The organism is Shewanella sp. 4t3-1-2LB (assembly GCF_017368415.1).
GTDB lineage: Bacteria > Pseudomonadota > Gammaproteobacteria > Enterobacterales > Shewanellaceae > Shewanella > Shewanella fodinae.
In genome coordinates this window covers 57,672-141,679 of record NZ_JAFNJD010000002.1, presented here as the reverse complement: position 1 = coordinate 141,679, position 84,008 = coordinate 57,672, and the positions used below count along the sequence as shown (strand labels likewise).

The following is an 84,008-nucleotide window of genomic DNA, read 5'->3' as shown; positions in this document are numbered from 1 at the left end:
CCGCAACTTCAATCACATTGGAATAGACAATCATCGCGCGCTAGAACAATGCTTGCCAAAGGGAGATGATGAAACACAAGACTACGTCTTATCTAGTCAGATAGATTGTTTTAGAAAAAGTTCCTGCAGAGTTAAAAATTTCTTGTTATTTATCTATGATAAAAAACGGCAACCATCCGGTTGCCGAAAAAGAAGGAATTTACAAGGAGTAGAATCCGATAGTGGGACATCCGGTTAAAAGGGAACACCAGAATTATCGGTTCTGTTATTGAGACATCCGCGGGGGCCGTCAGTTCCACCAGTGACGAAAAAATATAAAAAAAGGCAATCGTATTGGATTGCCTTCTGATCCATCTGGATCAATTGGGACCGCGCTAGAAGCCCCGCTAGGGAGAATGATGAACAAATAATCTCTGCTCATATTGTTGGAGCCAGTTAATCTAAAAAGGTTCCGGAAATTATTTAAAAGTCGATCATTTTTATTTTACAGCTAATAATTCAGTTAGTTGCTTCTCTAATGCCGTAGGCTTAGTGGCAGGAGCATATCGAGCGACAACGTTGCCATCACGTCCTATTAAAAACTTGGTGAAGTTCCATTTGATGGCTTGTGAGCCTAGCAAGCCGGGAGCTTGCTGCTTTAGCCACTGATATAGCGGATGGGTATCGGTACCATTGACAGCAATTTTGGCAAACATAGGAAAGCTGACACCGTAGTTCAACTGACAAAACTGATTTATCTGTTCGTTGTCACCAGGTTCCTGCGAACCAAATTGGTTACAGGGAAAGCCTAGGATGACCAGCCCCTGTGCAGCGTATTTTTGATACAGCTGTTCCAACCCTTCATATTGAGGTGTAAATCCACATTTACTGGCAGTATTGACGATGAGTAATACGTTGCCTTTATAGCGTGAGAGGTTAACTGTTTTGCCTGTAATGTCTGTTACTTCAAAGTCATAAACGCTGTTATACATTAGCATCGCCCAGTTGTTGTTGGCCTTTTGCGAGTATAGTTGGCTATCAATATTGCTGACAACTATATTGTGAACAATTTAAATTGTTTTTAGAGAAATCTGCCATAAGTTTAGCGGAATAATGCTGTAGCGCCTTAAGCTTGTGAATGTTGCAGATGGTATTTTGTCGTCATCGGCAGCAGAGGCGATTACTCTACCTCTGCTGCCAGTTTACATCACCGAGATGCTGTTGGCGCGGCTACTTCATTGAAGTCTTGCTGCAGGTTTTGACCTGCGGTGATTGAAATTTCATGAAATTGTGTTGCGGGATCTGGGATGGTGATGCTGTCAAACTGATCCGGATCATCATTCTCGCTGCTGCATGTAAATGCCACCGTATAATCTCCGGTAGGTACATAACCGAAGCTATAACTACCGTAGTTTCCCGATACCCACATGACGTCGGTGGAGGCATAGGGGGCAATGACTCCCTCCGGTAATGCGGTGGTATTGGTTGCGGGATCATAGTTGTCTGCTAGTTTGGTCAGATCCAGATTGTGCCCCGGGTAGAGGTAGACAAAATTCCCCGTGTCGTTGTTGCAACTGCCAGCATTGAACAAGTTCACGTCAACATTGCCCGATAATGCTGCAACAGCGGCATTATTGAGAATTTTCACCCCGTGGGGTTTTAGGTTGTAACGTCCGCCATTACGGTTTTCAACCAAGGATTGACGGAGGTCAAACTCGATAGTGAAGCTTTGCACGCTATCTTGACTGACGGTAAAGCTGCCTAGCTGTAGTTTTTGACTGGGTTGCTTGAGCGGAATTTGACCATTTTCACCGACGACATAGCTCAGATCTGAGCCCGTGGATTCATCAAGAATATGTAAGATGAGGTTGTTATAAGTACCGGTGGGAATGCTCTGATCTGTGATGATCATACTGCTGTCAGTCCCCTGATATTGCATCAGGTCCAACTGCCGATAGTTAGCGCCATTTGGACCCGTGACATCAAGGACGATATTATCCTGACCATTTTTGACCAGCTCAATTTTATCAAAGGCAATGACTACCTGTTGGGCATTGTCTACTGGGGCATCGGATACGGCAAAAGACACCTTTGCGGTGTTGACGGACGCGGGACTATCACTGCCACCACAAGCGGCCAGCATCAATGAGGTAATGACTGGCGTTAGAACTGTAAGTTTGCTGTGTGTCATCGAGTTTCTCCATTTAAACCATCTGCGTTGTAAAAAGGCATTTACAAACATTTAAAACGGTTTACACCGTAAGTCGAACATGCTTAACCACCACTGAACACTAGATGCAGATAAGCGATTTCGGCTGTTTTACAATCATTAGCGGATGCGTTTTCAGTATAGTAAATTGCCGCTGTGGCAATGGTGGGGCTCTGGCCTATTGAGCGTGGGCTGTGTGTTACACTCCAATCGAACCGAGTTGGTGTTGACGTGGAGGTGCCGAGGAACAAACGCAGTGTACTGGGAATTGTTCAACTCTATTTCGCACAGATAGAGTGGATGTAACTTCAAGAATTATCGGGTGATATATTGGACTCTGCATTTTATCGGTTATGGGGGTTGAAAGAGTCTTATGTGAAAGCAACGGGCCGACGGGGCAGCGAAGGAACGTTCTCGGGGGGCTATGACTTAGCAGATGACTACCAATGGTCCCATTTTTATACCCCATTCGCTGACGGGCATTTGGGGCTTACGCTTGGAGAACGTCAGCCCGTTGATGTTGAAAACATGCCAGAATTGCACATTTTATGGTTGATACCCTAGACACAGAACAGTGGCGGTTTGCTTCCTTTACGCTTGACGTTATTGTCTCGCTAAACGCTGATTCTCCGGCGCATGCTCAAAATCACTGCGAAATGGGTTGATATCTAAGCCCCCCCTGCGTGTATAGCGTGCATATACGGTGAGTTTACTGCACTTACAGTAGCGTTTAAGGTCGTTAAATATTCGTTCCACACACTGTTCATGAAACTCATTGTGCTGTCGGAAGGAGATTAGGTAGCGCAGCAGTTTTTCCCGATCTATTTTGGGTCCTTGATAACGGATCATCACACTTCCCCAATCGGGCTGTGAGGTAATCAAACAATTGGATTTCAACAGATTGGAAGTAAGTGTTTCCGCCACCATCTGTTTGCTGTCGGTGCTGTTTCGCAGCCAGTCAGAGTTAAACGAATACTCAACTACTTCAATATCTTGCTCATCAATACAAGTCCCAGGCAGTTCTTTAATCCGCAGTGACGCAAATTGTTTGGGTTCTATGATGTGCACTTCTACATTTCCCTCTGCACAGCGTGACAGATCGGCTTCTAACAGCTGTTGAAGTTTTTCAATAGATTCAATTTTGGTCTGGTTGAAGCTGTTGAGATATAGTTTGAACGATTTTGATTCCACCAGATTGCGGCTGTTGGCATCCAATTGCACTTCAGCTATCGCCACCATAGGTTTGCCTTTACTATTCAACCAAGACAGCTCATATGCAGTCCAGATATCTACGCCCTTAAAGGGCATTGGTTCAGTTAGCGACAGTGCGTCACGGTTTAATTTCCGAGGCACTGGCTGAAGCAGCGTTGGCGAATAATGTGCTTGGTATTGGGTGACTTTGCCCAGTGTCAGATTGGCCAGCGCCTCAGCGTTGTCATAAGGGGGTTGATTCTGTGTCATCAATGGTGGTTTCGTGCCAAAATATTAAAACATTATACCCTAATTACACGAGGTCTTAAGTGTCTTGTACAGAGGCTCTTGAACAATTATTTGCCAGGTACCAACAATGTTATCAATCGGTGCTGGGGGAATTTCCGCGTTACTATGCAGAAGGTGAGGTATCACGCTGCATTTTAGATGGGGAGAAAGAAGATCCCGTGCAGTGGCAAGCCGTCAGTCGTGAAATGCCAGCATCATTTGCGAATATCAGTGAAGCGTTATCTTTACCCTTACATCCGGATATTGAGCATTTTTACGGACATTTTTTTGCAGGTCCCATTCAATTTGATTCACCATTTGGCAGTGGAGAACTGCTGCAGGTATGGAATGACAAAGATTTCGAATACCTGCAGGAAAACATTATTGGTCATCTGATGATGAAACAAAAACTCAAGCAAGCACCGACTTGGTTTGTGGGGATATTGCATCAGCAAGATGACATGTTGACGGTCGATAACCTTGATGGCTCTGTGTGGCGGGAACGGCCAGGAGAAAATGGCAGTGAGCGACTGGCGGATAGCTTGGCAACCTTCTTACCTTTGCTTAGTCCGCGAGTGGCACCGGCAGAAAGATATCAGGAACATAGCGGCACTCCGTCCACCGCCTCACACCCAGGGATTTTTAATAGTCTTAAGCGTATGTGGCATAATTTGCTGAGTAAGCGTTAGTGCTTACTGAAAGTCCCAGGAAAGATTAGAGACGATTCGGCAGTTGTCACAGCGAAAATGAAATAATTCGAGCAGTGGCTCAGGCTGGTACCAGTGATGGTTGCCGCAACGAGGACAGGGACGCTGTAACTCTTGTTCGCGACTTTTGCCTCCGACCCGGTACAAATAGTAATAGGTTGGTGTTTTTGTCAGATATTCAATGCGACCACGCAGATCCCAGCCCCTGCGGAACAGGTCACTGTCGATATCACTTAGCTCATGTAAGGCGGCAAACTCCGCGGCGGTGGCTGACGCCATTTGCAGTTCATCACAAGCCTGCCATTCCGTTTGCCAGCGAATGAGTTGTTTATGATCGCCATTGAAGGTGGCGGGTAGCTGATATAAGGGGATTGGTAATAAGGAGTCACCACTCCGTAATGGTGAGCACATATGCACGTAGCTGGTATACAGTAGTTGCCAAGATGGTGGCTCGCTACAACTGATTTCTGAATTAATATCTTGTCCGAGGAGTTTTTCTCGGGGAGCCAGTAGTTTCGCCTGTGATAACTGAGAAATTGCTTGTTTGGCCCAAGGGCTGTTGTGGCGATTAGCTAAACTATGATCTTCCGGTAATAATACGCGTACCCGGAACGAACCTTCATGCAAGGCTATTGCAAACTCGCGGCCTAACACTTGCCCATTAGCTCGCCAAGCCTCAAGCAGATTATTAATGGCTTGTTCTGCGAGTGAGATGGTTGTGTCTGCGAAGCAATCAAAGCGCAATTCACTAACAAACATCAGTCCTGCTCCCGCACAGGTTGTTCTAATTGCAGCAGTCGGTTTTCCAATTGTTGGCAGTGTTCCCGTAATGCATTGATCTGCTTTTGTAGATCTTCAAGTTGCAGCGTCACTGTCGATGGTGACGATGAAGTATGGTTAGACGTCACCTCTGGTAAAGTAGAAAAACTGGCGATTTCACTCTCTGACATCATTTTAAATCGTTGTAAGCCGGCAACCAGCATTGGCATTGGTATTTTGCCGCCCACCTTTGCTTTTACCAAGGCTAACGTTGGCGTCTGGCCATTTTGACTGACGGCAATTGCAGCAGCGATTACCGGAACTAGTTCATGCGACATAGTGGTTGAAAACCTCATTCATTGGTCTAACAGGTGACTTTAGTTTTAGCGAATTATCATAACATTATGAAAAATAATAATAAAAATATTGGTCTGTGATTTGCTTAAGCTGTTGATGTGTGAATTAAGTCTAACAAATACCAAGGATACCAAATGAATAAAGCATTATTCCCCCTATTAGGGCTCGCCAGCTTAGGCCTAACTGCATGTGTGGTCAATGTTGGGGGTGATGAGGATTGGCATGACAATAACTCATGGCAGGCATTGCAACATAAGAATCAGCAGTTGATTTCCCAATTGGAGTTAGGCATGTCGCAGCAGAAAGTCCAAGAGATAATGGGACCTGCAGATTTTAGTGAGGCTTTTATGGCACATGGCGAAGCGGTTCAAGTGCTGTACTATCGTACTCAACATGTACACAGCGATGGTAAGACGACTAAGGATGAATGCACCCCCGTAATCTTCAAGCAACATCTGTTACTCGGTTGGGGTGACAAAGCTTATGAACAGCTTTAAGGCTTAGCGTCGCAAAGATATATCTAAGTGATCAATGACTTCTGCCCATTGGGCATCGGCATTTAACGACTCTTTTAAAAAGGCTCGTTGTGCCGGTGTCCAAAACGGAGCATCCTCCAGCAGAACCTCCTTAGGCAGATAATGGCGTTTGCAGAAATCCTTTATTGCGGATTCACTGCTTTCAAGTCCCAATTGTTGGAAAAGCGTCACTATATTATTTTGACTGGTGTCCATATCGCGGCTCCTTTTCATTACCGATAATTTAAGTATATCAACTACCGAACCATCCATCCGCCTTAAACAGGTAAGGATAAAGTACGGACTCGCACAGATTGTGGTAGTGAAAAGTTGATGCGATATAGTGTCTACTCTATATGGCTATTCCAGAATAGCCCGGCCGTTTGTGAGATATATCTTACAAGTGTGTGAGACTTTTCAGAAATATTGCGGCTGACATATCGGTCTATTTATACATAAACCAATATAAATCATATTATTACGATTAAAATAATCAGTGTTGCAGTTGTGTGGCAAATGTTGTCTACTCGTGTGGATGCTATTTCGGTACCTCTTTAGAGTAATATTTGAAACGTCCACGGAACGGTACTTAAAGGAGATTGTTAGGAAGACAGTCAACTGAAGGGATGCAGGGTTCAGGGATGATACAGGGAATGTATGCTGACATGAAGTCGGGTAAACACGGAAGTGAACACGGGGTTTCATGATGAAACTCTCATCAGGACGAAGTACAGGACGTTACCGCAGGATGCTCAAGGATGAAACGGGACACGCTTACGGATTAAGCAATGACCGGTAAAAGGAACTATCGGCTGGAAGGGACTGGTACTTGGGTACAGGGACTCACCAGGAAGGTAAGGGAGCAATGGACGCATCTCATTCGCAAGGATGGAGCAGGGACGCAATTGCATAGCAGGAAGGCTTAGCAAAGTGATAGAAGGGCGCGGCTCAGTGAGTCGCGCCCATTCTTTTTTATAGCGCAGATCGCCATTGATAGTTAGTGACATCCACCTGAACTGCAGCTACTACCACAACCTCCGCCGACCTTACCTCGACTGGTCGGAGCCTGTTCCCAGTCAGGTTCGGGAAATATCGGCCACTCAATTTTTTGAATGCGTTTCCCGAGCATATGGATATGCCCTTTAAACTGATTAATACCATCAGTGCTGAATTCAAATTGAAAACTTGCTTTCCAACCTAAGCCAGCACTAAGACTCGGGCGCGCGGCACTCATGGCCACAGACAAAAGTTGCACCCGTTGGCGCTGAACTTCACGTTCGGCAAATTGGCGACAAATCTCGGCCATCTGGCGTAACTGCCAGAAAAATGCTGCAATTACCACAACGCCAGCCATTAAAATAAAATCAGTCATCATTGTTGCGTGTTCCTGAAGAGTCCACCGATAGCGGCACTGAGTTGCACACTCCGATCCGGGTTGCGTAATTCACCTAACAGCAACGGCCGAATTGCCGGAATCGCCACAATATCAGCAAAGATCCTGTTAAAGAAGTCCTGAGTTTGTAACGCTAGGGATTCTAGAAAAATTTTGCGGCATGGCGCTTGTTTCAGCACTAACCAGCAACGTGCGGCAACGGCCAGCAAACATTCTTGACTTAGGTTTTGCTGCGCAGCAATCGTCATTATGGCGCTGGCGCAGTATTGCGGCTGTGACGCTAACGCCCTTATAAAAAAAGGCTGAATAGCTCTGTCGCGCAGCGATAGTGATTGTGTAATGTGCTGTGCCAGCTGTGGCGAAATCGTCATGTGCTCCAGTAATTGGCATAAGGCGATTTGAACTTCCCTCGCCGCTGAGTCAATGGCACTTAATAACATCTCAGGATGATCTAGCAGCTCGGCTCGGGCGCAAATATCGGCCAATCCCTGAAGACCTACGGCTTGCCATTGATCGCGGCTGACCTTTCCTGATAGATACTGGCATGCATATTCATATTGAGAGGATGCGGCTTGCCCAAGTTGGCGACGCACCAAGGCGTTAAATAACGCTAGTTTTTCCGGTGCTGGTCGATAGCTGAATGGGTGGCTGGCCAACCGTTGTTGCTGCGCTTCTGTCAGCTCTTGCTTGAGATCCGTTCCCATGGCGTCAAGTAACATCTCAATGAATTGGCTACGTCCTGCCGGATTCAATAAGCCTTGTTCATCTAGCGGCAGTTTCAAGAACCAGATAAAAGGTGTGGCGGCATGCTCCCAGAACACCAATGCGAAACACGCGTGCCCTTGTATCGGGAACGGGTAAGGTGATGTCAGTGCTTCAATCTGCCGAAATGCCATAACATCAATCGGTTGAACCCTACGGCCCATATCGTAGATCAGATATTGACTCTTCGCCGCGCTTAACAGCTCGCCAAACGTAGAAATTGTGTGCATAAGAGATCCGGGATGCCAGCTAAGATTGCCGGGCATTATAGGGATAAGCTGTTGTGGATGGTATGATAAGCCCCTAATTAATTGCAGGGGATAGTTTGGGACAGATGTCTTATCAGCAAACAGCAAAACATCTGCAGACCATTGAACATGAGCTGAAGCGCTTGCAAATGTGGAGCGAAAATCGCCCATCAGATATGGCCCTTGCCAGTACAGCGCCTTTTGCCTGTGATGCCTTACCATTTGAGCATTGGTTACAGTTTATTTTTCTACCTAAGATGCAGCATTTGGTTGAGCAACAACTCCCGTTACCATCGAAAATGGCAGTGGCACCTATGGCTCATTATGTGTGGGCGCAACAGCCTGCAACGCACGATTTAATTTTAGTGTTGGAGATGCTGGATGAACTGCTCAGTGGAAAGTGATGTACTGCCTGCGGAAGAAACCGCGCCACTTATCCGGGTGTTGTACGAAGATGAGTATCTGGTGGCTATTCATAAACCTGCCGGACTATTGGTGCACAAAACCTACCTTGCCCGCCATGAAAAATTTTTTGCCATGCAGATGACCCGCGATCTGGTGGGATGCCATGTGTATCCGGTTCATCGGTTAGATAGGCCCACTTCCGGCGTATTGTTGTTTGCCAAAAGCAGCACAGTTGCGCATCAATTGTGTGTCCAGTTTGAATCGCGGTTGGTCAGCAAATACTATTTGGCGCTGGTACGCGGCAATATGTTGCAAGGCGGTGTGCTGGATTATCCGTTAAAAGAGGAATTGGATGAGGTGGCAGATAAAATGGCCTCTCAACCCCCACGAATACAAGCTGCGGTTACCCGCTATGAGCCTCTGCTCAACGCTGAAATTCCCGTTCCATCAGGTCGCTATCAGACTTCTCGTTTTGCACTACTGCGGTTACAGCCGCTCACTGGTCGCAAACACCAACTGCGACGTCATATGGATCATCTGCGCCACCCCATTATTGGCGACACCGCACATGGTGACGGTAAGCAGAACCGTTTTTTCCGTGAATATTTCGGGGTTAATCGGATGTGGTTACTGGCGCAAAAGTTGTCGCTGATACATCCAGTGACTGGTACAGAGCTGTCGGTGGTTACAGAACCAGAGCCAGAATGGCAGCAAATTTTTACTGCTTTGGGCTGGGAGGATGATGAACTATGTTCCAGCCGTTCATTAATGGTTGCTGGAACATAGTTCATCACAGGTTATTTATTGCGTTGCTGCATCATGTCCAATAGTGGCATGTAGGCATCAAGGGTAAAGTGATGGTGGTGTTCGTCCTGCTGGCGAACGGCTTGGAAGTAACAGATTTTGCGAGTATGGGTGATACGTTGGTGTTGTTTCAGCAATTTCTGGCGGCTACTCTGGCGCATTACTGCGTTCCTTTATGGACTGAATAAATGTGTTCGGCTGCTTTGGTCTAGTTGCAGGCGGGGCAGTCGATAAAGTATTTTGGGAGGGTAATTTCCCGGTCGCGAAGTATAGCATGAAAAAAATCAACATAGTGTTCGGATCAGTTTATGGCAGTGCACAATATGTTGCGGAAACGCTCGATAACGCATTGGCTGACGCAGGGTGGCAAGTGCAGTTGTGGCAACCTGAGCAGTTGACTGGATTTGTACCACCTGAAGATGAACTGTTGCTAGTGATCACCTCAACGACTGGTGATGGCGATTTGCCTGAAAATATCATGCCGTGGTTTGCGATGATGAAAGACAGCGCTCCTTACTTATCGCAACTGCATTATGCGGTCATCGCACTAGGTGATTCCAGTTATGATACGTTTTGTGGTGGTGGTAAACAGATGGATGCGCTACTGAGTGAACTGGGTGCAAAGCGTGTTGGTACACGTTTGGAGATCGATGCCTGTGAAACCATGGAACCCGAAACTGAGGCGCTAAAATGGCTCGAAACTTGGCTGCCACTGGCCACCTCCGTCAGTCATTAAACTGGCTCAATACCCATTGGTTCAAGTTCGCCCAGCATCTTAGTCAGGCGTTGTTAGCCCCAATTGCTATCTTGCCAGCGGCAGGTTTGATGATCGGCCTAGCGGGCTCGCTCTCCTCGGCGATGCCACCATTATTGTCATCGTTGTTATCCAATGTCGGTCAGTTTGTATTTGCTATTATGCCGTTGCTGTTTGCTGTGGCTATTGCGGTGGGGTTTTGCCGCGATCAAGGTGCTGCAGCAATCAGCGCGGTATTTGGTTATGGGGTGTTTACGGCTGGCTTGGGCGTATTGGTTGCAGACAAGCAATTGCCGGAGATGATGCTCCTTGGGAGCAATACGCTTGATACCGGAATTGCCGGGGGAATGGTGCTTGGAGCGGCAACTTGTCTGGCGCTATACCTCAGTCAATTTGTGAAATTGCCCGTCGTATTGTCATTTTTTGAAGGCCGACGCAGTGCGCCACTGTTGATGCTGCCGCTGGCGTTACTGCTGGCATGGCTATTTTCTTATGTCTGGCCGCCATTGGCACATTATATTCAACAGTTTTCTGATTGGGCCGTTTATCAAAAACCACAGTGGGCATTTGCGCTTTACGGCACGGTTGAACGTTTATTGTTGCCGCTTGGTTTACATCATATCTGGAATGCGCCGTTTTTTTTAGAGTTTGGACAATATTCCGCCAATGGTGAAGTTATCAGAGGCGAAATTGCCCGTTACCTCGCTGGCGACCCTCAGGCGGGCAATCTTGCTGGCGGCTATCTGATTAAAATGTGGGGCTTACCTGCTGCGGCTTTGGCAATGTGGCGTTGTGCGGACAAAAGTGAACGCAATCGGGTGGCCGGTATTATGTTGTCTGCCGCTGCAACTAGCTGGCTTACCGGTGTTACCGAACCGATTGAATTTGCTTTTTTGTTTGTTGCCCCTGTGCTCTATTTGTTGCACGCGTTGCTGTGTGGTTTTGCCTATCTTATCTGTGTGATGCTGGGGATCCATTATGGTATTAGCTTTTCTCAGGGCGCATTGGATCTGGTGTTGATGTGGCACAATTCTGCTAATGCCGGTTGGTTGTTGATTCTGGGGCCATTAACGGCGGTGCTTTATTACGGCATATTCAGTACTGCAATCATGGTTTTTAACCTGAAGACCCCTGGACGACTGGAACCGTTAAAAGACGCTGGCTCAGCTCCGCGGCAACCGTTAGCAACTGACGATAGCGATACTCCGCTGCGACTTATCAGCGCCTTGGGCGGTGCCGCTAATATCCACTATCTCGGGGCGTGTATGACGCGCTTACGACTCAACGTTATTGACCCTTTGCTGGTGGACAAATCGCGCTTGTTGGCGTTGGGTGCCAAAGGGGTCATTGTCATGGGCTTAGGCGTTCAGGTCGTGTTTGGCACTAAGGCTGAAGCGATGCGTCAGATAATGCAGCGTCATCTAGATCAGCATGTCGGTTAAATTTTTTATAGTAATAATCAACTTTTATTAGGATTTGTGCGGCATTTTTCGGTTTGCTATGGCATATTCCTCAGTCGAGATATACTTCGGGGAAGGAAATGCAGCGTAAAATTCTGATGACGGACTGTGCCGACGAGCGTGGCCTCATTGCCAAAATCACTGGTGTCTGTTTCAAGCACCAGCTTAATATCATCAAAAACAGTGAGTTCGTTGATAATCGGCAACAGCGTTTCTTTATGCGGACCGAACTGGAAGGCGAGTTTCACGAGTCTCAGTTACTCGCTGATCTTGAACAAGTGTTACCGCCAAAAAATCAGATGCGCCTGATCGATGCCGGTCGTAAGCGGATAGTGGTGTTGGTAACTAAAGAAGCCCACTGTTTGGGTGATCTGTTGATGAAAGCCTACTACGGTGCTTTAGATGTTGATATTGCTGCGGTTGTTGGTAATTACCAAACGTTGGCGCCGTTAGCGGACAAGTTCAATGTGCCTTTTCATTACGTGACCCATGAAGGCCTGAGCCGGGAAGAACACGAGCAAGCGTTGTTGCAGCTGATCACGCCGTATCAGCCCGATTACCTAGTGCTCGCGAAGTTTATGCGGGTTTTGACTCCAGTATTTGTGAGTCACTACCCAGGCCGGATCATCAATATTCATCACTCCTTTTTACCGGCATTTATTGGTGCTAATCCATACCGCCAGGCGTGGGAGCGCGGCGTGAAAATTATTGGAGCGACTGCACACTTTGTAAATGACAGTCTCGATGAGGGGCCGATTATTAAGCAAGACGTGATCCCGGTGGATCACAGTTACAGTGCTGAGGATATGGCTCAGGCGGGACGTGATGTGGAAAAAAGTGTCCTCAGCCGAGCGTTGGCGTTGGTACTGAATAACCAGGTGGTGATAAACGGTAACAAGACGCTAGTATTTAAGTAAATTCGTAGTGATTTTGCCAAAACAAACCCGCCATCAGGCGGGTTTGTGGGTGATGTGGTCATTGCTTAGTCAACAATACGCAACAATTCGTTGATGCCGACTTTGCCACGAGTCTTGGCATCGACTTTTTTCACTATGATAGCGGCATACAAACTGTAATTGCCACATTTGGATGGCAAGCTACCAGCAACCACTACTGAGCCTGCAGGTACGCGGCCATAATGGATTTCTCCGGTTTCACGGTCGTAGATTTTAGTGCTTTGTCCAATGAAGACTCCCATCGAGATGACCGACCCTTCCTCAACGACAACCCCCTCTACAATTTCAGAACGGGCACCGATGAAGCAGTTGTCTTCGATAATCGTGGGGCCTGCCTGCAAGGGTTCCAGCACGCCACCAATACCAACGCCACCGGAAAGATGCACATTTTTACCAATTTGGGCACATGAACCCACAGTGGCCCAGGTATCGACCATGGTGCCTTCGTCTATATAGGCGCCGAGATTAACGTAGGACGGCATCAACACCGTATTTTTGGCAATAAATGAACCTTTGCGGGCCGCGGCTGGCGGCACTACGCGAATGCCTTCGGCACGAAAGCGCGCATCGTCGTAACTGGCGAACTTCATCGGTACCTTGTCAAAATATTGGGTTTCGGTACCGTCAATGACACCGTTATCAAAAATGCGGAATGACAGCAATACGGCCTTTTTCAGCCATTGATGTACCTGCCAGGCGCCATCGATTTTTTCGGCAACACGTACTTCACCGCGATCCAGCATATCGATGACATGCGCCACATCGGCACGCAGGGCAGCATCTACCGTTGCCGGACTTATCTGTGCGCGGGTTTCAAATGCCGCTTCAATACGTTGGCGTAACGCCTCCATAACTTACTCCCGTCTTACTGTGTCTGTTGATTGGAAAGGGTACTTATCAGCGCTTCCCTGAGCTGTTGTTGGCGCACTTCATCCAGCGCCTGACCTTCTGTTGTCTGTAGAATAAAGAAATCTTCTGCACGCTCACCAATGGTGGTAATTTTGGCGGATTGCAGGGTGATGCCGCAACGGTACAGGATGTCACCTATTTTGGCGAGCAACCCCGGGGCATCAAGGGCAATCAGTTCCATCATGCTGGTGCTGTGTTTCTGACTGGGCAGGAAGGTCACCTGAGTCGGCACACTAAACGGTCTCATAATGCGCGCCATCTTGCGGAACTTGGGCATTTTGGTGGTATCGCCGGATAAGGCTTTTTCCAACGCTTTGCGAATGCTCTGGATCCGCGATAGTGCCTGTACTGCGGTGCCATCCTGTTCCAGGATCACAAAGCTGTCGAGGGCAAAATTGTCTCTGGTGGTCATAATGCCCGCATCATGCACGTTGATATTTTTGTTATCGAGTACCGCCATAACCGTCGCAAACAGTCGCGGCCGGTCTTTACAATAGATAAACAGTTCTGTGCCACCGCGGGTCATATGTTTGGAGACCAGCACCAGTGGTTCATCTTGTCGATGTTTGAGAATGGCTTCCGCATGCCAGGCTATCTGGTTGGGTTGATAGCGTAGAAAATAGTCAGCTTTAAAGCGCTGCCACAGGCTGTCGATGGCCTTTTCTTTCAGTCCCCGACGTAACAGTTCTTTCTTGGCCTTAGCTTGGTGTTCACGCACTCGGGCCCTGATATCAACCGGTTTTTCTTTGCCCCGCGCTAACACTCGCTGTGCTGAGAAATACAGATCTCTGAGCAGCGAGCCCTTCCAACTGTTCCAGGTGTGCTCGTTTGTGGCACAGATGTCGGCCACTGTCAGGCAGTAAAGATAACTGAGATGTGAGGCATCGCGGACTTTATCCGCAAATTGGGCCACGACCTCTGGATCTGAAATATCCCGGCGTTGCGCCGTAATCGACATCACCAGATGGTTTTCTACCAGCCAACTGACTAACCGACCATCGTGGCTATTAAGCCCGTGCAGTTTGCAAAATTCCAGCGCATCGGCCGCACCGAGTTTGCTGTGGTCGCCGCCCCGGCCTTTGGCGATATCGTGGAAAATCGCCGCCAATACCAGAAGGCCTTTTTTGGGCAACTGGTTGATTAAAATTGATCCCAACGGAAATTCATCACGCTGTTCCTGCTGTGAGAAGTGCTCAATATTAAGCAGCAGGCGATGGGTATGCTCATCAACGGTATAGGCATGAAATAGGTCAAACTGCATTTGACCTTCAATGTTACGCCAAGCAGGGAGATACGCGGACAAAATACCATGTTTGTGCATCAGCGATAGCGCTTTTATGCCGCGGGGATGCCGCAGAATTTCCATAAAGGCTTCGCGACACTGTTCATGTTCCAGCAGTGGTTGCACCAGATCGCGCCGAGCATTGCGTAGCGCTCTTAGTGTCGGAGCATAAATGCCAAGAATGTTGGAGTTACGCGCCACGTACAGAAACAGTCTTAGTAACTCTTCAGGATGCTGGAACGGTGACGCCTGCAACGCTTCAATAAAGGGGCCTCGGCGCTGGTAATGCTGATCAATCGGTTGAATTTCCAAGGCGCTGCCATCGCCCAATGTGGCACGTTTAAACAGCTGGAGTAACATTTCGTTCAGTTCCATTACCCGGCGTACCGTGCGGTAATAGCGCTTCATCATCTGTTCAACGGCTAGTTGGGTGGCATCTTCATAACCCATCAGTTCCGCCACCTGTCGCTGCACATCAAATAGCAGGCGGTTTTCATCACGGCCAGTGGCAATATGCAAGGCAAAGCGGAGTTCCCACAAGAAATTCTGCGATTCTAGTAGTTCGTCAAGCTCCGCAGGTTCTAGGAACTCGTGATCGACCAATTCCCGCAGATTGGCGGCGTTGAAATGCCGAATGGCAACCCAGGCAATGGTCTGAATGTCGCGTAGCCCGCCTGGACAAGTCTTGATGTTGGGCTCTAGATCAAAGGCATTGGCTTTGGCGTGGCGCAGCCGCTGTTCATCGCGTTTGGCACGGAAAAATTCGCTGGACGGCCAAAATTGCTGTTCACGGATCTTATCGTATAGCAGGTCAAAAGCGGCTTCAGGACCGGCCAACAGTCGTGCTTCCAACAAATTGGTGGCGATGGTGATGTCGGCGCGTCCCTGTTCTAGCGTTTGCTCCAAAGTGCGGACACTATGGCCTATCTCCAGCCCGGTATCCCATAAAAATGCGATAAATTCGCTAAGCCGGGCTTCTGCTTCTGCGCCTGCATGGTTTGGCATCAGAAACAACAAATCAATATCGGAGTGTGGCAGCAACTCGGCTCGGCCATATCCGCCAACAGCGATCAGTGCAATACCGGCATGGCTTAGTCCCAGTTGTTGCCAATGCTGTATCAGCAGTTGGTCAACAAAGCGGCTGCGTTCGGCAACCAACTCGGTGATTTTGTCGCGATTGGCAAACCTGAGTTGTAGGTGCTGCAGGTTTTCGCTAAGAGCGGCTTTGGCGGCTTGCGCAGTGACCATTATTGTCCTTAGTTGCTTACATCACACATGATTGATGAACCGAGGGAAATCTTCGTTACTACGCAATGTCAGTACTTCCACGCCAGTATTGGTGATCAGTAAGGTGTGTTCCCACTGAGCAGATTTTTTACCATCCACCGTAGTGACAGTCCAGCCATCTTGTTCGTTAAGCACGGTTTGGTAACGGCCAGCATTAATCATTGGCTCAATGGTAAAGCACATGCCAGGTTTGAGGATGGTGCGATCATTGTTACGGTAATGGACTACCTGTGGTTCCTCGTGGAAGCCTTTGCCAATGCCGTGGCCACAATAGTCACGCACGATGGAAAATTTGTCTGCGCCACTCTTACTGGACTTCACCAGCTTTTCGATGATGGTACCTATTTCTCCTAACTGCATGCCTGGCCGCACTTTGCGGATAGCAGCGTACAGGCATTCCTGAGCAATGCGGCAGAGGCGGCGATCCTTTGGGCTCACTTCGCCGACCATAAACATCTGCGAGGTATCGCCATGATAACCATCTTTGATGACCGTAATATCCAGATTGATGATATCGCCGTCTTGTAACGGTTCATCATTGGGAATGCCATGACAGATCACTTCATTGATGGAGGTACAAATAGATTTTGGAAAGCCGTGATAGTTCAGTGGCGCTGAAATTGCGCCATTGTCCTCAGTAAACTTGGCACAAAGGCGATCTAGTTCATTGGTAGTGACCCCAGGTTTGACATGGGGCTCAATCATTTCCAAGACGTCTGCTGCCAGTTTGCCAGCTGCGCGCATTTTTTCAATTTCTTCAGCAGTTTTGATAGTAATACTCATAGCGATTTCTCAGCACCGGAACCCATCACAATGGTGGCCGGTTAAATCAGGTTAAAACAGTGGGAGTTGCACGATAATACGCTCGTTTGACCCATCAAAAAAGACCGCGTTTGTGGGGCCTTTCGCGTTTGTGTTTTCCGGGCTTTTATGGTATAAAGCGCGCCGTTATGTTTGACTCTAGGAAACGGCGGATTTCAGCGGCGTAAGCCAGAAAGCGTTCGAGTCCAGATAAAAGCTGACGGCCATTATACATGGCAATTGTGTTAAATACTAAATCACACACGAGTCGACACATTTCCCGGGGTGCCTTAAAGGTCGGGAATATGGGATTCGTGGAGGTATAACCCCTTTAATCTAAGGTAAAGAAAATGACTACAGTTTCTATGCGCGATATGCTCCAAGCCGGTGTACATTTCGGTCACCAGACCCGTTACTGGAACCCTAAGATGAAGCCATTCATCTTTGGTGCTCGCAACGGTGTACACATCATCAACCTCGAGCACACCGTGCCAATGTTCAACGAAGCACTGGCTTTCGTGAGCAATGTAGCTTCCAAAAAAGGTAAGATCCTGTTTGTAGGCACTAAGCGTGCTGCCAGTGAATCTATCAAAGAAGCTGCTATTTCCTGTGATCAGTTCTATGTCGACAAACGCTGGTTAGGCGGCATGCTGACTAACTGGAAAACTGTTCGTCAGTCAATTAAACGTCTGAAAGATCTGGAAACTCAGTCTGTAGACGGTACTTTTGACAAGCTGACCAAGAAAGAAGCGTTGATGCGCAGCCGTGAGCTGGACAAGCTGGAAAAATCTCTGGGCGGTATCAAAAACATGGGTGGCCTGCCTGACGCCATCTTCGTTATCGGCGCTGACCATGAACACATCGCTATCAAAGAAGCCAACAACCTAGGGATCCCCGTCGTTGCAGTAGTAGATACCAACTCTACTCCTGATGGCGTTAACTATGTTATCCCTGGTAACGATGATGCTATGCGCGCTATTCGTCTGTATGCTGATTCAGTTGCCGCAGCGGTAAACAGCGGTCGCGGCCAAGATCTGGCTGTGCAGGCTGAAGAAGCAGGTTTCATCGAAGCTGAGTAATTAGTAAGGCGTGATGGCAACATCCCCTTATTAACCGCGGTATCTGATGGTTAACAGGGGTCATATGGCCCCTGTTTTATAAGATAACCCGGTAACTTTTGTCGAATTATCAATTGAGGATTTAACAATGGCAATTACTGCTGCCCAAGTTAAAGAACTGCGCGAACGTACTGGTGCAGGCATGATGGACTGCAAAAACGCCCTGACCGAAGCCAATGGTGATATCGAACTGGCTATCGAAAATATGCGTAAGAGCGGCGCTGTAAAAGCGGCTAAGAAAGCCGGTCGTATTGCAGCAGAAGGCGTGATCCTGACCAAGAGCGAAGGCAACGTTGCCGTGTTGTTGGAAGTGAACTGTGAAACCGATTTCGTTGCCCGTGATGTTAGCTTCCTGGCATTTGGTAACAAGGTCGTGGAGTTAGCGCTGGCTAACAACATCACTGATATCAACGAGCTGCTGGCCGCTGATCTGGATGGTGACACTGTAGAAAACACCCGTGCAGCACTGGTAGCCAAGATTGGTGAAAACATCAATGTACGTCGTGTATTCCGTTTTGAAGGGGAAAACCTCGGCGTATATATCCACAGCAGCCGTATCGGCGTGGTCACTGAACTGAAGGGTGGCGATGCTGATCTGGCCAAAGATCTGGCAATGCACGTTGCGGCGTCTAACCCACAGTTTGTGAAGCCTTCTGACGTTCCTGCTGAAGTGGTCGAGAAGGAAAAAGAAATCCAGATCGAAATCGCGATGCAGAGCGGTAAGCCAAAAGAGATCGCTGAGAAAATGGTTGCTGGTCGTATGGCCAAATTCACTGGTGAAGTCAGCTTGACTGGTCAGCCATTTGTGAAAGATCCTTCGATCATTGTTGCCGACCTGCTGAAGCAGAAAGGTGCCGATGTGATCAACTTTACCCGTATTGAAGTGGGTGAAGGTATCGAGAAGAAAGAAGAAGATTTTGCTGCAGAAGTCGCTGCCCAGATTGCAGCTTCTAAAAAGGCTTAATCGACTGTTACCGTGACCTTGAAGACCGCAGCAACCGCTGCGGTCTTGTTATGACCAGGATATAAATAACATGAGCACCAATCCCAAACCTGCATTTCGACGTATTTTGCTGAAACTCAGTGGTGAAGCCCTGATGGGCGATGAAGGTTTCGGTATCGACCCTAAAGTACTGGATCGTATGGCCCAGGAGATCAAAGAACTGGTGGAACTCGGTATCCAGGTCGGGGTGGTTATTGGCGGCGGTAACCTGTTCCGTGGCGAGGGTCTTGCTAAAGCCGGTATGAACCGGGTGGTGGGTGATCACATGGGTATGCTGGCCACCGTAATGAACGGTCTGGCAATGCGAGATGCGCTGCACCGTGCCTATGTTAATGCTCGTCTGATGTCGGCAATTCCGCTAAATGGTGTCTGTGATGCTTACAACTGGGCTGAAGCAATCAGCTTGTTGAAGTCTGGTCGGGTCGTTATCTTATCTGCCGGAACGGGCAATCCCTTCTTTACTACCGACACGGCGGCCTGTTTGCGCGGGATTGAAATCGAAGCAGAAGTCGTGCTAAAAGGCACTAAGGTTGATGGGGTGTTTTCGGATGACCCGATGAAAAACCCCGATGCCACTAAGTACGAAACGCTCAGCTATAATGAAGTACTTGATAAAGAACTGAAAGTTATGGACTTAGCGGCGTTTACTATGGCGCGTGATTACAATATGCCTATCATGGTGTTTAACATGAATAAGCCCGGTGCTTTACGACGGGTGGTGATGGGCGATCAGTCAGAAGGCACGCTGGTAAAAGCTTGATCTGAATTTGCATTAAAAGGAACTCTAACGTGATTGATACCATTCAAAAAGATGCACTGTCCCGCATGGAAAAATGTGTGGAAGCGACCAAAGCACAGATGACCAAGGTACGTACTGGACGTGCACATCCAGCCTTGCTGGATTCAATTCAGGTCTCTTACTATGGCACGCTGACACCGCTGAAGCAGGTGGGGAATATTTCCATTGAAGACAGCCGTACGTTAGCAGTGAGTGTATTTGACCGTAGCATGATCCAAGCGGTAGAAAAGGCCATCATGTCTTCCGACCTCGGACTGAATCCGATGTCTGCTGGCACTGTTATCCGTATTCCGTTACCAGCGCTGACGGAAGAGCGTCGTCGTGATCTGGTAAAAGTGGTACGCGCCGAAGCGGAAAATGGTCGTGTGGCGGTACGTAATGTTCGCCGTGATGCCAACTCTGAAGTGAAAAAGCTAGAAAAAGACAAAGTTTGCACTGAAGATGATGTGCGCCGTAGCGAAGATGAAATCCAGAAGATGACTGACCAGCATATCAAGAAGATTGATGAGCTGTTGACCGCAAAAGAAGCCGAATTGATGGAAGTCTGATATTGGCTTGTTAAACTAGAGTTGAAACGCCGTGTAGCGTTATACTACACGGCGTTTGTCTATTTATAAGGGTTGTAAACTAGATGTCATCCAACATGGACGCCGCTTCATCGTCTAATGACTTAACAACGGAGTGTCAGACATCGGAGCATTTACCAGAGCAGTTGTCCGACTTGGTGAAGCAGACGATTCCTAATCATGTCGCTATCATCATGGATGGTAATGGGCGTTGGGCGCAGGCCAAGGGCAAACCGCGGGTGGTTGGACATCGCGCGGGGGTCAAAGCTGTGCGGCGAGCGGTCAGTACCGCCAGAAAACTCGGGGTCAAATCATTAACCCTGTTTGCCTTTTCTAGCGAAAACTGGCGGCGGCCCGATCAGGAAGTCAGCCTGTTGATGGAGCTGTTTTTTACAGTCCTCCGGCGTGAAATCAAGGTGCTGCACTCCAACGGTGTGCGGCTCAACATCATTGGCGATACCAGCCGTTTCTCCGAACGTTTACAGAAACAGATCCGTGCGGCTGAAGCCTATACTGCCGATAACCAAGGGCTGATCCTGAATGTGGCGGCTAACTATGGTGGACGTTGGGATATTGTTCAGGCTGCCAGAACACTGGTGGAAAAAGTGGCAACTGGTGAAATGACCAGCAGTCAGCTGACCGAATCAGCGCTAGCAGAGCATTTATGCATGCAAAACCAGGGTGAAGTTGATTTAATGATCCGCACTGGTGGTGACTACCGCATCAGTAATTTTATTTTATGGCAGGCTGCTTATGCCGAACTGGTGTTTATGGATACACTTTGGCCCGATTTTGACGAACAGACATTTTGTCAGGCGATTGAATTGTTCAGTAGCCGTCAACGACGTTTTGGGTTGACCGGGAATCAGATCGAAAAAATACGCAATATATAGCCCAGGAAGAGGAAAGTTTTTTGCTAAAACAACGAATAATAACTGCAATTTGGCTGATCCCACTGGTACTTGGTGCCATCTTCCTGTTGCCAGCCAACTATTTTTCATGGGTGTTAGTGCCGGTTTTTTTGATTGCAGCCAAGGAGTGGGGGCATATTATAGATAAAGATTGTACCGTCACTCAGTGGAGCTTCACGCTAACCCTTGGCATAGTGCTGGTAGCTCTCAATCTGTTGGTGCCAGCGGACGCCGTATGGACTCGTGGTCATCTACACCCGATTATGCTGGCGGTGATCCTAGTCGGCGCGTGTTGGTGGTTGGTGTCATTATTGCTGGTGTTGTTCTATCCTCGTAGTGCCAACTGGTGGCAAGGCAGTCCTATGCTTAAATCCATGTTTGGTCAACTGACATTATTACCCGGATTTGCCTCGTTTATTGCACTAAAGTCCTTAAGTAGCACAACCGATCCCTATTGGGGTGGCGTGCTGGTATTGCTAGTGATGTTAATCGTGTGGGCGGCGGATTCAGGCGCTTATTTTGCAGGTAAGGCCGTCGGTCGGATAAAACTTGCGCCGCATGTGAGCCCAGGAAAGACATTGGAAGGGTTTATTGGAGGATTGCTTACCACCTTGATAGTCGTCGGCATTGTCATGTATTTCTCCCCAGAACAGGAGTTAGGGCTAGTGATCGGTGTGGTGCTGTTTACGGCATTGGCCTCTGCGCTGGGCGACCTGTCGGAAAGCATGTTTAAACGTGTGGCACAGATCAAGGATTCTGGCAATATTCTGCCGGGACATGGCGGGGTGCTTGACCGTATTGATAGTCTGACAGCTGCACTGCCGATATTTACGCTTCTTTATATTGCTTTCTGGATGTAACGAAAATGCAGAACATGGTTATTTTAGGCGCGACCGGCTCAATCGGGACCAGCACGCTGAGTGTCATAGCGGAAAATCCCGACACCTTTAATGTGTTCGCCCTAGTAGCCAACACTAACGTCAGTAAGATGGCGGCTTTGTGTCGTCAGCACCAACCTAAGGTGGCGCATATGGTTGATGCCAACGCGGCACAAGCGTTGCGGGCAGAAATTGCTGACTTAAGCATCGAAGTCACCAGTGGTGAGTCTGAACTAGCAGATTTGGTCACACGCCCAGAAGTAGATTCGGTGATGGCGGCAATTGTGGGCGCTGCCGGAATGGCGCCAACCCTCGCGGCCGTTAAAGCGGGAAAACGGGTGCTGCTTGCTAACAAAGAAGCCTTGGTAATGTCCGGTAGATTATTTATCGACGCTGTTGCTAAATATGGCGCCACCTTGCTGCCCGTTGATAGTGAGCATAACGCCATTTACCAGTGTTTACCAAAGGACGCACAGCAACAAATAGGCCGTTGTAACCTAAAAGCCGCGGGTATTTCCAAGATTTTACTCACCGGTTCGGGTGGACCCTTTCTTCACGCAGACCTCAACAGTCTGCCTGCGGTAACCCCTGCTCAGGCAATCAAACATCCGAATTGGTCGATGGGGCCAAAGATTTCCGTCGACTCCGCGACCATGATGAACAAAGGTCTGGAATATGTGGAGGCTCGCTGGTTATTTAACGCCGGAATTGACCAGTTACAGGTGGTGATCCACCCGCAAAGCGTGATCCATTCTATGGTGCAATATCAAGATGGCAGCGTGCTTGCGCAATTGGGAAATCCTGATATGCGTACACCAATTGCTCATTGTATGGCCTATCCCGCCAGAATTGTCTCCGGCGTGGAACCTTTAGACTTTTTCAAAGTCGGACAATTGAGCTTTTGCGAACCGGACTATATTCGTTTCCCTTGTTTGAAACTGGCGATGGCTGCCTGTCGGGCTGGACAGGAAGCCACTACAGTGCTGAACGCTGCTAATGAAGTGGCAGTTGAGCACTTCCTGAAAGGGGCGATCCGCTTTACTGATATCGCAAAAGTTAATGAATTTTGTCTGGAGCATGTGATGCAATCGCCACTTGACTCGATTGCTGATATTCTTGCTCTCGACTACGAAGCCCGCGTCTGTGCCCGTGAGGGCTTGGCGCTTTGCTATTGAGGATAATTGACGGCTGATGCTAGCTTTTTTGTGGAATCTCGGTGCCTTTATTGTTGCATTAGGGATTTTGATCACCGCCCATGAATTCGGACATTTTTATGTAGCCCGCCGCTGTGGTGTGCGAGTGCAGCGTTTTTCTATCGGTTTCGGTAAAGCCATCTGGCACCGAATCGGTAAAGATGGAACGGAATATGTCGTCGCGATGATCCCTCTTGGCGGTTACGTTAAAATGCTGGATGAGCGTGTTGAAGAGGTTCCTCCAGAACTGCAACATGAATCCTTTAATCGCAAGAGTGTTTGGGCGCGTATGGCTATTGTGGCAGCCGGTCCCATTGCCAATTTCATTTTTGCCGTTATTGCCCTGTATTTTATGTACCTGATTGGGGTGCCGACGGTAAAACCCGTGATAGAAGCTACACGTTCGGGCAGTCCTGCAGCGGTGATGCAACTGCAACATCCGCAGCAGATTGTGGCGGTTTCAGGGCAAGCGGTCAGAAACTGGGAAGAGGTCAATCTCGCCCTAGTAAGCCACATCGGCGAACCGTCTTTGTCGTTGACACTGGCGAGCGATATCAGCAGCTCCGATGATGCTGCTCGTCTCAATGGCAAAACGTATCAGTTAGATATCAGTAAGTGGCATTTTGATCCCGATAAAGAGTCACCGATTACCACGTTGGGACTTGAGATATATCGCCCTAAAGTGGTGCCGACATTGGCCGAAGTTGTCACAGGTGGTGCGGCTGCCCAAGCCGGCTTGCAAGTAGGCGATACCCTGCTGGCGATTAATGGTAAGCCGTTACAAGATTGGCAAAGCTTTGTGGCACAGATTAAAGCGGCGGCGGATAAAACACTGCAACTGACTATCCGCCGCAATGGTGACCAGCTAGTGCTGCCAGTGACGCCTACTGCACATAAGAGTGCTACTGGTGCGATGGAAGGGTATTTAGGGGTGTCACCTATTGCGCCCAAGTGGCCAGATAATATGCAACTGGAGTTGCAATATGGCCCACTGGAATCTGTCACCATGGCAGCACAGAAGACCTGGCGGCTCACCGCTGTTAGCGTCAAGATGCTAGGGAAACTGTTTACTGGGGATGTCTCCCTGAAGAGTTTGAGTGGGCCAATCTCGATTGCGCAAGGGGCGGGTAATACGGCCTCCTTTGGATTGGTATATTTTCTGGGGTTCCTCGCGTTAATCAGCGTAAACCTCGGTATCATTAATTTGGTACCGTTGCCTGTGCTGGATGGGGGACACTTGATGTATTACGTGATTGAAGCTATCACACGTAGGCCTGTATCCGAACGGATCCAGGAAATTGGATTCAGATTTGGGGCGGCGTTGCTGCTGGTATTGATGAGCATTGCCCTCTTCAATGATTTTGCCCGACTCTGAGCAAGGACTGACAAATAATTAGAAGTGCTCTATGCGAATAAATAAACTTTTTGCCTCTATGTTACTGGTCGGCGCCGCTTTTTCAGGGAATGGTTGGGCCGAAACTTTCAAACCTTTTAAGGTCACAGACATTCAAGTCGAAGGTTTACAACGGGTCGCCTTGGGGGCCGCGTTGCTGAATTTGCCGGTCAAAGTCGGGGACACGGTGGATGAACTGAAATTGCAGCAGGCCATTAAAAGTCTGTATGCCTCAGGTAACTTCGAAAATATTCAGGTTTCCCGTGATGGTGATGTGCTGGTAGTTCAGGTGCGTGAACGGCCAACCATCAGTGCCATTACCTTTGATGGCAACAAAGACATCAAAGAAGAGCAGCTAAAGCAGAGTCTGGACGATAGCGGTGTCAAAGTGGGTGAGTCCCTTGATCGCACCATGCTTTCTGATATTGAAAAGGCGTTGCAGGACTTCTACTACGGCGTGGGTAAATATGGCGCTAAGGTGCATGCACAGGTCATCAATTTGCCACGTAACCGTGTGGAGCTGAAGTTTAAGTTTACCGAAGGGATGGCCGCTGAAATTCGCCAGATAAACTTTGTTGGCAATAAGCATTTCAGTGATGAAGAGTTAGCCAATCTGCTGGAGTTGAAAGACTTTGTTGCGTGGTGGAATTTGTTTGGTGAACGTCGTTACCAGAAACAAAAACTACAGGCAGATTTAGAAACGCTGAAGACCTTCTATCACAATCATGGCTATATCCGCTTTGATGTGACCTCGACTCAGGTGTCCATGACGCCTGATCGTAAGGGCTTATATATCACCATCAATGTTAACGAAGGTGAGCAATATAAAGTGAAAGCGGTAAACCTGACCGGCGATTTGATGGGGCGTGAGGATGTGCTAAAAACTATCCTGCCATTGAAAGCGGGTGAGCAGTATAACGGCGCTGATGTGACCTTCACTGAAGAGATGTACAGCAAGTTCCTCGGTCGTTTTGGCTACGCTTATCCCGAAGTAAAAACCATGCCGGAGATTGATGATGCAAATAAGGAAGTGACCCTTAACATCAATATCAATCCAGGCAAGCGGGTATATGTCCGTTCCATCAACTTTACTGGTAATAATGTTACCGCAGATGAAGTGATGCGTCGCGAATTGCGGCAGATGGAAGGGGCTTGGCTGAATTCAGCACTGGTAGAGCAATCCAAAACGCGTTTGAATCGCTTGGGTTATTTTGAAACCGTTGATACCGAAACCGAAAAGGTGGCGGGTACTGACGATCTGGTGGATGTACTATTCAAAGTAAAAGAGCAGCCTTCTGGCTCCTTTAACGCAGGTATTGGTTACGGTACTGCATCTGGCCTGAGTTTGCAGTTTGGTATTTCCCAGTCCAACTTCTTGGGAACGGGGAACCAGGCGGGCATTACCCTGAATACCAACAAATATTCCAAGAGTATCAACCTGTCTTATACCGATCCTTACTTTACTAAAGATGGTATCAGTCTCGGCGGTAGTGTGTTCTGGAGTGCATTCGATGCTAACTCGGCTTATCTGGAACGCTATAAGAATGACTCTTATGGGGTTATGACTAGCCTTGGCTTCCCTATCAACGAGACTAACCGTATTAATGCTGGTGTCGGTTATCGGCATAACACCATTTCCGATGCTTCTGATTATGAACAGGCGGTTCGTTTCTATAACATCTATCGCAATACAGATGCGGTGAACTCAGATTTAAGCTTTGATAACTTTGAAATCAGTTTAGGTTGGTCGCGTAGCACACTAGACCGTGGTACTTTCCCAACCGATGGTTCGTCACAGCGCTTGAGTGGTCGTATGACGGTGCCCGGCTCAGATCTGAAGTTCTTTAAGACAGATTTCGAAACCAACTTCTATTTCCCATTGAACCGCTCTCATAGTTTTGTGTTCTTGACCCGTGCTCGTTTGGCTTACGGTAATGGTTACGGTAAGTACAATGATAATGATCAGATATTGCCGTTCTGGGAAAACTACTACACCGGCGGTAGCTCTTATCTGCGTGGCTTCAAGTCCAATTCGGTAGGCCCAAGAGCATTCTATATGTATCGTGACAGCGCCAACTGCTCACCCGATCCGTCTGGAGATGGTTGTTCATTACCCGGAGATGTTAACTCTATCTATGTGCGTAGCAGTCGCTCTATCGGCGGTAATGCGCTGGCAACGGCCAGTATGGAACTGATTGTTCCAACGCCATTCTTGGATGAGGCATATTCAAACTCTGTACGTACCAGTTTCTTTGTCGATGCCGGTAACGTCTGGGATACCGAGTTTAATTACGATGCTTATCGTACCTTGCCAGCTGAAGAATTTGCCAAGCTGGCTGACTACAGTGATCCAGGGCGAATCAGATCGTCTTGGGGGCTGAATTTGCAGTGGTTGTCACCTATGGGCCCCATGGTGTTCAGCCTTGCCTGGCCAATCAAGAAATTTGAAGATGACGACACTGAGATCTTCTCGTTCAATATTGGCAAAACATTCTAAAACACATAAACTCGGCAAGCATTGCTGAAACCACAACAAGGAGTTTAACTTTGAAAAAGCTAATGAACGGCGCACTGGTGTCGCTGATGTTGGTTGGCGCACCCATGGCTGCTTATGCGGAAAAGCTGGCTGTAGTAGATATGGGCGCCGTGTTCGAACAGATCCCACAGCGCGAACAGGTGACCAAACAGCTGAAAAGCGAATTTGGTGATCGTATGGCTGAAGTGCAGAAACTTCAGGACGAGCTGAAAGGTTTGTTGGAAAAACAGCAGCGTGATGCGCAGCTGATGACCGATGCTCAAAAAACCGATCTGGTACGTAAGATGGAATCACTGAAGGCGGACTACCAGCTGAAAGGTAAGGCGCTGGATGAAGATTTACGTCGTCGCCAGGGTGAAGAACAGAATAAACTGTTGGTAAAAGTACAGAAAGCCATCAACGATATCGCCAAAAAAGAAAATTACGACATGGTGCTGCAACGCGGTGCAGTCATCTATGTAAAGCCTGAACAGGACATCAGCAGCAAGGTGGTTGACGCTCTGAGCAAAGGCCAGTAATCAATGAATAGTGTTTCTCTGAAACAGCTTGCCGAGCATCTGGGTGCAGAACTCCGAGGAAATGCCGATCAGGTAGTTTCTTCGGTGGCACCGCTCGACAAAGCTGTGTCTGGACAAGTGTCTTTTTTGTCCAATCCTAAATTACGGCATCAGTTAGATGTAACGGCTGCCAGCGCTGTTATCCTGAGTCAGGATATGGCTGAAACCTATCTAGGTAACGCTTTAGTTGTTAAAGATCCCTATGTTGGTTTTGCTAGAACTGCTCAGTTACTGGACAGCACACCCAATGCTGCAGAAGGTATTCACCCGTCAGCGCAAATCCACCCATCAGCTAAACTCGGAACCGGGGTAGCAGTTGCGGCCAATGTGGTCATTGGTGCCAATACGGTGATTGGTGAAAATACCCAGATTGGCGCTGGAACTGTGATCGGCTCTGATGTGATCATTGGCTCTGGTAGCCGCCTGTGGGCTAATGTGACTGTGTATCATAATGTACACATGGGTATTAACTGCATTATTCATTCCGGTGTGGTGCTGGGTTCAGATGGTTTTGGTTATGCCAATGAGCGTGGTAACTGGATCAAAATTCCCCAAACCGGTGGCGTCCGCATTGGTGACAACGTCGAAATCGGTGCCGGTACGACGGTTGACCGTGGTGCTCTGGAACACACCGAGATCCATGATGGGGTTATCATCGATAATCAGGTGCAGATCGCCCATAACGATATTATTGGTGCTCATACCGCAATTGCGGGTTGTACCGTACTTGCTGGCAGTGTGACCATTGGCAAATACTGCATCATTGGTGGCAGTTGTGCGATTTCTGGACATTTGACAATTACAGATGGGGTTCATCTCTCGGGTGCAACCAACATCACTAACGATGTTAAGGAACCTGGGTTATACTCTTCCGCCACTGTGGCCATGGATAACCGTCTGTGGCGTAAAAATACCGTCCGTTTCCGGCAGTTGGACGAGTTGTTCCAACGGGTCAGAAAGCTGGAAAAAAGGCTGGATACAGAAGAATAAACGCCGCTGTGACGGCGCGAGGAAAAGAGCCCGTGTCTAATGAATTGAACACCATGGATATCCAAGAAATTTTGGCATTTTTGCCACATAGATATCCATTTTTACTGGTCGATCGCGTACTGGATTTTACGCCAGGTGAAACGCTGACCGCCATTAAAAACGTTACTATCAACGAACCCTTTTTCCAAGGACATTTCCCGATCCAGCCAGTGATGCCGGGCGTGCTTATCCTGGAGGCTATGGCGCAGGCTACCGGGTTGTTAGCGTTTAAAACCATGAGTGAGAAGCCTTCTCCTAATGTGCTTTACTATTTTGCAGGGATCGATAATGCCCGTTTTAAGCGCGTGGTCGGCCCTGGCGATCAGATACGTTTTGATGTCAAAATGATCAAAGAACGCCGTGGAATTGGCGTATTTTACGGAGAAGCTACCGTGGACGGTGAATTAGTTTGCTCCGCCGATATTATGTGCGCTCGGAGAGAGATTCGTTCGTGATCGATAAATTAGCTTTTGTTCACCCTGATGCCAAAATTGGCAATAACGTCACCATTGGCCCTTGGACTTATGTCGGCCCGAACGTAGAAGTTGGTGATGACTGCTGGGTCAGCTCACATGTTGTAATCAAGGGCCCTACTGTTATCGGCAAGGGTAACAAGATCTACCAGTTCGCGTCGGTGGGTGAAGACTGCCAAGATAAAAAGTACGCTGGCGAGCCAACTCGACTGGAAATTGGTGACAACAACGTCATCCGCGAATCAGTGACCATCCACCGTGGCACCGTGCAGGATCAAGGCGTTACCCGTATCGGTTCCAATAATTTGCTGATGGCCTATGTGCATGTGGCGCATGATTGTGTGCTGGGCGATAACATTATTATGGCTAACAACGCCTCTATTGCCGGTCATTGCCATGTGGATGATTGGGCAATTCTTGGTGGTATGACTGGGGTACATCAATTTGTCCATATTGGCGCTCACGCCTTTACTGCGGGTTATTCGCTGGTGCTGCAAGATGTGCCACCGTTTGTGATGGCTTCCGGCCAGGCAGCCGTGCCGAGAGGTTTGAATGTGGAAGGGCTGAAGCGTCGAGGCTTTACCAAAGACGAGCAGTTAGCGCTGCGACGGGCATATAAAACCCTGTATCGCAGCAGCATGACAGTCGCTGAGGCTGTCGAGGTTCTGGCCGAAGATGCGGCCAGCCAACCCAAAGTTAAATTGTTCCTTGATTTTGTGACCTCATCAGAGCGGGGTATTATCCGCTGAGACAATTGAGCTTATGACGCAACACTCGCAACGGATTTTTGCAATGGTCGCCGGAGAAGTCTCCGGCGATATTTTAGGTGCAGGCTTAGTCGCCGCGCTCAGGCAGCGTTATCCCGATGCCCGTTTTGTCGGTATCGGTGGGCCGCGCATGGAGGCTCAAGGTTTTGAGTCGTTGTTTGCGATGGAAGCGTTAGCGGTGATGGGCCTGGTGGAAGTGCTGTCACACCTGCCACGATTGCTTAAGCTGCGTAAATCGCTGATCCAGCAACTCAGCGAGCTACAACCTGACTGTTTTATCGGCATTGATGCGCCAGATTTTAACTTGGGTGTTGAACTGCAACTGAAACAGCGGGGCATCCCGACAGTGCATTACGTCAGCCCGTCAGTATGGGCTTGGCGGCCCAAACGGATCTTCAAGATTGCTAAGGCGACCAACATGGTGCTGGCGTTGTTGCCATTTGAGAAGGCCTTTTATGATCGTTACCAAGTGCCTTGTACCTTTGTTGGACATACATTAGCCGACAGCATTCCTCTGGAAAGCGATAAACAGCAGGCGCGGTTGGCGTTGGCGCTAGACGCTGAAGCCGAATATCTGGCTATCCTGCCGGGTTCTCGAGGGGGCGAGCTTAAAATGTTGGCTCAGCCTTTTGTTGAGGCGGCAACGCTGATTAAACAGCGTTTCCCTGACATCCGTTTCGTGACCCCGTTAGTCAACGCACAGCGCCGCGAGCAGTTTATGGCTGCTTTGAAACAATATGCACCAGACTTGGAAATACATCTGGTCGATGGTCATTCCCGCGAGGTGATGGCGGCTGCTGATTGTATTTTACTGGCGTCAGGCACCGCTACGCTGGAAGCCATGCTGGTAAAACGGCCAATGGTCGTTGGTTATCGGGTCAGTCCGGTAACTTATCAACTGGCAAAATGGCTGGTAAAAATTCGAACATTTTCTTTGCCTAATCTGCTCGCCGGCAAGACGCTGGTGCCGGAGCTTATTCAGGATGACTGTACCCCAGAAAAGCTAGCCGAGGCGGTTAGCGCACAGCTAAATCAGGATCCACGGCCTTTGATGGCAGAATTTACCCGATTGCATGAGATGCTCAGGCAAAACGCCAGCGAGCGTGCGGCTGATGCCGTGGTGACATTACTAGAGGAGCCGCGTCGATGACGATTTACCGTGATTTATCCGCTGAAGCGGCACTGGCCTTAGGGCAGGGACTGGTTGCTGGTGTGGATGAGGTTGGGCGCGGACCATTAGTGGGAAACGTAGTAACCGCGGCAGTTATCCTTGATCCTCAGCGGCCAATAGCGGGTCTTAATGACTCAAAAAAACTTAGTGAAAAGAAGCGCGATGCACTGTTTGACCTCATCATGGACAATGCGCTCTGTGTAGCAGTGGGGTCGGCAACGCCAGTTGAGATTGATCAACTGAACATTCTGCACGCCACCATGCTGGCCATGCAGCGTGCCGTTGCTGGGTTGACTATGCGGCCTGAGCGAGTTTTGGTTGATGGTAATCGCACCCCAGATTTTGGTATTCCTGCCGCAGCAGTGATTAAAGGGGATGGGCTAATTGCTGCCATCAGTGCCGCTTCTATCATTGCTAAAGTCACCAGGGATCGGGAGATGGCGGAACTGGATCGCTGTTTTCCGCAATATGGTTTTGCCGCTCACAAAGGCTATCCCACCAAAGCGCATTTTGAGGCAATAGCCCAGTATGGCGTGCTATCGGAGCATCGCCGTAGTTTCCGCCCGGTGCGACTGGCACTGGGACTTGAATAAAACACACTTGTTGACCTTGCCAAGAGGTTTTAGCATAACGGCAGGGCATTCATTCCACAGAGATTGTTAAACAGACAACCAACTTATGGCCGAACCTCGTTTTATACATCTGCGTGTTCACACTGACTTTTCTATGAGTGATGGTCTGGCTAAGGTCAAACCCATAGTTGCCAAAACCGTCACTGAGAACATGGCCGCCGTTGCTATCACTGATCAAGGCAATATGTGTGGTTTGGTGAAATTTTACAGCGCTGCTAACGACAGTGGTATCAAACCGATCATTGGCGCTGACGTGTGGATGTGTGTTCCTGGGTTTGATGATGAGTTTTGCCATCTCACCATCTTGGCAATGAATAATGAAGGTTACCAAAACCTTACGCAACTGCTGAGTAAATCCTATCTGCGTGGTTACGTACGCGACCGACCCGCTATCGATCAGGACTGGTTACTGCAACACAATGCTGGCATCTTGCTTTTATCCGGCGGACGTGAGGGCGATTTGGGAAAGGCTCTGCTGAAGGGAAATCAGCAGCAGGTGGACGAGCTGACCTGTTTTTATCAGCAACACTTTGCTGACCGCTATTACCTGGAATTGATCCGCACTGGGCGCCAAGATGAAGAGCGCTATTTACATTTGGCAGTGGCGCACGCCGCCGCCAATGCTTTGCCAGTGGTAGCGACCAATCAAGTGGTGTTCATGAACAAGGCCGACTTCGAAGCGCACGAAATCCGCGTGGCTATTCATGACGGTTTTACCCTCGCTGATCCACGCCGTCCGAAAAAATATAGTGAACAGCAGTATTTTAAATCCGAAGCCGAGATGTGCGAGCTGTTTGCCGATATTCCAGAGGCGCTGGCCAACAGTGTTGAGATTGCCAAGCGCTGTAATGTGACGGTACGGTTGCACGAATACTTTCTGCCAAATTTTCCCACCGGTGACATGTCTACGGCGGATTATCTGGTACATAAAGCCAAAACCGGCCTCGAAGAACGTTTGCAGTTTCTATATCCCGACGAAGCAGTCCGCGCGGCTAAGCGGCCACCCTATGATGAACGCTTGGATGTAGAACTCAGAGTTATCAACCAGATGGGATTCCCTGGTTACTTTCTCATTGTGATGGAGTTTATTCAGTGGGCCAAAGATCACGGTATTCCTGTGGGGCCAGGACGAGGTTCCGGTGCGGGCTCGCTAGTGGCATATTCCATCAAGATTACCGACTTAGACCCGCTGGAATTTGACCTGCTGTTTGAACGTTTCCTCAACCCGGAACGTGTCTCCATGCCCGATTTCGACGTCGACTTCTGTATGGACCGGCGCGATGAGGTGATTGATCACGTCGCAGAAATGTATGGCCGTGATGCGGTATCGCAGATCATTACTTTCGGTACCATGGCGGCCAAAGCGGTAATCCGCGATGTGGGACGGGTGCTCGGGCATCCTTATGGCTTTGTGGATCGCATCTCCAAGCTGGTCCCGGCGGAACCCGGGATGACGCTGGAGAAAGCCTTTGCTGCGGAACCCGCTTTGCAGGAAGCCTATGATGGTGATGAGGAAGTTAAAGACCTGATCGATATGTGCCGCAAGCTTGAGGGTGTCACCCGTAACTCGGGGAAGCATGCGGGGGGGGTGGTGATATCCCCGACAACCATTACCGACTTTTCGCCATTGCTGTGTGACTCCGAAGGGAAAAACCCGGTTACTCAGTTTGATAAAGGTGATGTGGAATACGCCGGGCTGGTGAAATTTGACTTCCTAGGTTTGCGAACACTTACCATCATTGAATGGGCGCTGGAAATGATCAACCCACGCATGCTGCGGGAAGGGAAAGCGCCAATCAATACTGCTAGCATTCCATTGAATGATCCAGAGTCTTTCCGGGTACTGAAACGCTACGAAACCACTGCGGTGTTCCAGCTAGAATCCCGGGGCATGAAAGACCTGATCAAACGCCTGCAACCTGACAATATTGAAGACATGATCGCGTTAGTGGCGTTATTCCGCCCTGGGCCGTTGGAATCGGGCATGGTGGATGACTTTATCGCCCGTAAGCACGGTCAGGCAAAAGTGGCGTATCCGCACCCAGACTTTGAACATGAATGTCTGAAAGAGATCCTGGAACCCACCTACGGCGTTATCGTTTACCAAGAACAGGTAATGCAGATTGCGCAGGCACTGGCAGGGTATACGCTGGGTGGAGCGGATATGTTGCGCCGCGCCATGGGTAAGAAGAAACCGGAAGAGATGGCCAAACAGCGCGATGTGTTCCGTAAAGGTGCCATCAGTCAGGGCGTTGATCCTGAATTGGCGATGAAGATCTTCGACTTGGTGGAGAAATTTGCCGGTTACGGTTTCAACAAATCTCACTCAGCGGCTTACGCCATTGTGTCCTATCACACGTTATGGCTGAAAGTGCATTTTCCGTCAGAATTCATGGCAGCGGTGATGTCGGCGGATATGGATAACACCGACAAGATAGTCACCTTGGTGGATGAATGTGAACGTATGGGTCGTAAGATCCTTCCGCCAGATGTCAACAAAGGACTGTTCAAATTCACCGTAGATGAGCAGCAAAATATTGTCTATGGTATCGGTGCTATCAAAGGCGTTGGTGAAGGTCCGGTTGAAGCGATTATTGAAGCGCGCAAATCCGGCCCGTTCAAAGACCTGTTTGATTTTTGTGCGCGGGTGGATCTGAAGAAACTTAACCGTCGGGTGATGGAGCGGCTGATCAGCGCTGGAGCTCTCGATACGTTAGGGCCGCATCGTGCTTCTATGATGGCAACCTTGCCTGAGGCCATGAAAGCGGCAGAGCAACATGCCAAAGACGCCGCCATCGGTCAAGATGATATGTTTGGCCTGCTCAACGATGATCCCCAAGATTGCCGTCAGCAGTTTGTCGAATGCGCGCCGTGGCCAGATAAAATCTGGCTTGAAGGTGAACGGGAAACGTTGGGCCTGTACCTGACGGGTCATCCCATCAATCAATATCTGTCTGAACTGAAGCACTACACTTCTGGGCGTCTGAAAGATATTCACCCTACCGAGCGCGGTAAAACGGTCAAAGTTGCCGGATTGGTGGTGGCTTGCCGGGTGATGACCACTAAGCGCGGCTCCAAGATGGGGCTGGTGACGTTGGATGATAAAAGTGGTCGTCTCGAAGTGATGTTGTTTACCGAAGCGTTTGATAAATACAGCCATCTGTTAGAGAAAGATCGCATTCTCATCTGTGAAGGCGAAGTGAGCTTTGATGATTTTTCTGGTGGCAACCGCATGACTGCCAGACAGATCATTGATATGGGCGAGGCGCGGAGTCACTTTGCTTCAGCGCTGGAGCTGACGTTGGCACACGACATGTTGACCGAAGAGCGACTAAACCAGTTATATGAAACTATTTTGCCTTGGCGTAACGGCACGGTGCCACTGCTCATCAATTACACTATGGCTGATGCCAAGGGGCGGCTACGACTGGCCGATGACTGGCGAGTGAATCCCTCTGATGAATTGATGCTGGCTTTAGAGACATTATTTGGTACCGATAAGGTAAGGATCCTGTTTTGATGCAACTGTCGGAGTCTGCCGTTATTGATGAGTTACAGCGCTTATTGGCGGGTTTACCAACGCCGCCAGGTGCTATCTGGCTCGGCTATAGTGGTGGCGCAGACTCTGAATATCTGGCCTACATACTGGGGCAGTTTGCCACGCAATTTCCTCAGTGGCACTCACGTATTCATCTGCTACATGTACATCATGGTTTGAGCCAACACGCAGATACATGGGCACAACACTGTTGTGACTCGGCCAAAAAAGTGGCATTGCCATGTCGGGTCCTGCGGATCCAATTACAGCTCGGCCCTCGAATAAGTGTGGAAGCGGAAGCGCGCCGGGCACGCTATCAGGCGATTATCCAACAAATGGCACCGGGCGATGTGTTGTTAACAGCACATCACCAGGACGATCAACTGGAAACTGTATTGCTGGCGCTAAAACGGGGACAGGGGCCAAAAGGGCTGGCGGCAATGGGCAGTTGCCAACGGTTTGCCGACAACTACTGGCAGCTACGGCCTTTGCTGAATGTCGGCCGGGCGCAGATTTTGACGCGGGTAACCGCCTTATCGCTGAGCTATGTGCATGACGAAAGCAATGACAATATCCGCTATGACCGTAATTTTCTGCGCCGAGATATAGTACCACGGCTGAAAATGCGCTGGCCGGAGTTAGCGGCTACCGTCAGCCGCAGTGCGGCCCTGTGTGCTGAACAACAGCGGTTGCTGGATGAAGTAACCCAGGAAAAGTTGCAACCTTTGCTGCAGAAGTGTGCGTTCACGGGAACACCTGTGATGGCACTTAATGAATTACGGCAACTTCCCCAACGTTGGCAACGGCAACTGCTGCGCGCCTTCATCGAGCGGCAAGCATTGCCTCTGCCATCTAAGGTGCAGTTAGATGAAGCATTGCTGCAGCTGTTACAAAGCGATGACGACGCCAAAGTTCATCTTAAGTTTGCAGCACTGGAGTTGCGGCGAGCTTATGGTCATATTTATGCGATGACTGAACTGCCCGAAGTCGCGCCATCGATGCCGCTGAGTCTAGAACAGCGGCAGGCATTGCAGCAGGGTAAGCTGAGCTTGCCGCTCCCCCCCCCCTGGCACCAACTAAATGGCTGTTTAACCGATGTCGGGCCAAGAATCGCACTGGCAGCGTTAGCTGCACCGTTAACGCTCAGCTACGGCTTGCCTGGTAGCCTTAAGTGCCATCCGCATTACCGCAATAAAGCGCGCGAGCTGAAGAAAATCTGGCAGGAAGCGCAGGTGCCATACTGGTTGCGTCCTCGACTACCAGCCTTGACCGCTGTCGATGGTTCGGTGCTGGCGATTGCAGGATTATTGGTTGACACACGAGTCTTGGCTGAGCCGCAGCAGCCAGGCGTTACTCTGTCTGTCAGTTAGTCATTGCTTACTAGAGAGGCTCGCGCCGCAACTCAAGGGGTTTCGGGCAGTTGCGGAAATACCACCACACATGCCAGTTGTTTCTGGCGCCCATAGCGCATCACCTGCAATAGCTCACCGTCACTGATGGGGACATAAGTGGAGCCAATGGCATCACGTGCTTTTTCTACGTTGGGATCGTGGAAAAAGAAAAACTGATTATTACAGCCACTCAGCACTATCCAATGGGGGCCCTTTTCGCCGCTGAAACGATAGCTACTCACCATCAGCAACACTGCCGCACCTTGAGCCAAAAATTTTCGCAATTCCTCCGGCGACGGGGCGCGAGTCTGGGCGCTAATACCGCGCGCCTGCAGTTGCTGACAGAAATCTTCATGAACCAACTGGATCACCGCCTTTTTATTGCGATCACGTACGCCATCGATGAAAGGTACTGACTCAGAACGGCTGAACAGCTTCACGCCAAAACCACGTCTTAGTGCGGATAATGCCAGTCCATGTGCCGAACAACCGCCATGACCGCTGGTCATAAAAATGGTGGTGGCCTCACGCCATAGCCGCAGTTCTTCCATACGGCTTGGAACTGCATCAGCTTTTAAGGCGGCAAAAGCCATTAACAGACTGGCAGGACCACAACTGAATGCTGTGGTTTGCGCATACAAGGGCATCTTTAACACGGTACTCGGGCCTGGTGGATCCAGCCGTTTGTGCATTCGCACACCATCGGCTAGGTCGTCATAATAATGCACCAGTGCTTTCAACACCTTATAGCCTAATTTTTCATACAGTCGGCGGGCGCCAATATTGTCATTGCGCACCTCCAGGCGTAACGTAATGTAGCCTTTATGAATGGCCTCTTGTTCACACTCATGCATTAGCTGCTGTGCAAGTCCTTGACCACGCCATTTGGCATCAATTGCTAGGGAATACAACCTTGCAAGGTTAGTTCCTCGGTGAAACAGCAACAGGGCATAACCCGCAAGCAGGCCATTGTCCATAGCGACAAACAGCCGCGCATGAGTTGATTGAATAAAACGTTTCATTTGGCGGTGACTGATGCGGTCACCGCTGAAGGCGGAGAGTTCCAGTTGATCGAGCGCTGAAAGTTCGGCCTGTGTAGCGGCACGTATTTCCATGATGTTTAGATAGAAGACAAACTTCTGATATTTAATCCCCAACCAATATGGGAGGCAACAATTATTTATGGCACAACTGCTTATCGTAACTGACGACGCCAGTGACTGGCGACCTTATCTGCCCAGTGACAGTATGGTAACGGTAAACGATTATCTTAATATGGGGGCGTTTACCGATAACAACAGTGTGCAGGTACTGAATTTGTGCCGCAGTTATGATTATCTCACTACCGGATATTATTGCTCGCTGATGGCGGAAGCCAGAGGACATCGGGTGATCCCCTCAGTGATGACGATTAATGATCTGTCGCAGGACAGATTTTTCAGTTTGCCACAGTCGGGACTGGACCGACTGTCGCCAGAACAGACCCGTCTGCGATTTAAGCTGTTTTTTGGTCACAGCGAGCGCGAGGAACTGGAACGGATTGGACACAAGATTTTTGAACGCTTTAACGTACCTGTGCTGGATGTAGAACTGGTTAAAGGGGGCGATAAATGGCAAGTCAGTCATATCGCCCCCTTTCCATTCCAGGAGTTAACCGATCCAGAGCAAGATCTGTTTGCGATATATCTGGAGGCATTTTCTCGAAAAGTATGGCGCGCACCTAAACGCAAAAAATCCTATCGTTATGAGATGGCGATGCTGGTGGATGAGCATGAAAAAATGCCGCCATCCAATAATAGCGCCATCAAACGTTTCATCAAGGCGGCTAACCGTATTGGCATGGATATGCAGTTACTGGGGCGCCGTGATATGAGTCGTCTGGGTGAGTTTGACGGACTCTTTATTCGGGCGACCACTAATATCAGTAATTTTACTTACCGTTTTGCCAAAAATGCCGAGCAAATGGGACTCGTGGTCATGGATGATCCAGAATCCATTATGAAGTGTACCAACAAGGTATTTTTGACAGAATTGTTGCTGAATCACAAGATTTCAGTCCCCAAGAGTCTGATCCTCAATGAGTCAGACCCGCACTGGGAGGAAACCTTGCTGGAGCAGATAGGTTTGCCTGCGGTACTCAAGGTACCCGATGGTGCGTTTTCCCTTGGCGTGGTTAAGGTCAAAGATATCGATAGTTTACGGGCGGAAGCTAAACGTATTTTCGAACACAGCACTCTAATCTTGGCGCAGGAATATTTGCCAACGCCGTTTGATTGGCGTATTGGCATACTAAATCGACAGCCAATATATGCTTGTCGCTACTATATGAGTCGTGGTCACTGGCAGATATATGAACATCACAAAGATGGCAAATTCAGCAGTGGAAGTTACGATGCCCAGGACCTTAAACGTGTACCGGCTCAGATAGTTGATACCGCATTGAAATCTGCCAATCTGATTGGCTCTGGTTTTTATGGAGTCGATCTAAAAGAAGTGGATGGTCAAGCATATGTAATTGAAATCAATGACAATCCTAGTATTGATCACGGCATTGAAGATCTGTTCTATGGCGATTTACTGTACGATCGGATTATGACCGAGTTCCTGCGCAGAATTCAGCTGCGCGGCTTGTAACTGACCCAGATACATAAAGGCGTCATTCGGCGCCTTTATGTGTTTTACTCGGCCAGTGCATAGCCGTTACGGCCGGCACTCTTTGCCCGGTAAAGCGCGGCATCTGTGTTATTGAACAATTGATCCTGGTTCAAATGGGGTTGCCAGGCACCAATTCCCATACTGCAAGTGACATTTTGCTGATTGAATAGTGTTTCAGTCTGCATATATTGCAATATCCGGTTCGCAATGCTGACCGCCGCGGAAACATCGCCTTCTACCAATATGGCAAATTCATCACCACCGAGGCGGAAGGGTTGGTCGCAGCGGCGAATGCTGCGGCGAATAATTTCTCCGAATCTGACCAGCGCCTTATCGCCATAATGGTGGCCCATCTGGTCGTTGAGCTGTTTAAAGTTATCCAGATCCAACAGCAACAGGCTTACCTGATTGCGACTGCGCTGTGCTCTCGCAAGTACGGTCCGAAATGCTTGGCCAAAGAAGTGGCGGTTACCTAACCCTGTTAATGCATCGAACATCGCCTGCGATGCCATCTGTTGATAGCGCACGGCGTTGTTTAAGGGTTGGGAGAGTAGCGGCTCCAATTGCTGTAGCACCAGCATTTCACCGATACTGAGCGGCATTTGTAGGTAATACTCCAGTTCAGCTTCTGCGTCACCGACGGGGACTTCATGCATCAGCTTGATACCTTTCAAGCGTCCCCAACGTAGTTCCAGTTCACCGAACTTACAGTAAATGCCACTAAGCGGCAGATACTGTAGTAGTTGTTTGCCATAGCAGGCAAAAACTGTCCGTGGATCGAGGCTACTGTGGAGTTTCTGCAGCAGTTGTAATGGATCGGGCTGGGCGGTGACATGACGTGTGTCATCGTGCCAAGATTCCAGTGAGTCGCGATGACCACCAATATTGCTGATATAGTCCAAATGGATTACTCCACTACTGCTGACAGGTAATTGAACTTGTATAAGCAAAGTTTGTGCCTTTTTTATCCGTTACCATTATTTCCCTGGCCTGAGTAGGTGCGCGGACTTATGAAATAAATGGCGTGTCAGAATTTTGACTTCGATAAGCCAATTTGACTGGCAGAAAACGGATCAGCCGAGATTAAAAAAGCGTTTAATGTCCTCCAGATTACTCATGGCATCTTTGTAACCTAAATCAATCAAAGCTCCGGTATAGGCTTTCTCAAACAGCAGGTAAGACACTATGCTGGTATCTGATTGGCTGTTGATACCAATTAACCCTAACAGCCGCCGAATGGCGAATGGCATTTCCATGTAATAGCGTTTAGCAATATCACTCAAATCTTCGCTGGGTTTGATCACTAAAGTATCAATATTGCGTAGGCTCAATAATTCGCGGCTGGTGGGCGGGATCAACGCTAACGTGCCATTAACGCGGGTAAGGCGCTCCATGTCACTGTTCAGGGTATCGGAGAAAATGGTATCCAACAGGTGACCAGCAATGGTGGCTGTCTTGGGATGGTATTCCAGATCCTTTGGTTGTTGCTTGTGCGGACTTTCTAGGTTTATCACCATGATGCGATCGGCACCAAGATGAATAGGGCAGGATAAAGGGGAGAGCTGATGTACGGAACCATCACCGTAATACCATTTACCTAGCCGAATCGACGGGAACACCATCGGAATTGCGGCACTCGCCATCAAATGTTCAGTATTCAGCCGAGTGCGCAAGCCGCTGCGCCGTGATCGTTGCCAGTTTTCTATTTCACTGCTGGCTTGAAAAAAACTCACGGATTGTGAGGTGTTATAACAGGAGGTATCAATACTGATGGCGGTGAGGTGACCGTTTTGGATATTACGGTCAATGCGTTCAAAGTTAATAAGCTCATTCAGCAAATCGCGCAGTGGTGAATTGTCCAGCAAACTGCCCGCATCCGTATTGGCGAGATCTGTCTGTATCCCTTTGAGCAACATCGCGCCTAAGTGTTGCAGTACTCCAGGAATAGCAGCCTTGTAAATGCGACTGGTATGCAGATGTCGCCAGATCCACTCCAGTTTTTTTACGCCTAAGTGGAAGCAGGACGCGTGTGTGGCCATGGCGGTACCGTTAATCGCACCTGCAGATGTCCCGCATATGACATTAAAAGGAATACCATGATTGCGGGGATATAGCTGTACTAGTGCTTTTAGTACACCGACCTGATAAGCGGCTCTGGCCCCACCACCGCCTAACATTAATGCACAGTTTTCCCTTACTGCCATTCCCCGTCACCTAATCGTCATCGCGCATTATTATGCTTTGTTTGCTTAACTATAGCGCTAAAGCATCTGGACAGGTGGACGGATGACATAAAAAAGCCAACCTTTTTAGTTGGTTGGCTTTTTTATGCTTTAACTCTGGTGTTGAGCCATAAAAGCTTTGATTTGCGCTAATACCCCTGGACTGTCCAGTTGCAGCTCTGCCAAAATTTCTTGTGGGCTACCATGCTTGATAAATTCATCAGGCAGACCTAACTGCAGCACTGGCTTACATAACTGTTTCCTCGCCAGATACTCCAGTACACCGCTGCCGGCACCGCCAATAATGGCGTTTTCCTCAAGGGTTACCAGTAGCTCATGTGTGGTAGCCAGTTGCGATAATAAGGCTTCATCCAACGGTTTAACAAAACGCATATCAGCAACCGTTGCATCTAACGTTTCTGCAACGTCCAGCGCGGTTGCTAGTGTGGTACCGAAGTTGATAATTGCCAGCTTCTTACCTTGGCGTTTCAGAACCCCTTTCCCAATTGCTAGGGCCGTCATTTGTTCCTCTTGATGAGCTCCAGTCGCACTGCCTCTGGGATAGCGTACGGCGGTGGGGCCATCTTGATAGCAATAGCCAGTGTAGAGCATCTGCCGACATTCATTTTCATCAGAGGGCGCCATGATAACCATGTTAGGAATACAGCGCAGGTAACTCATGTCAAAGGCGCCTTGGTGTGTTGGGCCATCGGCCCCGACTATACCACCACGATCGATAGCAAACAGTACCGGCAGTTTTTGCAGGGCAACATCATGGATTACTTGATCATAGGCACGTTGCAAAAAAGTGGAGTAAATCGCCACTACTGGCTTGTAGCCTTCACAGGCGAAGCCTGCACCCAAGGTCACAGCATGTTGTTCAGCAATTGCCGCATCAAAGTATTGCTCTGGGAACTTTTGGGAAAACTCCACCATGCCGGAACCTTCACGCATGGCCGGAGTAATGCCAACGACTTTGTCATCAAGGGCAGCAATATCACACAGCCATTTACCAAAAACTTCAGAGAAAGAGGGTAAACCTGCCTGCGCTGCAGGCTTGCGGAATTGGCTGGGATCAAATTTTGGCACTGCATGCCAACCGATAGGATCTTTCTCGGCCGGTTCATACCCCTTGCCTTTTTTGGTCATGATGTGCAGTAACTGCGGACCACTGAGATTACGCATATTGCGCAACGTTTCTACCAGTGCATTGACATCATGGCCATCAATGGGGCCGATGTAATTGAAACCGAGCTCTTCAAACAAAGTGCCAGGAACCATCATACCTTTCAGATGTTCTTCAGTACGCCGCGCCATCTCTTTGATGACGGGCATACCTTGCAGCACTTTTTTGCTACCTTCACGAATACTGGAGTAGAAGCGGCCAGACATTAATTGCGCCAGATGCTTGTTGAGTGCTCCTACGTTTTCCGAGATAGACATCTCGTTATCGTTGAGCACCACTAGCATATCTTTATGCAAATCACCGGCATGATTCATGGCTTCGAACACCATACCACCGGTCATGGCACCGTCGCCTATCACTGCCACTACCCGGCGGCCAGCTTGCTCTTTATCAGCCGCGATAGCCATTGCCAGTGTTGCTGAAATCGATGTGCTGGAATGGCCAACACTGAAGGTGTCATAGTCGCTTTCACCGCGCCAAGGAAATGGATGCAGGCCACCTTTCTGACGAATGGTGTGCATTTGATCCCGACGTCCTGTGAGGATTTTATGTGGATACGCCTGGTGACCGACATCCCACACCAACCGGTCAAACGGGGTGTTGTACACATAATGCAGTGCTACGGTCAACTCTACAGTACCCAGTCCAGAAGCAAAATGACCACTGGACTGCCCTACAGATTGCAGCAAAAAAGCCCTGAGTTCGTCGGCTAGTTGCGGCAACAAGGCCTGTGGCAACTGGCGCAACTCTTCGGGTGTATTGGCCTGTGCCAATACCGGAAATTGAGTGATATCCAGACTCATAGGGAGCTACTTTGTCTCTAGTTTTATACTCGCCGCTCAATAATATAGCGCGCGAATTCAGCAATTAGTCGGCTATTGTAGGGCAAATTGCCTATGGCCGATAGTGCCTCTTGCAGCAGTTTCTCGGCGGTGGCTTTTGCCCCTTCCAGTCCCAGTAATCTGGGGTAAGTGCTTTTATTGGCGCGAGTATCGGAGCCTTGAGGTTTGCCTAACTCTTCTGTGCTGCCGATGATATCCAGAATATCGTCCTGCACTTGAAATGCCAGGCCAATGGCATCGGCATAAATCATTAACTGGCGTTTTTCGGTATCGGCAATATCAGCGGCAATAACCGCTAACTCTACTGCACAACTGATGAGCGCCCCAGTTTTTAACCGATGCAACCGAGTCAACTCGGCAAGTGGTATCTCATGATCGGTTGCCGCCAGATCCAAGGCTTGACCGCCACACATACCAAGATAGCCAGAGGCTTTGGCTAGCACCTGCACCATCTGCAACTGCTGTGATGCGTTAAACCCTGAATCGTTTCGACTTATCAGCTCAAATGCCAGCGTTTGTAAAGCATCGCCGGCCAGAATCGCTGTCGCTTCATTAAAGGCAACGTGAACAGTAGGTTGACCTCGGCGCAATTCATCATTATCCATGGCGGGTAAATCGTCATGGATCAGTGAATAGGCATGAATGCACTCAATTGCTGCCGCGCAGTCATCAAGTTGTTCGGCTTTGAGCCCGAGCATTTCGCCCACTGAATATACTAAAAATGGCCGAACCCGTTTGCCTCCCAACAGTACACCATAGCGCATGGCAGCTTTTAATCGTGGTTCGTTTTCAGGAATGGCGTCGAAAATCGTGCTCAGATGCTGGTTGATCCGTTGCTGGCAGCGATTGATGGCTTCCGTTAGCAATTATTGTTCCTCGACATCAAATGGACTCAGCGGTGCCTGGGGATCATCCGCCAGCAGGATGGCAACTTTCTGTTGCGCCTGTTCCAGTTTACTTTGGCTGCCGCGTACCAGACTGATACCACGTTCAAACTGTTTCAGCGCATCATCCAGAGACACATCACCCTGTTCCAGTTCGGTTACTATTTGCTCTAACTCGGTCAAGGACTCTTCAAAGCTGAGGTTTTCAGGTTTTTTAGCCACGTTGGTTTCCTTGGATTTACACTGCGACAGAGTATACCAGCTATCTGAATCGGGAATCGAGGCTGGGCAGCAAGGGGTTCGGAGCAGGACTGGCGGCAACTGTGTTGGTGCACACGTTATAGCAGCAACCGAAATGGGTCAAATGCAGGCGTTGGTTATTTGCTCAAAAGCACGCTTTGCCATAAAAATATTTTCTTCCGGGGTTAAAATCCCTCTAAACTTGCCTAAGTTTGATCCGATAAACCAAAATAGAAGCCGTTGAAAAGTGTAACATTCCCTTTCTAGGGGAGTATTCTGGCAAAGCCGTGGCCAGTTTCCCGGAAAAAGCATCATCCCGGTGGATGACGCGACTATAGAAAATCGAGGAGCAAGAGTGGATTTAGCAACCCTGATAGGCATTGTTGGCGCGTTTGGTGTGATGTTCTGGGCCATGATCAGTGCCGGCGGCATCTCTATCTACGTTGACGTTCCTTCGGTATTGATTGTTTTCGTGGGCTCCATCTTTGTGGTGATGATGAAGTTCAACTTAAAACAATACTTGGGCGCCATGAAAATTGCTGCCAAAGCCTTTATGTTCAAACTCGATAATCCAGAAGATCTCATAGAACAGTCGGTGACGATGGCGGATGCTGCCCGTAAAGGGGGGTTTCTGGCACTGGAAGAAGCGCAGATTTCTAACTCCTTTATGCAAAAAGCAGTGGATATGCTGGTGGATGGTCACGATGGCGACGTCGTGCGTGAGGCGCTGGAAAAAGACATTGTACTCACCGAAGAACGGCATAAATCAGGCATCGCAATTTTCAAAGCTTTTGGGGATGTCGGACCCGCTATGGGAATGATTGGAACACTCGTTGGCCTAGTGGCGATGCTGTCTAACATGGATGACCCTAAGTCGATTGGCCCGGCAATGGCGGTGGCGTTGTTAACCACCCTTTATGGGTCACTGCTGGCAAACTTGGTGGCGTTACCCATTGCCGACAAACTGGCATTGCGCATGAACGAAGAGATGCTCAACCGTAATCTGATTATGGATGCGGTGCTGGCGATACAGGATGGCCAAAACCCGCGTGTTATCGAGAGCTTTCTGAAAAACTATCTAGCTGAGAAAAAACGCAAGATAGACACAACTGGCGGGGAATAACTGATGGCCAAGCCAAAGTGTCCTGATTGCCCACCACCAGCCCCGCCGTGGTTAGCTACGTTTTCGGATCTGATGTCACTGCTGATGTGCTTCTTCGTATTGCTGCTGTCTTTTTCTGAGATGGACGTGCTTAAGTTCAAGCAGATTGCCGGTTCGATGAAATACGCGTTCGGGGTGCAAAATAAAGTGGAAGTGAAAGATATTCCGAAAGGAACATCGGTCATTGCTTTAGAATTCCGCCCCGGTCGTCCTGATCCGTCACCCATTGAAGTCATTAACCAACAAACCAATGAGATGACTCAGCCAACACTGACCTTCCAAGCGGGCGATGATGAGAGCGCTGGTGGGGTTCAGCAGCAAAAGGGAGAACAGCGCGGCGGGGAATCTTCTGCCACCGCTCAGGAGCAAGCGGAAGATAAGCGCACTCAGAAAAATGATGCGGCGCAGCAGCAGATCAATGAGCAAGTCAAGAAAATGGCGGAGAAGCTCGATAAAGAGATTGTGGATGGTGCTATCGAAATTGAATCACTGGGTCAGCAAATTATCATTCGTATTCGAGAAAAAGGCTCTTTTGCCTCGGGGTCAGGGTTCCTGCAACCACAATTTAAACCGGTGATCCGGGCGATTGGTGAACTGCTGAAGGATGTGCCCGGCATTGTGACCGTTTCCGGTAACACCGACGATATGCAGATCAGCAATGAGCTATATCAGTCGAACTGGGATCTGTCAGCGCAACGGGCGTTAGCCGTAGCGCACGAGCTGATTAGGGTAAAGGGTTTCGACCCCGAACGGATGAAAGTCGTGGGGCTGGCTGATACTAACCCACTGGTGCCCAATGACTCGGTTGAGCATCGTGCCCGTAATCGCAGGGTCGAGATAGCAATAGAGCAGGGCAAAGCCAAACAGTCAGATGAACTTCAGGTCACACCGAATCGCTGATCTGCCACGCACAGTTAACCCTACAAACCGGCATAATGGCCGGTTTGTGTTTTTAACATCCTTACTGTGACTGCCTCCGGCACTTTGCTATAATCCCGCGATTGCTTTTTTGACCACGTTTTATGCTGCGGAAAATCCATGAAGTTTATCGTTAAGCTGTACCCCGAAATCATGATGAAGAGCAAGCCTGTGCGATTGCGCTTCACCAAAATGCTGGAATCCAATATCCGGAATGTCCTAAAGAAAGTTGATGAAAGCGTCACTGTGGTAAAACAGTGGGATCGCATCATGGTGGGAGTACCACAAGATAAACCGGAATTGCTGGACCCTATCGGTGACCGTTTGACCTGTATTCCCGGGATTGCCACGGTGGCGCGGGTGAATGAATATGGGTTCGAGACAGTGCACGATATTTACCTGCACACGCTGAAAGCATTTGGCGATGAGCTAGCGGGAAAGACTTTTTGTGTGCGGGTTAAACGTAGCGGCCACCATGATTTCACCTCTATTGATGTGGAGAAATACGTGGGTGGTGGTCTGAATCAACATACCGAAGCTGCTGGCGTAAAACTGAAAAATCCTGACATTACAGTGAATCTCGAAATCAATAACGACAAGCTGTATTTGGTGGAGAAAAAGGTGCCGGGTCTCGGTGGCTTCCCGATGGCCACTCAGGAGGATGTACTGTCACTGATTTCCGGTGGGTTTGATTCCGGGGTTTCTAGTTTTCAGTTCATCAAAAAAGGTGCCCGTACTCACTACTGTTTCTTCAACCTTGGTGGTGCCCAACACGAGATAGGCGTTAAACAGGTGGCCTATCATTTATGGAAAACTTATGGTGAATCCCATAAGGTAAAATTTGTCACCATCCCATTTGAGTCGGTGGTTGCAGAAATTCTGGAGCGTATCGACCATGGCTTAATGGGCGTTATCCTTAAGCGTTGTATGATGCGTGCGGCGAGTCGGGTTGCGGAGCGCATGGGTGTTCAAGCTTTGGTGACAGGGGAGAGCCTGGGACAGGTGTCGAGCCAGACGTTGACTAATCTTAACGTAATAGATCGTTGTACCGATACCTTGATTTTACGCCCGCTGATCACTATGGATAAGCAAGATATCATCAATGAAAGCCGCAAAATTGGTACCGAGGACTTTGCCAAGTCAATGCCGGAGTACTGTGGGGTGATCTCTCAGCGTCCTACGGTTAAAGCGGTATTAGCGAAAGTGGAAGCCGAAGAACTGAAGTTTTCGCCAGATCTGCTGGATAAAGTGCTGGAGGCTGCCGAAGTTATTGATATCCGGGAGATACCAAAAGCTATGGATACCAAAGTCACCGAAACAGAAACCGTTTCCAGCGTCGCTGCAGAACAGGTGGTACTGGATATTCGTGCGCCAGAAGAAGAGGAACGCCGTCCGCTACAAGTGGCCGGGGCTGAAGTGCAACACATTCCGTTCTTTAAGCTGTCCAGCGCTTTTGCTGAACTCGATAGCAGTAAAACCTATTTGCTGTACTGTGAGCGCGGCGTGATGAGCAAACTGCAGGCGCTGTATCTGCTGGAACAAGGCTATCAAAATGTGAAGGTCTATCGCCCTTAAGCGTTGTTTGATGGCCGCATCCACGGATGTGGCCCGTTATAATTTCCCACCATAATTAACCGCTTATACTCAGTTGCGGTGTCTATATAGCACCGCACTATCTTTGTGCAGCTTACCGTTTGATACCGCTTACTGCTTGTTTTGGGGCGGATAAATTCCCAGATAAGTCGTTTACTCGCATGAATGCTGGCTGCGTTTGTTTTGCAGATATTGGCTAACAAAGTCGCCGAAATTCCGGGCGGTAGGTGATAGATAACGATTTTCCATCCACGACAACAGAATACTGCGTTTGAGGTGGGGACAGCTGATCGGTAGTTTCACCAGTTGCTGACTATTGCCAACATCCCACCATAGCCTTGGCAGAATTGCGACTCCCGCCCCGGCGCGTACTAAATCAGCAATAACCGCGGTATCGAAACTTTCAAAGACAACATTGGCGCGAAAGCCTGCTTGCCGACAGAAGTTATCCGTGATTTCCCGAAAACCGTCTTCCCGCGGATAGCTGAGGAACTTTTCTTGGGCGACTTCACTAAGCGCCACTTGTTGCCGTTTGGCCAGTGGATGATCCGTGCGTACGGCTAAGAATAGCTCTTCGGTAAACAGTTCTCGCTCTGCAACAGTGTTGTTACCTGACAGTTGTGTAATCGGCAGGGAGGTAATACACAGATCAAACACGCCATCGCGCAGTTGCCGCGCGATTTCATAGCGGCCAGCTACCTGAAATAGTTTGAATTTCACATTTGTATACTGTGATAGGTAGTCGACAAAAATGTTGGGCAGAATTTGTGAGGTGGTCACCCCTACAGTGACATGCCCCGCATTGTTGCTTGCCATATCGGTTAACTGCTGTTTGGCCTGTTCTAACTCACTAAATACCCGTTTGCTGCGCTCCAACAATACTTTGCCAAAGGCATTTAATTGCAGTCGTCGTCCTTGGCGATCAAACAAGGCAACCCCCAACTCTTGTTCCAAATTCGCCAATGTTTTACTAAGTGCAGGTTGTGCTACATGCAGGCGTTCGGCGGCGCGGGTCATATTGCCAATATCGGCAATGGCTAAAAATGATCTTAATTGGGTTAATGTCATTTAAATAACCAAAAGTATATCAATATATCTAAAAATATATATTTTTAATTATTAAATATCAATGATATAACTCCTCGCGTTACCTTCTTTTAGCACTTTCAAGGCTATCCCTTCGATAACAAATACAGCAAAGCTTGCCTTTTGCTGGCGGCGGCGTGTTGCCTTGAGAACAACAATCTTGGAAATAATTATGTTAGGAACACGAATTTTAGTGGCATATGACGGCGCAGAACTTTCTGCTAAAGCGCTGGATATCGCCTTGCAGCAGTTACGGGAAAATCCGCAAATCAGTGTTGACGTAGTATTTGTGGAAGAAGTGGCGCCGTTACGCACCGGGGTTGAAGTGGTTGATGAAGATATACAATGTCAACGCGATGCTATTTTCAACCAACTACGCGATAAAGTCGCCACGGTGGAAATGGTAAAACTACATCGTTTGCGTGGGCAAAATGTCTCCTACGTGCTGCTGCGTTTTGCCGAAGAACACAACTGCAATCTTATCGTTCTTGGCAGCCGCGGCCTTACCGGGATCCGCGAATTCCTAGGCAGTGTCAGCCATGCGGTTGTGCAGCATTCTTTAGTCCCGGTACTGATCATCAAATAATCCTCTATTCTCTTCGAAATCACTTAATAAATATGACTACGACCAAAAGTGTCCTATGGACAAAAAACTATCTTATCGATTGCATTATCTGTTTTTTAATTAATTTGGCCTACTACCTGACAATGGTGGTAATTACTGACTACACCCTACACACATTGCATGCTTCGTTAAGTGTGGCGGGGTTGGCTTGTGGCATTATTATCTTGGGGGCTTTAGCGGCTAGGCTGTTTGTCGGGCGATCCATTGAGCGTATTGGCACTAAGCTGTGTTTATATGTTGGGTTGCTCGTATTTTTACTGTCGGCGATTGCTAACCTATGGACACAAAATATTGTGTTGCTATGCCTGGTGCGATTTATTCAAGGTGTGGGTTTCGGGGCGGCGTCTACCGCCACTGCCACCATCATGGCGCAGATGGTGCCCAGTGAACGCCGTGGCGAAGGCACCAGCTACTTTTCGATGTTTGTTACTTTAGCTACCGCTATTGGTCCATTCGCTGGTTTGTACGCATACCGTGATGGAGACTTGAGTGTTAATCTGATGTTGTCGTCAGTATTACTGCTGATTGGTTGCGTGCTGACCTTTATGCTGGTTCCCCCTAAAAGTGTGCTGCCAGCAACTGCCGCAGCAACTAAAAAACGGGGATTTTCACTCTCATCTTTCTTTGCTGTGGAAGCACTACCGCTGTCAGCTATCACCTTTTTTGTCTCTATCGGTTTTGCGTCATTGCTGAGTTTTATTTCACCTTATACCTCGAGTAAGGGCTTGGAAACCGGCGGTAAATTCTTCTTCATTATGTATGCTATTTTTACGCTGCTTAGTCGCCCCCTTACGGGTAAATTGTTTGACCGTAAGGGCGATAATATTGTCATGGTGCCATCATTTGTGCTTTTTGCGGCGGGATTATGTTTGTTGGGACTCTCTGACAGTAATATCGCAGTGTTGGCATCCGGTGCCTTGATTGGCATGGGCTTTGGTACCTTTATGTCTTGTTCTCAAGCAATAGTGATTAAACTGTCACCTGCAGACAGCATCGGCAAAGCCAATTCAACCTTTTTCATTTTTATGGATCTTGGTGTGGGATTAGGGCCATTGCTCTTGGGTAAAGTGATCCCGCTGCTGCAGTTTTCCGGTATGTATGAATTGTTAGCGGTAGTCATGTTGATGTGCTTGGTGTCGTACCATTTTCTGCATGGCCGCTATGTTAGCGCACATCAAAAAAATCAACTGGCGTTACAGCAACATCTGAACAATTAACCTAGCGCGCATAATATTACGCAAATTGCCCTGAGTTTCGGTGATGGTGTACCTGCCAATACTCGGGGCTTTTTATGAATATGTGATGCCACATGCGTTTGGTGGCCCAATCGATATCCCCAATACCTCATGCCAGCCAAAGTTGGCATTAACGTTTATTTTTGCAACATTGGTGCAAACCAATCATTTTGCCGCCGTTGTGGCAAAAAGCCGCTATTGCTAGCAGATTTAACCTGTGCCATATAAAACTGCTGGCGCTTTTACATGATTAAATGTAACAATACGGATTAGAAAAACTAATTATAAAATTGGAATGGATGCTCATGTCTAAGCGACTTCCTCCGCTCAATGCGGTAAAAGCGTTTGAAGCGGCTGCTCGCCACCTCAGTTTTACCCGAGCCGCAGAAGAGCTGTTTGTGACACAAGCGGCGGTTAGTCATCAGATCAAAGCGCTGGAAGACTTTCTCGGCTTGAAACTTTTTCGGCGTAAGAACCGTTCGCTGCTGCTGACCGAAGAGGGGCAGAGTTATTTTCTTGAAATAAAAGATATTTTTGGACAGCTAGCCGATGCGACTGACCGGCTGCTGGCCCGTAGTGCCATCGGTTCGCTTACCGTTAGCATGCCTCCTAGTTTCGCTATTCAGTGGCTGGTGCCGCGTTTAGCCAAATTCAGCGAGAAGAATCCTGACATTGATGTGCGTATCAAAGCGGTTGACAGTTCTACCGACTCGCTGTCGGATGATGTTGATGTCGCTATTTATTACGGCCAGGGTAACTGGCCTGGTTTGCGGGCCGATAAGCTGCGTAATGAAGTATTAATTCCTGTGTGTTCACCTCTATTGTTGAAAGGTCCCAAGCCGCTGGAAAAACCGGCTGATCTCAAGTTTCATACCTTGCTGCATGATATGAGCCGTCATGACTGGCAGGCATGGTTTCGCCAATGCGGTGTCACCGATATCAATGTTAATCAGGGGCCGATATTCAGTCATTCCTCGTTAGTGTTGCAAGCGGCGGCTCACGGTCAAGGGGTGGCGCTGGGATATAGCGTACTAGCGCGCCCTGATATTCTCGCTGGACGGCTGGTTTGTCCGTTTCAGGAAGTCCTCGTCAGCAAAGATGCCTATTATCTGGTGTGTCAGCAAAAACATGCGGAGTTAGGCAAGATTGTGGCCTTCCGCGAATGGATGCTGGACATGTTTGCTGAGGAATCCCGTAGTGAGTTGTTACCCGGATAACTGGTGCGTTGATAAAAGCCGCATTGCGAGTAACACCTTGGTGTTGTTTGCCCATGGTGCTGGTGCCAACATGCAGCATGCGTTTATGGCGACCATTGCCCAAGGGATGGCTGTTGGCGGCGTTGATGTTGTGCGTTTTAACTTTCCTTATATGCAACAACGGCAACAGCATGGCACTCGCCGTCCGCCGAATCGCGCGCCAGAATTGCTAGCAGACTTTCAGCAGCAACTGCAACTGGCAATCGAACTATTGCAACCTGCTCACATCATACTGATGGGAAAGTCGATGGGCGGCCGCATCGCTACCATGCTGGCTGCAGATATTTTGCCCGAAATCGTCCGAGGTATTATCTGTCTTGGCTACCCGTTTCTACCCAAAGGAAAGACTGCGCCGCGATTGGCTGCACTGCAGGCTTGTCGTTTGCCAGTGATGATTTACCAAGGTGAACGCGACAGCTTTGGTGATCGGCGGCAACTGCAACAGTGGTCTCTCCCGGCATCGGTGCAACTGCAATGGGTTAGCGATGGCGACCACAGTTTTCAGCCAAGGAAAAGTGCTAGCGTGACGCTTGAAGAAAATTTTACTTCAGTGATCAGTAGATCACTGTCATATATCAGGAGTTTGGTATGAAAAAAGGCCTGTTTATGTTGGCCGCTATCAGTGGTTTTCTAGCAGTGGCACTGGGGGCTTTTGCCGCACACGGCTTGAAAGCGGTCACTACCCCAGAATTGATAAAAATTTTTGACGTGGGGGTTGAGTATCAGTTTTACCATACCTTTGCGCTCATTGCCGTAGCGTTGGCCGGGCATTGGGTTAAATCCCCTTTGCTGAACTGGGCGGCGTGGCTGTTTATCGCTGGTATCATTCTGTTCTCCGGTTCGCTTTATTTGTACGCCTTTTCCGGCGTGAAGATGCTGGGGATGATCACGCCGTTTGGTGGTTTCTGTTTCTTACTTGGGTGGGCTCTGTTGGCCTCCTCTATGTGGCGTCATCGTAGCGACGATCTGTAACGCCAAGTTCTGGTATACTTGGCGCCTTTGCTGAAAGGCTGGTTACAGGATTATCAATGAACAATCTGTTTTTGTTCTGTCGTGCGGGTTATGAGAAAGAGTGTGCTGCAGAAATTCAGGATCGTGCTGCTGAAATAGGCGTTGCCGGATTTGTAAAAGCAGCGGCAAATGATGCTTATGTGGTATTCCAGTGTTTTACTGAAGGTGATGCCGATCGATTGGCGCGTGAGCTGCCGCTAGATACCTTGATTTTTGCCCGGCAGATGTTTGTTTGCAGCGAGCTGTTAAGTGATTTACCCGTTGATGATCGGGTTACACCACTGATTAATGCCTTGTCTTCTCTGGAAAACGGCGGCGAGCTGCGGGTCGAAACTCCCGATACCAATGAAGCCAAGGAATTGCTAACTTTTTGCCGCAAATTTACGGTGCCGTTGCGGGCGGCACTGAAGCAGCATGGGGTGTTACTGGCGAATGAGAATGCGCGGCGTCCTATTGTGCATGTGTGCTTTCTGGGCGGTACTAAAGCCTATGCCGGTTATTCTTACAGTAACAACAGCTCACCATTTTTTATGGGCATTCCGCGGCTGAAGTTTCCATCAGCAGCACCGAGTCGCTCCACCCTTAAGCTGGATGAAGCCTTTAATCACTTTATCGCGCCACACGAGCAGGAAACTCGCTTACACAGTGGCATGAATGCGGTAGATCTGGGGGCTTGTCCCGGCGGTTGGACTTATCAACTCGTACGCCGTGGCATGTTCGTGGCGGCGGTAGACAATGGCCCAATGGCCGATAGCTTGATGCAAAGCGGACAGGTGACGCATTATCGGGAAGATGGGTTTCGCTTTGAACCTAAGCGCAAAAATATTTACTGGTTGGTGTGCGATATGGTGGAAAAACCATCCCGAGTTGCCGAATTGATAGAGCAATGGGCCATCAATGGCTGGTTTCATGAAGCTATTTTCAACCTGAAATTGCCCATGAAAAGCCGCTATAAAGAAGTGACCACCATTCTTAGGCGGATGGCGGATGTCCTGCAGCAGAATGGTTTGCACCAATTTCAGTTACGTTGTAAACACCTTTACCATGATCGCGATGAAGTGACGGTACATCTGTGTTTACGTCCAGGCAGCCATCTTTGAGATTTCTGCAGCAGGCGGGCTAACGGTAATGCCACTCCTGCTGCAAGTACTCTAACTGGTTGGCCGGTGCTAGATTCTTGAGTACGGCCTGTGGCAACGGATATTGCTGGCAGATCCATTCCAGATTGCAATCGACAAACCCTAGAAATTCGCGGGTGACCATCAACGCATAGACAGCTTCTGTGAGTTGCTGGATATGCCACTCCTCGATATGACGGCGGAATTGACTGGTTTTATCCGCCTCGTAAGCCTCTAACGCTGCTTTTAAACGGCGACCTGCTTTGCCCAGTGCGGTTGATTGCTCCTTGGCAATTTCCTTTTCAAGCACCGTTTGTTTGCTGCCTCTAAGATTGGCAAGACTGGCTTTAAACACGTTGCCCTCCAGCATTAATATCTGCTGTATTTATCTTGAGCGTCTATGCCTGCGAGATCAAGTTGCTGGCGATATTCCATAAAAAAGGGACCTGATGGTCCCTTCTTAAATGTTGTTTGAGTCTTACAGGCGATCCAGCACCGCTTGAGTAAAGTCGGTGGTGCCGTGGCTACCGCCTAAATCGTGAGTAGTTCGGTCACCTTCGGCAATCACTGCGGCAACGGCATTGCGGATTTTGGCGGCTTTATCTGACATTCCCAAATATTCTAACATCTGCACCGATGCTAGGATCACTGAGGTTGGGTTTGCCAGATTCTTACCAGCAATATCTGGGGCACTCCCGTGTACCGCTTCAAAAATAGCCGCATTTTTACCAATATTGGCACCAGGAGCCATCCCTAATCCACCCACCAAGCCTGCACACAGGTCCGACAGAATGTCACCAAACAGGTTGGTGGTGACAATGACATCGAAGTTTTCTGGATTCATCACCAGCTTCATACAGGTGGCATCCACAATCATCTCTTCTGTGACGATATCTGGATAACGCTGGCTGACTTCGCGGGCGGTTTTTAAAAACAGGCCAGATGTGGATTTCATGATATTGGCTTTATGCACAATCGTCACTTTTTTGCGGCCTTCTTTGCGTGCCAATTCATAAGCAAAAGTGGTGATCTGTTCAGCACCCTGACGGGTAATAATACTGGTCGCTTCGGCCGTGCTGCCATCTTCAGAGACTTTCTGGCCGTAACCGGAGTACATCCCTTCGGTATTTTCACGCACGGTAATGATATCGATATTCTGATAACGCGCCTTTGTGCCTTTGAATGAAAGGACGGGACGCACATTAGCATAGAGGCTGAATTTCTTACGCAGGGTGACGTTGATGGAGGTGAAACCTTCGCCGACAGGCGTGGTTAACGGGCCTTTGAGGGTGATGCGGTTTTTTTCGATAAGATCTAAAGTTCGCTGTGGTAACAACTCACCTTGTTTTTCCAGTGCCGTTAAACCTGCATCGGCAAATTCATACTCAAAATTACATCCCGCTTTATCTAAAATCTGTAGTGCTGATTCAATAATACTTGGACCGATCCCGTCGCCGGGGATCACGGTAATGGTTCTTTTTGACATGGAGAATCCTTCCACGGGTTAGCATTTAGGCGAATAAACAACCGTGTGGTGAACACGGTTAGTGTCAGAAAATTATGTGATATAGATCTCCTTTATTCTAAACACTTTTAAACACTTTTCACAGGAAATTAGTGAGCAAACCTAGGCCTTTTTATGTAGGCTAAACATTACAAAATTTTCACAAGGCGATATCTCATGAGTGGACACCATTGAGACCTGTTGCCATTTCAAGAATGAGGATTACCTTGAAGTTTTCGACTCTTGCTTCGTTGCTGCTGGTAGCAATGCTACCGGGAGCCCTACAGGCGCAACCCCAAAAGACACTTTCGCTGGAAAATATTATGCATTTCCAGTCGATTACTGAACAAGTGCTAGACCCGCAGGGCCAGGTTTTGGCCTACAGTACGGCGCCTGATCGCGGCGATAGTCAGGGCTTTGTAAAGCGTTTGAGTGACGGGCAGCAGTTTAGCGCGGCGGGTGGCTCAGATCCTATCATCAGTCATGATGGTCGTTTCACCCTGTTTACTGTCAAGCCAGCATTGCTTGCCGTGGAAAAATCCACCGCCAAAGCGCGTAAGAAGCTGAAGTCGGGTGTGTTACTACTGGATAATCAAACTGGCGCCGTGCAGCACTTTGAGCGGGTAAAAGCGCAGGTGTTTTCTGAGGACGGCAAGTTTCTGGCATTGTGGTTTGATAAAGACGAGGCTAAAGACGATAAGGCCGACCAACATAGTGACAATACGGCGGAAACTGCCGGCACAAAAGTCAGCAAGAAAACGGCGAAGGAAGACGCTGGCAGTCCGTTTACAGTCGTGAATCTGACCACTGGCAAGTCGCAGCATTTTGCAGATATTACCGATTGGACATTCTCATATGACAGTCGTTACCTGACGTTGGCACAGAATGACACTGCCAATGAGTTGCATAAATTAATATTGCTGCGATTGGACAGTTTCAAACAGGCGGAGCTAGTCGACAACAAATCTGAGCAGGTTGGCGCAGTGGCACTTAGCCGTGACGCCTCGCATTTGGCATACACCGCCGGAAATGCGGCGATAGTGGCCGCTGAGCGCCCGTACCGTTTAGCGCTTTATAGTCTGGAAACCGGAAAATTTTCAGCAATTCAGAATGCTGAAAAAAGCGCCGATGGCTGGTGGTTGAATCACTACAGTAAACTGAATTTCTCAGCGGATGGTCAGCGGTTGTTTTTCGGACGAGTGCCGCAGATCAGCCAGCAGTTTCATGTGCCTAAGGTAACTCAGGAAGCGGATCTTTACAGTGAGCAGGTCATTACGGGGCAGCGTGGCTTGAATATATGGCATGGTGATGATCCGCTGATTAAGCCCAATGAAATCAAACTATACGCTAAAGAGCAGCAGCGGACATATCTGGCGGTGTTGCACTTATCATCGGGCAGTGTGGTGCAGTTAGCTGATACTCAGGTGCCGGATGTGCAACTGACGGAGCATAAGCGTTTCTTGCTCGCGAGCTCAGACATTCCCTATCGCAAAATGATTACCTGGGCCGGTTTCTTCCGAGATTTCTATCTGGTGGATATCAATACCGGCCATAAGACCCAGGTACTGGCGCAACAGCCGAGCGACAGTGAGCCGACTTATTCGCCCTCCGGTAAATATCTGGCGTGGTATCAGCGTGGGCAAATTTATCTGTATGACATTGCCGATGGCCGGAAATCACTGTTGAGTGGCAATATTAAAACGCCGTTTGCGAATGAAGATCATGACTATCCTTCGGCGGCCCCCGGTTACGGTTTCGGCCCTTGGTTGGCCGATGACTCGGCGATTTTGGTGTATGACAAATATGATATCTGGCAATTTGATACCACCAGCCACCACGGCTTCATGTTGACGGCCGGGGAGGGGCGCAAGCAGCGACGGAGTTTTCGCATTGAAGCACTGGCACAGCCTGATGCCGCATTCTTACCCACGGTAACAGATGGTGAGTCAGTGTTGTTGCAAGGATACAGTGAGCGGACAAAAGCCGACGCTTTTTACCGGGCAGAAATCGGTAAGGCCGGTGTAAAAGTACTATTGGACGCGCCAGTAAAGCTCGAGGTATTAGCGCGAGCTAATAATACGAATACCTTCGTTTTCAGCCAACAGCGTTATGATTTGTACCCCGATCTTTATACGGCGGAAGTGCTGCATCCCGAGCGTGCTAAACAACAGACCACACTGGATAAGCAACGGCAACAACTGCCTTGGGGTAAGGCGGAACTGGTGCATTGGCGAGATGGTGATGGCCGGGAGATGGACGGCGTGGTGATAAAACCACCCCATTATCAGCCTGGCAAACGCTATCCGGTGCTGGTTTATTACTATCGTTTTATGAGTGACCGACTGTTTGCATTCCCGGATATGAAGATCAATCACCGCCCCAATTTTGCTTGGTATGCGGCAGATGATTACGTGATATTTCTGCCGGATATCCGTTTTGAGGTGGGTTATCCCGGTATTAGCTCGGTAAAAGCATTGACTGCAGGAGTACAAAAGCTGATTGAACTGGGCATTGCTGATCCTGATGCTATCGGTTTACAAGGGCATTCCTGGAGCGGTTACCAGACAGCATTTGATATTACCCAGACCAATATCTTTAAAGCTGCCGTTGCCGGGGCACCGGTGAGCAACATGACCAGTGCTTACAGTGGTATCCGTCTGGGGACTGGGTTGGCGCGTCAGTTCCAGTATGAAACTGGGCAAAGCCGTATCGGCGAGAGTCTGATGCAGGCACCACAAAAGTATATCGAAAATTCGCCGGTATTTTACGTTGAACGCATTCATACGCCGTTGCTGATCATGTTTGGTGATCGTGACGATGCGGTACCGTGGGAGCAGGGCATTGAACTCTATATGGCGATGCGGCGAGCTGGTAAGGATGTGATTATGTTGCAATATGAGGACGAGCCACATCATCTGAAAAAGTATCCCAATAAGCTGGATTACACGATCAGAATGAAACAGTTCTTTGATCACTACTTAAAAGGCCGTCAAGCACCGCCGTGGATGATCTCTGGAGAAGCTTACCGCGAGCCAGTATCAGAGGATTAAGGTGAGATGAGTAAAGGGGCGCGATTGGCCCCTTTTTGCTGGTTTGGCTATAACGCGTAAGACTAGTGGCTGTCTACTGGCTTAGTCGCCGTTGCGGCAGTATCCCTGACGGGTTGAGGTTCGGTGTCTGTCACTTGCTGCAGATATTGCTGATAGGTGTCATCGCCCCAAGCGATGAGTTGATCATTGCGAAATAGCAGCGGCGTACATTCATCTTTGGTGGTGACGCCATCGGACTTTGTCTGATGGGTGCGATAAAACAAAACGTTTAGCGTTTGTCCCTGGCTGAGCTTGGCTTCACTAAAATCGGGATGACCGAGCATTTCCACTACGCTTTCCCCGCTCTGTCCGAGTTTAAGCTCTGTCAGCTTCCCTTGATTATATGCTTGGCGATCTTCCCAACTCATATCTTCCGGGTTGGGTTTGTAGACTAAGACCACCACTGCCACAAAAGCGATATAAGCCAGAAACAAGGTGCCGATGACCACCGGGATTTTGCTTTTCATTTGCCTTCCTTAAATGCTTTTACATAACAGCTTTATCATCAAACACCGCAAGTTCTCACAAGTAACTCGTCGATTTGTAAGTCATTATTTATCGCAACTGCTATTGTGGCTGCCAGCGATAATCACTGAGATTGATGTGTAAATCCAAATCTGTGCGCAGCTTGGCTAGGCGATAACTGAGCCGTGCCATTTCGTAACCGTTGCGCAGTTTCTCAGCTTGCTTGCTACCCAGTTTATCAAGTGCATTATAGATGTTGGCCAGCGAACGGAAACTTTTCAACAATTCCGCAGCAGATTTCGGCCCGATCCCCGGGATCCCTGGAATACGATTGCCACTGTCACCACTAAGCGCCATAAAATCCAGCAACTGGCGGCGGTTGATCCCAAGTTTTTGCTCTATTGCTGCGATATCCAGCCAGGCATTACTGAAATGATCCCACTGTTGCAACCCTTTAAACTGTAGCTGGCTGAAGCCTTTATCGGTTGAGACAATCACGGCTTCGCCGCCATGCTGACAGATTTTACTGGCAAGCGTGGCTATCACGTCATCGGCTTCCGATGCAGCGTTGACGGATGCCATGCCTTCGGCGGCCAATAGTTGCTTTAATTGTGGCATGTAGTCAGCAAGCAGTTGCGGCATGGGTTTGCGGCCTTTCTTGTAATCTGGATACAACTGTTTACGCCAGGATTCTTGGTCACCATCCCAGACAATGGCCAGATGAGTAGGTTGGTGATGCAGGCATAATTTGCGACAGGCACTGATACTGCGTTGTGCCAGCCCGGCCAGATCCTGTTCATCTGGTTGCGCCGCATACAAGCGGCGCACTAGATTCATACCGTCAATGATCAACAATCGATTCATTGACAAACCCGATAACAGGGAACATAGGTACTGCCGGGTAACTTCATTCTGCCTTGCCTTACAAAGGCGTTGAGCAACTTGTCTATCATCGACATCAGCTTAGCATCGCCACTGAGGGAAAACGGGCCATGTTGTTCAATGTTGAGAATGGTGTCCTTTTTGACATTACCGGCCACAATGCCAGAAAAAGCCTTACGCAGGTTGGCCGCCAGCCGGGCTTTATCTTGCTGGAAATGCAGGTCGAGGTTTTCCATCGCTTCATGGGTGGGGACAAAGGGCAGTTGAAAGTCTGCGTCGATTTTCAGACCCCATTGATACTGATAAGCATCACCGGTGAGCTTGCGATGGGCTTTGACCTTCTCCATCCCCAAACGCATTACCCGTGCGGTTTCCTCTGGATCATCAATAATGATGCGGTAACGACTTTGTGCTTCCTGTCCAAGCGAGGCACCGATAAAGGCATCAAGCTCAGCAAAATATTCGGCACTGCCTGCTGGGCCTGTCAGCACCAGTGGAAACGGAATATCCTTGTTTTGCTCATTTAGCAGAATACCCAGCAGATACAGCAGCTCTTCCGCTGTACCCGGGCCTCCTGGGAAGATAACGATGCCGTGCCCCATGCGCACAAAGGCTTCCAGCCGTTTTTCGATATCCGGCATAATCACCAGTTCATTAACAATCTGGTTTGGCGGCTCAGCCGCAATGATCCCAGGTTCAGTGAGCCCAATATAACGCGCATCATGGATACGCTGTTTTGCATGACCGATAGCCGCACCTTTCATTGGCCCTTTCATGGCACCTGGACCACAGCCAGTGCAGATGTCCAGCTTGCGCAGCCCCAACTGATAACCAACTTCTTTGGTGTATTTGTATTCGTATTCACTGATGCTGTGCCCACCCCAACACACCACCACGTTAGGTTCTTGCATGGGCGAAATTACCCGCGCATTGCGCAGAATGTCAAAGACCACATTAGTGATATGGTTGGGATTATTGAAATCCAAATGAGTCACATGGCTGTATTTGTTGCTGACATAAATGATATCGCGCAGTACCGCAAACAGGTGTTCCTGAATGCCGACGATAATCTGGTCATCAACAAACGCGCAGGCGGGGGGGTTATGGAGTTCCAGTTTTACTCCGCGTTCACGGCGGACGACGTTAATGTCAAAATCGTCAAACTGTTTGAAGAGGGCGCGGGCATCGTCGGTTTCTGAGCCTGAGGCCAACACAGCCAAAGAACAGTTGCGATAGAGCTGGTAAAGTTCACTTTGGGCACTTTGCTTGAGAAAATCGACTTCCAGTTGCGACAGTTGATCCATACTGCCCCTGGGATTTACTTTGACAATCATCATGACTCCTGTGCCGGACTGGCCTCATGAAGATTAGTCGATAATGACCCGGTCCCGGCTTTCGTGTTTGGCTTTATAGAGTGCGGCATCAGCACGCTCAAAGGTGTCCAGAATATGCTCGCCATTGAGTACTTGTGCTGCACCGATAGATAATGTAACCGTAATCCGCTGATTTTTAAATTTAAACGGAATATTTTTAATTTTTTCACGGACCCGGTTTAATAATTGGGTGATGTCTTTGGTTGAAACATCCGGGATCAGCAGTACAAACTCTTCACCACCATAACGGGCCACAAATTCAGTATCACGCAAAGAGTTTTTCAGTGCCATGGCAATAACCTGCAGGGTTTTGTCGCCGGTACTGTGACCAAAACTATCGTTGATTGACTTGAAATGGTCGATGTCAGCTATCGCTATCCACAGTGCACTTTCATTGTGTTGAATTCGACGGAACTCCTGTTCCATGCGTTCATCCAGCGCGGCCCGATTGGGGAGTTGAGTCAGGCTATCAAGCTGATTGATTTTTTGCTGCTCAAACAAACGCTCTTTATAAGATAGGGTTTCCGCTGACAACTCCGCCAACTCTTTACGCAGTGTGTTGACAGATTTCTGCAGTAAGGCCACTTCCCGCTGCTCAAGCGCTTCCTTACGGGCAAGGCTGTTTTGCAGTGCACTCATATGCTCGGTGATTTTTTGCTTAAGCTGTAACAGCTCATCAATTTCGTCAATGCTGCCAAGCACGTTGTCAACTTGGCTATTTATCTCTAGATTCAGCTGTTGTTTTAACTGCTGGCTTTGCTGGGTTTGGCTGAATGATTCGCTGACGATGTCTCTCACCGAGGTGAGTGCGTCATTCAGTGTTTGCAGAAACTCCTGCGATGCGGATTTTTCGCGCGCAATGTTTTCCAACAGCAGCCGGAGGATGGTCTGATAGGTACCCAGCAACTCTTCAACCTGCAGTGTTTCGCTGGAAAGTCTCTCTTTGAGCAGCAGTACCTGTTCGCGTTGCGACTTGGGAAATTCAATATCAGAAATTAACTGTGCCAGTTCTTGGGAGAGCTGCCGATGGATGGGCAGGATCTCTAGCGCTTCCCCTTGTTGCCTCTTTAGTAGTACCTGTTCGTAGTAACCAATGAGTTGTTCAACTCTAGGAATGTATTCCCAGATACTGTGAAACGGTTTGCTCAGTTCTTGACGAAAGATACTGATCTCCCGTGAGAGCTTTTCTGGAAGATTATTAACGCGCAGTAATTCCCGACTAAAATTTGTCAGGCCAGTGCGTCCCTGTTCCAGTTTAGTGGTGATTATATGATACTGACTTTTCAACAAGCGCTCGATTTCTGGCAACTCAGGCAGTACTTCATCCAGATGCTCAAAATTGCCTATGTTGACGCGCAGCTTGGCAAGCTTATTGTCCAGTTCGAGATTATGACCCTTGCAGGCTAGGCTCATCTGGGTAATGAACTGCGACAGCGCCATCAGCTTGCTGTTACGGTCTTCGTTTATCTCTTCCAATGCCGTTTTAGTGGCCTGTAATTTCTGCTTCAACAGACCAATTTGTGACACGGTCGAACTGTCATCATTCATTCCTGTTGAGTTCCCCAGGCATTGGAAATACGGCTTGTTCTGCTAGCACTGTGCTACAGCGCTTTGTTCTTTGCTAATGTTATCGCAAACCATTGCGTCTGCAAATGATCTAATATACCTACAGCTTTAGTTTTGACAGGTTGATCAAATAACATCACGATACTCTGATACGATGCTCATTACGGGGATTGGCCATTGGATCTCACTCTTGTTTGCGTTGGTTTCCACCCGAATAAAACCACGTTCGATGCTTTTTTCCAATTGCAGATACAAGGGATTAGTAAAGATCCCAGAAGGCGTGAAATCCAATACTGATAATGCCACGTAATGACTTTCGTCTGAGGTCAGGCTCAAACTGGCGGCCAATGCCAGTTGCAGGGTCTCATATAAAATTTCTGCTGGCAGTTGTACATCGGTATCGGCTAGCAAGGGTTGCGGGATAAAGCCAAAATCGGTCAGTACCGGTTGTTTATCTAACGTCAGTTCACCGAGTCGTTGTTGTAGTTCCTTGGCATTAATCTGTTCATTAAATATCAGTCCATAGAGCCCTGGACGGATACTGTACACTTGTGCTTTTGTTAGGTGGTGTAGCTTATGCAGCAGGATTTGCTGCTGGCGGCTTGTCTGATAATGTCCGCGCATAAGGTCTGCATTCAAGTCATGTCTTACCGCCAGTAATGCCAGGGCGGAGCTATGGTGGTGCATCTTTGAACAGAAATCGCGAAAACCCGGCAATGAGGTCAGTGGGTCAGTGCTATTGAGTTGTTGCGCTATTTCAAGCTGACGTTTTCGCTGGTTTTTAGCGTGCAATAGATACAAGCAATAACTGCCGATAAGCACGGATAACAGCAGTGTCGCCGCGACAAAGTAATCGCGAGTATTGAGCATCTCTTGTTGGCGACGGTTTTGTTGCTGTAACTGTGTCACTTTAAGCGTCAGTTGTTGCACGTTAATTTCACCACTGTTGTGGCCCTGTTGCTGCGTTTGTCGCTGTTCTATTTGGGACTGCTTAAGTGCTAATAGTCTGTCTTGCAAGGCTACCACGGCTTTATCGTCGCCTTTGGCTTTATAGGCGTTAATCTGGTAACCGAGTGCTTCAGCAAGTTCAGCATCAAGTTTCAGTTGCTGTGCCAACGCTTCGGCTTTTTGTGCATGATCCAACACCAACTCCCATGTGTGATTGGCATTTGCTACTTGGGCGATCAGCAGTTCGTTATAAACAAGATAATGATTACTGTGGCGTTCACGAAATATCTTGTTGGCCTGATGCAGATAATCTAAGGCATTCTCGGTGTTACCCAGTTTGAAGTAGGCTTCACCGAGGTTGTGAAAATTCAACCCTTGGGCAGTAAAGTTTTGCTGTCGGGCATCTATTTGCTGGGCGTTGAGGTAATAATCAATGGCCTTATTCCACTGTCCTTGTTTTGCATACACAGTGGCAATCACCGTCATGCTGCTGGACAGATAAGCATCAAAATTCAGCTTTTTAAAGGAATCAATGGCCTGCTGAGTATAGTTCAGGGCGTCGTCCCATTGTTCAAGATCCCGATAGAGCTTGGCCAAATTGAGTTGCAATATCGCCTTCTGATAGGGTTTATTGGTTTTGGATGCCAGTCGATAGGCTTCGGTGTAATGCTGCAAGGCTTGGTTCAGTTTATCCTGCGCGCGAAAAAATTTACCCAGCTTGGTTTCGGCTTCGGCTAACAGGTAATCACTGCGCAGCCGATAAGCCACTTCCCGCAGTTGCGTCAGATTATTGAGCGCAGCCTGGCTTTTCTTGGTCATCAGATTGACGGTACCCAGATCTTCATAAATCACAAATTTGAGGATTAAGGCGCGCGGGTCATTATTATCCTGCAGCAGCGACAATGCTTGATTATCCAATGCAATCGTGGTGTTGTAGTCCTGTTTAACCCGTCCCTGGTAGCGTCCTTCAAGGTTCAGTAACGCTGCCTTTTCGTAATCGCTCTGTACCACAAGTTGCAACTGGTCAAGTAACTGCCGCGCGGTTGTCTGTTTGTGAGTCTTTTTAACTTGAATGTCCAGGTTCAAGCGCACTAACAACATCATGTTGTCGATGAGTTGTTGTGGATCCAGCCGCAATGCTTTGGCTTGTTGCTGTAATTGCGCCCGTGAACTGAACTGCAAATCCTCCGGATAGTTCGCGATGATGCGTTCGTAGAGCGCTTGGGGTGTTTCCCGCAGGGCTATCTCTGTTGCATCGGCATCTTCAGCTGATACTGGCGGTATCCAGCTCACCATAAAAAGCAGCAAAGCTGCGGTCCAAAAACGCATGTCACCGGCCTCTAAACGTAAAGGGCATTTTAATTGTTAGCTTTTATGTGGAACTGCTGAGTCAGCCACCATCCCTTGATATACTCGGCAGCTTGAATAGTATCAGTAAATTGGGATGGAATTACGAGTGAAAATCAGCAGTTTGTCAATGCTGTCGTTAACCTCGTTGCTGGCATTGGGAAACGTGTCTCAGGCCGCAGCAGAGGTGCAGTATCAGATAGATATATCTTCTCCAGAACATCATATGACCAATGTGCGGGCATTATTTCCGGCGACGGAAGGTAACGTGCTGCGACTGAATTTACCTATCTGGCGTACCGGTCGTTATCAAGTATTACCTCTAGCGGACGGGGTGCGGCATTTTGAAGCGCGAGATGCTGCCGGTAAAGCGCTATCCTGGCAGCGAACTGACGTTGGGGAATGGCAGATAAATCTCGAACAGCCGACCGCTGTCACCATCTCTTATCAGCTGTATGCCAATGAACTTGGGCAGCGCGTGCGACATATCGATGCAACCCATGCATTTTTGGATGCCAGTGGCACCTTGATGTACAGTCCAAATTTGCGTCAAGAATCGGTACAGGTGGCATTGACTGTGCCTGCAGGTTGGCAGAGCTTTTCCGGTATGACGCGTTTGGGACCACAACAGTTTAGCGCCGCAAACTATGATGTGCTGGTGGACTCTCCTATTGAAACCGGTATCAGCCAGCAACGCAGCTTTGACGCTGATGGCAAGCGTTATCAATTGGTGGTGTGGGGGGCAGGAAACTACAATCTAGAGCAGATAGTGGGTGACTTAAAAAAGGTCACAGCGGCCTCACAGGCGATTTGGGATGGCTATCCTTTCGATAACTACGTGTTTATGGTGCATGCCACCAATGGTGCTCGTGGCGCCACTGAGCATATCAACTCGACGGTTATTCAGCTGCCGCGGTTTAATTTTCGCGAGCGCAACGATTACCTGCGTTTTATCAGCACGGCGGCACATGAGTTTATTCATACCTGGAATGTTAAAGCATACCGCCCTGATGCGATGGTGCCCTATCGCTATCAGCAGGAAAACATGACGCCGTTATTGTGGATTGCTGAGGGTTCTACCAGCTATTTCCAGAACCAGTTGTTGCTGCGTGCAGGCGTGATGACACCTAAAGAGTTTTTGGACGATCTGGCAAAACGCATAGATGCCAATCAGCACACACCTGGCCGCGAGGTGCAGTCAGTGGCAGCCGCCAGCCTGAATCAGTGGACCAGTCGTGGTGGTGATTATGCCGTCAATAATAGCGTGAATATCTATTCGGAAGGTTATATGGCGTCGCTGGCGCTGGATTTTTCGCTATTGCATGACACTGAGCTTAAAGCTTCTTATCGGGATGTGCATCGGCGGTTATATCGAGATTATCGCGTACCCAAAGGCTACGATGTTGCGGATGTACAGCAGATCCTGCAGCAACTGACTGGCCGTGACTATCATGATTGGTGGCAGCAGCATATCGACGCACCATTGAGCCTAGATTTTGCCGCATTACTGGCGCAGGCCGGATTGCAACTGAGTTATGGCACTGACAGCAAAATGCAGCCCTATATCGGCGTTACTTTAGGTGACGGCCTAACGCTGAGCCGGGTTGCGCGTAATAGTCCCGCCTGGCAAGCAGGGCTTGATGCGGGTGATGAACTGCTGGCGTTGAACGGGATCAAGCTGACGGCCGAAGGTTTTAGTAAGCGACTAAATGATTTTCAGGCAGGGGAGACCATAGCCCTGACGCTGTTCAGCAATGACACGTTGGTAACCCGTCAGGTAGTGCTGGGACAACAAGCGTCAGGAAAGCTGCAATTGCAGCCCGTAAAAGGGGCCTCTGGACGTCAAAAAGCTTTTTTCAAGGCCTGGTTGGGAATCGATTGGCCATTTGATAATAAAGGCAACTTCAAGAACTGATTGCTGATTAGCCGCCCAAGAAAAAGGCGCTTTAAGCGCCTTTTTGTGGATGACTACTTACAGTGCTGCATCGTCCAAGCCACCGAGGGCATTGACTAACCCTAGCACGAGCGCTAACAGTTCATTACTCATCAGTGCAAAGTCGGCATCGGCTTTAGCGGCGGGATCTTCGCCCGCGACATCATCGGTTTGTGCACGGAACTCTTCCGCAAATTTTAGACGTTTTACGCTGGCATCAGACTGTAATACAAACGCAATTGATTGCTCAAAATGTAATGCCAGTTTATGTACTTGCTTACCGGTTTCGATGTGCGCCAGCACTTCTTCTTCGGCAAGATCTTGTTGCTTGAATCTGACGATGCCCCCTTCATCACTGGCAGACTTCAGCTCTGCTTCATCCTGAATTTCAAAAGGTGCCGGAGCATGACCTTGTTTCAGCCATTCGGTCAGTTGTACTTCAATTGGGGTTTTGACACTCACAGGGACTACTGGCAGTGAGCCTACCGCTTTGCGTAACAGTGCTAGCAACTCTTCTGCTTTATTAGCACTGGAGCTGTCTACCAGTAACAATTGCTGTTCCGGCAACAGCAGCGCATGGATCTGGCTGCGGCGCGAGAAGGCTCTGGGCAATAAAGTGCTGGTAATATCTTCTTTTAGCGACTCTTTTTCTTTTTTGGTGATCTTGCGCTGTTCCTGATCTTCTAACTTGGCTACTTGCTCGTCCAGCGCTTCGCGGATCACTTGTGACGGCAGAATCTTTTCTTCTTTGGTGGCGCAGATTAGATAACTGTTATTAGCCGCATGCACCAACGTTTGCCCTAGCTTGCCCAGTGCGTTGCTAAAACCAAATTTGCTAATGTCTTGGCTGGAACATGGCGAAAACGGGTAACCGGCAAGCGCTTGCTCCAATGCTTCGACGGTGATGGCGAACGGTTTGTTGAAACGATACAGGGTGAGATTTTTAAACCACATAACCACGGCTCTAATAAAAATAAAGCCGCAGTGTAAGCCATCCTGAGCAGAGGGTAAACCATAGCAGTAGCACAGAGTTTCTCAGGCAAAACAGATTTAACCAAATTGTCATAAAGCTCAGATAATCCTGACAAACCCCGCCGTTAAAGGATTTTTAGGCGCGCCAACTATGTTGCCAAATCGTTGTCACACAGCCGCGAAAAAAATGAAATAAAACTGCAACAAGCTCATTGCACACTTGCGCTCGTTCCAAACCAATAACCAAGACGAGAGAACGTCGAAAGGAAACAATGATGAACGCATTTTGCAAAACCCTACTCGCTTCTGCCATCGCTGCTGCCTCTGTTGCCTCTGCACATGCGGCTGATCCGTTGACCGTTTACGGTAAACTGAACGTGACTGTTCAGAACAACGACGAGAACGGTAAAGACTCTGTGACTTCGGTACAGAGCAACGCCTCTCGCTTTGGCGTTAAAGGTGATTATGACCTCGGTAATTCACTGTCAGCTTTCTACACCGTTGAGTATGAAGTTGCCACAGATAGTAGCAGCAGCAACAACTTTAACGCACGTAATCAGTTTGTCGGTTTGAAAGGCAACTTTGGTGCTATCTCTGTTGGTCGTAACGATACCATGCTGAAGAACTCTCAGGGTGGTGTGGATCAGTTCAACGATTTGTCCGGCGACCTGAAATCCCTGTTCAAGGGTGACAACCGTATGGCACAGACTGTGACTTATCTGAGTCCGTCAATGGGCGATTTCCGCTTTGGCGCGACTTATGCGGCTGATGCTGATAGCGCTCAGGCTGGCGACAATGGCTTCTCTTCTGCTTTGATGTATGGCGATGCCAGCCTCAAGAAAACACCGATATATGCAGCCATCGCTTATGACTCTAAAGTCAAGGGCTATGATGTTTTGCGTGCGTCTGTTCAGGCAAAACTGGGGGATTTCAAACTGGGCGGTATGTACCAGACTCAGGAAAAGTCTGAAGGTGACAACGACAGCACCAATGGTTATTTGGTAAGTGCGGCGTACGATATCAAGGAAGTGACCTTAAAAGCACAGTATCAGGATATGGAAGATACTGGCGATTCCTGGTCAGTAGGCGCTGACTACAAGCTGGCTAAGCCAACTAAGCTGTTTGCTTTCTACACCAGCCGCTCAATGGATAACGAAGCGGATGATGATAAATACTTCGGCGTTGGTCTGGAACACAAGTTCTAAGATTAACGATCGTGCATGAGCCAGTCATCAGACTGGCTTTTTTTTACCAATGTTATTGTGACATTTTGACGATATTAATGACGGCTCTTAGCCATAATGTTATGGCATTTTTCACTAAGACCATCTTTATTTCGGTTTTTTATGACACAATAATGGCAAATAACCGGGCTGTGTGACATTGTTTCATAATTTTGTCACAAATCTGACCAATAATAGCAGCGTGTTAATTCACTGACAGAAACGCTTATGACCGCAAGGATTTTGATTGTCGAAGATGAGCTCGCGATCCGCGAGATGCTTACCTTTGTAATGGAACAACATGGCTTTGCTGCCAGCGGCGCCGAGGACTTTGATTCAGCCATGGCACTGTTGAAGGAACCCTATCCAGACCTTATCTTGCTGGACTGGATGTTCCCAGGTGGCAGTGGCATTCAGTTTGCGAAGTCGCTAAAGCAGGATGAATTCACCCGCAAAATACCTATTATCATGCTAACCGCCAGAGGTGAAGAGGAGGATAAGGTCAAAGGACTGGAAGTCGGTGCCGATGACTACATTACTAAGCCTTTTTCGCCGAAAGAGCTGGTGGCGCGTATCAAGGCTGTATTGCGCCGGGCTGCGCCAACTCGCTTGGAAGACACCATTGAAGTGCAGGGGTTGATATTGGATCCTGTCAGCCATCGGGTCTCTGTGGGAGAGTCGGTGCTGGACATGGGGCCAACAGAGTTCCGCTTGCTACATTTCTTTATGACACATCCTGAACGAGTGTATAGCCGCGAACAGTTACTGGACAATGTCTGGGGCACCAACGTTTATGTGGAAGACCGTACCGTTGATGTACATATTCGTCGCCTGCGCAAAGCCATTGAACCCTCCGGTCACGACGGTTTGATCCAGACTGTGCGTGGTGCAGGTTATCGCTTCTCCACTCGTAGCTGAATATTCCGGGATGGGCACATCGCTGTTTTTGCGCTATCTTGTGCCCCATCTGCCTGAATTCAGGGCCTTCTTTTATGTTTGACGCATACTCCGGCTATCGGCTGTTCTCCAGACTGGTACTGTATCTGTTGAGCTGCCTGTTATTAGGGCTGGTGTTTGGTCACGTGCTGCTGGTGTTGTGTATTGGCGCCTTTCTGATGCTGGCGTGGCATTATCGGCAACTGATGCGGCTTAATTACTGGTTATGGAAAGATCGGCGCCTGACCCCACCACAGGGCAGTGGTAGTTGGGAAGGGGTGTTTAACGGTATTTATCGTCTCCAGGGAAAAAATCGTAAACGTATCAGTCAATTGGCCGGATTGTTAGGCCGTTTCCGTCAAGGTGCAGAAGCGCTGCCAGATGCGGCTGTAGTGCTTGATTCCAGTCTGAATATTCTATGGTGCAATAAGTTAGCGCAACTGATGCTGGGGTTGGTATGGCCTCAAGATAATGGGCAGCGCGTTGACAACCTCATTCGTCATCCGGATTTTTCCGCGTATCTGAAAAAAGGCCGTTTTCAGGAACCGTTAGAGCTGTCCTCGCCGGTGTCAGAAAAACGCTTGCTGGAAGTGCGCTTAATGGCCTACGGCGATCGCCAATTGCTGCTAATTGCTCGCGATATTACCCGCGTAAGGCAGTTGGAAGGGATGCGCAAAGAATTTGTAGCGAACGTTTCCCATGAACTGAAGACGCCACTGACAGTGTTGCAAGGCTATCTGGAAATGATGGAAAGCATGGCCGATGCCAAAGATCCTAACCGCAAAGCATTGCAACTGATGCAACAGCAGACCGGGCGGATGCAGTCAATGGTCGAACAGTTACTGATGTTATCAAGGATTGAGGATTCGGCAGAGATCAATCTAGAGAACGTGGTTGATATGAACAAAATGCTGGCGGTGCTGCGCACTGAGGCAGAAGCCTTGTCGCGCGAGCGTTATCAACTGACGTTCGACTTTGATACCAAACTGCATGTGCATGGTAATGAACTGCAGTTACGCAGCGCTTGTTCCAATCTGATATCCAACGCAATTCGCTATACTGACCCCGGTGGCACCATAGAGATTAGTTGGAAAAAAGTGGCAACTGGTGCCATGTTCAGTGTTCGTGATAGCGGTATTGGTATTCCGCCGCAGCATATTACCCGTCTGACGGAACGATTTTACCGCGTTGATAATGCCCGGTCGCGGCAAACGGGGGGCTCTGGGCTTGGTCTCGCCATTGTGAAGCACGCGTTGAACCATCATCACAGTGAGTTAGTGGTGATGAGTGAACCGGGGAAGGGCAGTACTTTTAGCTTTGTGATCCCGCAACATTTGCTGGCACAGTAGCGACGGTAATGACCTCATAATGGTCATTAGTGTCGGTAAAATTATTTGCTGTTGATTTTATTGATTATTTAGCTTTCATTTAACTCGGTCTATGTCATGTAACTGTCATCAAATGATCATAGAATCTTCACGGTATTGACCAATACTGACGGCAGATAACTATGGCGTCACTTTACTGGAGCAAATCATGAAACTGAAACAGCTTGTAGGCGCGATGACCCTGACCGCCGGTTTATTCTCTGCAACTGCAATGGCTGCAGTCGACCCCGCGTTGCCTGACTACGAAAAAACCAGCGGTGTTTCCGGTAATTTCTCATCGGTTGGCTCCGATACTCTGGCGAACATGATGACGCTGTGGGCCGAAGGGTTCAAGCAGATGTATCCTAACGTCAATGTGCAAATCCAAGCGGCGGGTTCATCTACTGCCCCTCCAGCATTGACCGAAGGGACTTCTCAGTTTGGCCCCATGAGCCGCGCAATGAAGCCCAATGAAGAAGAAGCTTTCGAAAAGCACTATGGCTACAAGCCCACTCGTATCCGGGTTGCTATCGATGCTTTGGCGGTATTTGTTCATAAAGACAATCCGATTAAAGGGTTAAGTCTGGAACAGGTAGATGGTATTTTTTCCTCAACGCACAAATGCGGTTCCGCTGATTTGACTCGCTGGGGAGATGTGGGGTTGCAAGGAAATTGGGCGACCAAGGATATTCAGCTATATGGCCGTAACTCAGTGTCCGGGACCTATGGCTTCTTTAAAGAGCACGCGCTGTGCAAAGGTGATTTTAAGCCCAGTGTCAACGAGCAACCAGGCAGCGCCTCTGTTGTGCAGTCGGTGTCGCAGTCGCTTAACGCCGTGGGGTATTCCGGTATTGGTTACAAAACTGCCGGTGTGAAAGCTGTTGCCATCTCGAAAAAGGGTGAGGAATATATTCCTGCTACTGCCGAAAACGCAGCAACCGGCACTTACCCGTTGTCACGTTATCTGTATGTTTATGTGAATAAACATCCTAATCAGGAACTACCACCAATGCAGCGTGAATTCCTGCGTTATATCCTGTCGAAACAAGGGCAGCAGATAGTGGAAAAAGACGGCTACGTGCCACTGCCAGGGACTGTGATAGCGAAAGATCTCGCCAAGGCCGGTATCAAGTTGTAAATCGCTATCGCTGCTACTGCGATAGCCTGTAAATAAAACCCGTCAGTTACGACGGGTTTTATGTTTTGATACTCAGTCTTTCATCGAAAACAGTTTGTCGGCTCTGGATTGCATAAATTCAATAAATAGTCGGACTTTTAGCGGTTGTTGACTGCGCTGATGATACAACAACGAAATACGCCGCTTTTCACAACGCCATTCTGGCAGCAGAATTTGCAGTTTGCCTTCACGTAACTGCTGTTTTACAAACAGCTCTGGGCCGTAGAGGATCCCTCCGCTAAGTTCCGCCGCGCGAATGGCGCCATTGAGATCGGTCAGCGTCAGATTGGCCGGTCCATCGTAATAAAATGCATCACCATTGGCATGCCGCAGCGTCCAGTTGAAAAAGGGCCAGGCTTTAATGATCTTATGTCGATGTAACTGCTGTGGATGCTGTAATGCCGGAGCATGGCGCAGATAATCTGGTGATGCCACCATCCGATAGTCCAATACTCCCAGAGAGCAGGCGATCCAGGAGGAATCAGGTTGGGTGCCGCCAACAATGGCTACGTCAATGGCTTTATCAACTAGATCAAACTCTTCATTGCTTTGCGCTATATGCAATTGGATATCTGGGTACAGTTCGCAAAACTCCGAGAGACAACCAATAAGCAGATTAGCAATGATGGAAATCGGCGCTGCTAGCCTTAAGGTTCCTTCCGGTCTTTCTGGACTACCGCTGTGGCTGAGCGCATCAAATTGCGCGACCACTTCTTGGTACTTCTGATATAACGCCAGTCCTTCTTCAGTAAGGCGCAGTTTACGGGTGCTGCGCATCAGTAACTGCTGATCAAGTTGTTCTTCCAGTCGTGCAAGTTTGCGGCTGACAGTCGCTATTGGCATCTGCAACTGACGCGCCGCCGCAGAAAAACTTCCGGCATTTACCAGGTGGACAAACAGGTAGATGAGCTGGAGTTCCAGAGATGACTGCATAGTATTAAGGACTCAATCTAGGCGCTAAGACAGAGCCCCATAATAGCGGATTGCTTGAACAGTTTGATAGCGTGATAGTGAGTCGACTGTAATATTCACTGAACTTCCTAGACCAGCATAAATAATGTGCGGCTATTTACTGTATAAAAAATCAGTATATACTGTTCATTAATACAGTGCTTTGGGGATATTTTATGCTTTGCCAACTCAGCATCAACAATTTTGCCATTGTGCGTTTTTTGGAACTGGATTTTCGCGCTGGCATGACCAGCATTACCGGTGAAACTGGTGCCGGTAAATCAATCGCCATCGACGCGTTGGGGCTATGTTTGGGTAACCGGGCTGATGCCAGCAGCGTGCGGCCCGGTGCCGACAAAGCCGAAGTCAGTGCCCGTTTTTCGCTAACCGATGTACCGCAGGCTAAACGCTGGCTGGAAGATAATGATCTGGAGCTGGAAGACGAATGTATCCTGCGCCGGACCATTGGCAATGATGGCCGCTCACGCGCGTATATCAACGGTAATCCTGTCCCCTTGGCTCAGCTTAAGGCCTTGGGGCCATTACTGGTGGGTATTCATGGGCAGCACGCTCATCACGCTTTGCTGAAGAGTGAGCAACAGTTATTGCTGTTGGATAGCTATGCCAATCACCGGTTATTGCTGGATGCCGTCAGTAGCGCTTATCAGCGTTTTCGTCATACTGAACAGCAACTACAAGAGTTACAACGTTCGCAGCAAGAGCGGATATCTCGCAAACAACTGCTGAGTTATCAAGTGGAGGAACTCAACGAGTTCGGCCTAGGGGAACAGGAATTTGCTGAGCTGGAGCAAGAGCATAAAAAGCTGGCTAATGGTACAGCGTTGATGGAAGCCTGCCAGCAGGGGATTTACCTGCTCAGTGAAGGTGACGAGATGAATATCGAGTCATTGCTTAATAAAGCGGTACATATTGCGGCAGAACTGGAAGGCTTTGATCCGAAGTTAGCATCGGTTGGTCACATGTTGAATGAAGCACTGATCCAAGTGCAAGAGAGTGGCAGTGAGCTGCAGCGTTACCTAGAACGGTTGGAGATGGATCCTGAGGTTTTTGCTCAGATTGAAGCACGATTATCAAAAGCGATGCAATTGAGCCGCAAACATCATGTGCCGCCTGTAGAGTTATACCAGCACCATCAGTCATTGTTGGCGGAATTGAGCACTCTGGATGCCGATGAGTCGAGACTGGAGGAAGTGGAACTGCAGTTAGCCGCTAGTCGAGAAAACTACTTTGTGCAGGCCCAGAAATTGAGCCAAAGTCGGCTGCGTTATGCCAAAGAGTTGGAAAAATTAGTCACTGATTCAGTGCGCGAGCTGAATATGCCAAAAGCCAAGTTTGTGGTGTCCGTGCAATTTAACGAACAACAGATGTCGCTGCATGGCTGTGATGATGTGGAGTTCCGCGTCAGCACCAACCCGGGACAACCCTTGGAGAGCATGGCTAAAGTTGCTTCTGGTGGTGAGCTGTCGCGCATCGGTTTAGGGATCCAGGTGATTACTGCGCGCAAGGTGGCAACACCAACACTGATCTTTGATGAAGTGGATGTAGGGATTTCTGGGCCTACCGCTGCGGTTGTGGGCCGCATGCTGCGTTCGCTGGGGGAATCGACTCAGGTTTTATGTGTGACTCACTTGCCCCAAGTCGCTGGTAATGGTCATCAGCATATGTATGTGGCCAAACAAAGCAAGGGTGGCATGACTGAGACTTCTATGGTGTCATTAAACCGTGAGCAGAGAGTACAGGAGCTGGCGCGGTTACTGGGTGGCGATATTATTACTGACAATACGCTCGCCAATGCGCGCGAGTTGTTGAATGCCTGAGTTGTTGGGTTTGAATAGTGAAAAGGCCGGGAATCCCGGCCTTATTACATTTAGCGTATGGCTAATGGCGTATCGTAGGGAAAAGTCTGCCCCGTCAGTTCAGTGAAATACCAATATTAGATACACCGTTAGCAACAATCTCTTTACGCAACTCTTTAATAAACACTGCATCTAGCTGCGGTTGTTCTTCAACGATGGTCAATAGCGATTCCTGCAATTGCCGCTCTTCTTGCATCACCTCATGATCGAACACAAAATCTTCCAGTTGTTGTTCTGTCATCTCGTCAGGCGCAATGGCTTCAATGTAATTGGCGACGGTGGCTGAAGATAGTTTGGAAATATTGATAATGTCATCTTCGACTTTGCTCTCCAACGCGCCGAGTAAAGAGGACAGTGCGACCACTGCGTCCAGTGCTGGATAGACACCATAAACGTCAAAATTCTCCGGCTCTGGGGTATTTTCTTCCAGCTTGGCTAACTGCAATTCAATATTCAGCTTGAGTTTGTTGTCATAAAGCGACTGCCACAACAGTTGCAGCAAGGTTTCCAAAACTGCCGCATTTCCAAAGTGACACACTTCAGCAAACAGCTGATAGTTAGGTAGCATGCGTTGACACAGGGCTACGGCAAACAGTTTTTTCTGCGGCAGGCTTAGTGCTTTAAGCCGTTTAAAAAATCCCGCTTTTACATTCATGGGTTCAGTCCGTTACGAATGAGGAGAGTAACTTTTGGGCCGCTGATTCTACCTTAGTCAGTTCATCAAGCAACTCCAGAATTTCCGGCTCGACATCGAGCAGTTGTGCGCCGGTTTTTAAGGCCGATTCTATTATCTGGCATAACTGCTGTAATGTCGGCACCCCAGAGTAGCAGCAAGCACCGTGAAGTTTATGGATAACCGCCAATAATTGCGGTAATTGTTGCTGCTTTAATGCAGTTTCAATGTTTTCCCGGGTTTCTGGAATCGAATTAACCAGCATCTGCAACATCTCCTGCGCCAGCGAGGCCTTGTTGTTGGCTTGTGCTAGACACAGTTCCCAATTGACGATGCGTGGATCGTTCCGTTCAACTTCAATCCCATGATGCCAACGGTTTAATATGGCTTTTAGTGCGGTTTCGTCAATGGGCTTAGGCAGATAACCGTCCATACCGCTGTTAAGTATGCGTTCGCGTTCTTCATTAATTGCGTGCGCAGTTACTGCGATGATAGGGGTATTACGATTAAGACTGTCGGCACGAATGGCTGCGGTGGCTTTGATGCCATCCGTACCTGGCATTTGAATATCCATAAAAATCAGATCGAATGCAGTGGCTTTGGCTTGTGTTATTGCCTGTTCGCCATTCGTTGCAGTGTGGACGTCGCTCACCAGTTCACGCAACAAGGTATCAATCAATTTTAGATTTGCCGGATTGTCATCCACCGCCAGTACCGTCATGGTAAGCTTAGGTGCGGTTGGCTGTGCGGGTGGTGCAATAATCACCGGTGCTGGGGCTATCTGCAACTCCAGCATATTCCTCGCAAGTGTGTATTCTCCGACCGGATTGGTCAGCACCAAATCGGTCTGTGGCCGGATAACATTATTCAGCAATTGCTGATCATGACTATCAGTGAGCGCTATCAGTACTTGGGTACAGCGACGCGCTGCATTTAATGTTTTGCTTAATGCGGGAATATCATCATAGTCGTGGCAGGATAACAGCATAAAATCATAAGAAGGGTTTCCCGCTAGCAAGGCATTAAGGGCGGCGGTGCTGCTGACGGTTTCAACCCGCATTTGCCAGTATTGCAGTCGCCTTTGCAATACGGCTGCCGACAGGGATTTTGTTTCAAACAGCAGTGTGCGTTTCCCCGAAAGTTGCTGCAACGGTAGGTGATCCCCCAATGGATAGGGGCTTTGCGCCAAGGGTAGGGTAAACCAGAAGGTCGAGCCTTTCCCTAGCCGCGAAGTGAAGCCTATCTGTCCGCCCATTTGGTTGATCAGGCGTTTGGTAATGATAAGTCCGAGGCCAGTGCCGCCAAAGCGTCTGGAAATAGACGAGTCCGCCTGGCCGAATGCCTGAAATAGCAGTTGTTGTTGCTCTTCTTCGATACCAATACCGGTGTCAGAAACTTCACAATGCAGCTCGACTTGGTCTTCCTGTAGCCCGTTGACATCCACCTTTAGTAACACACTGCCTTTGTCGGTGAATTTGATGGCATTGCCGACAAGATTGGTGATGATCTGGCTGACGCGTATTGCATCGCCGCTGACAGCATCAGGTACATCTGGCATCACATCAACTACCAGTTCCAGTTGTTTATCGTGTGCCTGGGCTGACAACAGCATTACGGTTTCATCAAGGTTTTCACGTAATGAAAATGGCATGTTTTCCAGTACCATTTTGCCCGCTTCCAGTTTAGAAAAATCAAGAATATCGTTGATAATACTGAGCAAATTACTGGCGCTACGTTCGATGGTACGGATGTAATCCAACTGGCTGGCATGCAAAGGGGTTTTTAATAACTGACGAGCGAAACCTATGACACCATTCAATGGGGTGCGCAATTCATGGGACATGTTGGCAAGAAACTCAGACTTAATCCGACTCGCCTCCTGTGCCCGTTTTTTGGCCATGTCGAGTTCAACGTTCTGGATCTCAATCTGTTCCAGTGTCTCTCGTAAGTCAGAGGTGGCTTGATCGATATTCTGCTGCATCTCATCATGGTATTCCGACAATGAACTCGCCATGGCATTGATGCCACGTTTCAGCAAATCGAGTTCGCCGATGAGGTTGCCATTGACACGGGTATCGAGTTTACCTTCACGAATTTTGGCCACTACCCGTACCATTTCGGTGATAGGCTGGGTGACATTTTTCACCAAACGGAAAGTGAACAACAAGTTCAGCTGTACCCCAATTAGCACTATGATGAAAGCCGCTAACGCTGCCCGATGTTGTTCTAACAGCGCCCGTTCTTTATTCAGCAGCATGGCTACATAGCCGACAGGTTTGTCGGCTTGGGCTACCCCTGGTACATCATCCAGTGTCAGCAGATTCCCGGTCGCATAGATGGGCGTGCGCACAATTAGGCTGTCACCGACCTGTTCAAACTGCGTTTGATTCAGACTGGCGATATCCTGCTGATAACGCATCAGCTCAAAATCTTTATGGTAATGGGATGTCACGAACAGCTGGTTATCAGCGTCAAAGATGGCGATGGATTTCACCAATGTGGACTTGTTCAATTGTGCTGCGGCGAGCAATCTTTTTGCGGCTTCGCGGTTATTGCTCATCAGACTTGCTTCACCCGCAATCGCCAACGGCTCAATGATATTGCTACCTTGATCCCGCAGCGTATCTTCCAGTTCATAAAAGCGATTTATGGTAAAATAGGCGCCTAGCAGAATACCCACCAGAATTGTCGGTGCCAACGCCAGCACCAGCACCCATGAGCGCAGGCTGTATTTGGTCATGTAGTTGGTGTTGTTCATCGACAAAGGCTATTCCACAATAGAGTTAAACGATACTAGACTGCCAGAGTTGGCGTCACTTTTACCAGTATTTTTATTGCCCAAGAGAGCTGCATGGCACAATTTTTTAAAGCAAAACCAAAAACATCGGTAATGAATCAGCAAAAGATCCAAGTGACGGCCAATACGTTGGATCACTTGGGTGCTGGGGTTGCACAGTTTAACGGTAAAGTACTATTTGTTCCGGGACTATTACCGGGCGAAACTGCTGACGTAAAACTGACTGAAGATAAGAAACAATATGCTAGGGCGCAACTGCTTAAATTACAGCAAGCATCTACACATAGATGTGAACCCGTATGCGCTTATTATGGCAGTTGCGGTGGCTGTGATTTGCAGCACTTGCAGATAGCGGAGCAGCGTCAATACAAGCAACAGGTGCTACGAGAACTGTTCAGTAAATTCTCCGGTATCGATGAGTTACCGCCGATCGAAGTGTTAAGTGACGCTCCGCTTGCATATCGGCGCAAGGCGCGCTTGGCTACTTGGTATGATAAAGCCAACAAGCGCTTTTTCTTGGGCTTTCGCGCTAAAGAAAGCACTAAAGTGGTTGCGATAACAGAATGTCCGGTGTTGCTGCCAGCATTATCTGCACTGATAAAACCGTTGGCTGCAGCACTGGCGCAGTTGCAGAGTGTTGCCAGCCTAGGCCATGTCGAATTAATCGCTGCCGATAGCGGCGTGCTGGTGGTGTTGCGTATTACCAAAGCCTTGTCAGATAAAGACCGGCAGCGCTTACTAACATTGGCTGAAAATCTTGACTGTCAGCTCGTATTACAAAGTGCTGAAGATGAATATGAGTACCTTCGCGGCGCCCAGCCTTTCTATCAATTTACACAGCTAAATTCTCCGCTGACGTTGCACTTTAACCCTGGTAACTTCATTCAGGTCAATGGCGCTGTCAATCGCTTGATGCTAGCTAAAGCCCTAGAATGGCTAGACCCTAAAGCCGACGAACACATTCTGGATCTGTTTTGTGGTATGGGAAATTTCAGCCTGCCACTGGCAACATCGGGAGCCCGTGTTACTGGCGTTGAGGGCGTACAACAATTAGTGCAGCAAGCCCGCAGTAACGCTGTGGCCGCAGGGATGGACAACTGTGAATTTTTCTGTGCCGATCTCAACGGTGACCTGAGCGGTCAACCATGGTTACAGCAGGTGGATAAGTTGCTGTTGGATCCTAGTCGTGCTGGGGCTTGGGAACTGCTGTCACAACTCCCGTTGTTGGCTCCGCGTTCGTTGGTTTATGTGTCCTGTAATCCGGCCAATTTAGCGCGTGATAGTGCAAAGCTGGTGGATCAAGGGTATCAATTGAGCAAATTGGCACTGTTGGACATGTTCCCGCAGACTCATCACATGGAAGCTATCGCTTTGTTTACGCACAAATAAACAGCAACTTTACAGCGAGTTTGCCCAAAAGCGGCATAAGGGATTTGACTTCCTGGAAGCAATACCCAAGATAGAGAGTCTTGACGCGTCTGTTTGTCAGACCAACAAAAGGAAGCAAAGATGGTATCTGTTCGCGAAGCGCATTTTCAGGATCCGGACTTTACGTTGGACGATTGGGTTAAACGCCATGTCGCTCAGCCCGAGGATGCTCAAAAACTGCTGGTGTTATTTCAGCAGCTAGAGAGTTTACCGCTCGGTAAGTGCCGTATCCCGTTAGCCGAGCTGCAGGCCAAGTCGCGGGAGCTAATAGAGATCCTGGCACCGCTGAATATGGATATTGATACCTTGTTGGCATCAGTGCTGTTTGTCTACTTTGAGACTGGTTTACTTGATGACCTCTATTTGCAAGAGCATTGCTCTGCGGCACTGGCAGCGTTGGTTCGCAGTGTAAAAACCATGGATGCCATCGGCTATCTGCAACTGAACCATGACAGCCGGACTGCGGAATCGCAGATCGATAACATCCGCAAAATGCTGCTGGCCATGGTCGAAGACGTACGGGCGGTGGTGATCAAACTGGCTGAACGCGTGTATTTGCTGCGGCAGGTGAAAGGCGAAGACGAAGAAACGCGGGTGCTGCTGGCTCGGGAAATTGCTGATATCTATGCACCATTGGCGAATCGCTTAGGGATAGGTCAGCTGAAATGGGAACTGGAAGATCTATCGTTTCGTTATCTGCATCCCGATACCTACAAAGAGATTGCTCGGCAGCTCGATGGTAAGCGGTTAGACCGCGAAGTCTATATTGATAATTTTGTTGAGCAGTTGCAACAGAAACTGGATGCAGAACAGATCCGCGCCAAAGTCTATGGCCGGCCGAAACATATCTATTCTATCTGGCGCAAAATGCGTGGAAAGCATCTGAAATTTGATGAATTGTTTGATGTGCGTGCCGTACGGGTCGTCACCGAACGATTACAGGACTGTTATGGTGCGCTCGGTGTGGTGCATACCCTGTGGCATCACATTCCACGTGAATTTGACGATTACATTGCCAATCCAAAACCTAACGGCTATCAGTCAATTCACACTGTGGTTGTAGGCCCCGAAGGTAAAACCGTGGAGATCCAGATCCGCACTCAGCAGATGCACGAAGATGCTGAACTGGGGGTGGCCGCTCACTGGAAATATAAAGAAGGCACAGCCGGTAAGCAGACCGGTTACGAGGAAAAAATCAACTGGCTGCGTAAGATCCTGCAGTGGCAGGAAGATGTGGCAGAAAGTGGCAACCTGGTTGAAGAGATCCGTTCTCAGGTATTTGAAGACCGAGTGTACGTGTTTACGCCCACTGGCGAAGTGGTGGACTTGCCCGGCGGTTCAACGGTGCTCGACTTTGCCTATTATATCCACTCGCAAATTGGCCATCGCTGCATTGGTGCCAAAGTCGATGGCCGTATCGTGCCATTTACCTATCAGGTTCAGACGGGTGAACGGGTAGAGATTATCACCTCAAAAACGCCTAATCCTAAACGTGACTGGCTCAATCCCAACCTGGGCTATATCAAGACGTCGCGCGCCAGAAGTAAAATTTTGCACTGGTTGAAGCAACAAGATCGCGACAAAAATCTGGCCGCTGGCCGCGAAATGTTGGAAGCGGAGCTGGCGCGTATTGGGCTTGGTCTCAAAGATGCCCATGTCGCAGTTGAGCGTTTTAATCTGGGCAATATGGATGATTTACTGGCGGCGATTGGCGGCGGTGATGTCCGGCTGAATCAGGTCGTAAACTATATTCAGGGGCAGTTCCGGCAAGAGGTGCCCTCGGCCGAGGATGCCATCGAAGATTTGGTCAAAAAAGGCGGCCAGAAAGTTGCTGCTGGCGGTAAAGACCGAATTGAAGTTAATGGCGTCGGTAATCTGATGAGCCATCTGGCGCGTTGCTGCCAACCAGTGCCGGGGGATGAGATTTTTGGTTTCATTACCAAAGGCCGCGGCATCTCGGTGCATCGAGCTGACTGTGAGCAGGTAAAAGAACTGATGCGGGCACACCCTGAGCGAGTGGTCGATGTCGTATGGGGTGAGAATTACTCTGGCGGTTACAAGGTGCGGCTGCGGGTTTTGGCTAATGATCGTACCGGGCTACTGCGTGACCTGACATCAGTGTTGGCCGCTGAAAAGTCCAACGTGCTGGCCATGAATACGTCATCGGATGTGAAAACCCAAACCGCCACCATTGAATTGGAAATGGAACTCTACAATGTCGAAGGATTGTCGCGGGTGATTTCAAAACTCAATCAAGTCGATGGTGTATTGGAAGCGCGTCGTCTGTAAGTGTTAGTAAGATGATGACATAAATTTGAGGTAGTAACGGTTGTGAGTAAGCCTGATATTGAACGCCTGCTAGAAATTATGGCGCAACTGCGCGATCCCGAGCGCGGTTGTCCCTGGGACAAGGCTCAAACCTTTACCTCTATTATTCCGTTCACGT

At 48.8% G+C, this 84,008-nt stretch carries 77 protein-coding genes (1 of these 77 only partly in view); 47 read left to right on the top strand and 30 right to left on the bottom strand.

Annotated elements, in window-relative coordinates; genetic code table 11:
- Positions 1-238 (top strand): hypothetical protein (locus J3L11_RS02170; protein ID WP_207569862.1); only part of this gene is annotated, 238 nt, incomplete at its 5' end.
- Positions 239-479: 241 nt separating this feature from the next.
- Here the strand turns inward: J3L11_RS02170 and J3L11_RS02165 are convergent.
- Positions 480-971, bottom strand: coding sequence for a glutathione peroxidase (locus J3L11_RS02165; protein ID WP_189617601.1), 492 nt, complete (start codon positions 969-971; stop codon positions 480-482).
- A gap of 215 nt (positions 972-1,186) precedes the next feature.
- On the bottom strand, positions 1,187-2,170 hold the full coding sequence (locus tag J3L11_RS02160; RefSeq protein WP_207569861.1) for a DUF4382 domain-containing protein: 984 nt from the start codon (positions 2,168-2,170) through the stop codon (positions 1,187-1,189).
- A gap of 348 nt (positions 2,171-2,518) precedes the next feature.
- Here J3L11_RS02160 and J3L11_RS02155 point away from each other — a divergent pair, with 348 nt between their 5' ends.
- Positions 2,519-2,752 (top strand): hypothetical protein, encoded by a 234-nt coding sequence (locus tag J3L11_RS02155; protein WP_207569860.1) that lies wholly within the window; start codon positions 2,519-2,521, stop codon positions 2,750-2,752.
- Positions 2,753-2,791: 39 nt separating this feature from the next.
- On the opposite strand, the gene queF is transcribed toward J3L11_RS02155, so the two are convergent.
- Positions 2,792-3,649 (bottom strand): NADPH-dependent 7-cyano-7-deazaguanine reductase QueF, encoded by an 858-nt coding sequence (gene queF / locus J3L11_RS02150; protein ID WP_189617604.1) that lies wholly within the window; start codon positions 3,647-3,649, stop codon positions 2,792-2,794.
- A gap of 59 nt (positions 3,650-3,708) precedes the next feature.
- Here queF and syd point away from each other — a divergent pair, with 59 nt between their 5' ends.
- Positions 3,709-4,356: a SecY-interacting protein gene (gene syd, locus J3L11_RS02145; RefSeq protein ID WP_133038089.1), complete on the top strand. Its 648-nt coding sequence runs from the start codon at positions 3,709-3,711 to the stop codon at positions 4,354-4,356.
- A gap of 3 nt (positions 4,357-4,359) precedes the next feature.
- Here syd and J3L11_RS02140 read toward each other — a convergent pair whose 3' ends face one another.
- Entirely contained in the window at positions 4,360-5,133 is a 774-nt protein-coding gene (locus tag J3L11_RS02140) for a Zn-ribbon-containing protein (protein WP_133038090.1), read from the bottom strand.
- Positions 5,133-5,471 carry a hypothetical protein gene (locus tag J3L11_RS02135; protein WP_189617605.1) on the bottom strand — a complete coding sequence of 113 codons (339 nt, stop codon included), beginning with the start codon at positions 5,469-5,471 and terminating at the stop codon, positions 5,133-5,135. The genes J3L11_RS02140 and J3L11_RS02135 overlap by 1 nt, the downstream gene beginning before the upstream one ends.
- Positions 5,472-5,624: 153 nt before the next feature.
- Here J3L11_RS02135 and J3L11_RS02130 point away from each other — a divergent pair, with 153 nt between their 5' ends.
- The gene (locus J3L11_RS02130; protein WP_133038092.1) at positions 5,625-5,987 is read left to right on the top strand and encodes a DUF3192 domain-containing protein; all 363 of its coding nucleotides are present in this window, start codon (positions 5,625-5,627) and stop codon (positions 5,985-5,987) included.
- A 3-nt stretch (positions 5,988-5,990) separates the two neighbouring features.
- Here the strand turns inward: J3L11_RS02130 and J3L11_RS02125 are convergent, their stop codons facing one another.
- From J3L11_RS02125 to J3L11_RS02115, 3 genes are all read right to left on the bottom strand, one after another.
- Positions 5,991-6,221, bottom strand: a complete 231-nt coding sequence (locus J3L11_RS02125; RefSeq protein ID WP_207569859.1) for a DUF2789 domain-containing protein — start codon at positions 6,219-6,221, stop codon at positions 5,991-5,993.
- A gap of 781 nt (positions 6,222-7,002) precedes the next feature.
- Positions 7,003-7,380 (bottom strand): DUF3301 domain-containing protein, encoded by a 378-nt coding sequence (locus tag J3L11_RS02120; RefSeq protein WP_207569858.1) that lies wholly within the window; start codon positions 7,378-7,380, stop codon positions 7,003-7,005.
- Positions 7,377-8,390 carry a DUF3549 family protein gene (locus J3L11_RS02115; protein WP_207569857.1) on the bottom strand — a complete coding sequence of 338 codons (1,014 nt, stop codon included), beginning with the start codon at positions 8,388-8,390 and terminating at the stop codon, positions 7,377-7,379. The genes J3L11_RS02120 and J3L11_RS02115 overlap by 4 nt, the downstream gene beginning before the upstream one ends.
- A gap of 104 nt (positions 8,391-8,494) precedes the next feature.
- Between J3L11_RS02115 and J3L11_RS02110 the strand changes: the two genes are divergently transcribed.
- Positions 8,495-8,812 carry a YqcC family protein gene (locus J3L11_RS02110; RefSeq protein ID WP_189617644.1) on the top strand — a complete coding sequence of 106 codons (318 nt, stop codon included), beginning with the start codon at positions 8,495-8,497 and terminating at the stop codon, positions 8,810-8,812.
- Positions 8,790-9,599: a tRNA pseudouridine(65) synthase TruC gene (gene truC, locus J3L11_RS02105; protein ID WP_207569856.1), complete on the top strand. Its 810-nt coding sequence runs from the start codon at positions 8,790-8,792 to the stop codon at positions 9,597-9,599. Before J3L11_RS02110 ends, truC begins: the two co-directional genes overlap by 23 nt.
- An 11-nt stretch (positions 9,600-9,610) precedes the next feature.
- Here truC and J3L11_RS02100 read toward each other — a convergent pair whose 3' ends face one another.
- Positions 9,611-9,778: a hypothetical protein gene (locus tag J3L11_RS02100; protein WP_165900082.1), complete on the bottom strand. Its 168-nt coding sequence runs from the start codon at positions 9,776-9,778 to the stop codon at positions 9,611-9,613.
- Between the two features lie 113 nt (positions 9,779-9,891).
- Between J3L11_RS02100 and J3L11_RS02095 the strand changes: the two genes are divergently transcribed.
- The 3 genes from J3L11_RS02095 to purU all read left to right on the top strand — a co-directional run bounded on the left by J3L11_RS02095 (position 9,892) and on the right by purU (position 12,748).
- On the top strand, positions 9,892-10,353 hold the full coding sequence (locus J3L11_RS02095) for a flavodoxin (protein WP_133038097.1): 462 nt from the start codon (positions 9,892-9,894) through the stop codon (positions 10,351-10,353).
- A complete protein-coding gene (locus tag J3L11_RS02090) occupies positions 10,308-11,813 on the top strand; it encodes a PTS transporter subunit EIIC (RefSeq protein WP_207569855.1) in 1,506 nt (501 codons plus the stop codon). The genes J3L11_RS02095 and J3L11_RS02090 overlap by 46 nt, the downstream gene beginning before the upstream one ends.
- A gap of 98 nt (positions 11,814-11,911) precedes the next feature.
- Positions 11,912-12,748 (top strand): formyltetrahydrofolate deformylase, encoded by an 837-nt coding sequence (purU, locus tag J3L11_RS02085; protein WP_189617612.1) that lies wholly within the window; start codon positions 11,912-11,914, stop codon positions 12,746-12,748.
- A gap of 65 nt (positions 12,749-12,813) precedes the next feature.
- On the opposite strand, the gene dapD is transcribed toward purU, so the two are convergent.
- Genes dapD through map form a run of 3 tightly spaced genes read right to left on the bottom strand, consistent with a single transcriptional unit; the run spans position 12,814 to position 17,048 of the window.
- Complete coding sequence (dapD, locus tag J3L11_RS02080) at positions 12,814-13,638, bottom strand: 2,3,4,5-tetrahydropyridine-2,6-dicarboxylate N-succinyltransferase (protein WP_133038100.1); 825 nt, start codon at positions 13,636-13,638, stop codon at positions 12,814-12,816.
- A gap of 14 nt (positions 13,639-13,652) precedes the next feature.
- Positions 13,653-16,226 carry a bifunctional uridylyltransferase/uridylyl-removing protein GlnD gene (gene glnD, locus J3L11_RS02075; protein ID WP_207569854.1) on the bottom strand — a complete coding sequence of 858 codons (2,574 nt, stop codon included), beginning with the start codon at positions 16,224-16,226 and terminating at the stop codon, positions 13,653-13,655.
- A gap of 21 nt (positions 16,227-16,247) precedes the next feature.
- On the bottom strand, positions 16,248-17,048 hold the full coding sequence (map, locus tag J3L11_RS02070; protein WP_207569853.1) for a type I methionyl aminopeptidase: 801 nt from the start codon (positions 17,046-17,048) through the stop codon (positions 16,248-16,250).
- Positions 17,049-17,416: 368 nt separating this feature from the next.
- Between map and rpsB the strand changes: the two genes are divergently transcribed.
- The 17 genes from rpsB (at position 17,417) to tilS (ending at position 37,000) form a co-directional block, all read left to right on the top strand.
- Entirely contained in the window at positions 17,417-18,145 is a 729-nt protein-coding gene (rpsB, locus tag J3L11_RS02065; protein WP_133038103.1) for a 30S ribosomal protein S2, read from the top strand.
- A 127-nt stretch (positions 18,146-18,272) separates the two neighbouring features.
- Positions 18,273-19,148 carry a translation elongation factor Ts gene (gene tsf, locus J3L11_RS02060; RefSeq protein WP_133038104.1) on the top strand — a complete coding sequence of 292 codons (876 nt, stop codon included), beginning with the start codon at positions 18,273-18,275 and terminating at the stop codon, positions 19,146-19,148.
- Between the two features lie 70 nt (positions 19,149-19,218).
- A complete protein-coding gene (gene pyrH, locus J3L11_RS02055; protein ID WP_189617615.1) occupies positions 19,219-19,947 on the top strand; it encodes a UMP kinase in 729 nt (242 codons plus the stop codon).
- A gap of 29 nt (positions 19,948-19,976) precedes the next feature.
- The gene (frr, locus tag J3L11_RS02050) at positions 19,977-20,534 is read left to right on the top strand and encodes a ribosome recycling factor (protein ID WP_133038106.1); all 558 of its coding nucleotides are present in this window, start codon (positions 19,977-19,979) and stop codon (positions 20,532-20,534) included.
- Positions 20,535-20,629: 95 nt separating this feature from the next.
- A complete protein-coding gene (gene uppS / locus J3L11_RS02045; RefSeq protein ID WP_242695047.1) occupies positions 20,630-21,445 on the top strand; it encodes a polyprenyl diphosphate synthase in 816 nt (271 codons plus the stop codon).
- A gap of 20 nt (positions 21,446-21,465) precedes the next feature.
- Positions 21,466-22,323: a phosphatidate cytidylyltransferase gene (locus tag J3L11_RS02040; protein WP_133038108.1), complete on the top strand. Its 858-nt coding sequence runs from the start codon at positions 21,466-21,468 to the stop codon at positions 22,321-22,323.
- 5 nt (positions 22,324-22,328) lie between these two features.
- Complete coding sequence (gene ispC / locus J3L11_RS02035) at positions 22,329-23,516, top strand: 1-deoxy-D-xylulose-5-phosphate reductoisomerase (RefSeq protein ID WP_207569851.1); 1,188 nt, start codon at positions 22,329-22,331, stop codon at positions 23,514-23,516.
- Positions 23,517-23,532: 16 nt separating this feature from the next.
- Complete coding sequence (gene rseP, locus J3L11_RS02030) at positions 23,533-24,909, top strand: sigma E protease regulator RseP (protein ID WP_207569850.1); 1,377 nt, start codon at positions 23,533-23,535, stop codon at positions 24,907-24,909.
- Positions 24,910-24,940: 31 nt separating this feature from the next.
- Positions 24,941-27,424: an outer membrane protein assembly factor BamA gene (bamA, locus tag J3L11_RS02025; RefSeq protein WP_189617619.1), complete on the top strand. Its 2,484-nt coding sequence runs from the start codon at positions 24,941-24,943 to the stop codon at positions 27,422-27,424.
- A 50-nt stretch (positions 27,425-27,474) separates the two neighbouring features.
- Positions 27,475-27,981: an OmpH family outer membrane protein gene (locus J3L11_RS02020; protein ID WP_133038111.1), complete on the top strand. Its 507-nt coding sequence runs from the start codon at positions 27,475-27,477 to the stop codon at positions 27,979-27,981.
- 3 nt (positions 27,982-27,984) lie between these two features.
- Positions 27,985-29,010 (top strand): UDP-3-O-(3-hydroxymyristoyl)glucosamine N-acyltransferase, encoded by a 1,026-nt coding sequence (lpxD, locus tag J3L11_RS02015; RefSeq protein WP_207569849.1) that lies wholly within the window; start codon positions 27,985-27,987, stop codon positions 29,008-29,010.
- Positions 29,011-29,042: 32 nt separating this feature from the next.
- Positions 29,043-29,504: a 3-hydroxyacyl-ACP dehydratase FabZ gene (gene fabZ / locus J3L11_RS02010; protein ID WP_133038113.1), complete on the top strand. Its 462-nt coding sequence runs from the start codon at positions 29,043-29,045 to the stop codon at positions 29,502-29,504.
- Positions 29,501-30,271, top strand: a complete 771-nt coding sequence (gene lpxA / locus J3L11_RS02005) for an acyl-ACP--UDP-N-acetylglucosamine O-acyltransferase (protein WP_207569848.1) — start codon at positions 29,501-29,503, stop codon at positions 30,269-30,271. The genes fabZ and lpxA overlap by 4 nt, the downstream gene beginning before the upstream one ends.
- 13 nt (positions 30,272-30,284) lie before the next feature.
- Positions 30,285-31,439, top strand: coding sequence for a lipid-A-disaccharide synthase (gene lpxB / locus J3L11_RS02000; protein ID WP_207569847.1), 1,155 nt, complete (start codon positions 30,285-30,287; stop codon positions 31,437-31,439).
- On the top strand, positions 31,436-32,053 hold the full coding sequence (gene rnhB, locus J3L11_RS01995) for a ribonuclease HII (protein ID WP_207569846.1): 618 nt from the start codon (positions 31,436-31,438) through the stop codon (positions 32,051-32,053). The genes lpxB and rnhB overlap by 4 nt, the downstream gene beginning before the upstream one ends.
- A gap of 85 nt (positions 32,054-32,138) precedes the next feature.
- On the top strand, positions 32,139-35,612 hold the full coding sequence (gene dnaE / locus J3L11_RS01990; RefSeq protein ID WP_189617624.1) for a DNA polymerase III subunit alpha: 3,474 nt from the start codon (positions 32,139-32,141) through the stop codon (positions 35,610-35,612).
- Positions 35,612-37,000: a tRNA lysidine(34) synthetase TilS gene (gene tilS, locus J3L11_RS01985; RefSeq protein WP_242695045.1), complete on the top strand. Its 1,389-nt coding sequence runs from the start codon at positions 35,612-35,614 to the stop codon at positions 36,998-37,000. The genes dnaE and tilS overlap by 1 nt, the downstream gene beginning before the upstream one ends.
- A gap of 32 nt (positions 37,001-37,032) precedes the next feature.
- Here tilS and J3L11_RS01980 read toward each other — a convergent pair whose 3' ends face one another.
- On the bottom strand, positions 37,033-38,136 hold the full coding sequence (locus tag J3L11_RS01980) for a GNAT family N-acetyltransferase/peptidase C39 family protein (protein ID WP_133038119.1): 1,104 nt from the start codon (positions 38,134-38,136) through the stop codon (positions 37,033-37,035).
- Between the two features lie 67 nt (positions 38,137-38,203).
- On the opposite strand from J3L11_RS01980, the gene J3L11_RS01975 reads away from it, so the two are divergent.
- Positions 38,204-39,655: a RimK family protein gene (locus J3L11_RS01975; RefSeq protein ID WP_133038120.1), complete on the top strand. Its 1,452-nt coding sequence runs from the start codon at positions 38,204-38,206 to the stop codon at positions 39,653-39,655.
- 44 nt (positions 39,656-39,699) lie between these two features.
- Here J3L11_RS01975 and J3L11_RS01970 read toward each other — a convergent pair whose 3' ends face one another.
- The 5 genes from J3L11_RS01970 to xseB form a co-directional block, all read right to left on the bottom strand.
- Positions 39,700-40,626: a GGDEF domain-containing protein gene (locus J3L11_RS01970; protein ID WP_207569844.1), complete on the bottom strand. Its 927-nt coding sequence runs from the start codon at positions 40,624-40,626 to the stop codon at positions 39,700-39,702.
- 123 nt (positions 40,627-40,749) lie between these two features.
- Positions 40,750-41,880, bottom strand: coding sequence for a patatin-like phospholipase family protein (locus J3L11_RS01965; RefSeq protein ID WP_207569843.1), 1,131 nt, complete (start codon positions 41,878-41,880; stop codon positions 40,750-40,752).
- Positions 41,881-42,009: 129 nt separating this feature from the next.
- Positions 42,010-43,887 carry a 1-deoxy-D-xylulose-5-phosphate synthase gene (gene dxs, locus J3L11_RS01960; RefSeq protein ID WP_207569842.1) on the bottom strand — a complete coding sequence of 626 codons (1,878 nt, stop codon included), beginning with the start codon at positions 43,885-43,887 and terminating at the stop codon, positions 42,010-42,012.
- A 23-nt stretch (positions 43,888-43,910) separates the two neighbouring features.
- Positions 43,911-44,792 (bottom strand): (2E,6E)-farnesyl diphosphate synthase, encoded by an 882-nt coding sequence (ispA, locus tag J3L11_RS01955; protein WP_207569841.1) that lies wholly within the window; start codon positions 44,790-44,792, stop codon positions 43,911-43,913.
- On the bottom strand, positions 44,793-45,032 hold the full coding sequence (xseB, locus tag J3L11_RS01950) for an exodeoxyribonuclease VII small subunit (RefSeq protein ID WP_207569840.1): 240 nt from the start codon (positions 45,030-45,032) through the stop codon (positions 44,793-44,795).
- Positions 45,033-45,405: 373 nt separating this feature from the next.
- Here xseB and pomA point away from each other — a divergent pair, with 373 nt between their 5' ends.
- The 3 genes from pomA to thiI all read left to right on the top strand — a co-directional run bounded on the left by pomA (position 45,406) and on the right by thiI (position 48,705).
- Positions 45,406-46,173, top strand: coding sequence for a flagellar motor protein PomA (pomA, locus tag J3L11_RS01945; RefSeq protein ID WP_189617631.1), 768 nt, complete (start codon positions 45,406-45,408; stop codon positions 46,171-46,173).
- Positions 46,174-46,176: 3 nt separating this feature from the next.
- A complete protein-coding gene (locus tag J3L11_RS01940) occupies positions 46,177-47,112 on the top strand; it encodes a flagellar motor protein MotB (protein ID WP_189617632.1) in 936 nt (311 codons plus the stop codon).
- Positions 47,113-47,250: 138 nt separating this feature from the next.
- Complete coding sequence (thiI, locus tag J3L11_RS01935; RefSeq protein WP_189617633.1) at positions 47,251-48,705, top strand: tRNA uracil 4-sulfurtransferase ThiI; 1,455 nt, start codon at positions 47,251-47,253, stop codon at positions 48,703-48,705.
- A 171-nt stretch (positions 48,706-48,876) separates the two neighbouring features.
- On the opposite strand, the gene J3L11_RS01930 is transcribed toward thiI, so the two are convergent.
- The gene (locus J3L11_RS01930) at positions 48,877-49,791 is read right to left on the bottom strand and encodes a LysR family transcriptional regulator (protein ID WP_207569839.1); all 915 of its coding nucleotides are present in this window, start codon (positions 49,789-49,791) and stop codon (positions 48,877-48,879) included.
- Between the two features lie 190 nt (positions 49,792-49,981).
- On the opposite strand from J3L11_RS01930, the gene J3L11_RS01925 reads away from it, so the two are divergent.
- The 7 genes from J3L11_RS01925 to rlmM all read left to right on the top strand — a co-directional run bounded on the left by J3L11_RS01925 (position 49,982) and on the right by rlmM (position 55,036).
- On the top strand, positions 49,982-50,395 hold the full coding sequence (locus J3L11_RS01925) for a universal stress protein (RefSeq protein ID WP_207569838.1): 414 nt from the start codon (positions 49,982-49,984) through the stop codon (positions 50,393-50,395).
- Between the two features lie 32 nt (positions 50,396-50,427).
- Positions 50,428-51,651, top strand: a complete 1,224-nt coding sequence (locus J3L11_RS01920; RefSeq protein ID WP_278250702.1) for an MFS transporter — start codon at positions 50,428-50,430, stop codon at positions 51,649-51,651.
- A gap of 40 nt (positions 51,652-51,691) precedes the next feature.
- Positions 51,692-51,874 carry a hypothetical protein gene (locus J3L11_RS01915; protein ID WP_207569836.1) on the top strand — a complete coding sequence of 61 codons (183 nt, stop codon included), beginning with the start codon at positions 51,692-51,694 and terminating at the stop codon, positions 51,872-51,874.
- A 100-nt stretch (positions 51,875-51,974) separates the two neighbouring features.
- Positions 51,975-52,886, top strand: coding sequence for a transcriptional regulator GcvA (locus J3L11_RS01910; RefSeq protein WP_133038130.1), 912 nt, complete (start codon positions 51,975-51,977; stop codon positions 52,884-52,886).
- A complete protein-coding gene (locus tag J3L11_RS01905) occupies positions 52,867-53,517 on the top strand; it encodes an alpha/beta fold hydrolase (RefSeq protein ID WP_207569835.1) in 651 nt (216 codons plus the stop codon). Before J3L11_RS01910 ends, J3L11_RS01905 begins: the two co-directional genes overlap by 20 nt.
- A complete protein-coding gene (locus tag J3L11_RS01900; protein ID WP_133038132.1) occupies positions 53,514-53,897 on the top strand; it encodes a DUF423 domain-containing protein in 384 nt (127 codons plus the stop codon). The genes J3L11_RS01905 and J3L11_RS01900 overlap by 4 nt, the downstream gene beginning before the upstream one ends.
- A gap of 56 nt (positions 53,898-53,953) precedes the next feature.
- Positions 53,954-55,036: a 23S rRNA (cytidine(2498)-2'-O)-methyltransferase RlmM gene (gene rlmM, locus J3L11_RS01895; protein ID WP_207569834.1), complete on the top strand. Its 1,083-nt coding sequence runs from the start codon at positions 53,954-53,956 to the stop codon at positions 55,034-55,036.
- 19 nt (positions 55,037-55,055) lie between these two features.
- Here rlmM and J3L11_RS01890 read toward each other — a convergent pair whose 3' ends face one another.
- On the bottom strand, positions 55,056-55,424 hold the full coding sequence (locus tag J3L11_RS01890; protein ID WP_189618822.1) for a hypothetical protein: 369 nt from the start codon (positions 55,422-55,424) through the stop codon (positions 55,056-55,058).
- Positions 55,425-55,532: 108 nt separating this feature from the next.
- Complete coding sequence (locus J3L11_RS01885; RefSeq protein WP_207569833.1) at positions 55,533-56,540, bottom strand: isocitrate dehydrogenase; 1,008 nt, start codon at positions 56,538-56,540, stop codon at positions 55,533-55,535.
- A 284-nt stretch (positions 56,541-56,824) separates the two neighbouring features.
- On the opposite strand from J3L11_RS01885, the gene J3L11_RS01880 reads away from it, so the two are divergent.
- Positions 56,825-59,608 carry a prolyl oligopeptidase family serine peptidase gene (locus J3L11_RS01880; protein WP_242695040.1) on the top strand — a complete coding sequence of 928 codons (2,784 nt, stop codon included), beginning with the start codon at positions 56,825-56,827 and terminating at the stop codon, positions 59,606-59,608.
- 62 nt (positions 59,609-59,670) lie between these two features.
- Here the strand turns inward: J3L11_RS01880 and J3L11_RS01875 are convergent, their stop codons facing one another.
- From J3L11_RS01875 to J3L11_RS01855, 5 genes are all read right to left on the bottom strand, one after another.
- Complete coding sequence (locus tag J3L11_RS01875; RefSeq protein WP_189618825.1) at positions 59,671-60,114, bottom strand: DUF3192 domain-containing protein; 444 nt, start codon at positions 60,112-60,114, stop codon at positions 59,671-59,673.
- Between the two features lie 100 nt (positions 60,115-60,214).
- Positions 60,215-60,976: a flap endonuclease Xni gene (xni, locus tag J3L11_RS01870; protein ID WP_207569831.1), complete on the bottom strand. Its 762-nt coding sequence runs from the start codon at positions 60,974-60,976 to the stop codon at positions 60,215-60,217.
- The gene (ppnN, locus tag J3L11_RS01865) at positions 60,973-62,328 is read right to left on the bottom strand and encodes a nucleotide 5'-monophosphate nucleosidase PpnN (protein WP_189618827.1); all 1,356 of its coding nucleotides are present in this window, start codon (positions 62,326-62,328) and stop codon (positions 60,973-60,975) included. Before ppnN ends, xni begins: the two co-directional genes overlap by 4 nt.
- A 33-nt stretch (positions 62,329-62,361) precedes the next feature.
- Positions 62,362-63,915, bottom strand: a complete 1,554-nt coding sequence (locus J3L11_RS01860; protein ID WP_189618828.1) for a GGDEF domain-containing protein — start codon at positions 63,913-63,915, stop codon at positions 62,362-62,364.
- A 144-nt stretch (positions 63,916-64,059) separates the two neighbouring features.
- Positions 64,060-66,210, bottom strand: coding sequence for a tetratricopeptide repeat protein (locus J3L11_RS01855; protein WP_207569830.1), 2,151 nt, complete (start codon positions 66,208-66,210; stop codon positions 64,060-64,062).
- A 127-nt stretch (positions 66,211-66,337) separates the two neighbouring features.
- Between J3L11_RS01855 and J3L11_RS01850 the strand changes: the two genes are divergently transcribed.
- Positions 66,338-68,143 carry a PDZ domain-containing protein gene (locus J3L11_RS01850; RefSeq protein WP_207569829.1) on the top strand — a complete coding sequence of 602 codons (1,806 nt, stop codon included), beginning with the start codon at positions 66,338-66,340 and terminating at the stop codon, positions 68,141-68,143.
- A 57-nt stretch (positions 68,144-68,200) separates the two neighbouring features.
- On the opposite strand, the gene rdgC is transcribed toward J3L11_RS01850, so the two are convergent.
- Positions 68,201-69,115, bottom strand: coding sequence for a recombination-associated protein RdgC (gene rdgC, locus J3L11_RS01845; protein ID WP_207569828.1), 915 nt, complete (start codon positions 69,113-69,115; stop codon positions 68,201-68,203).
- A 290-nt stretch (positions 69,116-69,405) separates the two neighbouring features.
- On the opposite strand from rdgC, the gene J3L11_RS01840 reads away from it, so the two are divergent.
- The 4 genes from J3L11_RS01840 (at position 69,406) to J3L11_RS01825 (ending at position 73,797) form a co-directional block, all read left to right on the top strand.
- On the top strand, positions 69,406-70,338 hold the full coding sequence (locus tag J3L11_RS01840; RefSeq protein WP_189618832.1) for a porin: 933 nt from the start codon (positions 69,406-69,408) through the stop codon (positions 70,336-70,338).
- A gap of 246 nt (positions 70,339-70,584) precedes the next feature.
- On the top strand, positions 70,585-71,274 hold the full coding sequence (gene phoB / locus J3L11_RS01835) for a phosphate regulon transcriptional regulator PhoB (protein ID WP_133038144.1): 690 nt from the start codon (positions 70,585-70,587) through the stop codon (positions 71,272-71,274).
- A gap of 74 nt (positions 71,275-71,348) precedes the next feature.
- Positions 71,349-72,641, top strand: a complete 1,293-nt coding sequence (gene phoR / locus J3L11_RS01830) for a phosphate regulon sensor histidine kinase PhoR (RefSeq protein WP_189618833.1) — start codon at positions 71,349-71,351, stop codon at positions 72,639-72,641.
- Positions 72,642-72,828: 187 nt separating this feature from the next.
- The gene (locus J3L11_RS01825) at positions 72,829-73,797 is read left to right on the top strand and encodes a phosphate ABC transporter substrate-binding protein PstS family protein (RefSeq protein ID WP_133038146.1); all 969 of its coding nucleotides are present in this window, start codon (positions 72,829-72,831) and stop codon (positions 73,795-73,797) included.
- 72 nt (positions 73,798-73,869) lie between these two features.
- Here J3L11_RS01825 and J3L11_RS01820 read toward each other — a convergent pair whose 3' ends face one another.
- A complete protein-coding gene (locus J3L11_RS01820; protein ID WP_189618834.1) occupies positions 73,870-74,769 on the bottom strand; it encodes a LysR family transcriptional regulator in 900 nt (299 codons plus the stop codon).
- Positions 74,770-74,963: 194 nt separating this feature from the next.
- On the opposite strand from J3L11_RS01820, the gene recN reads away from it, so the two are divergent.
- On the top strand, positions 74,964-76,625 hold the full coding sequence (gene recN, locus J3L11_RS01815) for a DNA repair protein RecN (RefSeq protein WP_133038148.1): 1,662 nt from the start codon (positions 74,964-74,966) through the stop codon (positions 76,623-76,625).
- A 94-nt stretch (positions 76,626-76,719) separates the two neighbouring features.
- Here the strand turns inward: recN and J3L11_RS01810 are convergent, their stop codons facing one another.
- On the bottom strand, positions 76,720-77,319 hold the full coding sequence (locus J3L11_RS01810; RefSeq protein WP_207569827.1) for a YjaG family protein: 600 nt from the start codon (positions 77,317-77,319) through the stop codon (positions 76,720-76,722).
- 4 nt (positions 77,320-77,323) lie between these two features.
- A complete protein-coding gene (barA, locus tag J3L11_RS01805) occupies positions 77,324-80,095 on the bottom strand; it encodes a two-component sensor histidine kinase BarA (protein WP_207569826.1) in 2,772 nt (923 codons plus the stop codon).
- Between the two features lie 93 nt (positions 80,096-80,188).
- Here barA and rlmD point away from each other — a divergent pair, with 93 nt between their 5' ends.
- From rlmD to mazG, 3 genes are all read left to right on the top strand, one after another.
- Positions 80,189-81,523, top strand: coding sequence for a 23S rRNA (uracil(1939)-C(5))-methyltransferase RlmD (gene rlmD / locus J3L11_RS01800; protein ID WP_207569825.1), 1,335 nt, complete (start codon positions 80,189-80,191; stop codon positions 81,521-81,523).
- Positions 81,524-81,643: 120 nt separating this feature from the next.
- On the top strand, positions 81,644-83,851 hold the full coding sequence (relA, locus tag J3L11_RS01795; protein ID WP_189618838.1) for a GTP diphosphokinase: 2,208 nt from the start codon (positions 81,644-81,646) through the stop codon (positions 83,849-83,851).
- 42 nt (positions 83,852-83,893) lie between these two features.
- Positions 83,894-84,008: the 5' portion of a nucleoside triphosphate pyrophosphohydrolase gene (gene mazG / locus J3L11_RS01790; protein WP_347566490.1), read on the top strand. The gene runs 671 nt beyond the window's last position; 115 of the gene's 786 nt are visible here — the first part of the coding sequence; it begins with the start codon at positions 83,894-83,896; its stop codon lies off the right edge, out of view.

Coding starts and splice junctions, on each gene's coding strand:
- J3L11_RS02165 (WP_189617601.1), bottom strand. CDS start 971: ATGTATAACAGCGTTTATGACTTTGAAGTAACAGACATTACAGGCAAA.
- J3L11_RS02160 (WP_207569861.1), bottom strand. CDS start 2,170: ATGACACACAGCAAACTTACAGTTCTAACGCCAGTCATTACCTCATTG.
- queF (WP_189617604.1), bottom strand. CDS start 3,649: ATGACACAGAATCAACCCCCTTATGACAACGCTGAGGCGCTGGCCAAT.
- J3L11_RS02140 (WP_133038090.1), bottom strand. CDS start 5,133: ATGTTTGTTAGTGAATTGCGCTTTGATTGCTTCGCAGACACAACCATC.
- J3L11_RS02135 (WP_189617605.1), bottom strand. CDS start 5,471: ATGTCGCATGAACTAGTTCCGGTAATCGCTGCTGCAATTGCCGTCAGT.
- J3L11_RS02130 (WP_133038092.1), top strand. CDS start 5,625: ATGAATAAAGCATTATTCCCCCTATTAGGGCTCGCCAGCTTAGGCCTA.
- J3L11_RS02125 (WP_207569859.1), bottom strand. CDS start 6,221: ATGGACACCAGTCAAAATAATATAGTGACGCTTTTCCAACAATTGGGA.
- J3L11_RS02120 (WP_207569858.1), bottom strand. CDS start 7,380: ATGATGACTGATTTTATTTTAATGGCTGGCGTTGTGGTAATTGCAGCA.
- J3L11_RS02115 (WP_207569857.1), bottom strand. CDS start 8,390: ATGCACACAATTTCTACGTTTGGCGAGCTGTTAAGCGCGGCGAAGAGT.
- J3L11_RS02110 (WP_189617644.1), top strand. CDS start 8,495: ATGTCTTATCAGCAAACAGCAAAACATCTGCAGACCATTGAACATGAG.
- truC (WP_207569856.1), top strand. CDS start 8,790: ATGAACTGCTCAGTGGAAAGTGATGTACTGCCTGCGGAAGAAACCGCG.
- J3L11_RS02100 (WP_165900082.1), bottom strand. CDS start 9,778: ATGCGCCAGAGTAGCCGCCAGAAATTGCTGAAACAACACCAACGTATC.
- J3L11_RS02095 (WP_133038097.1), top strand. CDS start 9,892: ATGAAAAAAATCAACATAGTGTTCGGATCAGTTTATGGCAGTGCACAA.
- J3L11_RS02090 (WP_207569855.1), top strand. CDS start 10,308: ATGGCTCGAAACTTGGCTGCCACTGGCCACCTCCGTCAGTCATTAAAC.
- purU (WP_189617612.1), top strand. CDS start 11,912: ATGCAGCGTAAAATTCTGATGACGGACTGTGCCGACGAGCGTGGCCTC.
- dapD (WP_133038100.1), bottom strand. CDS start 13,638: ATGGAGGCGTTACGCCAACGTATTGAAGCGGCATTTGAAACCCGCGCA.
- glnD (WP_207569854.1), bottom strand. CDS start 16,226: ATGGTCACTGCGCAAGCCGCCAAAGCCGCTCTTAGCGAAAACCTGCAG.
- map (WP_207569853.1), bottom strand. CDS start 17,048: ATGAGTATTACTATCAAAACTGCTGAAGAAATTGAAAAAATGCGCGCA.
- rpsB (WP_133038103.1), top strand. CDS start 17,417: ATGACTACAGTTTCTATGCGCGATATGCTCCAAGCCGGTGTACATTTC.
- tsf (WP_133038104.1), top strand. CDS start 18,273: ATGGCAATTACTGCTGCCCAAGTTAAAGAACTGCGCGAACGTACTGGT.
- pyrH (WP_189617615.1), top strand. CDS start 19,219: ATGAGCACCAATCCCAAACCTGCATTTCGACGTATTTTGCTGAAACTC.
- uppS (WP_242695047.1), top strand. CDS start 20,630: ATGGACGCCGCTTCATCGTCTAATGACTTAACAACGGAGTGTCAGACA.
- ispC (WP_207569851.1), top strand. CDS start 22,329: ATGCAGAACATGGTTATTTTAGGCGCGACCGGCTCAATCGGGACCAGC.
- rseP (WP_207569850.1), top strand. CDS start 23,533: ATGCTAGCTTTTTTGTGGAATCTCGGTGCCTTTATTGTTGCATTAGGG.
- bamA (WP_189617619.1), top strand. CDS start 24,941: ATGCGAATAAATAAACTTTTTGCCTCTATGTTACTGGTCGGCGCCGCT.
- lpxD (WP_207569849.1), top strand. CDS start 27,985: ATGAATAGTGTTTCTCTGAAACAGCTTGCCGAGCATCTGGGTGCAGAA.
- lpxB (WP_207569847.1), top strand. CDS start 30,285: ATGACGCAACACTCGCAACGGATTTTTGCAATGGTCGCCGGAGAAGTC.
- rnhB (WP_207569846.1), top strand. CDS start 31,436: ATGACGATTTACCGTGATTTATCCGCTGAAGCGGCACTGGCCTTAGGG.
- dnaE (WP_189617624.1), top strand. CDS start 32,139: ATGGCCGAACCTCGTTTTATACATCTGCGTGTTCACACTGACTTTTCT.
- tilS (WP_242695045.1), top strand. CDS start 35,612: ATGCAACTGTCGGAGTCTGCCGTTATTGATGAGTTACAGCGCTTATTG.
- J3L11_RS01980 (WP_133038119.1), bottom strand. CDS start 38,136: ATGGAAATACGTGCCGCTACACAGGCCGAACTTTCAGCGCTCGATCAA.
- J3L11_RS01975 (WP_133038120.1), top strand. CDS start 38,204: ATGGCACAACTGCTTATCGTAACTGACGACGCCAGTGACTGGCGACCT.
- J3L11_RS01965 (WP_207569843.1), bottom strand. CDS start 41,880: ATGGCAGTAAGGGAAAACTGTGCATTAATGTTAGGCGGTGGTGGGGCC.
- dxs (WP_207569842.1), bottom strand. CDS start 43,887: ATGAGTCTGGATATCACTCAATTTCCGGTATTGGCACAGGCCAATACA.
- J3L11_RS01940 (WP_189617632.1), top strand. CDS start 46,177: ATGGCCAAGCCAAAGTGTCCTGATTGCCCACCACCAGCCCCGCCGTGG.
- thiI (WP_189617633.1), top strand. CDS start 47,251: ATGAAGTTTATCGTTAAGCTGTACCCCGAAATCATGATGAAGAGCAAG.
- J3L11_RS01930 (WP_207569839.1), bottom strand. CDS start 49,791: ATGACATTAACCCAATTAAGATCATTTTTAGCCATTGCCGATATTGGC.
- J3L11_RS01925 (WP_207569838.1), top strand. CDS start 49,982: ATGTTAGGAACACGAATTTTAGTGGCATATGACGGCGCAGAACTTTCT.
- J3L11_RS01920 (WP_278250702.1), top strand. CDS start 50,428: ATGACTACGACCAAAAGTGTCCTATGGACAAAAAACTATCTTATCGAT.
- J3L11_RS01910 (WP_133038130.1), top strand. CDS start 51,975: ATGTCTAAGCGACTTCCTCCGCTCAATGCGGTAAAAGCGTTTGAAGCG.
- J3L11_RS01900 (WP_133038132.1), top strand. CDS start 53,514: ATGAAAAAAGGCCTGTTTATGTTGGCCGCTATCAGTGGTTTTCTAGCA.
- rlmM (WP_207569834.1), top strand. CDS start 53,954: ATGAACAATCTGTTTTTGTTCTGTCGTGCGGGTTATGAGAAAGAGTGT.
- J3L11_RS01890 (WP_189618822.1), bottom strand. CDS start 55,424: ATGCTGGAGGGCAACGTGTTTAAAGCCAGTCTTGCCAATCTTAGAGGC.
- J3L11_RS01885 (WP_207569833.1), bottom strand. CDS start 56,540: ATGTCAAAAAGAACCATTACCGTGATCCCCGGCGACGGGATCGGTCCA.
- J3L11_RS01880 (WP_242695040.1), top strand. CDS start 56,825: ATGCTACCGGGAGCCCTACAGGCGCAACCCCAAAAGACACTTTCGCTG.
- J3L11_RS01875 (WP_189618825.1), bottom strand. CDS start 60,114: ATGAAAAGCAAAATCCCGGTGGTCATCGGCACCTTGTTTCTGGCTTAT.
- xni (WP_207569831.1), bottom strand. CDS start 60,976: ATGAATCGATTGTTGATCATTGACGGTATGAATCTAGTGCGCCGCTTG.
- ppnN (WP_189618827.1), bottom strand. CDS start 62,328: ATGATTGTCAAAGTAAATCCCAGGGGCAGTATGGATCAACTGTCGCAA.
- J3L11_RS01860 (WP_189618828.1), bottom strand. CDS start 63,915: ATGAATGATGACAGTTCGACCGTGTCACAAATTGGTCTGTTGAAGCAG.
- J3L11_RS01855 (WP_207569830.1), bottom strand. CDS start 66,210: ATGCGTTTTTGGACCGCAGCTTTGCTGCTTTTTATGGTGAGCTGGATA.
- rdgC (WP_207569828.1), bottom strand. CDS start 69,115: ATGTGGTTTAAAAATCTCACCCTGTATCGTTTCAACAAACCGTTCGCC.
- J3L11_RS01840 (WP_189618832.1), top strand. CDS start 69,406: ATGATGAACGCATTTTGCAAAACCCTACTCGCTTCTGCCATCGCTGCT.
- phoB (WP_133038144.1), top strand. CDS start 70,585: ATGACCGCAAGGATTTTGATTGTCGAAGATGAGCTCGCGATCCGCGAG.
- phoR (WP_189618833.1), top strand. CDS start 71,349: ATGTTTGACGCATACTCCGGCTATCGGCTGTTCTCCAGACTGGTACTG.
- J3L11_RS01825 (WP_133038146.1), top strand. CDS start 72,829: ATGAAACTGAAACAGCTTGTAGGCGCGATGACCCTGACCGCCGGTTTA.
- J3L11_RS01820 (WP_189618834.1), bottom strand. CDS start 74,769: ATGCAGTCATCTCTGGAACTCCAGCTCATCTACCTGTTTGTCCACCTG.
- recN (WP_133038148.1), top strand. CDS start 74,964: ATGCTTTGCCAACTCAGCATCAACAATTTTGCCATTGTGCGTTTTTTG.
- J3L11_RS01810 (WP_207569827.1), bottom strand. CDS start 77,319: ATGAATGTAAAAGCGGGATTTTTTAAACGGCTTAAAGCACTAAGCCTG.
- barA (WP_207569826.1), bottom strand. CDS start 80,095: ATGAACAACACCAACTACATGACCAAATACAGCCTGCGCTCATGGGTG.
- rlmD (WP_207569825.1), top strand. CDS start 80,189: ATGGCACAATTTTTTAAAGCAAAACCAAAAACATCGGTAATGAATCAG.
- relA (WP_189618838.1), top strand. CDS start 81,644: ATGGTATCTGTTCGCGAAGCGCATTTTCAGGATCCGGACTTTACGTTG.